General features: G+C 62.0%; 114 protein-coding genes, 4 tRNA genes and 1 riboswitch (1 of these 119 cut by a window edge). Of the genes, 77 read left to right on the plus strand and 41 right to left on the minus strand.

Features of this window, described 5'->3' with window-relative positions; translation table 11 throughout:
- The first annotated feature begins 151 nt into the window (after window positions 1-151).
- Window positions 152-1291, plus strand: a complete 1140-nt coding sequence (gene tgt / locus K1X12_RS08680) for a tRNA guanosine(34) transglycosylase Tgt (protein ID WP_220987208.1) — start codon at window positions 152-154, stop codon at window positions 1289-1291.
- 3 nt (window positions 1292-1294) lie between these two features.
- Here the strand turns inward: tgt and K1X12_RS08685 are convergent, their stop codons facing one another.
- Window positions 1295-1795, minus strand: coding sequence for a hypothetical protein (locus tag K1X12_RS08685; protein WP_220987209.1), 501 nt, complete (start codon window positions 1793-1795; stop codon window positions 1295-1297).
- Between the two features lie 222 nt (window positions 1796-2017).
- Between K1X12_RS08685 and K1X12_RS08690 the strand changes: the two genes are divergently transcribed.
- Window positions 2018-2093: transfer RNA gene (locus K1X12_RS08690), tRNA-Lys, on the plus strand.
- Window positions 2094-2211: 118 nt separating this feature from the next.
- On the opposite strand, the gene K1X12_RS08695 is transcribed toward K1X12_RS08690, so the two are convergent.
- Complete coding sequence (locus K1X12_RS08695; RefSeq protein ID WP_220987210.1) at window positions 2212-3387, minus strand: acyl-CoA dehydrogenase family protein; 1176 nt, start codon at window positions 3385-3387, stop codon at window positions 2212-2214.
- 95 nt (window positions 3388-3482) lie between these two features.
- Here K1X12_RS08695 and K1X12_RS08700 point away from each other — a divergent pair, with 95 nt between their 5' ends.
- Window positions 3483-4247, plus strand: a complete 765-nt coding sequence (locus tag K1X12_RS08700) for a helix-turn-helix transcriptional regulator (protein ID WP_220987211.1) — start codon at window positions 3483-3485, stop codon at window positions 4245-4247.
- Between the two features lie 69 nt (window positions 4248-4316).
- Here the strand turns inward: K1X12_RS08700 and K1X12_RS08705 are convergent, their stop codons facing one another.
- Window positions 4317-5726, minus strand: a complete 1410-nt coding sequence (locus K1X12_RS08705; RefSeq protein WP_220987212.1) for a UDP-N-acetylmuramate--L-alanine ligase — start codon at window positions 5724-5726, stop codon at window positions 4317-4319.
- A gap of 194 nt (window positions 5727-5920) precedes the next feature.
- Between K1X12_RS08705 and K1X12_RS08710 the strand changes: the two genes are divergently transcribed.
- Both K1X12_RS08710 and K1X12_RS08715 read left to right on the plus strand, forming a co-directional pair.
- Window positions 5921-6610 carry a hypothetical protein gene (locus tag K1X12_RS08710; RefSeq protein ID WP_220987213.1) on the plus strand — a complete coding sequence of 230 codons (690 nt, stop codon included), beginning with the start codon at window positions 5921-5923 and terminating at the stop codon, window positions 6608-6610.
- A gap of 61 nt (window positions 6611-6671) precedes the next feature.
- Window positions 6672-7511, plus strand: a complete 840-nt coding sequence (locus K1X12_RS08715; RefSeq protein WP_220987214.1) for an LD-carboxypeptidase — start codon at window positions 6672-6674, stop codon at window positions 7509-7511.
- Window positions 7512-7789: 278 nt separating this feature from the next.
- Here K1X12_RS08715 and K1X12_RS08720 read toward each other — a convergent pair whose 3' ends face one another.
- From K1X12_RS08720 to K1X12_RS08730, 3 genes are read right to left on the minus strand one after another with little or no spacing between them, the layout of a single operon-like run.
- Window positions 7790-9208 carry an NAD(P)(+) transhydrogenase (Re/Si-specific) subunit beta gene (locus K1X12_RS08720; RefSeq protein ID WP_220987215.1) on the minus strand — a complete coding sequence of 473 codons (1419 nt, stop codon included), beginning with the start codon at window positions 9206-9208 and terminating at the stop codon, window positions 7790-7792.
- Between the two features lie 3 nt (window positions 9209-9211).
- Window positions 9212-9583, minus strand: coding sequence for a proton-translocating transhydrogenase family protein (locus tag K1X12_RS08725; RefSeq protein ID WP_220987216.1), 372 nt, complete (start codon window positions 9581-9583; stop codon window positions 9212-9214).
- Window positions 9580-10707 carry a Re/Si-specific NAD(P)(+) transhydrogenase subunit alpha gene (locus K1X12_RS08730; RefSeq protein WP_220987217.1) on the minus strand — a complete coding sequence of 376 codons (1128 nt, stop codon included), beginning with the start codon at window positions 10705-10707 and terminating at the stop codon, window positions 9580-9582. Before K1X12_RS08730 ends, K1X12_RS08725 begins: the two co-directional genes overlap by 4 nt.
- 59 nt (window positions 10708-10766) lie before the next feature.
- Here K1X12_RS08730 and K1X12_RS08735 point away from each other — a divergent pair, with 59 nt between their 5' ends.
- From K1X12_RS08735 to galU, 7 genes are all read left to right on the plus strand, one after another.
- A complete protein-coding gene (locus K1X12_RS08735) occupies window positions 10767-11534 on the plus strand; it encodes an SDR family NAD(P)-dependent oxidoreductase (RefSeq protein ID WP_220987218.1) in 768 nt (255 codons plus the stop codon).
- A gap of 214 nt (window positions 11535-11748) precedes the next feature.
- Window positions 11749-11938, plus strand: a riboswitch (cobalamin riboswitch).
- A 114-nt stretch (window positions 11939-12052) separates the two neighbouring features.
- Window positions 12053-13903 (plus strand): TonB-dependent receptor plug domain-containing protein, encoded by a 1851-nt coding sequence (locus tag K1X12_RS08740; protein WP_220987219.1) that lies wholly within the window; start codon window positions 12053-12055, stop codon window positions 13901-13903.
- Window positions 13900-14715: an ABC transporter substrate-binding protein gene (locus K1X12_RS08745; RefSeq protein WP_220987220.1), complete on the plus strand. Its 816-nt coding sequence runs from the start codon at window positions 13900-13902 to the stop codon at window positions 14713-14715. Before K1X12_RS08740 ends, K1X12_RS08745 begins: the two co-directional genes overlap by 4 nt.
- The gene (locus K1X12_RS08750; RefSeq protein ID WP_220987221.1) at window positions 14712-15695 is read left to right on the plus strand and encodes a FecCD family ABC transporter permease; all 984 of its coding nucleotides are present in this window, start codon (window positions 14712-14714) and stop codon (window positions 15693-15695) included. Before K1X12_RS08745 ends, K1X12_RS08750 begins: the two co-directional genes overlap by 4 nt.
- Entirely contained in the window at window positions 15692-16441 is a 750-nt protein-coding gene (locus K1X12_RS08755) for an ABC transporter ATP-binding protein (protein ID WP_220987222.1), read from the plus strand. Before K1X12_RS08750 ends, K1X12_RS08755 begins: the two co-directional genes overlap by 4 nt.
- A 98-nt stretch (window positions 16442-16539) precedes the next feature.
- The gene (locus tag K1X12_RS08760) at window positions 16540-16791 is read left to right on the plus strand and encodes a hypothetical protein (protein WP_220987223.1); all 252 of its coding nucleotides are present in this window, start codon (window positions 16540-16542) and stop codon (window positions 16789-16791) included.
- A 92-nt stretch (window positions 16792-16883) separates the two neighbouring features.
- The gene (gene galU / locus K1X12_RS08765; RefSeq protein WP_220987224.1) at window positions 16884-17756 is read left to right on the plus strand and encodes a UTP--glucose-1-phosphate uridylyltransferase GalU; all 873 of its coding nucleotides are present in this window, start codon (window positions 16884-16886) and stop codon (window positions 17754-17756) included.
- Between the two features lie 85 nt (window positions 17757-17841).
- Here the strand turns inward: galU and K1X12_RS08770 are convergent, their stop codons facing one another.
- Window positions 17842-19059 (minus strand): serine hydrolase domain-containing protein, encoded by a 1218-nt coding sequence (locus tag K1X12_RS08770; protein WP_220987225.1) that lies wholly within the window; start codon window positions 19057-19059, stop codon window positions 17842-17844.
- A gap of 165 nt (window positions 19060-19224) precedes the next feature.
- Between K1X12_RS08770 and K1X12_RS08775 the strand changes: the two genes are divergently transcribed.
- From K1X12_RS08775 to K1X12_RS08795, 5 genes are all read left to right on the plus strand, one after another.
- The gene (locus tag K1X12_RS08775) at window positions 19225-21231 is read left to right on the plus strand and encodes an acetyl-CoA carboxylase biotin carboxylase subunit (RefSeq protein WP_220987226.1); all 2007 of its coding nucleotides are present in this window, start codon (window positions 19225-19227) and stop codon (window positions 21229-21231) included.
- Window positions 21232-21391: 160 nt separating this feature from the next.
- Entirely contained in the window at window positions 21392-21928 is a 537-nt protein-coding gene (locus tag K1X12_RS08780) for a DUF805 domain-containing protein (protein WP_220987227.1), read from the plus strand.
- A gap of 59 nt (window positions 21929-21987) precedes the next feature.
- The gene (locus tag K1X12_RS08785; protein ID WP_220987228.1) at window positions 21988-22398 is read left to right on the plus strand and encodes a DUF805 domain-containing protein; all 411 of its coding nucleotides are present in this window, start codon (window positions 21988-21990) and stop codon (window positions 22396-22398) included.
- Window positions 22399-22537: 139 nt separating this feature from the next.
- Window positions 22538-23053: a DUF805 domain-containing protein gene (locus tag K1X12_RS08790; RefSeq protein ID WP_220987229.1), complete on the plus strand. Its 516-nt coding sequence runs from the start codon at window positions 22538-22540 to the stop codon at window positions 23051-23053.
- 35 nt (window positions 23054-23088) lie between these two features.
- Entirely contained in the window at window positions 23089-23871 is a 783-nt protein-coding gene (locus tag K1X12_RS08795) for a DUF805 domain-containing protein (protein ID WP_220987230.1), read from the plus strand.
- 4 nt (window positions 23872-23875) lie between these two features.
- On the opposite strand, the gene lipB is transcribed toward K1X12_RS08795, so the two are convergent.
- Window positions 23876-24580, minus strand: coding sequence for a lipoyl(octanoyl) transferase LipB (gene lipB, locus K1X12_RS08800; protein ID WP_220987231.1), 705 nt, complete (start codon window positions 24578-24580; stop codon window positions 23876-23878).
- Between the two features lie 86 nt (window positions 24581-24666).
- Here lipB and K1X12_RS08805 point away from each other — a divergent pair.
- Window positions 24667-24751 (plus strand) — tRNA-Leu (locus K1X12_RS08805).
- Between the two features lie 153 nt (window positions 24752-24904).
- On the opposite strand, the gene K1X12_RS08810 is transcribed toward K1X12_RS08805, so the two are convergent.
- From K1X12_RS08810 to K1X12_RS08825, 4 genes are all read right to left on the minus strand, one after another.
- Entirely contained in the window at window positions 24905-25360 is a 456-nt protein-coding gene (locus K1X12_RS08810) for a hypothetical protein (RefSeq protein WP_220987232.1), read from the minus strand.
- Window positions 25361-25435: 75 nt separating this feature from the next.
- A complete protein-coding gene (locus K1X12_RS08815) occupies window positions 25436-26440 on the minus strand; it encodes a hypothetical protein (protein ID WP_220987233.1) in 1005 nt (334 codons plus the stop codon).
- Between the two features lie 301 nt (window positions 26441-26741).
- The gene (locus K1X12_RS08820) at window positions 26742-27923 is read right to left on the minus strand and encodes an MFS transporter (protein ID WP_220987234.1); all 1182 of its coding nucleotides are present in this window, start codon (window positions 27921-27923) and stop codon (window positions 26742-26744) included.
- 97 nt (window positions 27924-28020) lie between these two features.
- Window positions 28021-28425, minus strand: coding sequence for a MerR family transcriptional regulator (locus K1X12_RS08825; RefSeq protein WP_369426158.1), 405 nt, complete (start codon window positions 28423-28425; stop codon window positions 28021-28023).
- A gap of 56 nt (window positions 28426-28481) precedes the next feature.
- Between K1X12_RS08825 and K1X12_RS08830 the strand changes: the two genes are divergently transcribed.
- Together K1X12_RS08830 and K1X12_RS08835 are read left to right on the plus strand one after the other, a co-directional pair.
- The gene (locus K1X12_RS08830; protein WP_220987236.1) at window positions 28482-29270 is read left to right on the plus strand and encodes a MauE/DoxX family redox-associated membrane protein; all 789 of its coding nucleotides are present in this window, start codon (window positions 28482-28484) and stop codon (window positions 29268-29270) included.
- An 89-nt stretch (window positions 29271-29359) separates the two neighbouring features.
- Window positions 29360-30436, plus strand: a complete 1077-nt coding sequence (locus K1X12_RS08835) for a pectin acetylesterase-family hydrolase (protein WP_220987237.1) — start codon at window positions 29360-29362, stop codon at window positions 30434-30436.
- Between the two features lie 6 nt (window positions 30437-30442).
- Here the strand turns inward: K1X12_RS08835 and gltX are convergent, their stop codons facing one another.
- A complete protein-coding gene (gltX, locus tag K1X12_RS08840; RefSeq protein ID WP_220987238.1) occupies window positions 30443-31780 on the minus strand; it encodes a glutamate--tRNA ligase in 1338 nt (445 codons plus the stop codon).
- Between the two features lie 131 nt (window positions 31781-31911).
- Between gltX and K1X12_RS08845 the strand changes: the two genes are divergently transcribed.
- Window positions 31912-32736 carry a hypothetical protein gene (locus tag K1X12_RS08845; protein WP_220987239.1) on the plus strand — a complete coding sequence of 275 codons (825 nt, stop codon included), beginning with the start codon at window positions 31912-31914 and terminating at the stop codon, window positions 32734-32736.
- Between the two features lie 15 nt (window positions 32737-32751).
- Here K1X12_RS08845 and scpC read toward each other — a convergent pair whose 3' ends face one another.
- The 3 genes from scpC to K1X12_RS08860 form a co-directional block, all read right to left on the minus strand.
- Window positions 32752-34263 carry a succinyl-CoA:acetate CoA-transferase ScpC gene (scpC, locus tag K1X12_RS08850; protein ID WP_220987240.1) on the minus strand — a complete coding sequence of 504 codons (1512 nt, stop codon included), beginning with the start codon at window positions 34261-34263 and terminating at the stop codon, window positions 32752-32754.
- A 116-nt stretch (window positions 34264-34379) separates the two neighbouring features.
- Window positions 34380-36038, minus strand: a complete 1659-nt coding sequence (locus K1X12_RS08855; RefSeq protein ID WP_220987241.1) for an NAD+ synthase — start codon at window positions 36036-36038, stop codon at window positions 34380-34382.
- Between the two features lie 137 nt (window positions 36039-36175).
- On the minus strand, window positions 36176-36622 hold the full coding sequence (locus tag K1X12_RS08860; protein ID WP_220987242.1) for a MarR family winged helix-turn-helix transcriptional regulator: 447 nt from the start codon (window positions 36620-36622) through the stop codon (window positions 36176-36178).
- A 153-nt stretch (window positions 36623-36775) separates the two neighbouring features.
- On the opposite strand from K1X12_RS08860, the gene K1X12_RS08865 reads away from it, so the two are divergent.
- From K1X12_RS08865 to K1X12_RS08885, 5 genes are read left to right on the plus strand one after another with little or no spacing between them, the layout of a single operon-like run.
- Entirely contained in the window at window positions 36776-37435 is a 660-nt protein-coding gene (locus tag K1X12_RS08865; RefSeq protein WP_220987243.1) for a glutathione S-transferase family protein, read from the plus strand.
- A gap of 11 nt (window positions 37436-37446) precedes the next feature.
- The gene (locus K1X12_RS08870; protein WP_220987244.1) at window positions 37447-37929 is read left to right on the plus strand and encodes a VOC family protein; all 483 of its coding nucleotides are present in this window, start codon (window positions 37447-37449) and stop codon (window positions 37927-37929) included.
- On the plus strand, window positions 37926-38150 hold the full coding sequence (locus K1X12_RS08875; protein ID WP_220987245.1) for a DUF4287 domain-containing protein: 225 nt from the start codon (window positions 37926-37928) through the stop codon (window positions 38148-38150). Before K1X12_RS08870 ends, K1X12_RS08875 begins: the two co-directional genes overlap by 4 nt.
- A gap of 13 nt (window positions 38151-38163) precedes the next feature.
- Entirely contained in the window at window positions 38164-38652 is a 489-nt protein-coding gene (locus K1X12_RS08880; RefSeq protein ID WP_220987246.1) for a VOC family protein, read from the plus strand.
- Window positions 38653-38663: 11 nt separating this feature from the next.
- Complete coding sequence (locus tag K1X12_RS08885; protein WP_220987247.1) at window positions 38664-39380, plus strand: DUF1428 domain-containing protein; 717 nt, start codon at window positions 38664-38666, stop codon at window positions 39378-39380.
- Window positions 39381-39469: 89 nt separating this feature from the next.
- On the opposite strand, the gene K1X12_RS08890 is transcribed toward K1X12_RS08885, so the two are convergent.
- Entirely contained in the window at window positions 39470-41302 is a 1833-nt protein-coding gene (locus K1X12_RS08890; RefSeq protein WP_220987248.1) for a UDP-N-acetylglucosamine 4,6-dehydratase family protein, read from the minus strand.
- A 251-nt stretch (window positions 41303-41553) separates the two neighbouring features.
- Window positions 41554-41630, minus strand: a tRNA-Ile gene (locus tag K1X12_RS08895).
- A gap of 100 nt (window positions 41631-41730) precedes the next feature.
- Between K1X12_RS08895 and K1X12_RS08900 the strand changes: the two genes are divergently transcribed.
- Window positions 41731-42513, plus strand: a complete 783-nt coding sequence (locus K1X12_RS08900; protein ID WP_220987249.1) for an SIMPL domain-containing protein — start codon at window positions 41731-41733, stop codon at window positions 42511-42513.
- A gap of 93 nt (window positions 42514-42606) precedes the next feature.
- Here the strand turns inward: K1X12_RS08900 and K1X12_RS08905 are convergent, their stop codons facing one another.
- On the minus strand, window positions 42607-43872 hold the full coding sequence (locus K1X12_RS08905; protein ID WP_220987250.1) for a D-alanyl-D-alanine carboxypeptidase family protein: 1266 nt from the start codon (window positions 43870-43872) through the stop codon (window positions 42607-42609).
- Window positions 43873-44110: 238 nt separating this feature from the next.
- On the opposite strand from K1X12_RS08905, the gene K1X12_RS08910 reads away from it, so the two are divergent.
- From K1X12_RS08910 to K1X12_RS17195, 6 genes are all read left to right on the plus strand, one after another.
- Window positions 44111-44527 carry a phasin gene (locus K1X12_RS08910; protein ID WP_220987251.1) on the plus strand — a complete coding sequence of 139 codons (417 nt, stop codon included), beginning with the start codon at window positions 44111-44113 and terminating at the stop codon, window positions 44525-44527.
- A 215-nt stretch (window positions 44528-44742) separates the two neighbouring features.
- The gene (locus tag K1X12_RS08915) at window positions 44743-46059 is read left to right on the plus strand and encodes a tetratricopeptide repeat protein (RefSeq protein WP_220987252.1); all 1317 of its coding nucleotides are present in this window, start codon (window positions 44743-44745) and stop codon (window positions 46057-46059) included.
- Between the two features lie 165 nt (window positions 46060-46224).
- Window positions 46225-46581: an ATP-dependent Clp protease adapter ClpS gene (gene clpS, locus K1X12_RS08920; RefSeq protein WP_225908090.1), complete on the plus strand. Its 357-nt coding sequence runs from the start codon at window positions 46225-46227 to the stop codon at window positions 46579-46581.
- 53 nt (window positions 46582-46634) lie between these two features.
- Window positions 46635-48950, plus strand: coding sequence for an ATP-dependent Clp protease ATP-binding subunit ClpA (gene clpA, locus K1X12_RS08925; RefSeq protein WP_220987253.1), 2316 nt, complete (start codon window positions 46635-46637; stop codon window positions 48948-48950).
- Window positions 48951-49078: 128 nt separating this feature from the next.
- Window positions 49079-50281, plus strand: coding sequence for a serine hydrolase domain-containing protein (locus tag K1X12_RS08930; RefSeq protein ID WP_220987254.1), 1203 nt, complete (start codon window positions 49079-49081; stop codon window positions 50279-50281).
- A gap of 206 nt (window positions 50282-50487) precedes the next feature.
- Window positions 50488-50751 carry a hypothetical protein gene (locus K1X12_RS17195; RefSeq protein ID WP_369426159.1) on the plus strand — a complete coding sequence of 88 codons (264 nt, stop codon included), beginning with the start codon at window positions 50488-50490 and terminating at the stop codon, window positions 50749-50751.
- Window positions 50752-50763: 12 nt separating this feature from the next.
- On the opposite strand, the gene K1X12_RS08940 is transcribed toward K1X12_RS17195, so the two are convergent.
- From K1X12_RS08940 to K1X12_RS08960, 5 genes are read right to left on the minus strand one after another with little or no spacing between them, the layout of a single operon-like run.
- Window positions 50764-51159 carry a YbaN family protein gene (locus K1X12_RS08940; RefSeq protein WP_220987256.1) on the minus strand — a complete coding sequence of 132 codons (396 nt, stop codon included), beginning with the start codon at window positions 51157-51159 and terminating at the stop codon, window positions 50764-50766.
- A gap of 8 nt (window positions 51160-51167) precedes the next feature.
- Window positions 51168-51626 (minus strand): GNAT family N-acetyltransferase, encoded by a 459-nt coding sequence (locus tag K1X12_RS08945; RefSeq protein WP_220987257.1) that lies wholly within the window; start codon window positions 51624-51626, stop codon window positions 51168-51170.
- Between the two features lie 8 nt (window positions 51627-51634).
- Window positions 51635-52036, minus strand: coding sequence for a rhodanese-like domain-containing protein (locus K1X12_RS08950; protein WP_220987258.1), 402 nt, complete (start codon window positions 52034-52036; stop codon window positions 51635-51637).
- Window positions 52037-52045: 9 nt separating this feature from the next.
- Window positions 52046-53449, minus strand: a complete 1404-nt coding sequence (gene tldD / locus K1X12_RS08955) for a metalloprotease TldD (protein WP_220987259.1) — start codon at window positions 53447-53449, stop codon at window positions 52046-52048.
- 52 nt (window positions 53450-53501) lie between these two features.
- Entirely contained in the window at window positions 53502-54053 is a 552-nt protein-coding gene (locus K1X12_RS08960) for a tetratricopeptide repeat protein (protein WP_220987260.1), read from the minus strand.
- A gap of 152 nt (window positions 54054-54205) precedes the next feature.
- On the opposite strand from K1X12_RS08960, the gene coxB reads away from it, so the two are divergent.
- The 11 genes from coxB to K1X12_RS09015 all read left to right on the plus strand — a co-directional run bounded on the left by coxB (window position 54206) and on the right by K1X12_RS09015 (window position 64095).
- On the plus strand, window positions 54206-55165 hold the full coding sequence (gene coxB / locus K1X12_RS08965; RefSeq protein ID WP_220987261.1) for a cytochrome c oxidase subunit II: 960 nt from the start codon (window positions 54206-54208) through the stop codon (window positions 55163-55165).
- Window positions 55166-55189: 24 nt separating this feature from the next.
- Entirely contained in the window at window positions 55190-56878 is a 1689-nt protein-coding gene (gene ctaD, locus K1X12_RS08970; RefSeq protein WP_220987262.1) for a cytochrome c oxidase subunit I, read from the plus strand.
- A 113-nt stretch (window positions 56879-56991) separates the two neighbouring features.
- The gene (locus K1X12_RS08975; RefSeq protein ID WP_220987263.1) at window positions 56992-57951 is read left to right on the plus strand and encodes a heme o synthase; all 960 of its coding nucleotides are present in this window, start codon (window positions 56992-56994) and stop codon (window positions 57949-57951) included.
- The gene (locus K1X12_RS08980) at window positions 57951-58124 is read left to right on the plus strand and encodes a cytochrome c oxidase system small membrane protein (RefSeq protein WP_220987264.1); all 174 of its coding nucleotides are present in this window, start codon (window positions 57951-57953) and stop codon (window positions 58122-58124) included. Before K1X12_RS08975 ends, K1X12_RS08980 begins: the two co-directional genes overlap by 1 nt.
- A complete protein-coding gene (locus tag K1X12_RS08985) occupies window positions 58124-58741 on the plus strand; it encodes a cytochrome c oxidase assembly protein (protein ID WP_220987265.1) in 618 nt (205 codons plus the stop codon). Before K1X12_RS08980 ends, K1X12_RS08985 begins: the two co-directional genes overlap by 1 nt.
- A 74-nt stretch (window positions 58742-58815) precedes the next feature.
- Window positions 58816-59703 (plus strand): cytochrome c oxidase subunit 3, encoded by an 888-nt coding sequence (locus K1X12_RS08990; RefSeq protein ID WP_220987266.1) that lies wholly within the window; start codon window positions 58816-58818, stop codon window positions 59701-59703.
- Between the two features lie 130 nt (window positions 59704-59833).
- Window positions 59834-60517, plus strand: coding sequence for an SURF1 family protein (locus K1X12_RS08995; protein ID WP_220987267.1), 684 nt, complete (start codon window positions 59834-59836; stop codon window positions 60515-60517).
- A complete protein-coding gene (thrC, locus tag K1X12_RS09000; RefSeq protein WP_220987268.1) occupies window positions 60514-61896 on the plus strand; it encodes a threonine synthase in 1383 nt (460 codons plus the stop codon). The genes K1X12_RS08995 and thrC overlap by 4 nt, the downstream gene beginning before the upstream one ends.
- A 7-nt stretch (window positions 61897-61903) precedes the next feature.
- The gene (locus tag K1X12_RS09005; RefSeq protein WP_220987269.1) at window positions 61904-62473 is read left to right on the plus strand and encodes a GNAT family N-acetyltransferase; all 570 of its coding nucleotides are present in this window, start codon (window positions 61904-61906) and stop codon (window positions 62471-62473) included.
- A gap of 12 nt (window positions 62474-62485) precedes the next feature.
- Window positions 62486-63517, plus strand: coding sequence for an EAL domain-containing protein (locus K1X12_RS09010; RefSeq protein ID WP_220987270.1), 1032 nt, complete (start codon window positions 62486-62488; stop codon window positions 63515-63517).
- Window positions 63518-63522: 5 nt separating this feature from the next.
- A complete protein-coding gene (locus tag K1X12_RS09015; RefSeq protein WP_220987271.1) occupies window positions 63523-64095 on the plus strand; it encodes a suppressor of fused domain protein in 573 nt (190 codons plus the stop codon).
- Between the two features lie 6 nt (window positions 64096-64101).
- On the opposite strand, the gene K1X12_RS09020 is transcribed toward K1X12_RS09015, so the two are convergent.
- The 3 genes from K1X12_RS09020 to K1X12_RS09030 all read right to left on the minus strand — a co-directional run bounded on the left by K1X12_RS09020 (window position 64102) and on the right by K1X12_RS09030 (window position 67946).
- Complete coding sequence (locus K1X12_RS09020; RefSeq protein ID WP_220987272.1) at window positions 64102-64668, minus strand: YqgE/AlgH family protein; 567 nt, start codon at window positions 64666-64668, stop codon at window positions 64102-64104.
- A 63-nt stretch (window positions 64669-64731) separates the two neighbouring features.
- Entirely contained in the window at window positions 64732-65799 is a 1068-nt protein-coding gene (locus tag K1X12_RS09025) for a PepSY-associated TM helix domain-containing protein (RefSeq protein ID WP_220987273.1), read from the minus strand.
- An 8-nt stretch (window positions 65800-65807) separates the two neighbouring features.
- Window positions 65808-67946, minus strand: coding sequence for a TonB-dependent receptor (locus tag K1X12_RS09030; protein ID WP_220987274.1), 2139 nt, complete (start codon window positions 67944-67946; stop codon window positions 65808-65810).
- Between the two features lie 163 nt (window positions 67947-68109).
- On the opposite strand from K1X12_RS09030, the gene nfi reads away from it, so the two are divergent.
- The 17 genes from nfi (at window position 68110) to K1X12_RS09115 (ending at window position 85115) form a co-directional block, all read left to right on the plus strand.
- Window positions 68110-68805: a deoxyribonuclease V gene (nfi, locus tag K1X12_RS09035; protein ID WP_220987275.1), complete on the plus strand. Its 696-nt coding sequence runs from the start codon at window positions 68110-68112 to the stop codon at window positions 68803-68805.
- 22 nt (window positions 68806-68827) lie between these two features.
- Window positions 68828-69310: a peroxiredoxin gene (locus tag K1X12_RS09040; protein ID WP_220987276.1), complete on the plus strand. Its 483-nt coding sequence runs from the start codon at window positions 68828-68830 to the stop codon at window positions 69308-69310.
- Between the two features lie 156 nt (window positions 69311-69466).
- Entirely contained in the window at window positions 69467-70432 is a 966-nt protein-coding gene (locus K1X12_RS09045) for an SPFH domain-containing protein (RefSeq protein WP_220987277.1), read from the plus strand.
- A 32-nt stretch (window positions 70433-70464) separates the two neighbouring features.
- On the plus strand, window positions 70465-70938 hold the full coding sequence (locus tag K1X12_RS09050) for an NfeD family protein (RefSeq protein WP_220987278.1): 474 nt from the start codon (window positions 70465-70467) through the stop codon (window positions 70936-70938).
- A 240-nt stretch (window positions 70939-71178) separates the two neighbouring features.
- Window positions 71179-71742, plus strand: a complete 564-nt coding sequence (locus K1X12_RS09055) for a hypothetical protein (protein WP_220987279.1) — start codon at window positions 71179-71181, stop codon at window positions 71740-71742.
- Window positions 71743-71939: 197 nt separating this feature from the next.
- A complete protein-coding gene (locus K1X12_RS09060) occupies window positions 71940-72932 on the plus strand; it encodes a threonine ammonia-lyase (protein ID WP_220987280.1) in 993 nt (330 codons plus the stop codon).
- Window positions 72933-72975: 43 nt separating this feature from the next.
- Entirely contained in the window at window positions 72976-73680 is a 705-nt protein-coding gene (locus tag K1X12_RS09065) for a metallophosphoesterase family protein (protein WP_220987281.1), read from the plus strand.
- A gap of 155 nt (window positions 73681-73835) precedes the next feature.
- Window positions 73836-74723 (plus strand): Flp pilus assembly protein CpaB, encoded by an 888-nt coding sequence (gene cpaB, locus K1X12_RS09070; RefSeq protein WP_220987282.1) that lies wholly within the window; start codon window positions 73836-73838, stop codon window positions 74721-74723.
- Window positions 74720-76018 (plus strand): type II and III secretion system protein family protein, encoded by a 1299-nt coding sequence (locus K1X12_RS09075; protein WP_220987283.1) that lies wholly within the window; start codon window positions 74720-74722, stop codon window positions 76016-76018. The genes cpaB and K1X12_RS09075 overlap by 4 nt, the downstream gene beginning before the upstream one ends.
- Before the next feature lie 2 nt (window positions 76019-76020).
- On the plus strand, window positions 76021-76296 hold the full coding sequence (locus tag K1X12_RS09080; protein ID WP_220987284.1) for a hypothetical protein: 276 nt from the start codon (window positions 76021-76023) through the stop codon (window positions 76294-76296).
- Window positions 76293-77510, plus strand: coding sequence for a CpaE/TadZ family protein (locus K1X12_RS09085; RefSeq protein WP_220987285.1), 1218 nt, complete (start codon window positions 76293-76295; stop codon window positions 77508-77510). Before K1X12_RS09080 ends, K1X12_RS09085 begins: the two co-directional genes overlap by 4 nt.
- Window positions 77507-78898 (plus strand): TadA family conjugal transfer-associated ATPase, encoded by a 1392-nt coding sequence (locus K1X12_RS09090; protein ID WP_220987286.1) that lies wholly within the window; start codon window positions 77507-77509, stop codon window positions 78896-78898. The genes K1X12_RS09085 and K1X12_RS09090 overlap by 4 nt, the downstream gene beginning before the upstream one ends.
- 11 nt (window positions 78899-78909) lie before the next feature.
- Window positions 78910-79893, plus strand: coding sequence for a type II secretion system F family protein (locus tag K1X12_RS09095; RefSeq protein ID WP_220987287.1), 984 nt, complete (start codon window positions 78910-78912; stop codon window positions 79891-79893).
- Window positions 79894-79906: 13 nt separating this feature from the next.
- Window positions 79907-80839 carry a type II secretion system F family protein gene (locus tag K1X12_RS09100; RefSeq protein WP_369426082.1) on the plus strand — a complete coding sequence of 311 codons (933 nt, stop codon included), beginning with the start codon at window positions 79907-79909 and terminating at the stop codon, window positions 80837-80839.
- A gap of 43 nt (window positions 80840-80882) precedes the next feature.
- Window positions 80883-81839, plus strand: coding sequence for an acetyl-CoA carboxylase carboxyltransferase subunit alpha (locus K1X12_RS09105; protein WP_220987288.1), 957 nt, complete (start codon window positions 80883-80885; stop codon window positions 81837-81839).
- 22 nt (window positions 81840-81861) lie between these two features.
- Window positions 81862-82788, plus strand: coding sequence for a thiamine-phosphate kinase (thiL, locus tag K1X12_RS09110; RefSeq protein ID WP_220987289.1), 927 nt, complete (start codon window positions 81862-81864; stop codon window positions 82786-82788).
- A gap of 149 nt (window positions 82789-82937) precedes the next feature.
- Entirely contained in the window at window positions 82938-85115 is a 2178-nt protein-coding gene (locus K1X12_RS09115; RefSeq protein WP_220988844.1) for a sodium-translocating pyrophosphatase, read from the plus strand.
- Between the two features lie 349 nt (window positions 85116-85464).
- On the opposite strand, the gene K1X12_RS09120 is transcribed toward K1X12_RS09115, so the two are convergent.
- Window positions 85465-85944 carry an outer membrane protein assembly factor BamE gene (locus tag K1X12_RS09120; protein ID WP_220987290.1) on the minus strand — a complete coding sequence of 160 codons (480 nt, stop codon included), beginning with the start codon at window positions 85942-85944 and terminating at the stop codon, window positions 85465-85467.
- Between the two features lie 74 nt (window positions 85945-86018).
- Between K1X12_RS09120 and K1X12_RS09125 the strand changes: the two genes are divergently transcribed.
- The 5 genes from K1X12_RS09125 (at window position 86019) to K1X12_RS09145 (ending at window position 89601) form a co-directional block, all read left to right on the plus strand.
- On the plus strand, window positions 86019-86567 hold the full coding sequence (locus K1X12_RS09125) for a ubiquinol-cytochrome C chaperone family protein (protein ID WP_220987291.1): 549 nt from the start codon (window positions 86019-86021) through the stop codon (window positions 86565-86567).
- A 107-nt stretch (window positions 86568-86674) separates the two neighbouring features.
- Window positions 86675-87709, plus strand: coding sequence for a phosphate acyltransferase PlsX (gene plsX / locus K1X12_RS09130; RefSeq protein ID WP_220987292.1), 1035 nt, complete (start codon window positions 86675-86677; stop codon window positions 87707-87709).
- 33 nt (window positions 87710-87742) lie between these two features.
- Entirely contained in the window at window positions 87743-88714 is a 972-nt protein-coding gene (locus K1X12_RS09135; RefSeq protein WP_220987293.1) for a beta-ketoacyl-ACP synthase III, read from the plus strand.
- Window positions 88715-88810: 96 nt separating this feature from the next.
- Window positions 88811-89104, plus strand: a complete 294-nt coding sequence (locus K1X12_RS09140; RefSeq protein WP_220987294.1) for an integration host factor subunit alpha — start codon at window positions 88811-88813, stop codon at window positions 89102-89104.
- Between the two features lie 20 nt (window positions 89105-89124).
- Window positions 89125-89601 carry a MerR family transcriptional regulator gene (locus K1X12_RS09145; RefSeq protein WP_220987295.1) on the plus strand — a complete coding sequence of 159 codons (477 nt, stop codon included), beginning with the start codon at window positions 89125-89127 and terminating at the stop codon, window positions 89599-89601.
- Between the two features lie 87 nt (window positions 89602-89688).
- Here K1X12_RS09145 and K1X12_RS09150 read toward each other — a convergent pair.
- Window positions 89689-89766 (minus strand) — tRNA-Pro (locus tag K1X12_RS09150).
- Window positions 89767-89933: 167 nt separating this feature from the next.
- Here K1X12_RS09150 and msrB point away from each other — a divergent pair.
- The 3 genes from msrB (at window position 89934) to K1X12_RS09165 (ending at window position 93108) form a co-directional block, all read left to right on the plus strand.
- Complete coding sequence (msrB, locus tag K1X12_RS09155) at window positions 89934-90347, plus strand: peptide-methionine (R)-S-oxide reductase MsrB (protein WP_220987296.1); 414 nt, start codon at window positions 89934-89936, stop codon at window positions 90345-90347.
- Between the two features lie 134 nt (window positions 90348-90481).
- The gene (locus K1X12_RS09160; RefSeq protein WP_369426083.1) at window positions 90482-92641 is read left to right on the plus strand and encodes a S9 family peptidase; all 2160 of its coding nucleotides are present in this window, start codon (window positions 90482-90484) and stop codon (window positions 92639-92641) included.
- Between the two features lie 5 nt (window positions 92642-92646).
- On the plus strand, window positions 92647-93108 hold the full coding sequence (locus tag K1X12_RS09165; protein ID WP_220987298.1) for a hypothetical protein: 462 nt from the start codon (window positions 92647-92649) through the stop codon (window positions 93106-93108).
- A 57-nt stretch (window positions 93109-93165) separates the two neighbouring features.
- Here the strand turns inward: K1X12_RS09165 and K1X12_RS09170 are convergent, their stop codons facing one another.
- The gene (locus tag K1X12_RS09170; RefSeq protein ID WP_220987299.1) at window positions 93166-93621 is read right to left on the minus strand and encodes a MaoC family dehydratase; all 456 of its coding nucleotides are present in this window, start codon (window positions 93619-93621) and stop codon (window positions 93166-93168) included.
- Window positions 93622-93823: 202 nt separating this feature from the next.
- Between K1X12_RS09170 and K1X12_RS09175 the strand changes: the two genes are divergently transcribed.
- Window positions 93824-94183, plus strand: coding sequence for a DUF4870 family protein (locus K1X12_RS09175; RefSeq protein WP_220987300.1), 360 nt, complete (start codon window positions 93824-93826; stop codon window positions 94181-94183).
- Window positions 94184-94312: 129 nt separating this feature from the next.
- Here the strand turns inward: K1X12_RS09175 and K1X12_RS09180 are convergent, their stop codons facing one another.
- The 7 genes from K1X12_RS09180 to K1X12_RS09210 all read right to left on the minus strand — a co-directional run bounded on the left by K1X12_RS09180 (window position 94313) and on the right by K1X12_RS09210 (window position 101766).
- On the minus strand, window positions 94313-94678 hold the full coding sequence (locus tag K1X12_RS09180; protein ID WP_220987301.1) for a hypothetical protein: 366 nt from the start codon (window positions 94676-94678) through the stop codon (window positions 94313-94315).
- Window positions 94679-95111: 433 nt separating this feature from the next.
- On the minus strand, window positions 95112-96659 hold the full coding sequence (locus K1X12_RS09185) for an acyl-CoA synthetase (protein ID WP_220987302.1): 1548 nt from the start codon (window positions 96657-96659) through the stop codon (window positions 95112-95114).
- 179 nt (window positions 96660-96838) lie between these two features.
- Window positions 96839-98512 (minus strand): M28 family metallopeptidase, encoded by a 1674-nt coding sequence (locus tag K1X12_RS09190; protein WP_225907926.1) that lies wholly within the window; start codon window positions 98510-98512, stop codon window positions 96839-96841.
- 32 nt (window positions 98513-98544) lie between these two features.
- The gene (locus tag K1X12_RS09195) at window positions 98545-99126 is read right to left on the minus strand and encodes a GNAT family N-acetyltransferase (protein ID WP_225907927.1); all 582 of its coding nucleotides are present in this window, start codon (window positions 99124-99126) and stop codon (window positions 98545-98547) included.
- Window positions 99123-99524 carry a ketosteroid isomerase-related protein gene (locus tag K1X12_RS09200; protein ID WP_220987304.1) on the minus strand — a complete coding sequence of 134 codons (402 nt, stop codon included), beginning with the start codon at window positions 99522-99524 and terminating at the stop codon, window positions 99123-99125. Before K1X12_RS09200 ends, K1X12_RS09195 begins: the two co-directional genes overlap by 4 nt.
- On the minus strand, window positions 99521-100450 hold the full coding sequence (locus tag K1X12_RS09205) for a sterol desaturase family protein (RefSeq protein WP_220987305.1): 930 nt from the start codon (window positions 100448-100450) through the stop codon (window positions 99521-99523). Before K1X12_RS09205 ends, K1X12_RS09200 begins: the two co-directional genes overlap by 4 nt.
- A gap of 14 nt (window positions 100451-100464) precedes the next feature.
- A complete protein-coding gene (locus K1X12_RS09210; RefSeq protein WP_220987306.1) occupies window positions 100465-101766 on the minus strand; it encodes a Xaa-Pro dipeptidase in 1302 nt (433 codons plus the stop codon).
- Window positions 101767-101917: 151 nt separating this feature from the next.
- Between K1X12_RS09210 and K1X12_RS09215 the strand changes: the two genes are divergently transcribed.
- Together K1X12_RS09215 and K1X12_RS09220 are read left to right on the plus strand one after the other, a co-directional pair.
- The gene (locus K1X12_RS09215) at window positions 101918-102826 is read left to right on the plus strand and encodes a crotonase/enoyl-CoA hydratase family protein (protein WP_220987307.1); all 909 of its coding nucleotides are present in this window, start codon (window positions 101918-101920) and stop codon (window positions 102824-102826) included.
- A gap of 27 nt (window positions 102827-102853) precedes the next feature.
- Window positions 102854-103339, plus strand: coding sequence for a CinA family protein (locus K1X12_RS09220; protein WP_220987308.1), 486 nt, complete (start codon window positions 102854-102856; stop codon window positions 103337-103339).
- A 168-nt stretch (window positions 103340-103507) separates the two neighbouring features.
- Here the strand turns inward: K1X12_RS09220 and K1X12_RS09225 are convergent, their stop codons facing one another.
- The 4 genes from K1X12_RS09225 to rpsF all read right to left on the minus strand — a co-directional run bounded on the left by K1X12_RS09225 (window position 103508) and on the right by rpsF (window position 106384).
- On the minus strand, window positions 103508-104998 hold the full coding sequence (locus K1X12_RS09225; protein ID WP_220987309.1) for a replicative DNA helicase: 1491 nt from the start codon (window positions 104996-104998) through the stop codon (window positions 103508-103510).
- A 171-nt stretch (window positions 104999-105169) separates the two neighbouring features.
- Entirely contained in the window at window positions 105170-105754 is a 585-nt protein-coding gene (rplI, locus tag K1X12_RS09230) for a 50S ribosomal protein L9 (protein ID WP_220987310.1), read from the minus strand.
- A 12-nt stretch (window positions 105755-105766) separates the two neighbouring features.
- Window positions 105767-106024, minus strand: coding sequence for a 30S ribosomal protein S18 (rpsR, locus tag K1X12_RS09235; protein ID WP_220987311.1), 258 nt, complete (start codon window positions 106022-106024; stop codon window positions 105767-105769).
- A gap of 18 nt (window positions 106025-106042) precedes the next feature.
- A complete protein-coding gene (rpsF, locus tag K1X12_RS09240) occupies window positions 106043-106384 on the minus strand; it encodes a 30S ribosomal protein S6 (RefSeq protein ID WP_220987312.1) in 342 nt (113 codons plus the stop codon).
- Window positions 106385-106597: 213 nt separating this feature from the next.
- Here rpsF and fabD point away from each other — a divergent pair, with 213 nt between their 5' ends.
- From fabD to mltG, 5 genes are all read left to right on the plus strand, one after another.
- On the plus strand, window positions 106598-107545 hold the full coding sequence (gene fabD, locus K1X12_RS09245) for an ACP S-malonyltransferase (RefSeq protein WP_220987313.1): 948 nt from the start codon (window positions 106598-106600) through the stop codon (window positions 107543-107545).
- A 5-nt stretch (window positions 107546-107550) separates the two neighbouring features.
- Window positions 107551-108288 carry a 3-oxoacyl-[acyl-carrier-protein] reductase gene (gene fabG, locus K1X12_RS09250; protein ID WP_220987314.1) on the plus strand — a complete coding sequence of 246 codons (738 nt, stop codon included), beginning with the start codon at window positions 107551-107553 and terminating at the stop codon, window positions 108286-108288.
- A 113-nt stretch (window positions 108289-108401) separates the two neighbouring features.
- Window positions 108402-108635, plus strand: coding sequence for an acyl carrier protein (locus tag K1X12_RS09255; protein WP_011647152.1), 234 nt, complete (start codon window positions 108402-108404; stop codon window positions 108633-108635).
- Window positions 108636-108650: 15 nt separating this feature from the next.
- Window positions 108651-109937, plus strand: a complete 1287-nt coding sequence (gene fabF, locus K1X12_RS09260; RefSeq protein WP_220987315.1) for a beta-ketoacyl-ACP synthase II — start codon at window positions 108651-108653, stop codon at window positions 109935-109937.
- 201 nt (window positions 109938-110138) lie between these two features.
- Window positions 110139-111007, plus strand: the 5' portion of a protein-coding gene (mltG, locus tag K1X12_RS09265; protein WP_220987316.1) for an endolytic transglycosylase MltG. 172 nt of this gene lie beyond the right edge of the window; the window shows 869 of its 1041 coding nt (coding positions 1-869); it begins with the start codon at window positions 110139-110141; its stop codon lies beyond the right edge, outside the window.

The following is a 111007-nucleotide window of genomic DNA, read 5'->3' on the forward strand; positions in this document are numbered from 1 at the left end:
ACCTCCGCTCATCCCCGCGAAGGCGGGGATCTCCCACAACTCTTTCCCCCAACCCAAGCACACCCCCACCGGCCGCGCCCCTGCGCGTTCCGGCCGCCCGCGCAGCCGCCCCACTTGGCTTCCCGCGCCAGCGCCCCTATACGCCCGCCCCATGGCTACGTTTCCATTTGAAATCGCCGCCCGCGAGGGCAAAGCGCGCACCGGCCGCCTGAAAACCCCGCGCGGAGACATCCGCACGCCCGCCTTCATGCCCGTCGGCACGGCCGGCACGGTGAAGGCGCTTTATATGGATCAGGTCAAAGGGGCAGGGGCCGACATCATCCTCGGCAACACCTACCACCTCATGCTACGCCCCGGCGCCGAGCGGGTGAAGAAGCTGGGCGGCCTGCACAAATTCTCCGGCTGGTCCGGCCCGATGCTGACCGATAGTGGCGGCTTCCAGGTCTGGTCGCTCGCCCAGCTGCGCAAGATGGACGCTGACGGCGTTACCTTCCAGAGCCATATCGATGGCTCGACCCACCGGCTGACGCCCGCCCGCTCCATCGAGATCCAGGCAGACCTTCTGGGCGCCGACATTTCCATGCAGCTCGATGAGTGCACGAATTTTCCGTGTACGCATGAAGAAGCCGAGCGCAGCCTGGAGCTCTCCCTGAAATGGGGCGAGCGCAGCCTCGACGCGTTCGGCGTCCGCGACAGCCAGACGATGTTCGGCATCATTCAGGGCTCGAACTTTGCAGATCTGCGCGCGCGCTCGGCAAAAGGTGTCATCTCGCAGGGCTTCGGCGGCATTGCGCTGGGCGGTCTCGCCGTGGGCGAAGGCCATGAGCAGATGTGTGCCACCATCGACATGACCGTGCCGCATCTGCCTGATGGTATGCCGCGCTATGTCATGGGCGTCGGCAAGCCGATTGATCTTGTCGAAAGCGTTGCGCGCGGCATCGACATGTTCGATTGCGTGCTGCCCACGCGCTCTGGCCGCCACGGTCAGGCGTGGACATGGGATGGCCCGCTCAATCTCAACAATGCCCGCTTTGCCGAAGACCTCGCCCCGCTGGACGAAGCGGTCGATTGCCCGGCCAGCCGCGACTATTCCCGCGCTTACCTGCACCACCTCTTCAAGGCCGGGGAATATCTCGGGCCGATGCTGCTCTCCTGGCACAACACGGCCTTCTTCCAGGCCCTGATGGCGGAGATCCGCGCCGCCATCGCCGAAGGCCGCTTCGAAGCCCTCCGCGCAGAGCTGTCGGCCCGCTGGGAAGGCACGAAGTCCAAGCCGCGCGCCGCCGAGTAGGGCTTACTTGTAGAGCACTTTGTCGGCCTCGGCGTCGCGCAGGGCGTCGAAGTCCGGGCGGGCCGGCTGCTCGCAGCCCAGCGCCATGCCATAGCCCTTGAGATAGGCCCGCTGCTGCGCGCCCAGCGTGAAGGCGCGGGCTACCTTCTTCTCATGGCTCGCCGCGCCGGTCGCCTGCCGCACGAGGCCCCGGAAGGGGATCCACCCCGTCGCCCCGGATTCCACCGCGTTGAGCGCAAAGCCGGAGGCGGCGTCGGCAATCTGGTCTGTCCGGCGGCGCTCTTCGGGCGTCGGCGCGTCCCAGTCGGGGCCCAGCACGGCTTTCAGCTCCCCCAGGCGTGCCGCCACGTCTTCACACGTCATCGGCTCGCCGGAGAGATAGGGCTGTTTCAGCGGGGCGAGCGCCGGCGGAATCTCCTGACGGCGCAGGTTCAGGTCTTCCAGCGGCGAGAGCGCCGCATTGGTAAAGCCGTCGCGTGTCTGCGTGGCTGTCTCGCTCGCCACGGTGCCCACTTCCTGTGAGATCGTGGCCGATTCTGAGGTGTTTTGCCCGCCGCTGGCGCAGGCTGAAGCGAGAAGAAGGGCTGAAAAAGCAAGGGAAAGGTGTCTCATCGGCCAATGAGATGTGAAAAAGTTGGCCAGTTCAAGGCTTGGCGTGCAGGGAACGGTTGACCGACCCCGACTCCCGGCCTAAATGGCCGCTTCGGTCGTTTTGGCGATCGCGATGTGCCCATAGCTCAGCTGGTAGAGCAACTGACTTTTAATCAGTAGGTCGCAGGTTCGAACCCTGCTGGGCACACCATCTTCCCCCTTGAAATCAAGGCGCTAACCGCTTCCTCCGGGAGGGTTTTGCTGCGCCTGGAATCAAAACGCCCGGCAAGGCCGCTAGGCTTGCCGGGCGTTTGGCTCTGAATGCGCGCCTAGAGCCCCAGAACGCCTTTGGCGATGATGCCCCGCTGGATTTCGTTGGAACCGCCATAGATCGAGCCGGCGCGGTTATTGAGATAGCGCGGCATGGCCGTCACCAGCTCTTTCGGGCCGACAGGTTCCACATTCGATAGCGGGTGAACGGCGTCGAGCTGGTGCACGCAGGCCTGGAGGCCGCCCGCCATGATCGAGAGTTCGTCCACCGCCTGCATCAACTCCGTCCGCTGGATCTTCAGCATGGAGGCGGCCGGCCCCGGCGGCTTGCCACTGGAAACGGCGGAGAGGATGCGCTGCTCGGTTCCCTTGATGGCTTCAATGCGGGTGGCCAGTTCTGTTGTCCGGCGCATCAGGTCTGCGTCGCCCAGCCCGGCTACATAGCTGTGCAGGCGGCTAAGGCCCGCTTCCAGCCCGGCGGAGGAGCCGCCCGAGCGCTCGAATTCCAACAGGTATTTCGCCACCGACCAGCCGTCATTCTCCTCGCCGAGCCGGCCGGATTTTGGCACGCGCACATCGTCGAAGAACACCTGGTTCAGCTCATGCTCGCCCGCCAGCGTGATGATGGGGTCAACCTTGATGCCCGGCGTGTTCATGTCCAGCAGCAGGAAGGTGATGCCCTGCTGGGGCTTGGCGGCGGGGTCCGTGCGCACCAGGCAGAACATCTTGTTCGCGTGGTGGGCGTGGGTGGTCCAGATCTTCGTGCCGTTGAGGATATAGTCGTCCCCATCACTGACTGCGCGCAGCTGCAGCGAGGCAAGGTCTGAGCCGGAGCCGGGCTCCGAATAGCCCTGGCACCAATAGTCCTCGCCCGAGAGGATACGGGGCAGATAGTGCGCCTTCTGCTCCGGCGTGCCGTAGCCGATGATGCAGGGGCCAACCATGCCGAGGCCCATGGGCGCAAGGCCCGGCGCGCCTGCGCGGGCGGTTTCTGTAGCGAAGATATAGCGCTGCATCTCGCTCCAGCCGGGCCCGCCATATTCCTTTGGCCAGTGCGGCGCGACCCAGCCGCGCGCATGCAGGATACGCTGCCAGGGCAGGGTGAATTCCGGTTCAATGAAAACGCTGGTGGCGAGACGACCTGCCGCAGCCAGTTCGGGGGTAAGATTGTCCCTGAGGAAGGCTCGCACTTCTTCCTGAAATTCAATATCCTGTGGTGACAGATCTAGTTTCATTGCGTCGCCTCCCGGCTGATTTCTCTGGCTTTTCGCAAGTTGGAGCAAGTGAGCCACGGCGAGACAAGCTGACGGAATTGATAGGGCCCTATCGAATGGACACTGCAGGACCCGAAAACACGCTGCGCGAGACGATGGAGCTGGCGGCAGAAATTGATCGCATGGGCCGGGAAATCGGGCTGCCTTACATCGCGGTCAGCGCGGATATTTCCGATCCGTCCCCGATGATCGGGGAAGATGGCCGGCCACTGGCAGAGACTGTGTTCCGCTGGGTGGACCCGGCGCTGGCCTACTGGAAAGACCGCGCCTTTGCGCTGCGCGCGGGCATCATCCGCGTGGTGCGCGTGTGCGGGGAGCCCTTCTATTATCAGCAGGGGGCGATGCACAGCTGGCGCAAGGTGGGCGCGCTGCAGGGCGTGAACCAGCGCATCGATCCGGAAGCCTATGGCGCCTATGGCGTGCAGGGGGCGATCATCGCGCCGATCCATTCACCGATGGGCGTGATTGGCGCTGTCGTCTGGGCGACGGACGACAAGTCGGTTGATATTGCAGCGCTTTTTGACGAACACGGGCCAGCGCTTTACCTGCTGGCGCTGAAATTCCTGTCGGCCTATCGCGACGCGACCGTGCCGCCTGTGCCACCGGAACTGGTGGAGTTCACGCGCCGGGAAATCCAGTGCCTGAAATGGGCCGCAGCCGGCAAGACAGACGCCGAGATCGCCACGATCATGGGCGTTTCGGCGCCGACCATCCGCTTCCACATGACCAATGCCAGCCGCAAGCTGGGCGTTTCGGGCCGCTCGCAGACGATCCGCCTGGCGACGACGCTGGGCTATATCGGGCAGGGCGGCGGGGGCTGAAAAGCTCTGAAAAAACTCCAACCATTCCTCCAACGGGAAGGGCAAAAACTCCAACGGCGTTGGAGTTTTTCAGGCTTCGGCGCGGGCCTTGAAGCGGGCGAGCAATTCCTGCGCAAACACCGTCAGCGTGTCATCGCGCGCGCCCATGACGAGGATGCGGTCTCCCGGCTTTGCCAGTTCCAGAAGGCGCGCGCCGCAGGCGGCGCGGTCGCCCAGCGCCTCGGCATGGCGACCCAGCGCAGTGATGTCTGCGGCGAGATCCGTGCTGCCGACCGAGCGGTCCACCGTGCCGCCAAAATAGGCCGGCTCCGGCATCAGGAGAATATCTTCCGCATCCAGATTTTCGGCAAAGCATTCGGCAAACTCGCGGCGCATGTTGCGCAAGGGGCCAAAGCCATGGGGCTGGAACATCACCAGCACCCGGCCGGGGAACTGGTTCACCGTGCGCAGGGTGGCGGCGATCTTGTCCGGGTTGTGGCCGAAATCATCGATCACGGTGACGCCGCCTTCTGTGCCGATCACATCGAAGCGGCGGGAGATGCCGGCGAAGGTGGCAAGGGCCTTGGACGCCTCTGCCAGTGTGACGCCGCAAGCCATGCAGGCGGCGATGGCCGCGAGGGCGTTGGAGACGTTATGCCTGCCGGGCGTGGCGAGGCGGATGGCGGCTGTTTCGCCCGTCTTTTGATCGTGTACGGAGAAGGTGATGTGCGTAGGCGCGGGCGCAATGTCCTGCGCGATGAGGCGGGCGGCGGGGTCTGTCAGGCTGTAGGTGATCGCGGCGGGGAAGTCTGCTGCCAGCCGCGCGGTCTCGTCATTGTCGAGGTTCAGCACCACGGTTTCAGCCCGCGAAGCGAAGCCGCCGAAGAGCGCGCGCAGCTCGTCCATCGATTTGTGGTCCAGCGAGATGTTGGAGACGACTGCCACACGCGGATTATAGCCCGCGATCGAGCCGTCGCTTTCGTCCACCTCGGAAACGAAGATGCCGCTGGCGCCGACGAGGGAGCTGGCGAAGAGGGCGTCCGGCGTCTGGAAATTCTTCATCACCGCGCCGTTCATCACGGTGGGGCTCTTGCCCGTGTGATGGAGTATCCAGGCGATCATGCCGGTGGTGGTGGATTTGCCGCTCGTGCCCGCCACGCCGATGGCCGTGGGCGCGGCGTTGAAGAGGGCCGAGAGCATCTGCGCCCGGCTCATCCGTTTCGCGCCCACGCGGATCGCTGCGGCAATATCGGGCACGGTATCCTCCACCGCTGCCGAGGCGACGACGACCTGATCGGCGCGCGTCACGCCGCTGCCATCCTGCGGGTAAAGCTTGATGCCGCGCGTGCGCAGGTAGTCAAACTTCGCGGGCGTGCGCCCCTGATCCAGCGAGCGGTCCGACCCCTCGATGATATGGCCCTGATCGAGCAGGATAAGCGCCAACGGCAACATGCCGGAGCCGCCAATGCCGCAGAAGAAGTAACGAGTCGGGTGTGTCATGGTTGGCAGCTTATTTAATTGGGTTGAGGGGCGGTAGCATTAATGGTGGACGATCACCTGAACGCTCAAACAAGTATGTCCATGACGCAGATTGTTACCAACGGCGTATTCGGAAATCGCCTTGTTGTAAGCCATACTTTAGGGGCGTAGTTATTTTAGACGCGTTGCTGCGAAATGTCTGGGCTGAGTATTTGTTGACAAACATTCATAGACTTGAAGAAAGGCCGAAACTGGTCGACCTGGCCGCTTTCGGCCGCGCAGGTTATTTTCAAGACAAATCCATATTTGCAAATGGAAAAGAACTACTCAGATCAGCTCGTTTCATTGAGTATGATCAGGATAATTTTCAGTTGGACGTATGCGACTGTGGTATTGTCGGTTGTATACCAGGAGGACTTGTCAGTCTTCGGCGACACAATGACTGTGCGATTATAGTGCCAGCAGCGCATGCAATTTTGGACGGCGACGAAGAGGCTACGCCACCGGCATTCATCTACGAACTAGGTCCAATTGCCTTTTCTCCATCAGTTTATGCCACACTGCGTGATATGGTTCCTGCGTTTCCCGAGCACAGTTCGCTTCGGTATTTGAGCCACTCCGAAGTTATCGTCTGCAATCAGCTCACCGCTCCGGGACACTTTCTAGGCAACATCGGTATGGCGCCAACTATCAAGACTGATCTAGTCCTCGCGGTTTCCGATGGGGAATTGAGCAAGGAGATTGCTTCTCTGGAAATTGCATTGGGTGATCGAAGCCAGCGGCAGCTTCCGGAACACAGCAGAACGCCGGATCGTATCGTTGAGTTTCATCTTGATTTACCTGGATACCCGGTTTGGCGCGGGTTGGGGTATAGGAAAGAAAAGCCACAATTGCTTATCGGTTAAAGTCTATTTCAACATTTGGAGCATGCCGACTTAGCCACATCGGCACTACTGTGGGCACGACATGATAGACCGCAAAATAAGCATCGGCATCGTAGCGCCCGGGCGCTCTCTGGATAAGTCCATCGCGGATCGCGTGACTGCGCTTTCAGGCAACTCTGCTGAACTCTTCTTCCACCCCCAATGCTTCCTGCGGGAGGGCCATTTCGCCGGGCCGGATGAGGCGCGGGTGGATGCCTTCGTTCAGTTTGCCAACGACCCCGGCCTTGATGCGATCTGGTTTGCTCGCGGTGGGTATGGGGCTTGCCGGTTGCTCGACAGTGCGTTTGAGCGGCTGGGCGAGGCGGCGCGGCGCAAGACGTATCTGGGGTATAGCGATACCGGGTTCTTGCTGGCGCGGCTGGCGAAGGAAGGGATTGGCCGGGTGGCGCATGGGCCGATGCCGGCGGACATCTTGCGCGAGGGCGGCGAGGCGGCTGTGCGCCGGGCGATCGGGTTCCTGAGCGGCGCGGATGGCGAGGCGGGCGTGGAGCCGGGGACGCGCGTGCCGGGGAAGTATGCCGCCTATAACATCAGTGTACTGGCGAGTTTGATCGGCACGGACTATGCGCCGGATCTTTCCGGGGCGACGCTGCTGATCGAGGATGTGGGCGAGTATCATTACCGGCTGGACCGGCTGATGTTCACGCTGACCTCAAGCGAGACCGTGCGCGCGGCGGCGGGCATCCGGCTCGGCCGCTGCGGGCCTATCCCGGTGAATGATGTCGATTTCGGGCAGGACGAGGAAGAGATTGCGCGCAGCTGGTGCGCCCGCAATGGCATTGCCTATCTTGGCCGGGCGGACATTGGCCATGATGTGGACAACAAGATCGTGGTGTTCGGGGAGCGCTCAGCGAGCGTTTGAAATTCTCTGCGTTTCGTCACCCTCGACCGGCGCAGCCGGTCTGAGGGCCCATCTCCTGACCCGTCGAACCCGGCGACATCAGTGCGTCGTCATCCCGGAATTTGCGCAGCAAATGTCCGGGACCCAGCGCAAAGAATGACTGGGTCCCGGTCTTCGCCGGCGGCGAAACCGGGATGACGCCAAACGAGATGTACGGATGCGGAAGGTTGAGAAGCTGGGCCCTCAGATGCGCTTGCGCGCATCGAGGGGGACGAAAGTAACAATCGGCAGTGAGCGGCCTAGAGCGCCTTGACGATGTCTTCGACCATCTTCTTGGCGTCGGCGAGCAGCATCATCGTGTTGTCGTGGAAGAACAGCTCGTTCTCGATGCCGGCATAGCCAGAGCCCATCGAACGCTTGATGAACAGCACCGTGCGGGCGTTTTCCACGTCGAGGACCGGCATGCCGTAGATCGGCGAGGTCTTGTCGGTCTTCGCGGCGGGGTTGGTCACGTCGTTGGCGCCGATGACGAAGGCAACATCCGAAGCGGAGAATTCCGAGTTGATGTCTTCAAGCTCGAAAACCTCATCATACGGAACTTGCGCTTCGGCGAGGAGGACGTTCATGTGACCCGGCATCCGGCCCGCGACGGGGTGGATGGCGTATTTCACTTCGACGCCTTCTTCCTTCAGCTTCTCGGCCATTTCCTTCAGCGCGTGCTGGGCCTGGGCGACCGCCATGCCATAGCCCGGCACGATGATGACCTTGGAAGCGTTCTTCATGATGAAGGCTGCGTCGTCTGCCGAGCCTTTCTTGTAGGGGCGGTCCACCTTGGCGCCGCCGGCGGCAGCGGCGCTGTCGTCTGCGCCGAAACCGCCGAGGATCACCGAGATGAAAGAGCGGTTCATGCCCTTACACATGATGTAGGAGAGGATCGCGCCGGACGAGCCAACGAGGGCGCCCGTGATGATCAGCGCGAAGTTGCCCAGCGTGAAGCCCAGCGCAGCCGCCGCCCAGCCCGAATAGGAGTTCAGCATCGAGACGACGACGGGCATGTCTGCCCCGCCGATCGGGATGATGAGCGTGATGCCAAGGACCAGCGCCAGCGCCGTCAGGCCCCAGAAGGCCCAATGGGCGGTGCCGTTCGACTGGATGAGGATCACCAGCAGCGCAACGATGCCGACGCCGAGCGCGATGTTCAGCAGGTGGCGGGCGGGCAGCAGGATCGGCGCGCCGCTCATATTGCCGTTGAGCTTGGCAAAGGCGATGACCGAGCCGGTGAAGGTCAGCGCGCCGATGGCCGAGCCGAGGCCCAGTTCGATCAGCGAGGCGGCCTTGATGCCGGTGATGCCCAGGATGCCGAAGCTGCCGGGCGCATAAAGCGCGGCCGAGGCCACCAGCACAGCGGCAAGGCCGACGAGCGAGTGGAAGGCGGCGACAAGCTGGGGCATGTCCGTCATCGGGATCTTGCGGGCGATGATGGCGCCGATGGTGCCGCCGACGGCGACAGCGCCGATCATCAGCGCCCAGGTGGCCGGGTCCAGCGAGTTCCAGAGCAGGGCGATGGTGGTGGCGACCGCAATCGCCATGCCGATCATGCCGTTACGGTTGCCCTTCTGGCTGGTGGCCGGGCTGGACAGGCCGCGCAGGGCGAGGATGAAGAGGATGCCCGAGACGAGATAGAGCAGGGGCGCCCAGGTGGAATGGAACTGGTCCATAGGTTAGCTCCCCTTCTTCTTGTACATGGCGAGCATGCGCTGGGTGACCAGGAAGCCGCCGAAGATGTTGACACTGGCGAGGGCAACGGCGATGGCGCCGAGGATCTTGGCGATCCAGCCTTCCGAAGAGAGGCCATGGGCCGCCGCAGCAACCAGCGCGCCAACGACGATCACGGACGAAATCGCGTTCGTCACGGCCATCAGGGGCGTGTGCAGGGCAGGCGTCACCGACCAGACGACATAATAGCCGACAAAGCAGGCGAGCGCGAAGATCGCAGCCAGGAACACAGTGGAGTTGATACCGCCCGCATCGGCAAAGGCCGGGAGGGCAAAGGCGGTGAGGGCAACGGTGGTGGCGAGAGCGCGTTTCATCACTTCAGCCTTTCACTTACAGTTTCGCCGTTCCGCGTCAGCAGCATGGCGACGACGACTTCATCCTCGGTGTCGAGGGTGAGCGCGCCGCCTTCAGCCGTGATCAGCGGAAGGAAGGCGAGGAGGTTTTTGGCATAGAGCGAGGAGGAGTCCGCCGGCAGGCGGGCTGGCAGGTTCGAGAACCCGGCCAGTTTCACCCCGCCGACATCGACGATCTCGTCCGGCTTCGACAGGGGGCAGTTGCCGCCCTGGCTGACGGCCATGTCGACGATCACCGAACCGGGCTTCATGGCTTTCACCATCTCCTCGGTGACCAGCACCGGGGCCGGACGGCCGGGGATCAGCGCCGTGGTGACGACGATATCCTGCTTGGCGATGTGGCTGGCCGTGAGGGCAGCTTGTTTCGCCTGGTATTCCTTGGACATTTCCTTGGCGTAACCGCCAGCGGTTTCGGCGGCCTTGAACTCTTCATCCTCCACCGCGATGAACTTCGCGCCGAGCGAGGCGACCTGTTCCTTGGCGGCGGGACGAACGTCCGTAGCCGTCACAACCGCGCCGAGGCGGCGGGCGGTGGCGATCGCCTGGAGGCCGGCCACACCGGCGCCCATGATGAACACCTTGGCCGGGGCAACCGTGCCCGCTGCCGTCATCATCATCGGCATGGCGCGGCCATAGATCTGTGCCCCTTCGATGACCGCGCGATAGCCGGCGAGGTTCGACTGGGATGAGAGCGCATCCATCGACTGGGCGCGCGTGATGCGGGGGGTAAATTCCATCGAGAGCGCCGCAATCTTGCGGGCATTGAGCGCGGCGAGTTCGTCAGCGGGGTACGCAAACGGCTCCATCAGCGCGATCAGCGCCGTGCCTTCGGGCAGGGCGGCAATCTCGTCTTTCTCCGGGCGGCGGACCTTGAACACAATGTCCGCGCCATTCGCTGCCTCGGCGGCAGAACCAGCGATGCTGGCGCCTGCTTCCGTAAAGGCTGCGTCCAGGAAACCGGCAACGGTTCCTGCTCCTCCCTCGACCGTGACCGTGTGGCCCAGGCCAATTAGTTTCTTGACTGTCTCCGGAGTTGCCGCCACGCGGGTTTCGCCGGGTCGCCGTTCTTTGAGCACTGATATCTTCATGGCGCCTTGGATTAGGTTAAACTTTGCGCCATGCAATAGTTATTTTGAGGGTTTAGGGCATGAGTTTGTTTAGTCTGGCTAATCGTGTCGCTCTGGTTACCGGTGCGTCAAGCGGTCTGGGGCGCCATTTCGCGCATGTTCTCTCCGATGCGGGCGCTACGGTTGTCCTTGCGGCACGCCGTATGGACCGCCTCGAAGAGGTCGCCGCTGCCATCCAGAAAAAAGGCGGCAACGCGTTGCCCGTCGCCATGGATGTCACCAGCGACGGCAGCATCATCGCCGCTTTCGAGAGCATCCAGGAGGCGCTCGGCCGCCCGGCGGATGTGATCGTCAACAATTCCGGCATGTCCCGAGAGGGCTGGTTCCGCGACATGAGCGAGGACGACTGGAACGCGGTGATCGACACCAATCTCACCGGCGTCTGGCGCGTTGCCAAGCATGGCGCAAACGCCATGGTGAAGGCGGGCGCCAAAGGCTCCATCATCAACATTGCCTCGATCACCGGCCTCCACCCGCAGGCGATGACGACTGCTTACTGTGTTTCGAAAGCCGGGGTGGACCACATGACCCGCCAGATGGCGCTGGAAATGGCGCGCTACAATGTGCGCGTGAACGCCATCGCGCCGGGCTATTTCAAGACCGAGATCAATGACGAGTTCCTCGACAGCGAACAGGGGCAGATGATGCTGCGCCGCATCGCAATGCGCCGCATCGGGAATATCGACGAACTGGCCGGCCCGCTGCTGCTGCTCGCCTCTGACGCTGGCAGCTTCATGACCGGCTCGACGCTTGTGGTCGATGGCGGGCATTTGCTGAACAGTCTTTAGATTTCGGGCGTAGACGAACCGGGGCGTCCCCCTCCGCCCTTCGGGCACCTCCCCCGCGAGCAGGGGAGGATTGACGTTGTGCCCACCTCTGAGATGGTGCGGTGGACTCCTCCCCCGTTTGCGGGGGAGGTGGCAGGCTGCGCAGCAGACTGACGGAGGGGGCGCAGCCTGCGTATTCATGCCCCCTGCTTGCCGCGCTGCAAAAACCGGATTACAGCCCCCTCACGCGACAGGTGCCCGGATCAAGGTCCGGGTGAAAAGGGAAGCCGGTGAGACTCCGGCGCTATGCCCGTAACTGTGAGCGGGGAGCCGTGTGAGCCATTTGCCACTGGGAAACCGGGAAGGCAGCTCTCCCCGGCGATGATCCGCGAAGTCAGGAGACCTGCCTGTTGCCGTCGTTGGCTCGCCGCCCGGGACCAGGCGAGGGGCCGCGGAAGGCAACCTTCCGTTCATGCGACATGTCATGAACCCGCCGCGCAGGGATAATTCCCTCCGGCCAAAGAAGGACCTGTGGACCGATGTTCCTCAGACTCACTCTCGCAGGCGCGTCCGCGCTTGTCCTCAATGCGTCCCTCGCCCAGGCCGAAGAAGCCCGCATTCTGGACCCCGTCGAAGTCACCGGCCTGCGCGCGGTTGAGATCGACCGTGTTACCTCATCCGTCTCTGTGCTGACGGAAGAAGACCTTGCTGTTCGCCTTTCGCCAAACCCGGCAGACCAGCTGCGCGCCGTTCCCGGCGTTGCGGTGTCCCGCTCGGGCAGCATTGGCGGCCTCACCCAGGTGCGTATGCGCGGCGCTGAAGCCAACCACACGCTGGTCCTGTTCGACGGGATCGAAGTTTCTGATCCGGTGAACGGCGAAACCGATTTCGGCCTGCTGACGGCGCTGCCGGTTGGTGGCATCGAAGTGCTGCGCGGCGCAGCCTCCTCCATCCACGGCTCCGATGCCATCGGTGGGGTTGTTTCCCTCTCGGCGGCGCGTGATGCGGGCCTAACGGCCTCGGCAGAAGCCGGCAGTTTCGGCACCGCCCGCGGCAATCTCGGCTGGTCGGGCGAGCAGTTCGGCGCAGCCATCTCCGGCTTCACCACGGACGGCGTCGACAGCTCGGGCAATGGCGGCGAGAAAGACGGCTCCGAAGCCCTCTCCGGTCTCCTCACGGGCAAGTTCGACATCGCTCCGGACTGGTCGCTCTCGCTGATCGGTCTCGCCCGCAAATCTGAATCCGATTTCGATTCGGATACGGACTTTGACGGCTTGCTCAACGATACTGATAACCGCACCGAAGCCGACCAGTGGCTGGCGGGCGCCTCGCTCACCGGCAGCTATGGCGCGATCGATCACGTGATCCGCGCCAGCTACAATGAAGTTGACCGCGACAATTTCAGCGGCGGCGCAAAGACGGACGACGCTAAAGGCCAGCGCGCCAAGTTTGCCTGGTCCCCGCGTTTCACCAGCGGCGTTCACACGCTGACCGGCCTGCTGGACTATGAGCGTGAGAAGTATGATCGCACCGACGTGCAGTATGCGGGCGCAACCGATGCTTCGGAAACCTTCGAGACGGTGGGCCTTGCCGCGGAATACCGCCTTGCCGCCGGCGCGTTCGACTTCTCCGCTTCGGCACGTTTCGACGACAATGATGGCCGCTTTGATGACGCCACCACCTGGCGCCTCGGCGCGGGCTATGCGTTCGATCAGGTTGGCGGGCGCGTACGCGCGTCTGTCGGCACTGGCATCAAGAACCCGACCTTCACCGAAATGTTCGGCTTCTTCCCCGGCAGCTTCGTCGGCAATCCGGACCTGAAGCCGGAAGAGTCGACCAGCTGGGAAATCGGCTGGGAACAGACGGTCGGTGCGTTCAGCTATTCGGCGACGTATTTCGACGCGGACCTGACGAACGAGATCTACACCGCGTTCAATCCGGACTTCACCTCCACCGCGCTCAACCGGGCAACCGACAGCGAGCGTAGCGGTGTGGAACTGGCGGCCCGCTGGCAGGCGCTGGCAAATCTTGCCTTCTCCGGCCAGGCGACCTTCTTTGACTCGCAGGACAATACCGGCGTGGACGAGATCCGCATTCCGGAGGCTACCGCGTCTCTGGCGGCGGACTGGCTGGTCAATCCGAACGGCTTCCGCCTCGGCGCGGCGCTCGATTATGTCGGCGAGCAGGGCGACACCGACTTTGGCCCGTTCCCGGCCCGCGCGGTTTCGCTGGACGCCTACACGCTGGCCTCGATCACGGCGGAATATCCGATCACGGATCGTATCGCGGTGACCCTGCGCGGCGAGAATGTCTTTGATGAGACGGCAACCGATGTTTACGGTTACCACGCGCCGGGCGCCGGCGTGTTCGTGGGGCTGAAACTGCGTTGAAACTGAGGCTTGCCGCCTTTTGCCTGATGCTCGGGCTGGCCGGTTCTGCGGGTGCAGAGACGGCTGGCGCCGCGCCGGCACGGCCGACGGTCGTGTCGCTGGACTATTGCGCAGACCAGTTCGTTCTGGCGCTGGCAGACCGGGCGCAGATCCTTGCGCTCTCGAAGGATGCCGAGCGGGAGTTCAGCTATTTCAGGAAAAAGGCGGCGGGCATTCCCAAGGTCCGCACGGCGGCGGAAGATGTCGTCGCGCTGGACCCGGATATCGTGATCCGAAGCTGGGGCGGGGACCCGCGCGCTCTGCAGCTTTACGAACGCTTTGGCATTCGTTCGGTTCAGCTGGGCTACGCCGCAGATATTGAGGGTACGGATGATGTGCTTCGCGCCGTGGCGGCAGAGATGGGGCAGAGTGCGCGGGCGGAGGAACTCCTCGCGGCGCGTCCTGGCCCGTCTGCGCCAACCGGGCTTCGCGCGCTCTATGTGACGCCGGGCGGCGTCAGCGCCGGGAAAGATACGATGATCGAGGAGATCATGCATCGCGCGGGGCTGGAGAACGCCAACACCGGCACGGGCTGGACAAGCCTGCCGCTGGAGGGCCTGGTGCTTGCGCCGCCGTCGCTGATGCTGGCGGCATTTTTCGGATTTGATGATGACGCCACCGACCGCTGGTCGGTCTCGCGTCATCCGGTCATGCAGAGGCTGATGGCGGGCGCGCAGGTGATCGACATGGACGAAGCCCGCGTTTCCTGCGGTGGCTGGTTCGTGGCGGATGAAGCGGCTCATATCGCGGTAGAGCTGGAGGCGGGCCGATGATGCGCCTGACGGTCCTGCTCGCGCTGGCGGTTGCCATCCTGTTTGCGCTCTCCGCGCTCGTTGGCACGGCGCCGCTCGGTCTTGGCGATACGCTTGCCGCGCTCATCGGGCAGGGCGACGAGCGCATCCGCACCATCGTCTGGGAGCTGCGCCTGCCGCGCGCGGTCGCCGCCTTCGCGACGGGCGCTGCGCTCGGCCTCGCGGGCGCCGCCCTGCAGGGCCTGTTGCAAAACCCGCTGGCAGAGCCTGGCGTGCTGGGCGTTTCTGCCTTCTCGGCGCTCGGCGCAGTGATCGCCATCTTCTTTGGCTTTGCCGCCGTCAACAGCTTCGCCGTGCCGGTTGCGGCGATCCTTGGCGCAGGCGTGGCGACGCTGCTCCTCGTCTTCGCCGCCATGCGCGGGGCGGGCAGCGTCACGCTGTTGCTGATCGGCATTGGCCTGTCGAGCTTTGCCGGGGCCTTGATGTCCCTGGCGCTCAACATGGCGCCCAACCCCTACAGCCTCGCCGATCTCGTCAACTGGATGATGGGTTCTGTCGCCAACCGCTCCTGGGCCGACCTGCTGCTCGGCGCGCCGGGCTGGATCATCGGCGCAGCGCTGGTCTTCCTCGCCGGGCCGGGCCTGCGTGCCCTCAGCCTCGGGGACGAGACCGCCCGCACGCTGGGCGCCGATCCGCGCCGCATTCGCCTGCTGGTCATTGCGGGCACGTCGCTGCTCGCAGGGGCGGGTGTCGCGACCGCCGGGACGATCGGCTTTGTCGGCATCGTCGCGCCGCATGTCATCCGCCCCTTCGTGAAGCATGATCCGCAGCGGCTGCTCATCCCATCGGCGCTGCTGGCAGGCATCATCCTGATGGCGGCCGACATTGCCGTGCGGGTCTTGCCGTTCCAGCAGGAGCTCAAGCTGGGGGTCGCTGCCGCGCTTGTCGGCGGGCCGGTCTTCATCTGGATTGCCGCAAGATTGGGGAGGGCGTCCTCATGATTGCCGCAGAACGCCTCAAAATGACACTGAACGGCCGCGAAGTGATACAGGACGTCTCCTTTTGGATACGCGATGGCGAGCTTGCGGCGCTGGTTGGCCCCAATGGCGCGGGCAAGAGTTCCGTCCTGAAATCCCTCGCCGGTGTCGCGCAAGGCGAGGGCGAAGTTCGCATTGGGGACCGCTCGGCTGACACGATGAGCGCGCGCGAGCGGGCGGAGCGTCTCGCCTGGCTGCCGCAGAGCCGTCCTGTGGCGTGGAACCTACAGGTTGAGGATGTTGTGGCGCTTGGCCGGTTTGTCGGCGCGCCAGCACCCTTCGACCGGATGGGCGCGGGCGACCAGGCCGCTGTGGCCGAAGCGCTGGAAAAGGCGGATGCGGCGCATCTGGCGGGGCGCGCCTTTCAGTCCCTCTCCGGGGGAGAGCAGGCGCGGGTGCACCTTGCGCGGCTGTTGGCCTCGCCGGCGCCTGTCCTCCTGCTGGACGAGCCCTGCGCCGCGCTGGATGTGGCGCACCAGCTGGCCCTGATGCGGACGCTGGTGGCAGAAGCGGGGGCCGGACGCACGGTGCTCGTGGTGCTGCACGACCTGGAACTGGCGTTGCGTTTCTGCCCGCGTATCCTCGTGATGAATGAAGGCCAACTGATCGCCGACGGGCCGGGAGAGGTAGCGCTCTCGCCGGAAATCCTTGCTTCGGTGTTCAATGTCCGGCGCGACGCGCAGGGAAGAATGGACCTCGCGTATCCCTGACATTTGTTGCAAATTGTACAGACCCGTTAGGGTCATGTTAGGCCAAAAATGGGACAAAACGGGACAAGCTGGGACAAGTCAGATCCCAAGGGTGACCCATGAACGCCGTCAAGAAACCCGTTGAGACCCACAGCGAGCCCGCCCCGCAGGCTGAGGCTCCCGTCTCCGAAGCCAACACCAGCACTCCCGCCCGCAAGGGCCGTCATTCGCCGGTTCACATCCTGCATGACCGGCTGGAAGCTGCATTCTCCCGCCAGAACGAGTCGAAGATGACCCGTATCATCACGATGCTGCTTGTGGTGGCGCTGTCGACCTGGGTGGCTGCGGGATTCCTGCAGGCGGGCGCCTGAACAGGCATTGCGGATTCGCGTGGCAGGCGATTTGCTAGGTAAATTGCAGATCGTGCCGGTGGGGCACACAAGATCCCAAGGAGTTTACGCGCATGCGCGTCAGAAAAGCTGTTCTACCCGTCGCCGGTCTCGGCACCCGTGTGCTGCCGGCCACCAAGGCCATCCCGAAGGAGCTGCTGCCGGTCGTTGATCGTCCGGTCATCCAGTATGTCGTCGATGAAGCCATCGAGGCGGGCATTGAGCACATCGTTTTTGTCACCGGCCGCAGCAAAGGCGCGATCGAGGATTATTTCGACCACGCCTACGAACTGGAATCCCAGCTCGCTGCCAAGAAGAAAACCGAAATCCTGAAACAGGTGGAGGCTTCGCGCCTTCCGGCAGGATCGTCCAGCTTTGTGCGCCAGCAGCAACCGTTGGGCCTCGGCCATGCGGTCTGGTGCGCGCGCGATGTGATCGGCAATGAGCCGTTTGCCGTTCTGCTGCCGGACGTAATCGTCAAAGGCCAGCCTTCCGCCCTGAAGCAGATGGTGGACGCATATGACAAGGTGGGCGGCAACGTCATCGCCGTTGACCCCGTGCCGGAAGAGCGCGTTTCCGCTTACGGCGTGATTGCGCCGGTTTCGCGCGATGGCCGCCTGATCAAGATGTCCAGCATGGTCGAGAAGCCGCCGCGCGAGAGCGCGCCGTCGAACCTCGCCATTACGGGCCGCTACATTCTGCAGCCGGAAATCTTCGGCCTGCTCGAAAAGCAGGGCGCAGGCGCGGGCGGCGAAATCCAGCTGACCGACTCGATGGCCAAGCTGATGGAAATGCAGGACTTCTACGCCTACGAGTTTGCCGGATCGGTGCACGACTGCGGTAACAAGACGGGCTATTTCGATGCCGTGCTGGCCCATGCCCTGGATAATCCGGACACGGCAGAGTTTGCCAAGGCCCTCGTCAAGAAGACTGCTGAAAGCCTCTAAGGCTTAAACGCCAATTGGCAGGTCAAACCAGTTTGCGCCGCCCACTCCGGTCTGACGGATGGGCGGCGTTTCTGTTTCCGGCGGGCTAGTTGCCTTCCGCGTCCACAGCGCGCTGGACGGCGCGGTAGAAGGCGTCGCGGGCGCGCCATTCGCCGTCCTTCGTGCCTGTGGCACTGGTCCAGTTGGCGTTTGAGGCGATGATGAGATTGCGGGCGGGATCGATGAAGATGCCCTGACCGAAGATGCCATCGGCCATGTAGCTGCCGTCGTCCCATGTCCACCACTGAAAGCCGTAGCCATAGCCGGCTTCGCCGATATCTGCCTGTTTCAGGGTGGCGCTGGGGAGCCAGTCTGCCGGCAGGATGGGGCTGCCATCGATGAGGGCGCCATCGAGGATGAACTGGCCGAAGCGGGCATAGTCGCGCGTGGTGGCCTGGATGCAGCAGCCGGAAATCTCATGACCATCCTGGCCGAGCAGCCAGGTCGCGTCCTGCTCCATGCCATAGGGCGCCCAGATCTTTTCGGAGAGGTAGGCGGAGACTTCCTTGCCGGTTGCCTCGGAGACGAGGACGCCGATCAGGTTCGTCTCGCCTGTGGAATAGTTCCAGACTTCGCCGGGCGGATGGGCACGGCCAAGCGTGCGCATATAGGTGACGATGCCGCTCTTGCCGGGCTCGGCGGCCTGCTTGTCGAACAGGGCGACATCGGAGGCGGGATCTTCATAGTCCTCATTCCAGCCGACGCCGGAGGTCATCGTCAGGAGCTGGGCGACGGTGACGTCATCATAAGGCGAGCCGACGAGGTCCGGGATGTATTGCGCCACGGGGTCGTCGAGGCTGTCGATGTAACCATCCGCGATGGCGGTGCCGACGAGGGTGGAGGTCAGCGATTTGGCGACGGAGAAGCTGGTCCAGCGGCCCTCAGGCGTGAAGCCGTTGCCATAACGCTCTACCCGGATCTTGCCATCCTGGAGGATAACGAGGCCGGCGGCGTTCTGGGATAGGAGGTATGCGTCCAGGTCAATCTCGCTGGAGAGGTCCAGCGGGGCGCCGTCGGGGAGGGCATGAACGTGTTCGCCGCGGGGGATGGCGCGGGATTCTATGATGAAGGGCAGGCGGTCCATCATCCGGAAAGCGGCGCTGCGCTGGGCATCCGACCAGAAGAGAACATCGCGCCCAGCAGGCGGATTTGCGAGGATTGCGCGCCAATCCGGCCCTATCAGCCACCAGCCGGCGCCGAGGAGAACCATGAGGGCTCCACCCAGGACGCCTAACCGCTTCAACCATTTGTGTGTGCCGCTCATAAACGTGACCCTCCCGTCATTTTTTATCAGGCGGCAGCTTTAGTTGGGCGCTGTTTGGCCGCAAGGGGCACTGCAGCAAATTGCCGGTGCGGCAAGCATGGACAAGGCGGCAGGGGCGGCTTAACGGAGACGGGTTTTTTACAGTTTCGAGGGGCCAAGGACCGTATGTTCAAGAAGATCCTGATCGCCAACCGTGGTGAAATCGCCGTCCGCGTCATCAAGACCTGCCGCCGCCTGGGCGTCAAAACGGTCGTGGTTTACTCTGATGCAGATGCTGGCTCGATGGCGGTCGAGATGGCCGATGAAGCGGTCTATATCGGCGGATCGCCGGCAGCGCAGTCCTACCTCGTGGCGGACAAGATCATCGATGCGGTGAAGCAGACGGGCGCTGAAGCGATCCACCCCGGCTTTGGCTTCCTTTCCGAGAATGCCGGCTTTGCCAAACGTCTTGAGAAAGAGGGCATCGGCTGGATCGGCCCGAACGCGCACGCGATTGACGCGATGGGTGACAAGATCTCGTCCAAGAAGCTGGCCGCTGAAGCGGGCGTTTCGACCGTGCCGGGGCATATGGACCTGATCAAGGACACCAAGCACGCCGTCGAGATCAGCCGCGAGATCGGCTATCCGGTGATGATCAAGGCGTCTGCCGGCGGCGGCGGCAAGGGCATCCGCGTGGCGGCCAATGACAAGGAAGTCGAAGAAGGCTTCCCCGCGGTGAAAGCCGAGGCGACCGCCTCTTTCGGCGACGACCGTATCTTCATCGAGAAGTTCATCCTCGAGCCGCGCCACATTGAAATCCAGGTGCTGGGCGACAAGCATGGCAACTGCATCTTCCTCAACGAGCGCGAATGCTCCATCCAGCGCCGGAACCAGAAAGTGATCGAGGAAGCGCCTTCGCCGCTGCTCGACCCGGAAACGCGCAAGAAGATGGGCGAACAGGCCGTCGCGCTTGCCAAGGCTGTGAATTATGACAGCGCCGGCACGGTGGAATTCGTGGCTTCGGGCGCGGATAAGGGCTTCTATTTCCTTGAAATGAATACCCGCCTGCAGGTGGAGCATCCGGTGACCGAGATGATCACCGGCGTGGACCTCGTCGAGCAGATGCTGCGCGTGGCCTATGGCGAGAAGCTGAAGCTCAAACAGTCCGACATCAAGATCAACGGCTGGGCCGTGGAAAGCCGCGTGTATGCGGAAGATCCGTACCGGAACTTCCTCCCCTCCATCGGTCGCCTGAAGCGTTTCCATCCGCCAGCGGAAGGGAAAGTTGCGCGCGGCGAAGTGCGCCTCGATTCCGGCGTGCGCGAGGGCGACGAAATCTCGATGTTCTATGACCCGATGATCGCCAAGCTGATCACGCACGGCAAGGACCGCGACGCGGCCCTGGACGCGCATGGCGAGGCGCTGGACCGTTTCCACATCGAAGGCATTCAGGACAACATCCCGTTCATTGCGGCTGTGGTTGACGAGAAGCGCTTTCGCTCCGGCAATATCACCACCGCCTACATCAAGGATGAGTTCCCGAACGGCTTTGAAGGCACCGAGCCGACCAAGGAGCAGGAGGCCCAGCTGATCTGTTCGGCAGCGTATGTACACGCCTTCTTCTCGCGCCGCGCGGCGCAGGTTTCGGGCAAGATGTCTGACGCGGCGGCGGCAGCCCGCAAGGACTGGATCGTCATTCTCGGCGACAAGCATCATCCGGTCACGATCGATATCGGCGCCGATGGCGATGCGCAGATCAACATCGACGGCGGCAAGGCGCACAGCCTCGTAACCGGTTGGCATCCAGGCCAGCACCTCGTGGAAGGCGTGCTCGACGGCAAGCCGTTCGCTGTGAAATTTGCGGACCGCACCGAGGGCTATCTGTTCCGTCATCGCGGCGTTGCGTTGCGCGCGCTCGTCTGTACGCCCTTCGTAGCCGACCTGCATGCCCGCCTGCCGGAGAAGCCGAAAGCGGACACGTCCAAACTCGTCATCTCGCCGATGCCGGGCCTGGTCGTTTCGATGGATGTCGAGGTTGGTCAGGAAGTGCAGGAAGGGGAAGCTGTCTGCATCGTGGAAGCGATGAAGATGCAGAACATCATCCGCGCGAGTGCAACCGGAACTGTCAAGGCGATCAACGTCAAGGCAGGCGATAGCGTGGCGGCTGACGAAATCATGGTGGAGTTCGCGTAAGGCGGGGCATGGCCCCCGCGCTTGCGAACTTTACGTTTCCTAAACCGGTTCCGTTTGCTATCCCTGCCACAGGTGGCGGCAAGGGGTTTGCGCCCTTTAGGCAGGCTGTCACGCCATATCGGCGGCGATTATCCGCCGCCGGAGCTAAAGGGACACTTCCATGGAACTTTTTCTGAGCCCGAACGGGCGAATTGATCAACCGACCTACTGGCGCGGTGTGTTGGTCCTATTCGGTATCAGCGCGGCCCTTTCCCTGATCAGCGCATTCGTGTCGCCGTTTCTGGGCTTTCTCGGGATCATCATGATTTGGCCGTGGATTGCCGTGCATGTGAAGCGGTTCCATGATTCCGGCAAAACCGGCTGGCTGACGGTGGCGATGGTCGTTCTGGCCATCATCGTGTCGTTTGTCGTGAGCATGGTGCTGATGCCAGTTTTCGGCGTGGACACGGTTGCCTTGCAGATGGAAATGCAGCGTGAGATGGAGCAGGCGGGTGCCAGCGGCGATCCGGCGGCGGCGATGAGCGTCGCTATGGAAGCCTCCAAGAAAGCCGCACAGGCGCAGCTGCTGCCCAGTATCTTGTCGACACTGGTTGTGACGGGGGCCGTCGGCTTCGTGATGGGGCTGATCAACAAGACCGACCCGAATGACAATCAGTATGGCCCCGGTCCATCGGGCGCCGAATCTGCCTTCGTTTAGTTCGTATACATCATTAACCAAAAAAGGGGACCAATATGGGGTTTGGAGACGCCGTAAGAATGTTCTTTGCGCGCTACACCGATTTTCAGGGCCGCTCGCGGCGTTCTGAATATTGGTGGGTGTATCTGTTCAACTTCCTTGTTGCTGCTGCCTTGTTGACGTTGGCCTTTGTGCTGGGGGGCATCAACATGGAAACCGGAGAGCCCGGAGCGCTTTACTTCGTGTTTGTCGGGATCCTGTTCCTTTACTATCTGGCGATCCTTATTCCAGGGATCGCCCTGATGGTGCGGCGGCTGCATGATGTGAACCTGTCGGGATGGATCATCCTCGGCGCGCTCGTGCCGATCCTCAACATCCTTGTCGGGCTGGGCTTGTTCATCGTCTGCCTCATTCCCGGCACGGCGGGTCCCAATAAATACGGTCCCGATCCGAAGAATCCGGGTGCTGGCAGCGCGGATATTTTCGCCTGATCGTTGCCCAGACTATCTGACCAGAAGAGCCGGGCGCCCATGCCCGGCTCTTTTTTTGTTGCGCGGCTTTATCGTTTATTGATAAGGCCAGTCATATTCTCTTCAAACGTTGCGTACGCGCGGCCAAGACAGGACACGCATGGATTACCGGCAGATTTTCCTTGATCCTCAGGGTCGCATCGGCCCGCGCAGCTTCGGGCGGGCCTATATCCTGCTTACGGGCGTGATGCTGGTGATCACGGCGGCGGCTGCGGTGATCTCTCCGCAGATCAACGTGCTGCAGTATGCGCTGGTGTTCCCTTACATCTGCGTGTTCGGCAAACGCCTGCACGACGCCGGGCAGACCGCCTGGCTGTGGCTGGTGATCCTGATCCTCTGGATGGTCCTGAATGCGATCGTGGGCGGCGTCCTGCTTCAGCTCATGTCGCCGCAGGCGCTTGAGCTGTCGAGGGAGATGATGGGGGCGATCATGTCGCCCGAGTCCGTGAACGAAGCGCGGTTGCGTGAACTGGTTGAGGAGTTCGGGCGGCTGTCGGCGGTGCCGAACCTCATTTCATTCCTGATCTCGAGCGCCGCTGCGGGACTTGTTGTTTTCAATCTCAAATCCGATCCGAACCCGAACCGTTATGGAGCCCCTGCGGCCCACATCGACTAGCCTGCCCCCCCGCCGTTAAAAGACGAGGACCTGCCATGGAATACACCGCTGGAGCTATTGATCCGCATCGTCCCTGGATCCGCGATGAGCGGGACGCCCCCTCGGCGATGAAATGGGGGCAGACCCTCTTCAATCCCTTCGGAAAGACCTACAAGCTGCATTTTACGCGCGCGTGGACGTTCATGTTCCTTGGCCGTGTGCTGCTCTATGTCGTGCCGAGCTTCATTGCGATGATTGCGGGCATTGCCGGCGTCAAGACCGATGGCATGAACGCGCCGGTGGACCTGTTCCTGTTCTCTGTGCCGGCGATCCTGCTGCCGTTTGCGATCTTCACGCTGGTGACGGACTATACCTCATTCGTTGTGCATGTCCGCAGGCTGACGGAGGCCGGACGCTCAGCTTTCCTTGCGATCATCGTGATAATTCCCTTGCTGTTGGGCGCGGTCGCCTATGCCCTGGGGTCGCAGGTGGGCGGCATGAATTACCGAGCGATGCATGCGCCTGCGAACACCGAGGCGGTTGAGACGACTGCGGAGACCAAGACGGAAGACGAGAGCGAGGGCGAAGACGCCGCTGCCAAGGAAGCCCAGCCCAAGGCGACCGGACGCCCGCCGATGGACCCGCGTATGATGGGCATGAGCCAGCGCGACCTTGCCAAGTCGACCGGGATGGGATTTGCGTTTCCGATCTGGTGGCTGGCCTCTTTCGGGGCGATGCTCTGGTCGTTGCTCTATGTGGCGCGCCTGCCGAATGGCGGCGTGGGGCAAATCCGCACCGGCAGCCATCTGACGCCGGACGAAATCGCACGCGGCGCTTGACGCTTCAGGCGGCGGGGCTCTCCGAGAGGGGCGCCCCGACCCGCACCAGCTTGCTCCTGAAGACCTGCTCGAAGCCAGCCTTCAGGGCGATGTCGACCTCTTCCATCGAGACGATACGGCCGAGGCCTGCCAGGCTGGTCACGCCGTAGCGGGGGTCTGCGATGCCGCAGGGCGTGATGCCGGTGAAGTGCTCCAGCTCAGGCTCCACGTTCAGCGAAATGCCGTGGAAGCTGACCCAGCGCCTCAGCCGCACGCCTATGGCAGCGATCTTGTCTTCCCGGGGCGGGCCGCCGGGCTCTGTCCGGTCCACCCAGACGCCGACCCGGCCATCCCGCACGCCGCTATCGACATTGAAGGCTGCCAGTGCGCGAATGATCCAGTCTTCCAGCTGGGCAACGAAGGCGCGGACATCGCGCCCGCGTGCGCCGACATCCAGCATCACATAGGCCACCCGCTGGCCGGGGCCGTGATAGGTATACTGGCCGCCGCGCCCGGCATCGAAGACCGGGAAGCGGGCAGGGTCGCGCAGGTCTTCGATTCGGGCCGACGTACCGGCGGTGTAGAGGGGGGGATGCTCGAGAAACCAAACCAGTTCCGGGGCGTTTTCCTCACGGATGGCGCGGGCGCGCGCCTCCATGAAGGCCAGCGCGGCCTCGTAAGGGACGGGGGCTTCGGAGATGGCCCATTCGACGGGAGGAAAATTCTTCATTGCCGGTGCGATATAGGCGTTTTTCAGGGCTTCACAAAGGCGAATGACCGCCTTATACGGCCCGTCTGCCTCGAGAATACCAGTGTGCGGTCGTGGCGGAATTGGTAGACGCGCAGCGTTGAGGTCGCTGTGGGGCAACCCGTGGAAGTTCGAGTCTTCTCGACCGCACCATCTCTCTCCCTGGCCAACGGGCCAGCAGGCGGGGCCTTCTGACAAGTGAAATGTGGCGAGGCCGTGCGCTGAAGCGCGGCCTGCATTGGCGCATGCAAAAACGCCCCTTCCCGGATGAGAAGGGGCGTATGAAGCGTTTGTGCGTCTGACAGGTCAGGTGGGCCAGCTGGGATCCGGGCGCGGGTTCAGCGGGGGAACCGCATCAATGCAGCTCTGGATAGCGTTGGCGACTTCCGGCTCGACTTGCAGCTTGTAAAGGCGCGTTGGCTTCTGCGCCTTTTTCTGAAGCTCCTGATACTCCTCATAGTTCATGCCCTTGTCGTGAGCCATGAGAGCCATTTCCTTGGACCAGTTGCCGTAAATTTCCTGGTCGGGGTTAGGCACGTTGCCGGTCTGCTCGCTACCGAATGCGAGGTGGGCGAAATAGGCCGAGCTGGTGAGGGCCCAGCACTCGATGGCGCGGTCAAACTTCTTGTCGCCGGTTTTCACGCCTGTCTCGGCGGCGCCGCCAAGCGAACGGACTGAAGGGGCATCAGTTTTCTCGCCGCAGGCGGTCAATATGAGCAGACTGGCGCCGATGGCGGACGCAAGCTTGGGTGAGAGGCGCATAACGAAGCTCCTTTGGCTGTGTTGAATTGCGTATGCTGAGGTTGGGCAGGCGCGGCCAGCACCTGCCCGCTTCAATCAGAAGACCTTGTCGAGGATGCCGCGAGCGGCCTTGATGACGAGTTCGTCCGTTTCCGACATGGCTTGGGTTTCCGATTTGGATGCCATTTTGCTGTCCGAGACGCTTGTCGGCACTGCCACGGCGGCCTGACGACGGATCAGCTGACCGGTCCAGGTAAGATAGGCGTGATCGTATGCGTTGGGTTCCTCGTCGCAGCTGCTCCGATACCCGGAGAAGGAAGTGCGATCGGCATTGAAGGTCAGTGTGAAGCGGCCATACACGAGCGTGCCGTTGCGTTCTCGCTCGCAAGATCCCTGCAGGCCTGCATTGTATGCTGTTTCATACCAGTAGCCGGACAGGACATTGTTGGACATCCGGCCTTCAATCCGTCCGCTGGTGATTCCGTAGGTGCCGGTTCGATAGATCGCGTCGAGTTCGGCTTCGCTTTGCGTGGCCGTGTAGACGCCGTTGGTGGCGTCACCAAAGCCGTTGATCACCAGTTCAGGCTTGATCTTGTCAAAGCCGATCGTGGCATAGACATAGGCAGGCTCTAAGCTGGTGGGGGCCGGCGTGGGCGCGGTTGCTGGCGTCGGAGCGGGCGCTGGTACCGGAGCTGGCTTGACCGGCGTGGTGGCTGAGGACTTTTGGCCCGTTTTGGATGGGGACGCAGGCGCTGGCGCGGAAGTGCTGGTGGCAGCTGCGGGCGCGGCGAGTTTCCGGGCTGAAGAAATGGCGGCGCCGTCTGTACCCAGATCAGTGATGGTTCCGGTAACGATGCGACAGCCAGCCCGGTAACCGGGGTCCATGCATACTTCCCAATTGCCTACGGCCGTAAGGCTCCAGGCAAAATTGCTGGCTTTCATCGTGGCCAGATCGGGTTCGTCTGCAACAAGGACGCGTTTTTCGCCCGCCTGATCCTTCTTGGAGTAAAGGGTCAGGTGATCCACGTTTGCGCCTTGGCTAAGGGCTACTTGCGCGCTGGACAGCATTAGTGCGCTGCCCAGGCCGACTATCGTTTTCATGAGAGTTTTCGTCACGATGTTCCCGTCCTTCAGGTTTGTTTGCTTGACTGGGTGAAGCGAAACCCAGGGCCTTTCCGCCCAACGAACTTCAGACACCAGAACAACATCGGGCGACGAAAGCGGACATCGGCCCCAAACTTTCCGGCAGGCGCCACGTCCTGCCTGGCGCGCGATGCCTGCTGCAAAGTGACTGGATTGCTGATTTCGCGGCGCTGCTACGCTGGGTACAGGCCCGCGTGCCGGACGCCGCGTGCAACGAGCCGGAGTGGGGGGCGTTTCCGGATTTGGGGTGCCGCGTGGCTCAGTGGGCGGAGGCGGCGGTACGATATGGCCCCAGCGTGGCAATCAGCGCGACGACGAAGGCCAGCAGCGCCGCCGAAATGATGAGGATCAGATCGTAGCTGCCGGTCGTATCCACACTCCAGCCAAACAGCATGGGGCCAATGGCGGCGCCAAGGCAGAAAAGGCCGAGGATGCCGCCATAGGTAGCGCCGTAATTACCGATTTTGGCATAGCGGCCGGTGAAATAGGCCAGCATGTCGACCTCTGCGCCGGCAGCGAGACCAAGGCCGATCGCTGCGATGAGCACGGGGCCGTCAAGCCAGAGCACAAGGCAGCTGACCACCGGCGAGAGCAGGAAGATGGCGGCCACAAAGGGCGCGTGGAACCGGTCGAACAGGTAGCCCACGACAATGCGTGCAAAGAGTACGGCTAGCCCGATGCTGGCGGCGACCTGGGCGGCGGCGGCGCGGTCCATGCCGCCATCGACCAGCATGGGCACGAGGTGGACGATCAGTCCGGCAACCAGCAGGCCCAGCAGGAAGCCGATGATGAGAATGGTGTTCGTGGCGCGGTTGAACTCGAAGCGGCCGCGTTCAGTTTTCTGAGGCGTTGGGCCGCCGATTTCGCGGTTCATGAAGAAGCTGACGGGCAGGCCGATGAGGGCGGTGGCGCCTGCCACTACCAGCACAGCATCACGCCAGCCATGCTCGACGAAGATGGGACCGAGAACGGCTGGAGCGAGGATGGCGGCGACGCCTGTGCCCACGAGCATCAGGCCGAGGGCGAGGCCACGCGCCGCATCAAACCGCATGGAGACGACGCGCGCCCAGATGGCCGGTGTGGTGCCGCAGCCCGCGAGCGAAACGAGCATCCAGAGCGCATACCAGGCGGGCACGGACGGGCCGGCATTGGCCAGCGCGACGAGGGCAAGCGGCGTGGCGATATAGCTGGCGATGGCGATGGGGCGCGTGCCGATCCGGTCCGCCAGCCAGCCGACGATGGGGGCGGAAATGAAGATGCCGAGCTGCTGGAACGTGGCAGCGCCGGAGACTTCTGCGCGGCTCCAGCCGAACTCTTCCTGCAAGGGATTTACGAACAGGCCCAGGGAATAGAAGCCGATGCCCATCAGACCGACGCTGATGGCGAGCGCAGAGGCGACCACGACGGGCCAGCTTGCCGTAAATTCCTGCCGTGCCGTCATGCCTCGTCCCGCCTTTTGAAGTTCGCTCTACAAACTGGGGGAACTGTAAAGATATATCTATTGTCGATGGCAAGGGCCTTTGGCGGCGGGAACTGGGTCAGACGCCGAAAGAGGCAAGGATCGGGCAGGGGCCGGCTGAGCCTTCCGCGCATTCAGCAGCCAGCTGGCGAAGCGAATTTCGCGCGGATTGAAGCTCGGAAATTCTCGTATCGAGGGCCTTGATGCGCTCGCGCGCCATCTCCCTCACGCGGCAGCGGTCTTCGCCTGCGTCCAGCGTCAACAGCTCGCGGATTTCTTCCAGCGTGAAGCCGGCGGTCTGAGCCTGTCGGATGAACTGCAAGCGGCGAACATCTTCGGTGCCGTATTTGCGTGTGCCACCATCGCGGGAGGGCGTGTCGAGCAAGCCTCGGCGCTGGTAGAAGCGGATGGTTTCCACGCCGACATCGGCGGTTGCGGCAAGTTTTCCGATCGTGAGTGTTAGCATCGCTTGACTCCGTACTATGGTACGGAACTTATATTGGGACCGGTAAGTTCTCAATACCTGCAAGGAGACACGAGATGACCGGTGAAACGAGGGAAGGCGCAGGCGACCAACGCGCCGTGCTCTACCGGATGGTGATGCCCAGCCACACCTGCCCCTATGGGCTGAAAGCCAAAGACCTGCTGAGGCGGTCTGGCTATACTGTGGAAGACCATTTGCTGACCACGCGGGAAGACACTGACGCCTTCAAGGCGAAACATGGCGTGGCGACCACGCCGCAAGTGTTCATCGATGGGCAGCGTGTTGGTGGATATGACGATCTGCGCCGCTTTTTCGGCAAGCCGGTGGTCGATCCGAAGGCGACGAGCTACCGCCCGGTGATCGCGCTGTTTGCGATGACTGCGATGATGGCGATGGCGACAAGCTATGCTGTGTCCGGAAGTATTTTTACGGTGCGTGCGGCTGAATGGTTCATCGGTTTTTCGATGGTGGTTTTGGCGCTGCTGAAGCTGCAGAATGTCGAGACGTTCTCAACGATGTTCCTGAACTATGACCTGCTGGCCAAGCGCTGGGTACGGTACGGCTATATCTATCCGTTTGCAGAAGGGTTGGCAGGCGTGCTGATGGTGGCCGGAGCACTGACCTGGCTATCGGTACCGGTGGCGCTGTTTATTGGAACGGTGGGTGCCGTGTCCGTTTTTAAAGCGGTTTACATCGACAAGCGGGAGCTGAAATGCGCCTGCGTCGGCGGAGCAAGCAATGTGCCGCTTGGTTTTGTGTCGCTGACCGAGAACGTCATGATGGTGGCCATGGCCGTATGGATGGGGCTGTCCGCCGCTGGCGTAATTGGCGGTATGGCGATGTAATCTGCCGGCTCTCGGCGGGGCTGTTGCCAGACGCTGCAGCCCTGCCTAGGCTCTACGCTGGTGGCCGTGAGAGCCAGCGGGAGGAAAGCATGAGATTCCACATGAACGCGCGGCTGTTGGCTATGGTCCTGATGGGCACTGTTGCAGCCTGCCAAAGCGATAGGGGGCCTGCTGAGCCGAAGGCGGAAGGGTGGACGACCATCGAGCCGGGCGGTGAGACGCTTTGTGCGACGGGTACGCCATTTCGCTTCCATGTGCGCGGAGATGATCCAGACCGTGTGATTGTTTTTCTAAATGGCGGCGGGGCATGTTGGAATGGCGACCTTTGCGATCTTGAAACGGAACCATCCCCCTACACGCCTTTTGTGGATATGGACTCCAACAACCCAGCTTATCTGAGCGGCGTGTTCGACAATGTTAATCCGGAAAACCCTTTTGCCGGATGGACGCAGATTTTTGTGCCTTATTGCACGGGTGACTCGCATCTGGGCGCGAAGGACGCAGGCTATACTACTACCGGCGGAAAGCAGGTCACCATTCATCATCGCGGTAAGACGAACGTACAGGCTGCGCTGGACTGGCTGTACGCAAACCGGGCGGCGCCGGAGAAGGTGTTTGTGACCGGTGGGAGCGCCGGAGCCATTGCGTCGCCCTATTATACAGGACTTGTCGCCGAGTATTATCCGCAGGCGGAGGTGGTGAACCTGGCCGATGGGGCGGGCGGGTATCGTTCCCCTGTGATCGCGAGCGTACTGGAAGCCTGGGGCGCCTTTGAGGATGTACCGGCGTGGCCAGAGTTTGCGCTGGTGGACCGATCAACCGCCAGCGTGGAAGATTTCTTCCGCGTCACAGCTGCGCGTCATCCTGAAGCGCAGCTGTCGCGCTTTGATAATGTGGATGATGAGGTGCAGCAGGGCTTTCTTGCGCTGCTGGGCACAGCAGAGCCGGTGCGCGCACTGCTTGCCGCGAACAATGCAGACCTTGCGCGCGATGTTCCGGATATCCGCACGTTCAGTGCGCCCGGCAAGACCCATACAGCGCTGCGCGATGACCGGTTCTATACGGACATGGTCGGCGGCGTGCGCATTGTGGACTGGACGCGCGATCTGGTAGGCGGAAAGCCGGTCGTAACGCTAAGCTGCGAGGCAGATCAGACTTGCGACTAGCGCAGATTAGCCAAGGCGCTGGAGAACTTTTTCGCGGCCGATAAGCGGGAGTAGGGCGCTCATGTCGGGGCCGTGTTCCATGCCCGTCAACGCCTTGCGCAGCGGCATGAAAAGGCCGCGGCCCTTGCGGCCGGTGGCGGCTTTAAGGGCGTTGGTCCAGGCGCTCCAGCTTTCCGATGTCAGGTCGCCAGCGGGCAGGTGCGCGGCGGCGCCCGCGATGAACTCGCGGTCTTCCTCAGCGACGACCGGGGCCGGGGCGCCGAAGATCGTTTCCACCCAGCCTGCAGCGTCGGCGACGAAGGTGCAGTTCTCGCGGATGGCCAGCCAGAAGGCTTCCGACGCGGCGCGCGCATCAATGGCTGTCAGGCGTTCACGGACGGTTTCGAAGGGCATCTCGTGGACGAGAGCCCCATTCAGGGAGTTGAGGTCCGCATCATCGAAGCGGGCGGGTGCGCGGCCGATCTTGGAGAATGCGAACTCGCCGCATAGCTGTTCCAGCGTCGCGCGGGCTTCGATATTGTCCGAGGTGCCGAGTTTTGCGAGGTGGCTGCAGATGGCCATCGGTTCATAGCCACGAGCGCGCAGCTCTCCCATCGACAGCGAACCGATGCGCTTCGAAAGGGCGTTGCCGTCAGCACCGACGAGCAGGGGCGTGTGTGCCATTTCCGGTGCCTTGCCACCCAGAGCCATGAAGATCTCTATCTGCGCACCTGAATTGGTCACATGGTCTTCGCCGCGCACGACATGGGTTATACCGGCGTCGATATCATCGACGACAGACGGGAGGGTATAGAGGTAAGAGCCATCTTCACGGATGAGGATCGGATCGGAGACGGACGAGGTATCGATGCTTTGCGGGCCTCGCACGAGATCGTTCCACTCTATGCGCTCACCTGAGAGCTTGAAGCGCCAATGGGGCTTGCGGCCTTCGGCTTCCAGTTTGGCGCGATCGTCTGCGGTGAGGCTCAGTGCAGCGCGGTCGTAAACCGGCGGACGGCCCCGCGATTGAGCAATCTTGCGCTTCACGTCCAGCTCGTCGGCGGTTTCGTAGCAGGGATAGAGCAGGCCCATTTCGCGCAGGCGGTCGGACGCAGCATCATAGCTGGCGAACCGGTCGGACTGATTGAAGGTGTCGTCCCAGGTCAGGCCAAGCCAGGTAAGGTCGACTTTTAGGGCTTCCTCATTCTCCTTGGTGGAGCGTTCGAGGTCGGTATCGTCGATGCGGAGGATGAATTTGCCCTGCTGGCCACGGGAAAACAGCCAGTTAATCAAGGCGGTGCGCACGTTGCCGACGTGCAGTCGGCCAGTGGGCGAGGGCGCAAAGCGTACAACAGGGCGGGTCATGGGCAGCGGGCTTTCTACTTCCGGAAAGCGGCTTGAGACATCAAATCGCGGCAAAAGCCAAGCGTCACGGTCATATTCTTGCTATTGTTGTCGTTCACCTCCATTTTTACCCGAAGGTTTGGGAGCAGGAAATGCGATTCGGCTGGATTCTCTCGGCGGCCCTGTTTGTGGCGGCCTGTGGCCAGGGTGCTGTCTCTCCGGAGACGGGCACCGAAAGTGCGCCCGGCGCAGAGCTTGCTGGTGAAGCGGATGCAGGCGAGGGGCCGGCGCCAGCGCCACAGACAGATTACGCAGCCCTCTCAGGGTATGATGGTAGCTGGTTTCTAAGCCCCGGCTGGCCCGGGGAATACCCACCTGGGTTCACCGTTCTGGACGCAGATGTGAAAGTGCCGGCTCGTGCCCGACCGAACCCGACCGACCCACAGGACATCACCTGCCACCTGCCGCAATACGCCAATTACCAGATGTGGAATAACGCCCGCAGCCAGGCTGACGATCTCGATTATTTCGTTGCGACGAAGAAATTCCCGGTGACCGTTCTTGAGGATACCGAAGTGGAGTTTGTCGGCGATGCCGGCATCGAGAAGCTGGCCCTGAAAGCCGGCGATCAGCTGACCTACCTGCGCTATATTGGCGAAGGTTTCACAGTGATGAGCTTCAATGACAAGGAGTTCGACATCAATGAGAGCGAGCTTCGCGAAATCACAGATATCGGCGCCATTGAGAACAAGGAAAACCTTTGGGTTCGCGTGACCTGCCTCGGCGGGAAGCAGGCCTGGATCCTGTTTGATGAAGTCGTACTGGAACCGGGCGTCTACCCCTCGCCGATTACAGGCTATGGCGAAGCGCGCGACATTGAGCCGGGCGAAGTCGAGAATGTCCGCACCATGATGAGCCAGGATGCTTTCGGACTCGACCCTGCTTCGCAGAGCGTTGAGCCGCCTTCGATCGAGTAGGCGGCCGGAGCGCGTTTAGCGCATCGAACCCGTTTCAATAAAACGCTGATGCCAAGAGAGCGCCTCTGTGAGGAGGTGCGGTGTCTGCAGGCCGTAAGCGCCTTTCAGGGCGCGGGCGTGGTAGTCTTCCAGCATGTCCTTGAAGTCCGGGTGCGCGCAGTTTGCGATGACGGCTTTTGCGCGCTGCTTGGGCGAAAGGCCGCGCAAGTCAGCCAGGCCTTGCTCGGTGACGATGACCTGAACATCCTGCGTGATGTGATCGACATGACTGGCCATCGGCACAATGGACGAGATCTTGCCGCCCTTGGCGGTGGACGGGGACACGAAGCAGGAGATGTAGGCATTGCGGGCAAAATCGCCCGATCCGCCGATGCCATTCTGGATACGCGAGCCCATCAGATGGGTGGAGTTCACATTGCCGTAGATGTCGGCCTCTATCATACCGTTCATTGCGATGCAGCCGAGGCGGCGGATGATTTCCGGGTGGTTTGAGATTTCCTGCGGGCGCAGGATGATCCGGCTGCGGAAATTCTCCATCCGACTGTTTAGGTCGCTGGCTGCTTCGGGGCTGAGTGAGAAGGCGGTGGCCGAGGCGACGGTGAGCTTGCCAGAATCCAGCAGGTCCAGCATCCCATCCTGCAGCACTTCTGTATAGGCAGCCATCCGCTCGAACGGGCTTTCCTGCAAACCGGCGAGCACGGCGTTGGCAACGTTGCCGACGCCGGACTGGAGCGGCAGCAGCTTGGTGGGCAGGCGGCCGAGCTTCACTTCATGCTTTAGAAATTCGATGAGGTGGTCGGCGATGGCGCTGGCAGCTTCATCTGGCGCGGCGAAGGGGAGGTTGCGATCTGGCGAGTCCGTGAGGACGACAGCGGTGACGCGGGCCGGGTCGATCCGGAAAGCATCCTCGCCTATGCGTTGGTCAGGTGTGGTCAGCGGAATTGGCACGCGGCCGGGCGGCAGGGCTGTGCCGTAGTAGATGTCGTGCATGCCTTCGAGGGCCGCATTCTGCCAGGCATTGACCTCAAGGATGATCTGGTCAGCGCGGTCGAGCCAGGTCTTGTTGTTGCCGATGGAGGAGGAGGGCACGAGGGAGCCATCCTCGCGGATCATGCTGACTTCGACGACCGCCGTGTGCAGCGGACCGAGAAAGCCCTGCCAGGCAACCGGGGCGACCTGGGAGAGGTGCATGTCGAGATATTCCATCTCGCCCTTGTTGATGCGCTCCCGCGCGATGGGATCGGAATTATAGGGCAGGCGGAACTCGATGCCGTCAGCCTTGGCCAGGGCGCCGTCGAGTTCCGGCCCGGTGGATGCGCCGGTCCAGACTTTGACACGGAATGGGTCGCCTGCCGCATGGGCCGCCTCGATGCGGGATGCGAGTGCGAGGGGAACGGATTTGGGATAGCCGGCGCCTGTGAAGCCGCTCATGCCGACGGTCGTGCCCGAAGCGATCAGGCCGGCGGCGTCTTCCGCGCTCATCACGCGGTTTCGAAAATCCGGACTCCTGACGCGGTCACTACCCATTGAGGCTCTCCTTCGCGGTTGAAACGGCCGTGAAGACCATGGCGCTGGGGAAATGTCATGTTGCCAATTGGTCTATTATGGCAGCTATGCAATTTGGAGGGTGACGCGCGCCGCTTTCAATTGTCGCGGAACCGGTTTGTGATCGGATACCGGCGGTCCCGCCCGAAATTCTTGCCGCCGACCTTCACGCCGGGGGGCGCCTGGCGGCGCTTGTATTCGGCGATGTAGAGCAAGTGCTCGATGCGGCGGACCGTGGCCGGGTCGTGCCCGCGGGCAAGGATGTCGTCCACGTCCTCTTCCAGATCCACTAGGCCGCGCAGGATGTCGTCAAGCACAGGATAGGGCGGGAGGGAGTCTTCGTCTTTCTGGTCTTCCCGTAGCTCTGCGGAGGGTGGCTTGGTGATGATCCGTTCCGGGATGACTTCACCTGCTGGTGCAAGCGCGCCCTTGGGGAGTTCGGCGTTACGCCATTTGGCCAGCTCGAACACTTCAGTCTTGTAGAAATCCTTCAATGCGTTGTAGCCACCGCACATATCACCATAGAGGGTCGCATAGCCGACGGCCATTTCGCTCTTGTTGCCGGTGGTGATGACCATATGGCCGAACTTGTTGGAGAGTGCCATCAGCGTCACTGCCCGCAGGCGGGACTGGACGTTCTCCTCAGTGATGTCCGCCTTCTTGCCTGTGAAGGCGGGAGCCAGCATTTCACCGAGAGCTTCGACGCCGGGGTGGATGTTGATCGTATCATAGCGGCAGCCAAGCGCTTCGGCGCACGCACGGGCATCTTCCAGGCTGTGTTCGCTGGTATATTTCGAAGGCATCATGACGCACCAGACCTTGTCCGGGCCGAGGGCGTCTGCCGCGATGGCGGCCGTGATCGCCGAGTCGATACCGCCGGACATGCCGAGGACAATACCGGGGAAGCGGTTTTTCTGGACGTAATCGCCAAGGCCCTGCATCGCGGCGCGGTATTCGGCGTGCCAGCCTTCAAGGTCCGGTGCGCAGCCCTTGCCGAGGCCGGCGAACTGGTTCGTTGACGGATTGAACTCTATCAGGGCGGTGCCGGTTTCGAACTGACCTACGAGGCCGCAGCGTTCGCCATGGGTCGAGTTGGTGGCGAAGGAGGCGCCATCGAAGACCAGCTCGTCCTGCCCGCCCATCTGGTTGACGAACAGGTACGGCATGCCGAGGTCTGACCATCGGTCGAAGGCGCTAGCGCGTTCGTTCTGGATAGATCGGCGCCAAGGCGAAGCATTGGGAACGATCAGCAGTTCTGCGCCCGCTGCGCGGGTGGCGCGGGGAACGCGCTCGAACCAGATGTCCTCGCAGATGGCGACCCCGATGCGCACGCCGTGAAGCTCCACCACCAGCGGCGGACCTTCGCCGGGTGAGTAGTGGCGCTTTTCGTCGAACACGCCGTAATTGGGCAGCTCGCGCTTGTCATATCGCGCCTTGATGAGGCCGCCGCCAAGAAAGCAGGCGGAGTTGTATAGCTTGCCGCACTCGCTCCAAGGCGTGCCGATCAAGATGGCGGGCCCGCCTTCAGTCTCTGTGGCGAGGGTGCGGATGGCTTCCATCGACAGATCAACCGCTGATGGTTTCAGGACCAGATCCTCCGCCGGATAGCCCAGCATGAAATGCTCGCTCAGCACGAGCAGGTGGGCCCCTTTCTCCCGTGCCTCGGCATAGGCTGTGCGGGCGAGCGCCAGATTGCCCTGAATATCCCCGACAACGGGGTTCATCTGGGCGGCGAGAATACGGAGATTATTGCTCATGCTGAGCATTTAGGATGATGCGCGCCGGATGTCATCAAGAATGGGGCGGGAAGTCTGGCGGGCATGTTTTGGTAGTATGCCCCAACGCGAGTGGCCTTGATGCGGCGGTCGATGCCGCTTGCCAGGGGCGGGCTGCGTCAGGCCGCTTCGGCAACTTCCATCAGGTTGGCGCGCAGAGCTGAAGGTGGGCCGCTGAGGAATCCGTCCACCTCGTCGTGCGTGGCGCGCCAAATCGGGACGGCGGCGGCGAGCACTTGGCGGCCTGCATCAGTAAGCAGCAAGCGGCGGGAGCGTTTGTCATCCTTGTCCGGAACGGTCTCGACATAACCCATCCGCTCCAATGGCTTGAGGTTGGCGGTCAGGGTGGTGCGGTCCATCACCAGGAAGGCGGCGGCTTCACCAAGACGGGGTGGGTCCGGTCGGTTAAGCGACATCATCAGGGAATACTGCCCGTGGCTGATGCCCAGCGGCGCAAGTGCGGCATCGAATCTGCGTGCGAGTGCGCGCGCCGCCTTATGCACGCTGAAGCACAGGCAGCGATTGTAAACTTCCAGCGTCGTCTCGACAGGCAGCGTCGGTTTCATGACAAATATAATATGTTGACATCAACGTATTTGTCAATGAGAAATGTAAAACAGCCGGACGGGAAGTGCCGGGAATTCTGCCACTTGTCGGCGCGCAAGCTTGCGTAGTGAGCCTGCCGGGCAATGTGGACTCTGAGGCGATGGAGGCCGGAAATGCAGGAAGTGACCGCGTATACCTGGGTGCCAGACTTTGCGCAGGGGTTTGTGAAAGACCTCCGCGTGCGCTGGGCGCTGGAGGAGGCCGGAAGACCGTATACGGAGCGGCTGATCGATCACAAGCAGAAGCTGCAGGCCGAGCACCTGGCGCGCCAGCCATTCGCGCAAGTTCCGGTGTTCCGGGATGATGAGGCTGAGCTGTTCGAATCCGGTGCTATCGTTCTGCGCATTGCCGAAACCTCCAAGGCGCTGATGCCGGAAAGTGTGGCTGCGCGCGCGCGGGTGGTAAGCTGGGCGTTTGCGGCGTTGAACTCGGTGGAGCCGTTTGTAGCGAATGTCACTGGCACCCAGCTTTTCCATAGCAATGAGCCTTGGGCGGTCGGATACCTGGATACGGCGCGCGCCTCGCTGAACCAGCGGTTAGCGCGGCTATCTGGTTGGCTGAGTGGACGAACCTACCTGGAGGCAGAGCGTTTCACTGCGGCGGACCTGCTGATGGCGAGTGTGTTGCGGGAGTTGGAACGCGATGGAACGCTTGCGCGTTTTCCCGATCTGGAAACCTATTGCCAGCGTTGCGTTTCACGTCCGGCATTCGGACGGGCAATGGACGCGCAGATGCGGGTGTTCGCTGCGAATGAACCGGAAAGAATAACGTAGGAGGGTTCGCCATGGCTGGTCTGGAAAAGAAGGTCCGCACCTGTCTCTGGTTTCAGAAGGAAGGGCTAAAGGCGGCCGAGTTTTACGTCTCATTGCTGCCAGATAGCCGTATCGATGCCGTGTTTGAACATGGCAATGCGGAAGACCCGATGGTGGTGGAGTTCACGCTGGCCGGTGCGCCGATGATGATCCTTACGGGCGGGAACATGTACAAGCTCACACCAGCTGCATCGATTTCTGTTCTTACGAAAGATCAGGTGGAGACTGATGCGCTCTGGGAGGCGCTACTGGAAGGCGGTGGTCAGGAAAGCATGTGTGGCTGGCTGGAGGACCGGTTCGGCGTTGCCTGGCAGATCACACCGGAGATACTGCCTCAGCTGATCTGTGATGAAGACCGCGAGGCTGGACGGCGGGCACAAGCGGCGATGATGCAGATGCGCAAGATCGATATCGAGGCAATCAGGGCGGCATTTGCTGGGAAGGCCGTGCAATGAGCGCTGAAAAGGTCAAAGGCCCTGCTTCATATTTTCCTTCTATCGAGAAGACTTACGGTAAGCCGGTTTCGCATTGGCTGAACGTTATTGAAGACATGAAGGCAACCAGACACCTGGAGATCGTCAGCAAGCTGAAGGAAGATCATGGCCTGGGGCATGGGCACGCCAATGCGCTCGTCGCCTGGCACAAGACAAATGGTACCAAGTTGCCGGGTGGATGATGGAGGATTTATTATGAGTACGAAGAAACCCGTCGTAGAGATCGCTGCGGAAACGGGGATGAGCCTTGTGACACCCCACCTGACTTGTGAGGGCGCCGCAGATGCCATCGCCTTTTACACGGCGGCGTTTGGCGCCGAAGAGATTTTCCGGATGCCTGGCCCGGATGGGCGACTGTTGCATGCTTCGATCCGGATCAATGGGGCCGTCATCATGTTGAATGATGCTTATCCGGAGATGGGCGGGCATTCGCCGAAACACTATGGCGGAACGAGCGTGACCATTCACCTGATGGTCGATGATGCCGATGCCGTAGCGGCGCAGGCCGTGAAAGCGGGCGCGGCAACTGTGATGCCTGTCGCCGACCAGTTCTGGGGCGATCGCTATGGCATCGTCCAGGACCCGTTCGGCCATCACTGGTCTATCGCGACGCCGGCCTGGCCACCCAGGACATTCGATGAAATGCGGGCCGCTGCCGAAGCGGCGATGCAGCAACAGCAATAAGGAGATTGGTGATGACATATTTAAGCGGATTTTTGCTGGCGGTGCCGACGGCGAACAAGGAGGCCTACCGCAAGATGGCGGAAGAGGCCTGGCCGATGTTCCGGGACAATGGCGCGCTGAGCATGGTGGAAGGCTGGGGCGATGATGTGCCTGACGGCAAGATCAACTCGCTCAACTCTGCCGTGATGCGCACGCAGGAAGAGACGACGATGTTCTCGTGGATCACCTGGCCGGACCGGAAGACCTGTGACGATGGTCATCAAAAGATGATGGCCAGCATGGAAGGCCAGCCGATGCCGGAAATGCCTTTTGACGGCAAACGGATGATATTTGGCGGCTTTGAAATGCTTCTGGGCGATGCGACGGTAAGGGCAGGCTATGTCGACGGAACGGTGCTGCCGGTACCGACAGCCATGCGAGACGCCTACAAGGCTGCGTCTATCAAGATGGCTGAGCTGTTCCAGGAATACGGCGCGATCACGGTCGTGGATGGCTGGGGAGCAGACCTTCCAGAAGGCAAGGTGAATGATTTCCACACAGCGGTTCTTCGCAAACCGGACGAAAGCGTCGTGTTTTCCTGGATCAACTGGAAGGACAAGGCTGCGCGCGATGCGGGATGGGAAAAGATCATGGCGGACCCGCGTATGCATGAGTTCGGACCAGCGAGCGCCGGCGCTGATATGAGTCGGATGATTTATGGAAGCTTTGTTCCGCTGGTAAACGTGTAAGCCCGATATACTCGGACAGCCTCTTATCTGATCTCTGGGCGCCTTCGGGCGCCCATCTTTTATGGGCGTCCTTGGCGCAACGTGTTGCTTCAGGCGAGATGGCGATAGAGTAGTTCGGCGCGCTCGGAACCATATTCAGGAACTAAGACCCCGAGCAGCCGCAGGGCCTCAGCGGGCTGATGGTGCCTCGCGGCTTCGATAAGCTGCAGGATCTGCTTGCCGAAGAGTTCGCTGTTGATGGGCGGACAGCTGACCTGATGGACGCCACTGACAGGAGTCGAGCGGAGCGCCTCATGCGGATAGGTCAGTTCTTCGTGCAGCTTTTCGCCTTCGCGAAGACCCATGATCTCAATGGCAATGTCCACATAGGGCACTTTGCCTTTCAGGCGGATCATTGTCTCGGCGAGATGGCGGATCGGGATCGGTTCTCCCATGTCCAGCACGAATAGACCTGCTTCATCTTCCGCGCGCTGAAGAGCCGCCGCCTGCAAAACAAGTGCTGAAGCTTCTTCAATCGTCATGAAGAAGCGGGTGGCATCTGGGTCGGTGATGGTAACCGGGCCGCCTTCCGCTATCTGGCGCTCAAACAGCGGCACGACGGATCCGGACGATCCGAGCACATTGCCGAAGCGCACCATAGCGCCGGCCATGCCAGAATCTGCCATAATCCGACTGATGCACAGCTCCGCTAGGCGCTTGGTTGCGCCCATCACATTATCAGGGTCCACGGCCTTGTCTGTGGAGATGAAAACGAAGCGTTTGGCTCCGGCAGTCTTAGCCGCCTGCGCAACGATGTAGGCGCCGGCCACATTTGTCAGGATCGCTTCGCAGGCATGGCGTTCCATGAGGGGGACATGTTTGAGGGCGGCCGCGTGGATCACTATGTCCGGTTTGGCTGCCGAAAAGATGTCTGCCATGCGGGCTTCGTCGCGGATGTCGCCGAGGATGCAGGTGGCGTTCAGGTGCGGCCAGCGGCGCCTCAGCTCAAGTTCGATCTGATAGAGATTAAACTCCGAAAAATCGATGATCGTAAGGCAGGCTGGTTGCAGTTCCGCGACCTGGCGAACGAGTTCCGAGCCGATTGACCCACCACCGCCTGTAACTAATACGCGTGCGCCCGTGAGAATATGCTGGACAGGTTGCATATTGAGTTGGCGTTCTGGCCGGGCGAGCAAGTCTGCCGGGTGGATCGCTTCGAGTATCTGAGCGGTTGCGTCATGCCCGAGTGCCATGATCTCTGCACCGTGGCGGGCGGTCACTTCCAGAACCTGTAGCATGATCTCTGGTGCGCGTGCTGGCCCAGTGAGTGCGACCCATGGTGTTTCTCCATAGCGCAGCACCATGATTTCCAAAATGTCGTTCAGTTCCGTCAGGCTGCCCAGGATCGGCGCTCCGCGTACTGCGCGGCCAGGCTGTTGCGCGTCCATTTCGACAAGACCCAGTACGCGAACGGCCTGAGGCGAGCCCGGCGTTTCTAGACGGCGCAGAACGTCAATCCAGCTTTCCTGATCGCCCAGCAAAAGGATGGGCTGGCCGTCTTTCGGCAGTCTCTGGAAGATTTGCATTGGGCGCTGCGTTGAGCGCCAGCGCGCAATCATCCGTCCACCGAAAAGAGCCACGGTCCAGAAGCCAATAGCCAGAAGGAGCGTGGGAACCGGCGCGGCCAGCGTATCGTTCAGCAAGACCATGCTAGGCAGATAGAAAAGTGCCGTCAGGCCGATGATCTGCACAAGGCGCCAAGCATCCGGGGCGCCTATATGACGCCATACCTGGCGATGGATGCCACCAAGCAGCAGCGCCGCAGAGGCCGAGATCATGAATGCGATCGTCGACAGCAGCCATCCTTGAACGTCGATCTGCGCGGGGCGATCCAGGCCGAAATAAGTATCTATGTGCGCCATCGTCATGGCGACGCCGGCCATGGCGATGTCAAACGTGAGGGTCAATGCCATGGCACGCCGAGTGGCGTCTCTGGGTGTCACGTTTGATACTCCCTTACACCTGTCAGCAGGGGCCAACCCCCCGAGTACTGCCACTCAATCAACCAAATTCAAAGTCGGAAACCATTGCGGAATGCGCAATTCTTTGCGGCAAAAATAGAGCAATTCCGTGGCGGAGTGGACGCAGGCCGCGCACAATGCTGAGTTCGGCGGGCTGGCCCCGCGAAGGACTGTGGTGGGCCCGGCAGGACTTGAACCTGCGACCAAACCGTTATGAGCGGTCCGCTCTAACCAACTGAGCTACAAGCCCCACAGCCGTGTCGTTTAAGGGCCGCAGCCTTGCCACGCAACGGCCTTGTTCGGAAGACAAGACAAGCATACCCAATTTCAATGAAAGTGAGGTGATGCCCATGAAACATGCAACTTTGTCTGCGGTCGCGCTCGTTTTGGCCATGACGCCTGTCGCGTGTGCGCAGGGGGCCGCTGCCTATGCCGCGCCAGCCGGGAGCTCCCAGATGATCCATCCCAATTCGATCCAGCCTGAAACGACGCTTCAGGTCTCTGCCGAAGGGCGCGTCGACAGGGCGCCCGATATCGCTTTTGTTACCGCTGGCGTCACTGAAGAGCGCAAAACTGCGCAAGAAGCGATGGCGGCGCAGTCGGCCGCGATGAATGGTGTATTCAAGGCCATGGAGGCGGCTGGAATCTCTGAGCGGGACATTCAGACTTCCGGTCTGAGCCTTCAGCCACGCTATGACTATGTCGAATCGGCTGGCCGCGATGGCGTTAAACGGGGCGAACAGAAGCTCGCCGGTTATGTCGCTTCGAATCAGGTAACGATTCGCGTGCGCGACCTTTCTCGTCTCGGTGAAACACTCGATAGCCTGGTCTCCTCAGGCGGAAACACGCTGTCTGGCGTGAGCTTCGGTCTCGACAATGACAAGGAAGTGCGTGGTGAAGCGCGCTCGAAAGCCATGAAGGAAGCGATTGCGAAGGCAGAGCTTTATGCGTCAGCTGCCGGTCTGCGCGTCGCCCGAATCGTCACGATCACCGAAGGTTACGAATATTCCCCGCAACCAGCGCCAATGGCTCGGATGGCAATGGCTGCCGATATGATGGAGTCGACCCCCATAGCGGGCGGCGAGGTCGGTATCACGGCGAACGTCAATGTGATGTTTGAGTTGACGAAGTAACCAGGCTCTTTGCGCCTCCTGGATGTGCATGAAAATAAAGCGAGGCCGGACGCAATGCCGGCCTCGTTTGTTTTTTGGGATGTGCTTGCCGGATTAGCGACGCAGTTGGCGCCTGGTGTAATCCGCAACAGCGGTGCCGGATGTTGCTTTGGCCGCCTGGCGAGCTTCATATTCCAGAACTGAGACGCTGCTTTGTGCCGGTTGGGGCACAATCTGTGGCGGGCCTGCCGTCACGCCTGTCTGAGCCGACTGGTAGCCTGACACGGTGAGCGAGTTAGGCACGTTGTAGTCCGGAGCCGCAATCTCCTCGACGATCTCGACTTCGGTCACTACCGCGTCGCCGGCGTCGCCTTCGGCAAACTCAGGTTCAATGGCAGGTATGGCGGCGGACTGAGGGCTGCCGGCGGCTTCGGCCAGGATGGCGCTTAGCGGGCGGCCATTTAGCATCGGCTCGGCGGCAGCATTCGGGTTCAGCGGGGTTTGCAGCGCAGCAAACGAGATCAGCTTAGCGTTCGGGTCGATCACTTCGGGTGTCTGGCCGATGGCAACGAAGGCCGATTCGACCAGATCCTTCACATGGGCGTCGCGCGATTTGGCCGAAGCGCCCCCAAGCATGATGGCAATGATGCGATGGCCATCACGCTCCGCAGAGGTCATCAGGTTGAAACCCGAGGCGCGGGTGTAACCGGTCTTGATGCCGTCAACGCCATCGACCGAGCCGAGCAGTTCGTTGTGATTCTTGTAGGACATCTTCCCCCAAGCGAAGCGCTGGGTCTGGAAGTAGTGGTAATAGTCGCCATGGTTGTCGATCAGCGCGTCCGCGAGGATGGCGAGGTCGCGCGCGGTCGTAAGCTGGGCAGTGTTGGGAAGTCCGGAGGCATTGCGGAAAGTCGTGTTCGACAAGCCAAGGCCGCGCGCTTTGTCCGTCATTTGGGTTGCGAACTTGCGTTCAGAGCCACCAAGGAATTCTGCAACGACAACTGCCACATCGTTGGCCGACTTGGTGACGAGCGCATAAATCGCATCTTCGACCGTGATCACGTCGCCCGCACGCAGGCGAAGGTTTGACGGCGGCTGTGCAGCGGCGTTGCGCGAAATGGTCATCTGATCATCGAGGCTGACTTTGCCCGCGTCGATCGCATCGAACAGGAGGTACAGTGTCATCACTTTCGTGAGCGACGCCGGGTAACGCGGGTCGTCTTCATTACGCGCGTGCAGCACTTCGCCGGTATCGGCGTCCACAACGATTGCGGCGTACTTCTCAGCATGGGCAGCCGGCGCCAGAACGGCGGCGGTTATCGATACTGAGGCGGCGATGGCGGACCCGCGAAGCGCGCGGGACCAGACTTCTGCTGCCATAGGCGGCACCCTCCAGAACTAAACTCGCCCCCGGACCATCCAAGGCTTAACCTAGATTCTGCCAACTCTATTGACCACAGCTTAACGCAGGATGAGCGGACAAAGATTTGTAATCTTGGATCTCCATGCAAAGCCCGTGCAAAACGCCTAATGTTGCGGCGCACAAAATTTATTGCGATAGCGAAGAAATGTGCTATAAAGAGCACAGTCCAAGCCCCCGTATAAAAAGGATGTCCCCATGGCTAAGACGACCAAGACGGCGCCCCGCGCGAAGGCAGAAGCCCGCCCTGCGGAAGCCGCTACGAAGAAGATCGAAGCCGGCATGGAGACCCTCGCAGGCTTCGCAAGCAAATTTTCCGAGTACACCGAAGACGGCGTCAAAGCCCTCAAGGACAATGCTGCGCTCTCCACTGAGACGATGCGTGAAATCGGTAGCCGCAACATGAACTTCATGACGCAGGCTATGGAGCAGGGTGTTGAGCTGACGCAGGCGCTTGCTTCGGCGCGCGATCCGCGCGAGCTGTTCGAGCTTCAGTCCGGCTTCGCCAAATCGATGTTCACCGCCTACACGACTGAAATGAAAGCGCAGACCGAACTTTGCCTCGGTGCCTGGCGTGAAGCGGCCAAGCCGTTCATGTCGCGCTTCGCCATGTAATTTCCCGCTTCAGGCGCCCCTCGGCGCTTGAGCGTAGAGTGCGCGCGTAGATTTTGAGAGGCTGGGCCGATTGGTCCGGCCTCTTTCTATTCCGGTCATACGTTTTTTGAGCAGCTGTCGCCACGTCCGGTGTTGCGGGACCATCAAACCGGGTTCGCCGGTTGGGCGAACCGGTCTATGCTTTCCTTGGCGGACAACGCGTGGGGAGAGCGGCAATGATACATGATCGGCACGGCAATCCACTGGCAGGCGCGAGCCAGAAAGCGGCGGATCTGTTCGACCTTTCGTGTCGCCGGTTCGCGCGATTTCGCGGAGACCCGGTGCAACCGTTGGACGATGCGCTCGCCGATTCCCCGGATTTCGGCATGGCGAAAATCGCCAAGGCTTGGCTTTATGTGACGTCGACGGAACCGGGCGCGACGGCCGGCGCAAGGCGTACGCTGCGTGACTTGGACAAGGAGGGCAACCCGGAAAACGAGCGAGAAGCTGCTCACCGTGCGGCGCTGCACGCCGCAACGGCAGGCAACTGGACTGCTTCCGCCCGCATTCTGGATATGTGGTCCGCAGTGCATCCGCGTGACTATCTGGCGTTGCTAGTTGGGCACCAGATTGACTTTCTCACGGCAAATGCGCGCAACCTGCGTGACCGGATCGCCCGGGCGCTGCCGGCCTGGGACAAGGTTCCCGACAGATCCTTTGTGCTGGGCATGCTAGCGTTCGGCCTGGAAGAAGCCGGTGATTATTCGCGCGCCGAAGCCGCCGGGCGCGAAGCGCTTGAGAAAGACCCTGAAGACAGCTGGGCTCATCATGCCGTGGCGCATGTGATGGAAATGCAAGGCAGATCGGAAGAGGGGCGCGACTTCATCCGGCGGCGGCGGGACCATTGGGCCCAGCCCGATAGCTTTCTAAAGATCCACAACTGGTGGCATCTGGCGCTCTGCCATCTCGAACTGGGTGAGTTCGACGCGGCGCTGCGCCTTTATGACGACGAAATTCGCGCTGCAGAGAGCCCGGTAGCGATGAACCTCGCCGATGCGGCGGCGCTGCTCTGGCGGCTGCATGTTATTGGCGTGGACGTTGGCGAGCGGTGGGACGAGCTGGCCGACGCCTGGACCCAGCATGCCGATGGGCGCTGCTACCCGTTCAACGACATGCATGCCGCGATGGCTTTCATTGGCGCGGGGCGCCGCAATGACGCGCTAGATTTGTTGCTGGCTGCAGAGGGCGCGGAGCCCAACGAAATGCGCGATTGGATGGCCCATACAGGACGCCCCGTCATCGAGGGACTCGTCGCTTTCGATCGGGGACACTATATGGAGGCAGCCGAACTGCTTTTCCCGGCACGCCAGATCTATGGCACATTCGGCGGCAGCCATGCCCAGCGCGACGTGATCGACTGGACGCTTACCGAAGCGGCCGTGCGAGGTCGTCTCCATGGCCTCGCCGAATCGCTGATTGCCGAACGCCTGTCGCTCAGGCCCGGCAGTCGTATCAACCGGGCCTTCCAGGCCCGATCAAGGAAGGAACATTGAGGGCGTCCGGACGCCGCCTGCTTTCCTGCCGGTTCTATACTTGCCTGGGCTCGCCGGGCTGCCGCGAAAGCGGGCACAGCTGGAAAATGGCGGTAAATGCATCTTCAATCTCTCACAGGAACGTATATCTTGAATACTATGAGCAGCGATTTCGATCTGATCCAGCTGAACGGATCATCGAACTCCGGCGGCCCCGGGGGCGGCCAGGCGGGGGACGGTGACGGCACAGGCTTTGACCTGGCCACCGAAACGCGGATCAAGACAAAGAAACCGTCGCTCTATCGTGTTCTCTTGCTCAATGACGATTACACGCCGATGGAATTCGTCGTGTTCATTCTCGAGCGGTTTTTCAACCGCTCCCGCGAGCAGGCCACTCGGATCATGCTTCACGTCCACCAGAAGGGTGTGGGGCTGTGCGGCGTCTATACATTTGAAGTTGCTGAGACCAAGGTAGCCCAGGTGCTGGACCTCGCACGGCGTCATGAACACCCACTCCAGTGCGTCATGGAGAAAGACGACTAAATATACATCAGAACGCCCCCTTAGGACTCTAACTCCCCCGGAAGGCTCTTCCATTGCCACGTCTCTCTACCTCTCTCGAAACGGCGCTTGAAAAGGCCCTCACGCTCGCGTCCGAACGCGATCACGAGTACGCCACACTCGAGCATCTCCTGCTTGCCCTCACGGAGGATGAGCACGCCCGCGAAGTAATGGGGGCATGTAAAGTTGATATAGAGGCCTTGCGTGGTGACCTGACCCGCTACATCGACGAAGAGCTTTCCAGCCTCATCGTCGATGACAGCGAAGGCCGGGTGCAGCCGACGGCCGCCTTCCAGCGTGTCGTGCAGCGCGCGATCCTGCACGTTGAAAGCTCCGGCCGCGAAGAAGTGACGGGCGCCAACGTGCTCGTTTCGATCTTCTCTGAGCGCGAAAGCCATGCCGCCTATTTCCTGCAGGAACAGGATATGACGCGGTACGATGCCGTGAATTTCATCTCCCATGGCGTTGCCAAGCAGCCGGGCATGTCGCGCCCCTCCACGCCGCGCGGCGCAGAAGCCTCCGAGGAAGAACCGGTGAAGCAGGGGCACGAGGCGCTCGATACCTACTGCGTGAACCTCAATGCAAAGGCCCGCGCTGGAAAGATCGACCCACTCATCGGGCGCGATCTGGAGGTCAATCGCTGTATTGAGGTGCTCTGCCGCCGCAACAAGAACAACCCGATTCTCGTTGGTGATCCCGGCGTTGGCAAAACCGCCATCGCCGAGGGTCTTGCAAAGCGGATCGTCGATGGCGATGCGCCGGAAATCCTCGACGACGCCATCATCTGGTCGCTCGACATGGGCGCGCTGCTCGCTGGCACCCGGTATCGCGGTGACTTCGAGGAACGCCTCAAATCCGTGATGAAGGAGCTCGAGCAGCAGGAAAAAGCCATCCTGTTCATCGACGAGATCCACACGATCATCGGCGCCGGCGCCACATCTGGCGGCGCGATGGACGCGTCCAACCTGCTGAAGCCTGCGCTTCAGTCGGGCGGCCTGCGCTGCATGGGCTCGACAACCTTCAAGGAATACAAACAACACTTCGAAAAGGACCGCGCGCTGTCCCGCCGTTTCCGCAAGATCGATGTGGTGGAGCCGACTGTGCCGGACACGATCAAGATCCTCACGGGTCTCAAATCGAAGTTCGAGGACTTCCACGGCCTGAAATATACCAACGACGCCATCAAATCGGCGGTCGAGCTGTCGGACCGGTACATCACTGACCGCAAACTGCCCGACAAGGCGATCGATGTGATCGACGAGGCGGGAGCGGCCCAGTGGCTGTTGCCGACTTCCAAGCGGAAGAAAACGGTTGGCGTGAAGGACATCGAGGCGGTTGTTGCCAAGATTGCCCGTATTCCTCCCAAGCAGGTCACCTCCGACGACGCCGCCGCGCTCAAATCGCTAGACAGTGATCTCAAGCGGGTCGTGTTTGGTCAGGACGAAGCTATCGAGGCTCTCGCGGCCTCGATCAAGCTTGCCCGAGCTGGCTTGCGCGAGCCCAATAAGCCGATTGGATCCTACCTGTTCACCGGCCCCACGGGCGTCGGCAAGACGGAAGTGGCCAAGCAGCTCGCGTCCATCATGGGCGTTGAAATGCTCCGCTTCGACATGTCGGAATACATGGAGCGTCATACCGTCAGCCGTCTGATCGGCGCGCCTCCAGGCTATGTCGGGTATGATGAGGGCGGCCTGCTGACCGATGGCGTGGACCAGCATCCGCATTGCGTGCTGTTGCTCGACGAGATCGAGAAGGCTCACCCGGACCTCTACAACATCCTGCTGCAGGTGATGGACAATGGCGCCCTGACGGACGCCAACGGCCGCAAGGTCGATTTCCGGAATGTCGTCGTCATCATGACCACGAACGCCGGTGCGTCCGATGCGGCCAAGAACTCTATCGGCTTTGGTCGCGGCAAGAAGGATGAGGAGCAGGAAGAGGCGCTCAAGCGCATGTTCACGCCCGAATTCCGCAACCGTCTGGACGCGATCATCACCTTTGGCGGCCTCACGCCGGAGATCATCGACCGCGTGGTCGAGAAGTTCATCCTTCAGCTGGAAGTCCAGCTGGAAGACCGCAACGTCTCGATCGAAGTGTCCAAGACGGCGCGCGAATGGCTCGCCAAGCGCGGCTTCGACGCGGAAATGGGCGCGCGGCCTCTGGCCCGCACGATCCAGGAATTCGTCAAGAAGCCGATGGCCGAGGAACTCCTCTTCGGCAAGCTGCAGAAGGGCGGCGTTGTCCAGATCGATCTCGACAAGGACGGCGAGAACCTGAACTTCAAATACATCGCCGAGCCGCCGAAGAAGAAAAAGCCGACCAAGGACGAAACCGAGGAACCGGCAAACTGAGTTTCTTCGGAAACGGAATTGAAGAGGGCCGCCTGAAAGGGCGGCCCTTTTGCTTTCCGTGACGGCACCACTCCCCAAGCCCCGTAAACTGGCTAACGTTGCGGCAAAACCATATCGGGAGGAATGAAATGGCCGGCAGCGTTCAGGGCAAGTGCGATCCGAAATTCGCCAGGGTGCGCGAGGAATTCGAGCAGAATTTCGCTGCGCGCGGTGAGGTGGGCGCCTCGGTCTGTCTCTCGGTGGACGGCGAGAAGGTGGTGGACCTCTGGGGCGGCATGGCCAATCCGGAGACGAACGATCCCTGGCAGGAAGATACGATTTCCATTGTCTTCTCGTGCACCAAGGCGGCCGTGGCCACCTGCGCCCATATCCTGATCGACCGGGGCGAGTTGAACCCCAATGCGCTGGTCAAGCAATACTGGCCGGAGTTTGCCAAGGCGGGGAAAGAGAAGACCACGGTTCAGATGATGCTGAACCATGAGAGCGCGCTGCCAACTGTTCGGGACGCTGTGCCGCCTGGCGGCTTTGGCGACTGGGCTTACATGATCAAGCGCATGGAGGACGAGGAAGCCTTCTGGGAGCCGGGTACGCGGAACGGCTATCACATGGTCAATTTCGGCTGGACCGTTGGCGAGCTTGTCCGCCGCGTTTCCGGCAAATCGCTCGGCGCATTCTTCCGCGAGGAAGTGGCCGAGAAGACAGGCGCGAAATTCTGGATCGGCCTGCCGGAAAGCGAGAAGGTGCATATCGCGCCCATCCGCATGTATCAGCCCCAGCCAACCGATCAGCCTACGGAATTCACGATTGCCCTGATGGGCGATCCCAATTCCATCCAGCACAAATCCTTCCTGAATACCGGCGGCTGGGACTGGAATGACCGGAAAAACCAGACGGCAGAAATCGGCGGCGGCGGCGGCCTGTCCAATGCGCGCGGGCAGGTGGCGTGGTATACGGAGCTGGCGACGGGCGGCGGCAAGCTCGTTTCGGCAGATCGCCTTGCCGCCATGGGCCGTGTCACCACCGCCACCCAGCGTGACGCAACCCTGCTCATCCCCACGCGCTTTGCATCCGGCTACATGAAATCAATGGACAATCGCGGCCTCAACCTTGGGCCTGGCACCAGCGCCATTATGGGCGAGGCCGCGTTCGGCCATGTCGGTGCTGGCGGCTCCATTGGCTTTGCAGACCCAGAGGCGCGCATGGCCTTCAGCTATACAATGAACCAGATGGGAGGCGGCCTCCTGCTGAACGATCGCGGCCAGAGCCTCATCGATGCGGCCTACACATCGCTTGGCTACCGCACGAATGCGCCCGGTGCGTGGGTTCGTTGAAAGACGCTTGCTGATCACCCTTAGGGAGACTAGGGTTCGCGTGTTAATTGCGGGGGATGGTTTTGCGAGCGTTGGTGGTGGCGGTTATGATAGCTCTGCACTGCGGCGCTCCGGCAGTCGCACAGGGCAGGTCATTGCCAGACGTTGATGCTCAGCCGCTGAAGCCGCCAGTGCCAGTCTTTCCAAAACATGCTGCGCAATTAGGAATGCCGGGATATTGCGTGGTCAGGTTCAATTTGGACACCCGGGGAAGGCCGAGCATCATATTTCCATCGTGCAGCCACCCTGTATTCTGTTCGAGTGCTGCGGCGGCCATTGAGGCATCCCGGTTCATGCCGGCCAGGCGTGATGGAAAGATCGTGGCGCGGACGAACATTGTATATCCGCTCGAATATAAATTCTATGGAATGCCTGACATCGACTGGAGCCAATACCAGTTGGAAGATTGCGTCGACGCGCTCATCTCTTGAAAATGCGGAACTCTAGGAAACTTTGTCCGGAGGCTCCCGATCCGTTGGTATAAGGATCATCACGACGGATGCTGCCACGGCTGCCAGCCCGACGATCAAGACGACAGGTTTGGTAAACGACTGGGCCATGCCCGCTGTGAGCGCCGCGGAGCCCCAGGCGAAACCAACAGCAATACGCTTCACCTGTGGCCGCACGGCGCGGCGTTCTTCAAAGCGGCGTGCTTCTTTCAGGGCCGTGCGCAGGATGGGAATGTTCTCCAGCCAGCGTGTCATTTTTTCCGAGGATCGGGCAAAGGCCCAGAGCGCGACGATCAGAAAAACGGTGGTTGGCATGCCCGGCAGGATGGCGCCAAGAATGGCAAGGCCGGTGAAGACAAGTCCGATGAGGATGAAAAACGGCTTCGACATGGCGTCGCCTATCCCTCGCTCATCCCAAGTCGCCGGTACAGACGAAGGGCGGGCGCGTTGCCCGTCTCGACTTTCAGATCCACATTTTTTGCGCCGCGTGTGCGGAAGGCGTGAAATGCTGTCAGCATCAAGGCCTCGCCGATGCCGCGGCCGCGAAATCCGCTGGCGACCACAAGGTCCTTCACAAAGGCCGAGGTCCAGCATTGGCAAACTCCTGCGAGCTGTCCGTCGTCCGCGCGCGCGAGAAAGAACAGTGCGGGATCAAACTCACTGTCTGCCACGAGGCTTTGCCACCAGGTGGGAAAGGGAGGTACGCTGCCTTCGCCAGGCGCATAGCCCGCCAGCATGACTGCATGCGCAGCAGCGGCAGAATCTTCTGTAAACGGAGATGGCGCAAGGCCGGGCGGCCAGTGCGGGGCAGGCAGTGGCAGCGAAAGATCGCGGCGCAGCCGCAGTGCCGCCGCCATCTCCAGCATCACCCGCGCGTCATGGGCAGGCGCTGCACGATCCAGCCGCCAGGGCCTTCCACGCCGCCGACAACGTTGGCGACATCGGTAAAGCCAGTCGCGCGAGCTTGCGCGGCAGCTTGTCCTGAGCGCTGCCCGGAGCGGCAGATGAAGGCGATTGGCGCATCGAAGGCGGCGGCGTGCTGCATGACCTTTTTAAGGAAGTCCCGGTCCTGAAGCGTTATGCGCAGGGCATCTGCCGGAACACCGGTCAGTTCCCATTCACCGGAGGTGCGTACGTCGACAAGGATCAGCTCGCCCGCCTTCTGCTTGTCATACGCCTCCTTCGCTGAAAGTCGTTTCACTGGCGGCGCGGCCTGGCCCTTTTCCTTAAGGGCGAACATCGTGGCGAGGATGGACTGAATGTTCATGGGGTCTACCTATCCGGCGCCGCCTACTGTCAGTGAACCGACTTTCAGTGTTGGTTGTCCTACACCGACCGGAACAGACTGCCCCGCCTTGCCGCAAACGCCGACGCCGTCGTCCATTGCGAAGTCGTTGCCGATCATCGTTACGTCCCGTAGCACCGTCGGCCCGTGGCCGATAAGCGTTGCGTTCTTCACGGGCGCTACAACCTTGCCGTTCTCGACGAGATACGCCTCGGTGCACTGAAAGACGAAATTGCCGGAGGTGATGTCCACCTGCCCACCGCCAAAGTCCACCGCCCAGAGGCCGCGCTTGATGGAGGAGACGATCTCTCCCGGATCCTTATCGCCGCCCAGCATTACGGTGTTGGTCATTCGTGGCATTGTGGAGGCTTCGTAGCTTTCTCGGCGGCCATTGCCGGTCGGCGCCATGCCCATCAGGCGGGCGTTCATCCGGTCCTGCATATATCCCTTCAGAATGCCGTCCTCGATCAGCACTGTGCGCTGGGTCGGCGTGCCCTCATCGTCGAAGGAGAGTGAGCCGCGGCGCGCGTCGATGGAGCCGTCATCGATCACGGTGACCCCCTTGGCGGCGACTTGCTGGCCGATCTGCCCGGCATAGACGCTGGTGCCCTTGCGGTTGAAGTCGCCTTCGAGGCCATGGCCGACCGCTTCATGCAGCAGCACGGCCGGCCAGCCCGGCCCAAGCACAACTTCCATTTCGCCCGCGGGGGCGGGAATGGACTGGAGGTTCACCGACGCCTTCTGAATGGCGCGGGCAACCATCGCTTTCCAGCGGTCTGGCGCGATCCATTCGTCATAAGCGGCGCGGCCTCCGGCCCCAGCGCCAGCGGATTCGCGGCGGCCATTCTCTTCCAGCGTCACGGACACGTTGAGACGGACGAGGGGGCGAATGTCATGGAAATGGGCGCCGTCCGGGCGGAGAATGTCGACTTCCGTATGGCTGCCCGAAAGCGAGACCGATACCTGAACGACACGCGGGTCGGCGACGCGAGCATAGGCATCGATTTCGGCCAGCAGGTTGGTCTTGTCCGAAAAGGCTGGCGCAATCGTCGGGTCGATTGACTGGTATAGGCGCCTATTGGTTGGCTGCGGACCGGTAGCCAGTTTGCCGTTATAGCCGCGCTTGGCCTGCGTCGCGGTTCCGGCGGCGCGACGGATTGCGTCCAGCGTCAGCTGCGAGGCGTAGCCAGACCCTTGAGCTTCCCCGGCAACGACTCGTAGGCCAAAGCCCTGATCGGTATCGTAGGCGGCAGTTTTCAGCCGGCCATCATCGAAAACGAAGCTCTCCGATCGGGAACGTTCCACATAGAGATCCCCGTCATCGGCACCGCGGGCGGCGTCAGCGAGCAGGTCGGCGGCGGACTTCAGGTCGAAGGGCAGGGGTATATCGGTCATTCTACCAAGATGCGGGCTTCGCGCCTCCCGCACAAGGGTTTGGCCTGCCGCATCAGTTCGTTGTGACCGTGAAGCGTTCCAACTGTATGTCTGTTTGTGGGGAGTCCGGGTTCAATTCCTTGGATTTTACCAGGTCATAATAGGCGCCCTGCACGTCGCCGGTCCGTTCCCGGGCGAGGGCGCGGTTGTAATAGGCGGCATAAAGATCGCTGGAATTCAGCTCGATGGCCCGGTCGAGCGAGACGATGGCGGCGGCATAGTCCTGCTGAAGGATATAAGCTGCCCCTTCGTTCAGCCAGGTCGGCCCGGATTCGGGGGAAATACGCTTTGACGCAGCGTAATCGGCCAGGGCGGCGTCCAGTTTGCCCTGCCGCATCCGCAGCACGCCGCGATTCGTGTAGGTGGCGGCGCGATTGCTCAGATTGAGCGCTTCGTGTTCTAGTGCCCGGCTGCAGGTATCTTCAGCCGAGGTTGAGCTCAGCAATCCGTATTTCGCCGCTTGGTAACAATCCTTAGCCAGCCCTCCGCCGATCACTGTAACCTGCGCGGCTGCGATAGGGGTGAAACCCAGCAAAACCCCAGCAAATACTACTGTACGTATCATGTCTTCCTCCCTTATTTTGTTGTATTCGCAGTATACCATTCTCCGGTCGCTCCGGCGATGCGCTGCGACAATATTGAGCGAGGAAAACGCTGGGGTTCCCAGCGCGGCTGGTATAGTTAGAGGCCAAATTGAGACGAATTGGGGTTGAATCCGTGCGACACATTCTTGCCGCCCTCTCCGCTGCGATGCTGGCCGGTACCGCCTATGCGGCCGAGCCTGTAGACGGCGCGATCAACATGCAGCCTGCGGCGACTCGCATCGCAGAGCGCGTGCATGAGTTCCACAATGTCCTGCTCGTGATCATCACGCTGATCACGCTGCTGGTGCTTGGGCTGCTCATCTGGATCGTGATCCGCTACAACAGCAAGGCCAACAAAGAGTCGCGCAAGTTCAGCCACAACACCGCGATTGAAGTGGTTTGGACGGTTGTTCCGGCGCTCATCCTGGTCGGCGTCGCCGGCCTGTCCTTCCCGAACCTGTTCTATCAGAACGTCACCCCGAACCTTGGCCAGATCGTTGCAACGTCGAAGCAGCTGATGGCAGAGGGCAAGTCAGCTGAGCTTCAGGCTTATACGCGCAACCATTTCCCGGATGCCGCTGAGCAGGGCTTTGTGAACGTGAAGATCCAGGGCAACCAGTGGAACTGGACCTACACCTATCCCGATATCGTTGATGAGGCTGGAATTCCTGTCGAGTTCGTCTCGAACGGCATCCACAAGGGCCGCGCTTCCGACCCGCAGGACGGTCTGCGCCTCCTGACGACTGACTACCCGATGGTTATCCCGGCTGGCCGTTATGTGCGCTACTATACGGCCGCTGCTGACGTGATCCACTCCTGGGCGGTTCCGGCCTTCTCCGTGAAGACCGATGCCATCCCTGGCCGCCTCAACGAAGGCTGGTTCCTGGTGGAAGAGCCCGGCGTTTATTACGGCCAGTGCTCCGAGCTGTGCGGTGTTGACCACGCCTACATGCCGATCGAAGTGCGCGTCGTGAGCCAAGAACAGTTCGACCGTTGGGCCGAGCTGATGAAAGCTGGCGATTTCGATGGCGCTACCGCCTCGGTCCGTCAGATCGCTTCGGTCGACGCCGAAACCAAATACGCATCCAACTAAGTTCCGAGAGAAAGAGCCTTTCCCATGCCTATGGACGAAGTCGCCCTCGATCACGGCCACGACAGCCACGATCATAAACCCGGCTTTTTTACCCGCTGGTTCTTCTCCACGAACCATAAAGACATCGGTACGCTGTACCTGATTTTCTCGCTCATCGCGGGTATTGTCGGTTACTCGCTGTCCGGCCTCATTCGCTGGGAGCTTGCTGAACCCGGTATCGGCCCGATGCTGTGGATCCAGACCACCTTCTTTGGCCTGGAAGGCGATGCTGCCGTTGCGGCTGCGAAGCACTTCTACAATATGGTCATCACCTATCACGGCCTTGTCATGATCTTCTTCATGGTGATGCCGGCGCTGATTGGCGGCTTCGGCAACTGGTTCGTGCCACTGATGATCGGCGCGCCGGATATGGCCTTCCCGCGCATGAACAACATCTCCTTCTGGCTGACGGTTGCCGCCTTCATTCTGGCTATGATGTCGATGGTGGTTCCGGGCGGTTCGTCGGGCAATGGCTTTGCCGGTGGCTGGACGCTCTATCCGCCGCTGTCGGGCACCACGGGGCACCCCGGCCCGGCAATGGACCTGCTGATTCTCTCGCTGCACACGGCGGGTATCGCGTCCATCCTCGGCGCTATCAACTTCATCGTCACCATCCTGAACATGCGCGCTCCGGGCATGACGCTGCACAAGATGCCGCTGTTTGCCTGGGGGATGCTGATCACGGCTGTCCTGCTGCTGCTGGCGCTGCCGGTTCTTGCTGGCGCCCTCACCATGCTGCTCACCGACCGTAACTTCGGCTCGCAATTCTTCGTTCCGAACGGCGGCGGCGACCCGGTGATGTTCCAGCACCTGTTCTGGTTCTTCGGTCACCCCGAAGTGTACATCATGATCCTGCCGGCCTTCGGCATTGTCAGCCACATCGTGTCGACCTTCTCGAAAAAGCCGATCTTCGGCTACCTCGGCATGGCCTACGCCATGGTGTCGATCGGCGTCATCGGCTTCGTTGTGTGGGCGCACCACATGTACACGGTCGGCATGAACGTCGACCTGAAGGCCTACTTCGTCGCTGCAACCATGGTCATCGCGGTGCCGACCGGCATCAAGATCTTCTCGTGGATCGCGACGATGTGGGGCGGCTCGATCGAGTTCAAACTCCCGATGCTCTGGGCAATCGGCTTCATCTTCCTGTTCACCGTTGGCGGTGTGACGGGTGTGGTGCTCGCCAACGCCGGTATCGACCACACGCTGCACGACACCTACTACGTGGTTGCCCACTTCCACTACGTGCTGTCGCTCGGCGCCGTGTTCGGTCTCTTCGCAGGCTGGTACTACTGGTTCGAGAAGATGTTTGGCATCAAGTACAACAGCTTCCTCGGCGGTCTGCACTTCTGGCTTATGTTCATCGGCTCGAACATCCTGTTCTTCCCGCAGCACTTCCTGGGTCTGCAGGGCATGCCGCGCCGCTATATCGACTACGCTGATGGCTTCGCCACCTGGCACCACTGGTCGTCGATCGGCTACGCCATCACCCTGGTCGCGACGCTGATCTTCTTCTTCTCGCTGGCCGTTGCCTTCATCCAGCGCCGCAAGGCGACCGAGAGCGGCAACCCGTGGGGCGAAGGCGCAACGACGCTGGAATGGACCCTGCCGTCGCCGCCGCCGTTCCACCAGTTCAACGAACTGCCGGTGGTCAACACCAAGGGCGGCCACTAAGCGCCTGTAAAGGCCCGCCGCACTGGGCCGGACAATGAACCGAACCGGGGCGGCCCTCGCGCGAGAAGCGTGCGGGCCGCTTCGTTTAAGAAGGCCGGAGAGAGGCCAGGGAAATGACCGAGCTGACCGCGCAAACGCAGCAGAAACGCCCCGCCACGGCGGCTGACTATGTGAACCTGATGAAGCCCCGCATCATGATGCTGGTGGTATTCACAGCCGTTGCCGGTCTGGCCGCTGCGACCGGTGTTACCGGCGTGCAGATGCACCCGGTCATGGCCGCGATTGCTGTCCTCTCCGTAGCGCTCGGCTCGGGCGCCGCCGGCGCGATCAACATGTGGTACGATGCCGACATTGACGCTGTGATGAGCCGCACGTCCACCCGCCCGATTCCCTCCGGCGCCGTGCCGAAGGATGAAGCGCTCGCCATGGGCCTCATCATGTCGGGCGTGTCGGTCATGCTGATGTGGCTGGCGTCGAACTGGCTGGCCGCGCTGCTGTTGGCTGGCTCCATCTTCTATTACGGCGTCGTCTACACGATGTGGCTGAAGCGGGCGACGCCTCAGAATATCGTCATCGGGGGCGGGGCCGGGGCCTTCCCGCCGGTCATCGGCTGGGCCGCCGTCACCGGCAACACGCCGCTGGACGCCTGGATCCTGTTCGCCATCATCTTCTTCTGGACCCCGCCGCATTTCTGGGCGCTGTCTCTGCTGGCCCACAAGGAATACGCCAAGGTCTCCGTGCCGATGCTGCCGGTAACGCATGGCGCCAAGGCGACCCGCCTGCAGATCCTCATCTATACGCTTGTGCTGATCCCGGTCTCGCTGGCGCCGTTGGCCACCGGCCTTGGTGGCTGGATTTATGGCGTGACGGCCGCGGTCCTCGGGCTCGTTTTCATTGGCTATGCGGTCGCGTTGCTGCGGTCCAAAGCGGGGGATGAAGGGGCGCCGGGGGGGGACATGAAGCTTGCCCGCAATGCGTTCCTCTTCTCGATCCTGTATCTCTTCGCCCTGTTCGGCGCTGTTCTCGTGGAACACGCCGCTGGCCTCCACTTTCCGGTAATGGGAGTCGCCTGATGGAAGACCCGACCCTGAAGCCTGATGTCCGGCAGATGACGCCGGAAGAGCTGGCTGCCCGCAAGCGGCGCAATCTGTGGCTGGGCCTCGCGCTTGGCGGCTTCGTCGTGCTCGTCATGGTCACGACGATCATTCGCCTGACCACTGGCACGGGCATTTCGGGGCGGATGTAATGGCGCTATCGAACGGAAAAACGGGCCTCGTTTTTGGCGGACTTGCCGGCGGCATGCTGGCGCTCGCCTTCGCGGCTGAGCCGCTTTACTCGGCCTTCTGCGAAGTCACTGGCTTCGGCGGTACGACACGTATTGCAACCGAGGCGCCCAAGGAGATGCTGGAACAGACCGTCGAAGTCCGCTTTGACGCCAACGTGGCTGATACGCCGCTGCTATTCCGTCCGCTGCAGGGGCCGCAAACTATCCAGATCGGCCAGCACGGCCTCGCTTTCTATGAAGTGACGAACCCGACCGATCAGGAAGTCCGCGTCATCGCCAGCTATAATGTGACGCCCCACATGGCAGGTCCGTATTTCAACAAGCTGGAGTGTTTCTGTTTTTCCGAGCGCGTCATCGCGGCGGGCGAGACGCGCAAGCTCCCGGTTGTTTACTTCATCTCGCCGAGCATGATCGAAGACCGGGTGGTGAAGAATCTCGAAACCATCACGCTCAGCTACACTTTCTTTGACAGTGGCACCTATAAAGGGCCTCGGACTGAAGTATCAGGTCCTGTCCCGACTGCGGCACCAGTGGCGCCGTCCGGTGGGGGTGCGGCAAATCCGGCCACGCCGGGCTGAAACAGTTGCGAAATGGCGCGCGCAGGCGATAAACAGCGCCAAAGTTTTAAGTGCGATTCCGGAGGGGATTGAGAATGGCCGGCGGAGACGTCAAACACGATTATCATCTGGTGAACCCGTCACCGTGGCCGCTTCTCGGCTCGCTGTCGGTCACCGTGCTCGCAATCGGCGCAGTCACCTACATGAAAGGCCTGTTCGGCCTGCCACAGGGGTTCCCCTGGGTCATGGCAGTCGGCTTCGCCATGGTTATCTGGGTCATGATTGGCTGGTGGACCAATGTGGTCCGCGAAGGCCGCATTGGCGATCACACACCCGTCGTCGAGATCGGTCTGCGCTACGGTATGATCCTGTTCATCGCCTCTGAGGTGATGTTCTTCGTGGCCTGGTTCTGGTCTTTCTTCGAGTTTGCGATCTTCTGGGATGCGCGCGTCGGTCATCACTGGGATTCGGCCAACGCCCTGTTCCAGGAAGGCCTCGACCGCTTTGCCCAGTTCCCGCCGCAAGGCGTGACGATGTTCGATCCGTTCCACCTGCCGCTGATGAACACCCTCGTCCTGCTGCTCTCGGGCACCACGGTTACCTGGGCTCACCACGCACTGGCACATGGCAACATGAAAAGCGCGAAGCTCGGCCTGATCGTCACGATCCTGCTTGGCCTCTGCTTCACCGGCCTGCAGGTTCTCGAATACAGCCACGCTGCCTTCTCGTTCGACGGCACGCTCTACGGCTCGGCTTTCTTCATGGCCACGGGTTTCCACGGTGCCCACGTTATCATCGGCACGATCTTCCTGTTCGTCTGCCTCCTGCGGATGTACGCCGGTAACATGACACCGAAGAAGCATCTCGGCTTCGAATTTGCCGCCTGGTACTGGCACTTCGTCGACGTCGTCTGGCTCTTCCTCTTCGCCTTCGTCTATGTGGCTCCGTATCTGATCCACGGGCCCGGCGCTGGCGGCCACTAAGTCCGCGCCGCTTCTGGCGGCCAGGGATGACATAATCTGGCCCGCCGGTGTTTCTGCACTGGCGGGCTTTGTCTTTCAGGGGGCAGTTCTGTCCCGATCCGATCTTTCAAGAACCTTTCCGGATTTCCCCATGATGTTCCGCCCCTATCCTGTGATGACCGTGCTGAGCGTGATTTCGTTCGCGATCCTCATCATGTTCGGAAACTGGCAGTGGGACCGGTACGCGCAGAAAATGGCCATCAAGGGTGTGGAACCTGAGTGGGCCGAAGTAACGGGCACGACGCTGCCGGGTACTGAGCTGATCGTTTATGCCTATGCCGACGGCGCAGCCGCCTGGCGCGAGGTGACAGCGTTTGAAACGGCGGAAGGTATCCTTTTCCTGCCGCTCTCCATCACCTATTCGATCGAGGCGCCACAAGCCGTCACTGCGCCGGAGAGCCGGACACTGACCCTGCGCGGTCTCTGGCACCCGCCGCAGCGCCGCAATGCCTTCACCACGCCGGATGAGCCGGAAAAGCGCATCTACTACGCACTCGATCCGGAGCTGTTGGCCGCAACGCTTGCTCCAGAACAGGCTGCGCGCGTCATCCCGCGCGTGTTCGAGCCCGAAACCCTGCTGCGCACCGACAATATGAGCTCGCAGCCCGCGCCCAATCCCTTCCTGATGCCGGGCGACAGCGAGCGTCTGCCGCCGGAGCGGCATTTTGGCTACGCAATCACCTGGTGGGGCCTCGCCATGGCGCTGGTCGGTGTGTATCTGGCCTTCCATCACCAGCGCGGGCGGCTGCGCTTCAGGCGGGAGAAGAATTCGTGAAGTATATTTCGACGAGGGGCCAGGCTGAGCCTGTTGATTTCGCAGGCGCCTGTCTCGCAGGCCTCGCCACCGATGGCGGTCTCTATGTCCCGGAAACCTGGCCGCAGATCGCGCCTGCCACGCCGGATGAAACCTACTCCCAGACCGCTGCGCGCATCCTGTCTGCATTCGCTGGGGATGCGATCCCGAGCGACGTGATGCTCAGCCTTTGCGAAAAGGCTTACGGACGCTTCGCGCACCAGTCTGTTGCGCCGCTGACGCAGGCTGGTCCTGGCCTCTGGCTGATGGAACTGCACCATGGCCCGACGCTCGCCTTCAAAGATGTGGCGATGCAGATCATCGGCCAGCTTTACGACTATCTCCTTGGCCTCTCGGGCAAGCGCATGACGGTCACCTGCGCCACGTCCGGCGATACGGGCGGCGCCGCCGCCGGTGCCTTCGCCGGGTCGAAGAATGTCAGCCTGGTGATCCTGCATCCGCACGAGCGCGTTTCGCCGGTCCAGCGTCTTTTCATGACGACGACCGGGGAATCGAATGTTCTAAACATCGCGATTGATGGCGACTTTGATGACTGCCAGTCGATGGTGAAGTCGATGTTCGCCGACAAGGCGTTCGCCTCCGGCATTGGCCTCTCCGGCGTCAATTCCATCAATTGGGCGCGCATTGCTGCGCAGTCGGTCTACTACGCGACGGCCAGTGCCCAGCTCGGTCACCGCCCGCTCCGCTTCGTGGTGCCCAGCGGCAATATGGGGGACGCGCTGGCAGGCTATGTCGCGGCGCGCTGTGGCCTGCTGCCCGGCGGTCTCGAAATCCGCTGCGCCGTCAACGAGAACGACACGCTCGCCCGCCTGTTCAACACCGGCAAGATGACCCGCCGGGCAGCCGTCGCGACGCCCAGCCCAGCAATGGACATCGCCGTACCCTCGAACTTCGAGCGCCTGCTGTTTGAAGTCACTGGTCGCGACGCCGATGCCGTGCGCACCACTTATGACACCTACGCTCAGCAGGGCGAAGCAGACCTGCCGGAAGCGGCCCGCACGCGCCTCTCCTGCACGGGCCTGTCGGCCGGCTCGGTCAACAATCCCGACACGATGGCAGAGATGGAACGCTTCCGTCAGGAAACCGGCTGGCTGATCTGTCCGCACACGGCGGTTGGCATGCTCGAAGCGCGCCGCCTGCCGAAATCGGATGCGGTGGCAACAATCGTGCTCGCAACGGCCTCGGCGACAAAATTCCCAGAGACAGTCAAGGAAGCGACCGGCGAGGACGCCCCACTCCCCAGCCGCTGCGCAGACTTGATCGCGCGCGGCGAAGTGTTCGAGCGGATGGCGGCGGACCCCGCCGCCGTGCGCGCCCGCATCGCGGCCTTCGTGAGCTAGGCGGCCCATGGCGTTCGTGCCGCTCGATACGGTGATCCCGGCAGAGCGGCTGGCGCTGATGGCGGCCCGCAAGTCCGACTATGAGGAATGGGCGGAGCTGCGCCGCATCAGCCGCGCGCATCTGGAGCCCTGGGAGCCAAGCTGGCCGCGCGACGCCCTCAGCCGCAAGGATTGGCACCGCCGCGTGTCGGCCTGGACCAAGGCGTGGAAAACCAACTCAGGGTATGTGTTTCTCATCCGCCGGCATTCGGACAATGCGCTGCTCGGTGGTGCCTCTCTGACACAGGTGCGCGGCTGGCCGGCCAACAGCGCCAGCCTTGGTTACTGGATGGGCGAGCCTCATGGCGGGCAGGGTTATATGAAGGAAGCGGTAAATGCCCTGTGCGAATGGGCGTTTCCGATGCTTAACCTGGCCCGCGTCGAAGCCGGGATCGTGCCGGAGAATGATCGCTCCCGCCGCGTCCTGGAAGGCACGGGATTTGCTGAAGAGGGACGGGCGACCGCGTATCTGGAGATTGCCGGAACACGCCGCGACCACATTCTTTTCGCTCTCGTCAGGGCGGATATTCGCCGCTAGGTAACGAGACGTATGGCAAAACGCACCCCGAAAGAGCCCCAGGGCAATTGGCACTGGCGCGGCGAAGCAGGCCGCCTCGTGATCGAGGCGCCTACGGGAACGCCGTTGTCGGACCTTTCGGGCGACTGGTCGCTGGACGCGCTGGAGAAGATGGTCGAGGGGCTCAGCCGCGGCCGTCTCGGCAAGGCGCTCTCGGCGGGTGAAGGCGGCCCGGTGCGCTGCGGCCTGCGCCTTTCCAACGGCCGCGACATCCATTTCGTCGGCGCATTCGTTACCGACAGCGAAGCGCGCGGCATGCTGCTGGCGGGGGAAACCTTCCCGGAGATCGACCCCAGCGACATGCGCCCCGGCCCGGATCTCATGCCGGTTTACCAGCCGATCATCTCGCTGCGCGATGGCCGCGTCGTCGGCTTCGAAGCGCTCGCGCGCTGGGACGGTATGGAAACCAACGCCCCGCCCAGTCGCTATGAGGATCAGGCGCTTGCCTCCAACATGCTCATCCGCTCGGCCGAAACCCTCGCCAATCTGCGCGAAGGCGCCAAGCGCGACGATCTCTTCATGCACGTCAACCTGACCGCACGTGAGCTGATCAAGAGCACGCTGCCGGCGCTGATCGAAGCACTGATGAACGGCTACAAGCTGCCAGAGCGGGCGCTGCGCATGGAGCTGACCGAGCAGGCCGCCCTGCGGGACGAACAGAATGCGCTCGCCGCGGCCATGGCGCTCAAAGCTGTTGGCGCAGGCCTCGTGCTTGACGATTTTGGTACGGGCCACTCCTCCTTCGCCTGGCTTGCCGATCTGCCATTCGACAGCCTGAAGATCGATCACGGCCTCACCAGCCGCCTCGGCCAGCAGCGTAACGATACCATCCTCTCCACCATCACCCTGCTCGCCAGCCGTCTCGGCATGTCCTCGACCGCCGAAGGTGTCGAGGCGCGCGAAGACGCCAGCCGCCTGCGCGCGCTCGGTTTCGATTATGCGCAGGGTTATGCCTTTGCCCGCCCGATGGACGCAGAAAAAGCGCTCGCCTTCCTGAAAGCCTGATCCGAATGACCACCCCAGCTTCCCACCGCCAGATCGCCGCCCACCTCGCCACCGAATGGGGCGGTGAAACCCGCGTCATGGGGCAGTCCTATCATGACGGGTCCTCCGTAAACGTGCTTGTTTCCGCCGACGCCGAAGACGGCCCGCTGGCGGCCTCCACGATCGGTCTCAGCGATATGGAGCTGGTGCTCGATGAAGAGCCGATGGGCTTCGGTGTCGAGCTGTGCGCGGCCCTTTTTGCGGATGAAACCCCGCTTGTCGCTTTGCTCGCAGATATCGCCCATGAAGTTCGCTCCGGCGGCTGGGCCATTGCGCTGGGCACGATCCTTCCGGATGTTATCCAGCCTTATTTTCCGGGCAGCACGATGCAGCATGTCCTGCTTGTGCATCCCTTCTTCTGGGGCGAAGCCTTCGGTGTGTTCGATCATGATGCCGGCCGCGCCGTCTGGCTGCAGCTGATCCCGATCTCGGATGCGGAGTTCCGTCTGGTTGAGGACGAGGGCATCGAAGCGCTGGAAGATCGCCTTGAGGCGTCGGGCGCAGATGTATTCGATCTGCTGCGTCCGTCCGTCGTCTGATTGCGCTCAGGCGTTGCCGGCGTCCGATTGAAGCCTTGAGAGATCCACGCCCATCCGGGTCAGGGCGTGGCGCCATTTGTGCTCATGCGCTTCGCCGAATACGAGGTCTGAATCCGGCGCGCTGACCAGCCAGGCATTCTGCGCCAGTTCCTGTTCCAGCTGCCCCGCGCCCCATCCGGCATAGCCGAGCGCCATCACGAAGTTGCGGGGCGGGGAGGCGGAGGCGACCGCAGCAAGAATTTCCCGCGTCGCCGTCATGCACAGCTCGTCGTCCACTTCCATCGTGGCGCCTTCGCAGATCACATCATCCGTGTGCAGCACAAAACCGCGCTCAGTCGCTACCGGCCCACCTTCCAGAACAGTCACGCCGTCCAGCTCCGCCTCCTGGGGCACATCCATCTGGTCGATGATTTCCTGCAGGTCGATGCCGCTCATCGGACGGTTCAGCACGATGCCCATGGCAAAGTCAGGCGTGTGCGCGCAGATGAGAATGACTGTGCGCTCAAATCGCTTGTCGCCGATGCCGGGCATGGCAATCAGCAGCTTGCCGGTGAGGTCCGTTTCAATCTGCATAGCGTCGCTCCGCCCCGAAGGCTGGGGCAGGTAGACTCCATTTGCAAGTAAAAAGCTGGAAGCTTACGCGGTGACAGCGGCTCTTTTCTTCCGCTTGCGCCGAGGCTTCCGCAGGAAGGTCCAGGTTCCCAGCACGCCCAGCACGGTCAGCGCCAGTCCTGTCAGGAAGGTGAAGGCGTCATACAGCCGCCCGCCAACGCCGGCAGAGTGCAGCGGATAGAGCGAATTGAACGCGCGGTCGCCCCGGCTCATGCCATGCCCGTCAGCCGTGCCGATGGGCAGGTTGGTCGCCGGGTCCATGAACACATAGGTGCGCCCGTTCTGGTGCCATTCGCCGGGCCGGCGCAGGCGCAGGGAGGCGGGGCCGTTTTCCGCGCGCGGCGGGCTGGCAAGGCGCGGGATCGCGCCGGGAAAGGCCAGCTCTGCCGCCTCAAGTGTCGCCGTCCAGTCTGTCTTGCCGTTGCCCGCTTCTGCGCGCTCCGGCGCCGGCAGGGGCTCTGAGAGCGTCAGGGTATTCAGCATCGCGCGCACAGGCCCAGAGTAAACCATCGAGAAGCCCGTAAACGCGATCAGGATGATGGGCAGGGCGAAGATCACACCAAGGTCTCTGTGCTGGGCCAACAGGTCGCGGCGCAGTCCGCTCTTGGGCCAAACGCGCCAGGCAAACATCCGCAGCGTTGGCCACACGATGATCAGGCCCGTGATGCAGAGGAGGATCGCCGCCCCGCCCGCGGCCCCCGCCACCAGCTTTCCTGTGTTTCCGGCCAGCAGGTAATGGTGAAGATCGAACAGCCAGTCCTCAAACCGGCCATTCTTTTCCCAGCGCGCGATGGTCTCGCCGCTCGCGTCGAGGTAAGCGCCGCCCCCATCGCGGAACACGGCCTTGTGCAAGCCAAAGTTCCCGTCGCCGACGGAAACATATTGCAGGCCCGCCGGGCCGTATTCAGCATCAATCCGGTTCAGCACCGGGCCAAGGTCCTGCGGTGCCAGTGAGATTGCCGCGCGTGCCTCGGGAAACACGGCGCGCAGATAGTCCTTCTTGAACACAAGCAGGGCGCCAGAGGCGCCCAGCACAGTGATCAGGATGCAAAGGACGGCGCCTGCCCAGGCGTGCGCCGTCCTCAGGAACATCATCAGTCTCAAAACTTGGTCTCGAAGGCCAGTGTGAGCACCCGGCCGCGCCCGGCGAAGAAGCGCGTGTTGCTGGTCGGCTGAACCGTCTGGCTGTCATAGGTCACATACTGCTTGTCGAAGAGGTTCGACGCCGACAACGTGATGTTTCCGAAGTCGGCCGAGTAGCGCAGGAATGCATCTGCCAGCGTGAAGCCGTCAAAGTCGGTGCCCGCGGCGCGGCCCTCAAAGGCGCGGTCGAGATAGGAACGCGTCTGCACGCGAACAGAGAACGGGCCGGTGGCATAATCGGCTGCGAAGTTCACGCGGTCCGGGCTGATATTGCCGCCATCCAGATCGATATCGACTTCGCCGTCGCCATCGCTGTCGGTTTTGCCGTTCAGCATGGCCACGCCGCCGGAGAGTTTCAGTCCGGCGATCGGGGTTTCCCATCCGCCGGTCAGTTCCAGGCCGTCAATTTCCGTGCGCTGACGTTCCACTTCATACACGTCGTTGCGCATCACCAGCAGCGCGCCGAAGTCGGACGTGCTCCAGAAGTAAGCTGCCGACGCCGTGTAGGGGCCTTTGTTCCATTCGAGGCCGATCTCGGTGTTGTCGGAAACAACCGGCTGCACATTGAGGAAACTGTCGACATCCTGTCCGGGCGTCGAGACGGCGCGCAGGATGCGGCCGACATCCGCCATCGTGAAGCCCTGCGCGTAGGAGGTGTAGGCCGTCAGGCCGTCCACAATCTCTGCCGTGGCGCCAACATTGAAGAGTGTCTCTTCAAAATCCGGCTCGCCGCCGTCAACATCCTGCGCGCCATAGGCATACAGCGTCTGGAAGTCGTTGACCTTCAGCTTGGCAATCTCGTGACGCAGGCCGCCGGAGATGTGCACGCGCTCGTTAAACAAGGCCTGGTTCAGCTGGATGAACGGCGCGTAGGAGGTGAACTCCGTTTCCGGCACCCAGTTGCGCCCGGTCAGGATCAGTTCCTGATAGGTCTGGTCGTTGAGGATATCGAGGCCGCCGCGCATTGTCAGGCCAGGCACGGCGTCCACGCCGCGCTCATAGGAAACACGCAGGCCCATCTTTTCCGAATTGTTGGCAGACTGATCAAACAGCGTGCCCGCAGGCGCAATCGCCGGGTCCTGGAAGGTGGCAAACGTGCCGCCGCCGAAGACGGCCTCAAAGTCCTGATAGAACAGCTGGCCCGTCAGCAGGCCGCCGAACAGGTCTTCATCGGTATAGGTCAGCGAGGAGGTCAGCACCTTGTTGGTCGGGATCACGCCCGGCTGGGTCCCGCGAATGGTCGTCGTCGGCGTGTTGGTCGCGCGCGAGCCGCTCACCAGCATATAGTCGCCATCGCCTTCCAGCTCGAAATGCTGGGTCATCAGCTCCAGCCGGCGCGTTGCGCTGAGGTCGAGGCCGATCTTGCCGAAGAAGGAAAGGCTCTGGGAATCCTGAACTTCGCCCTGCGCGCCGTCGATGCCGATGCGCCGACCGTCGCCGCTATAGAACGCGCCGCGCTTCTGCGAGGCAACGCCAAGCGTCACGTCGACACCGCCGAAGTCACGGCCTGCCAGCACGCCGCCGCGATAGTCATAGCCATCGCCCTGGAAATCATTGGACGCGCCGATCTGGGCGAGCACCTTGCCCGTCCAGCCTTCGCCTTCAGCGGGCGCCGGCGCGGTCACATAGTTTACCACGCCGCCGGTCGCGCCGATGCCCTGGATGGCGTTGGAGCCGAAGATCACTTCCACGCGGTCAATGAAGAACGGGTCGATCGTGTAGCCATCGCGGCTGCCATCGCGCAGTGGGTTGGACTGGGGCACCCCGTCGATCAGGTAGAGCGGGCTGCGGCCGCGCAGCGTTTCGCCCGCGCCTGACAGTTTCTCCCGCGTCGGCGAGAAGGACGGCACCAGCGTCGAGACGACCTCAACGGCCGAACCGGTCAGCTGCGCCTGCAGTGCCAGTTCCTCGTCGCTGATCAGCTGGATGGTGTTGGGCAGCGCCGATGGCGGCAGGATGGTGCGCGCGGCGGTGACGATAATGGTTTCTTCCACGCGGGTGTCGTCCGTGTTTCCGGCGGCATCTTCGCCCTGGGCGAGGGCTGGGCCAGCAAGGGCAAACAGGGCGGCGGCGCTTACGCCAGCGAAGGTCTTCATGGTTGTGGTTCCCGCAAGTCTCATCAGATTCCTGCTTCTTTAATCGACAATGATAATCATTATCAAATGATTTTTATTCGCATTCGCAGTTGCCCAATGCGAGGTGTGGGCCATCGGGAAACAAGGCGAAGGTCACAGCCTTGCCCTTCTATCCGCCCGCCGGATGCTCTACCCACTCCGGATGCACAGCTGGGACATCACCCCGAAAGAAGCCGTCGCCCTTCAGCGCGAGCTTGCCACTCAGGTAGAGCGGGAGGACCGGCTCGGCCTCGTCTCCCGCGTGGCGGGTGTTGACGTGTCCTATCATGCCGCCACAGACCGGCTCGCCGCCGCCGCCGTGGTGCTGGACGCCGCCACGCTGCAGGTCATGGACGTTCAGATCGTTTACGGCCGCCCCGGCTTCCCCTATGTGCCCGGCCTGTTTTCCTTCCGCGAGATGCCGCCTGTGCTCGCCGCGCTGGAAAAGCTCTCCATCGTGCCCGACCTGATCGTCTGCGATGGCCATGGCATTGCCCATCCCCGCCGCTTCGGCCTTGCCTGCCATCTCGGCGTCTGGACCGGCCTGCCCACCATCGGCTGCGCCAAGACACGCCTGACGGGTACCTACGAGATGCCTGCCGAGGCACGCGGCAACTGGGCGCCGCTGATGGACAAAGGCGAAGAAATCGGCGCCGTCCTGCGCACGCGCGATGGCGTCGCGCCGGTCTTTGTCTCGGGCGGTCACCGCATCAGCCTGGAGACCGCCTGCGCCTGGGTGTTGCGCCTGGCCCCGCGTTACCGCCTGCCGGAGACGACCCGCATCGCCGATCGTCTCGTGGGAGAAGCATTGCGGGATGGCGCAGACCGGCCTATCTCCTGAGGCCAATAAAGGAGAGAAGCCCATGACGATCAAAGTCGGCGACAAGCTGCCCGAAGCCACTTTCATGGAAATGACCGTCGATGGTCCCAAGCCTGTCAGCACCGAGCAGGTGTTCGGCGGCAAGACCGTTGCGTTGTTTGCCGTGCCCGGCGCCTACACGCCGACCTGTTCTGCCCGCCACCTGCCAGGCTTCGTCGACAAGTCCGGCGACTTCAAAGCCAAGGGCGTCGACGAGATTGTCTGCACCTCGGTCAACGATGTCTTCGTCATGGGCGCCTGGGGCAAGACCTCCCACGCCGACGAGAAGGTGCGCATGCTGGCAGACGGCAATGGCGCCTTCGCCCAGGCCCTCGGCCTTGAGCTGGACGCGTCCGGCTTCGGCATGGGCAAGCGTTCGCAGCGTTACTCCATGCTGGTGAAAGACGGCGTTGTTGCCGAGCTCAACGTGGAGCAGGGCGGCGAATTCAAGGTTTCCAGCGCCGATTACCTGCTGGGCCAACTCTGATAAATCCGGGCTCGGGTGTTTATACGCCTGTTACCGAATGTATGGATTATCGGCCTGCTTCTGGTGGAGCGGGCCGATTTTCATTGCGCTTTTTATTGAAAAACGAAAAACTGCTCCCCAGATTCCAAGTATCAGCAATGTGGAAAGGGGACCCCCATGGATATCATCAGCGCCGTCTTCATCATAATATTCGTTGTCGCTTTCGTTCTGCTCTTCTCGGCACTGAAGTTTGTGCCGCAGGGCTATAACTGGACGGTCGAGAATTTCGGCCGCTACACGCGCACGCTGACGCCCGGTCCGCACGTCATCACGCCTTTCATCGAGCGCATCGGCCGCCGCATGAACATGATGGAAACCGTGCTGGATGTGCCCCAGCAGGAAGTCATCACCAAAGACAACGCGATGGTTTCCTGCGATGCCATCGTATTTATTCAGGTGGTCGACGCCGTGCAGGCCGCCTATGAGGTCAACAACCTCACCCACGCCATCACAAACCTCGCGATGACCAACATCCGGACGGTTGTGGGCTCGATGGATCTTGATCAGGTCCTGTCGAACCGGGACGAGATCAACGCCCGTCTGCTCGGCACCATCGACGCCGCAACACATCCCTGGGGCGTGAAGGTCACGCGTATCGAAATAAAGGATCTCACGCCGCCGGCGGACATCACCGAAGCGATGGCTCGCCAGATGAAGGCAGAGCGCCTGAAGCGCGCTGAAGTCCTCACCGCAGAAGGCGACAAGCAGTCCGCCATCCTGCGCGCTGAGGGTATGAAACAGTCGGCCATTCTTGAGGCCGAAGGCCGCCGCGAAGCCGCTTTCCGCGACGCGGAGGCCCGCGAGCGGGAAGCCGAAGCCGAAGCCAAAGCAACCGCCATGGTCTCCGAGGCCATCGCGCGCGGCGATGTCAACGCCATCAACTACTTCCTCGGCCAGGCCTATGTTGCCGCCTTCGAGAAACTGGCTACCTCGAACCAGCAGCGCACGGTCATCATTCCGGCGGAGTTCTCTTCCATCCTCGGCACCATCGAAGGCATCCGGGGCCTGACAGAAGCCGGCAAGGCATCCAGTCAGGGCCGGGGGCAGGGTGGCGCAGTTCCGCCCACACGTAACAACGGCTAACGCTTTATCCGCTTACAGAGAAAGGACTGACAATGGACGCACTTCTCTCAAGCATTACCTGGTGGCACTGGCTGGCTTTTGCGCTGATCCTTTTCGGCGTCGAAATGATCACCGGTACATTCGATCTGCTGATGGCCTCCATCGGTGCGGTGATCACGGCGGCTTTCGCGGCCTTCGCGCCCGAAAGCATCGGCGGCTGGAACGCTCAGGTGATTGTCTTCGGCGTGCTCGCCGTTCTGCTGATTGTGGGGAGTCGGATGGTGTTCCCCGGCATGCGTAAGGCAGCCCCCGAACATCCCACTCTCAACAAGAGGATGGCCCAGCTCATCGGCCAGCACGGCCTTGCCACGAAAGACTTCACCGGCGGCTCCGGCCAGGTGAAGATCGGCGACACCGTCTGGGGCGCTGAAGCCGCAGACGGCTCCGAGCCGATCCTTGCGGGCGACGCCATCACTGTCGAAGCCAGTGTCCAGAACACGGTCATCGTCCGCCGCAAGGCCGCATAAATCGGGTAAATAGGGCGTGGACAGGCAACTCCTTATCCACGCCCGCCCCACCCCTTCCGCCCGTCCTCCCGGAATTTGCGAAGCAAATGTCCGGGACCCAGAAAGCCCCGCAATTTCAGCGCCCCTGCCCGCGAAGCTCATCCTGAGCGAAGTCGAAGGATAGAGCGGGCACCCGCAATTCCCGGCACCTTATCCACCCGGCTTCCCGTCTCCCCCATCCTCCGGCGCATGTTCGATCACATGCCCCGCCCGGAACTCTGGACCCGCATCGCCGCCGTACTGGCTGCCCTGCGCCAGCTCCTGCGAACGGTCGTGCCTGAACACTTCACCGGCATCGCCAGCGAGGCCCGCGCGCATCTTGTGGCCGCTGCCGCCCTCATCCGTCGCTACATCCATGTCCTCGCCGCCGAGATCATGCTTCCGGATCGCGCCGTTGGCGTTTCCGCAAAAAACTCCAACGAAACTCCAGGGAAACTCCAAACGCGCCGCGAAGCCCTGTTCCGCCTCATCGAAGAAGCCTGCGCGCCTTCAAGGTCATCGAATTCCGAAACCGCAGACCCGCCCTTCCTTCAATGGGCGATGATGCTGGAGGCCGCGCGCCGCCTCGCGCTCGTTCTCAATGATCCCGAGAAACATGCGAAGCGATTGGCCCGTCTCCTCCGCAGACGGAAAGGCGCAAGCCTGAAAGACATTCCCGTCCCGGCCCACATCCTCCGCCGTTTGGCCCCGTGGACCGACGCGCTGATCCTGCGCCTCGATGAAGAAGCGCGGCCTGCGGCTTGGGCGGGGCTCAACAGCTCCTAGCCCCCCGTTTCGCCAGCGCTCAACGCCTCCCCTGACGCGCGGGGGAGGATAAACGCGCTCCGCGTCAGCGAAGTGCAACCCGATCCTCCCCCGCCCGCGGGGGAGGTGCCCGAAGGGCGGAGGGGGCTTCAAGGAACACAAAGCCGCAAACCGCCCGCCCGCTTTACGCCGCCCCCAACCTCCGGCAAGGAACGCCCATGACCGATTTACGTCTCCCCACTTTCGATGATGTCCTTGCCGCCGAAGCCCGCCAGAAAGGCGTCGTCCGCGAAACGCCGGTTCTGACCCATGCCGCGCTGGATGAGGCCGCAGGCGCCGAGCTGTTTGTGAAGGCCGAATGCCTGCAGGTGACGGGCAGCTTCAAGATCCGCGGCGCCATGAACCGCCTCGCCCAGATCCCGCCGGAAGGCAAAAAGGCCGGCGTCGTCGCCTTTTCCTCCGGCAATCATGCGCAGGGTGTCGCCCGCGCTGCGCGCCTGCTCGGCATGCCCGCTTTGATCGTGATGCCTGCAGACGCTCCCGCCGTTAAGGTTGAGGGCGTGCGCGCCGATGGCGGCGAAGTCTATCTTTATGATCGCAACGCGGAGAGCCGCGAGGAAATCTCCGCCCGTCTTGCCGCCGAGCGCGGCGCCGTCGTCGTGCCGAGCTATGATGATTTCGACATCATCGCCGGGCAGGGAACAGCCGGTCTCGAATTTGCCCGTCAGGCTGAAGCGATGGGAAAACCGCTCGACTATCTCATTTGCTGCGCAGGTGGCGGTGGTCTGATCAATGGCGTGGCGCTCGCCTTCGAGCGGCTGTCGCCTGCCACCAGGATCTGGGCCGCCGAGCCGGAAGGTCATGACGACTGGACGCGCTCTCTGGAAGCAGGCGAAATCCTCGCCAACGCGCCGGGAACCCGCTCGATCTGTGACGCGATCCTCACGCCCGAGCCCGGCATCCTCACCTTCGCGCTCGGCCAGCGCCTCTTGTCCGGCGGGCTGCGCGTCAGCGATGATGAGGTTCGCCATGCAATGCGTATGGCCTTCCGCTATCTGCGGATTGTGGGTGAACCCGGCGGCTGCGCCGCGCTCGCGGCGGCGCTGAAGGGCGTTCCCGCCGAAATGAAGGGCAAGCGCGTCGGCATCCTCGTTACGGGCGGCAATGTTGATGCCGCGCAGTATGCGGACATTCTGTCCACCGGTACGTAAAAGCCGCAGGACGGCGCCTTCATACTGGCTTATACTCGCGGGCATGAGGGATACGATCTATTGCGCCATAGGGGACATCCATGGCGAACTGGACCGGCTGAAAGCATTGCATCAACGGGTTCTGTTCTTTGTGGAACAGGCTCTTGGCGGCTTGCCGGTGCAGTTCATCCATCTGGGAGACCTTGTCGATCGCGGGCCGGATTCCTGCGGCGTCGTGGAATATCTGCGCAATTTTGAACACGTGCGTCACCCCAACCCCATCACGCTCCGCGGCAATCACGAACAGCTGATGCTGGATGCTTTCCTCTCTGGCGACCGTCAGTCGGCAAAGTATCGCACCTGGCTCACCAATGGCGGATCTGCCACAGAAGCCAGCTATGCCAACCAGCCAGCCAGCACGCTGGTCGAGCACATTACCTGGATGCAAGGCCTCGAAACGATCCATGAGGTGAAAGATGCTGGTCTGATCTTCGTCCATGCCGGAATTGATCCCGATATCTTTCCGGGTTGCGATGATGTGGTTCACATGTGGACCCGCCGCCGGGAGTTCATGGACCCGCGCTGTTGGACCGCGCCGGCGCTGCAGGGTCAGCGCGTCATTCACGGCCACACGCCAACGCGAGACTTTGAGCCGGAAACCTCCGGGAGCGGTCAGCGCGTCAATATAGATACAGGCGCCGTCTATGGTGGCAAGCTGACGGCGGTCCTCATCCAGCCGGGTGAAGACGACATCTTCCTCCACAGCTGAGCTGTACGGAGAAGTATGGTAAACAGATATTAGGGTTAAAGCCTGCTTCCGTGTCCGGAGGAGATTAACCGCGTCACTTTCAGAAGACCTTATATCGATTTGATTAAACCGGTAGCCGGGCACGCAGCAGAAGCTGCGCGAAAGAGGGCTACAGAATGAAAGCGATACCTCTGATCAGCTTGGGTCTATCCCTCGCTCTCGGTGCGGGCGCCATCTTCTTTGGGCGGGAGTTCATGTCGGACTCGCGGGCCGAGGCGAATGCTGCAGTTTCTGCGCCGGCTATTCAGATGACTCAGATCGCCGTTGCGCGGCTGGCTATCGAGCCGGGCAAGCTGATCGATCCGTCGATGATCGAAATGCGCGCCTGGCCCGCCGAAGCCGTCCCGGCGGGCGCCCTGACAGCCGTTTCCGATATCGGCGAGAAAGCCTATTCGCGTGGCCTCATTGTTGCCGGAGAGCCGCTTCTCGCAGAGAAACTGGATCTCAACGGAACCGTCCTGACGCTTGCCGCCAACATCAAACCCGGCATGCGCGCCGTCTCGATCGTCGTGTCCAATGATACCGGCGTTGCAGGCTTCGTCCTGCCGGGCGACCGGGTCGATGTAAACGAGTTCGTTGAAGCCAAGGACGCCCGTTCGGCCCCGGAAGATACGCGCCGTTCGGCCAACCTGCTTGCGCAGCCAGTCCTCAAAGGTGTGAAGGTTCTCGCCGTAGATCAAACATTCGCGCCCGGCATGGAAGGCGCTTTGCCATCGAACACCGTCACGCTGGAAGTGACGCCGGAAGACGCGCTCCTGTTGGGCGCTGCCAGCCAGCGCGCAGCGCTCGGCCTTGCGCTCATCGGCCGTGAAGAAGAACTCGCTGACGTGATTGAGCTGCCGAAAGCTGCGCCGCCAAAACCGCAGTCCCGTCCGGATAGATCCACACGCGCGCCGACTACCGCAACGGTCCGCGTCATCAATGGCTCAGAAGATACGGAAGTTACAACGCCCGTCGCGCCGGCGCCCAAGCCGGTGGTTCTGACGGAAGGGGTGGGCAAATGAAAAACATGCGACGTATACTGATTTCGGCCATTCTTGGCGCGCTTGCCTTGCAGCCAGCCATGGCCTGGACGCAGCGCTCTGCGCCGGAAGGTGCTGACCGGTTGGAACTTCGTCGCGGAAAATCTGCTGTCGTCGAAGCAGAAGCCGCTTTCGCCACCATCGTTGTGGCGGATCCGGAAATTGCAGAGGCAATGCCAACGTCCAACCGGTCTTTCTTCGTGCGCGGAAAGAACCCCGGCGGCACAACTCTGCTGATCTATGATGACAAAGGCTCGATTGCCGAGCTTATCGAAGTGGAAGTAAAGCTAGGCTTGGATGAGCTGCGCGGCGATCTTCGCCGTCTTCTTCCGGGAGAGCTGATCGATGTTTACGCGGTACATGATGGCGTTTATCTCGATGGAAAGGTGACAACCGCTGCAGCCGCCGAAATGGCGCTTCAACTTGCAGAGCGTCATGTTCCCGGCGGCGTGGCGAATGGATTGTCCGTGGGGCAAAGCCAGCAGGTCATGTTGGAGGTTCGCTTCCTTGAGGCCAGCCGAAATGCGGTGCGCGAAATCGGCTTTGGCAGCACAATTGATGCCAATGATGTGACCGCAGTCACGGAAAGCAGCACGGTATCCGGCCTGCTCGAAAAGACCGTGGCGACCTTCACCAATGTCGGCGGAGAGAATATCGACATTCGCCTTCGCGCGCTGGAAGAAAAGGGCATAATCCGTACACTGGCGGAGCCCAATCTTGTCGCCTTGTCAGGCGATACGGCGAGCTTTCTTGCGGGCGGTGAATTTCCGATTCCAGTGGCTCAACGGGACAATGAGATCAGTGTCGAGTTCAAAAAGTTCGGCGTCAGCCTCGACTTTACGCCCACCGTTCTGGGGGACGGTCTTGTGAATATTCGTGTGCGCCCTGAGGTTTCGGCGCTGGACCGGAACAATGGTATCCGTGCGTCAGCGATAGATATTCCCGGCATCTCGGTACGCCGGGCGGACACGACGGTTGAGCTGCATGACGGGCAGGCTTTCGCCATCGCGGGTCTGCTTCAGAACAATTATTCGAACGATGTTCGCCAGACGCCCTGGCTTGGCAATGTTCCCGTCCTCGGTTCGCTATTCTCTTCCAAGAGATACCAGCGCAATGAAACCGAGCTGGTGATCATCGTGACGCCGCGGTTGGTTCAACCGTTCTCCAGCCCCGAAGCCGTTTCGTCTCCTTTGGACGCTGTTGCGGAACCTACTGAGTCGGAATTCTTCCTTCTTGGGAAGACGGTCGGCGCGCTTCCCGCAGAAACAGGAAACTGATCATGACCCAGACGCGATATACATTCCGCCTGCTGCCGATCGTGGCAGTGATCGCCCTGTCCACGGGATGCGCAAGCTTCGATGCGCAGGATCGTTATGTGCTCGGTGAGGCAACGCGAGAGAACATCGCCGCCCAGTCGGTGCGTGACGTCAATCTCCCCAATTCCCGTCCGGTAGAATCCAGCTCGGGCGTTCGTGCGGCGAAAGCCGTGCAGGCCCTGAACGAAGGCAAAACCAAAAAACTGGCCGACGCCAGCGCCTCGGGAGGCAGCGAGTGAGCCAGGCATACGCAACAGCTCAAACCGCGCAGGCAGATGGCGTGGCGGCGGTGATCCCGTCGCTCGCTGCACTTGTGCGTCCTGATCTTCTTGAGGCGCTGAAGCCTGCTTGCGCAGAGCTTTCGGACCTCACGTCTATTGTGCCGCCGGAAGTTGTGCTGCGTCACGGTGGCGGGACAATCCTCATCGAGCAGGGAATGCCGGGCTGGGATCAGCTCCTGTTGCTGCTCGCGGTGGAGCGGCCGTCAAGCGCAGTCATCGTCATTTCAGATCAATTGCCCGCACACATGGTGCGAGCGCTGATGAAGATTGAAGCGTCCGACATCCTGCCGGCTTCTGCAAATGTGGCGGATATTGGCGGGGCGTTTGAGCGCCTGGGCGCGCTTCGGGTTGAAGAGCAGGATAAGGGTACGCCCCGCGCCACGGTTTGCTGGGCTTTCCGGGGCGCAGTTGGCGGTGCAGGCGTTTCCACGTTGGCCATTGAAAGCGCTTTCGCGCTGGCCCGTATCGTCGGTCCCGGCAAGGTCTGCCTTGTGGATCTGAACCTGGCAGATGGTATGACGGCGTCTTTCCTCGAGGCGGTGCCGAAGCTTGACCTCAAGGCCCTGTCCGCGGCGCCGGAGCGCCTGGACAGCCGGCTCCTCGCTGCCTGGTGCTGGCAGCATGAGGACGGGGTGTCGATCATTGCTTCGCCACGAAATCCTGATGCAGACATGCTGGCGAGCGAAGCGGCAATCCTGCGGCTTCTGGATGTCGTGTGCGGATCATTCGAATATGTCCTGGTGGACATGCCGCGCCACATGATGCCCTGGACGAAATCCGTGCTTGCGGTCGTGGACCAGGCAATTGTGGTGAGCGAGCTGACCGTTCCGAGCCTGCATGCGGCAGCCGATATGTGCCGCGATATCGACGCGTTGCGTACCGATGGCTCTAAGGCGCGCCTTGTGCTCAACCGGATGTTCCCGAAGAAGCAGTTTCGTGCCGGTTTCCCGGTCGATAAGGCCGAGAAGGCAATCGAGCGCAGCATAGATGTGACGATTACATCGGATTGGGATGCCGCGCGCACGGCCGTAAACCTTGGAAAGCCGATTGCGGATGTGAAGCCAAAAAGTCTTTTGGTGGCGGATGTTGCCGGGCTGGTGCGCAAGTTCATGCCGGAGGAAGCGCTTGAGGCAAGCGCCGCCGATAGCCGCAAGAAGAGGGCGAAACGATGAGCCGCTTCGGTTTCGCCAACGCGGCGCCGAAGGCGCCCGAAATGGCGCCTGCTCCAGCGGCAGCACCGCCAACGCCGACGCCTGCGCCGCAAGCAAGGAACAACTCCGATCAGGCGAGCTTCGACCTGTTGGATGCAAAGCTCCGTGTCCATGCGAAACTCATCGATGAGCTTGATCTTTCGCAGCTCGACAAGCTCGACGATGAAACGATGCGCCGGCGCGTGCGCGGCATCATCGGAGAGATCATCCGCAAGGAAGAGATGGCGCTGTCCGCGGCGGAGGAAGCCTCCTTTGCTGACGCCGTGATGGACGAGATGACGGGCCTTGGTCCAATCGAACCCTTGCTCAAAGATGATTCCATAGCGGATATTCTGATCAACGGCTGTAATCAGGTTTATGTTGAGCGTCGCGGCAAGCTGCAATTGGCGCCGGTGCGCTTCGCGGACAATGAACACCTTCTGCGGATCGTTCAACGCATCGTGGCGGCTGTTGGCCGCCGGGTGGATGAAAGCCAGCCGCTGGTCGATGCGCGTCTTCTCGATGGAAGCCGGGTGAACGCGGCGGTCGCGCCTATCGCCATTGATGGTCCGCTCGTTTCTATCCGGAAGTTTTCGAAGTCGCCCTTGACGATGGACAAGCTGGTGGAGTTCGGCGCCATCCCGAAGCCGGTAGCGGATTTCATTCTTGGCGCCGTCAAATGCCGCGCTTCGACCGTGATTTCCGGGGGCACGGGCTCAGGCAAGACGACGCTGCTCAACGCGCTTTCGTCGGCCATCAGTCCGGACGAGCGGATGATCACGATCGAAGACGCCGCCGAGCTGCAGCTTCAGCAACCGCACGTCGCGCGGATGGAAACCCGCCCGCCGAACATTGAAGGCAAAGGCGAGATCCGCCAGCGGGAGCTGGTCAAGAATGCGCTCCGTATGCGGCCGGACCGGGTGATCCTCGGTGAGGTGCGTTCCGAAGAAGCGTTCGATATGTTGCAGGCCATGAACACGGGCCATGAAGGCTCAATGGCCACCATCCACGCCAACAATCCGCGCGATGCCATCACCCGCCTGGAGCAGATGGTGATGATGGGAGGTATGAAGATCTCCGAAGAGGCAATCCGTGGGCAGATCGCGTCGGCAGTGAATTTCATTGTTCAGGCAACGCGCCTTTCGGACGGCTCGCGCAAGGTGATTTCCATTGCCGAGATTACCGGTATGGAGGGGGCCGTGGTGCAGCTGCAGGAGATCTTCAAATTCGAGCGCACGGGCACTTCGCCGGAAGGCAAAGTGCAGGGGCATTTCATGGCGACAGGCCTGCGGCCCAAATTCATGGAAGAGATGGAGCGCAAGGGCGTGTTCATGCCGCCGGGCCTCTTTGATCCTTCCAATCGTTTCTGAAGGCGGCGCGCATGTTCGGTCTTCCTGACATTGCGAGCCTGGACCAGAAACTGGTCATCCCGGCGATCATGGCGCTGGGCGCGCTGGTGCTGGCGGTCCAGTCGATTATTGGTCTGGTCTCGGATGTTCAGACGCAGCGGATCGTCAATCGCCGTCTGCAGTTCAAGGAGCGTTACGCCACGCACAATGAAGCGATGGTGGAACTCCGCAAAAGCCGGGGCTTGGACCGGGACGGAAACCTTGCCCTGTCGCTACATTGGCTGAACCAGCTCATCGTTCGCTCTGGCTTGCAGTTTCAGCCGGCACGCTGGGCCGTCATGGCGGCCGGCGCGGCGACGGTCGCGGGCATTGCGGCGTTTATCTATCTGGGTGGCCTCAAAGCGGCGGTACCTGTGTTTCTTCTGGTTCTGCTGGCCGGACCTGTGCTGGTCATCCGGCATATCGCGAACAAGCGGGCAAAGAAGCTGGCGGTACAATTGCCCGATGCGCTGCAGATCGTCTGCCGTAGCCTGGAGGCAGGTCACCCGGTGGCAACCGCCGTGGGGCTGGTCGCCCGCGAGATGCCTGATCCCATCGGGACCGAATTTGGTATGACCGCGGATGAGGTCTCCTATGGCATGTCGCTGACCAATGCCGTGCAGCGGATGGCGGGACGTGCCGGTGATCCGGATGTGGAGCTTTTTGCGGCGACTGTACGCCTGCAGGAAAAGACAGGCGGGAACCTTACAGAGCTTCTCAAGTCCAACACGAACACGATCCGTGAGCGGCAGACCATGCGCCTCAAGGTGCGCGCGGCTTCGTCGGAAGGGCGGGTTTCCGCGATGATCCTGACTGCGGCGCCGTTTATCGTCATGGCCGCAATCCATCTGCTGCGCCCGGAATTCTATGGCCGCGTCATCAATGAACCGCTCATCCAGTATGGCTTCGCGGGCCTGTTCGTTTGGATGGGCATTGGCAATCTGGTCATGAACCGCATGATCAACTTCAAGATCTGACGGGGGAAGGTTCGTGTCTGCTCTTTTTTCGTCAGCGCCTGTCGTTCCGGCCATATTGGGCGTTCTTGCATTGCTGCTTGCGCTGCCAGGGCTGCTTTCTTTCGTGCGCAGCCGTCAGGATGCAGGAGACATAGAGCGCCGCCTGACCCGCCGGCCCGGTTCCGCGGCGCCCGAGGCAAAGCGTAATGAAAGCCGTATCGGCAAAGCCGTGATGGGGCTGGCTGACAATGCGGCGCCTACGGATGGTGCGGAAGTGAGCGCCGCACGCGGCAAGCTGATCCAGGCTGGCTTCACAGGCCCCAATGCGGTGTCGCGTTACTTTTTTGCCCGCTTCATCTGCGTTGTGATTCCCCAGGTGGGCCTTTTCTTTGCGCTGCCCCATCTGCAGGGCTTTCCGAAATATATGCCGGTGTTGATTTCGATTGTGCTGGTGCTCGCGGGCCTCGCGGCACCGGGCAAGTTCCTGGACATTCGCATCTCGAAACGCCAGCAGGCCTGCTCGGCAGGCTTTCCGGACATGATGGACCTCATGGTCGCCTGTGTGGAGGCCGGCCTCAGCCTCGACGCCGCTGTCCAGCGCGTGGGGGAGGAGCTGGAGCTGCGTCACCCGATCATCGCCGGGCATATGCGCACTCTGTCGCTGGAGCTTCGGGCCGGCAAATCCCGCAAGATGGCCTGGCGGGCTTTCGCCGACAGGATGGGGCTGGAAGAAGCCGGTTCCCTCGCCACGATGCTGCGCCAGGCGGAGGAAATGGGTACCAGCCTGGGGCAAACCCTGCGGGTTTTCTCAGCAGATATGCGCCAGCGCCGTATCCTCATGGCAGAGGAAAAGGCCATGGCGTTGCCGGCAAAGATGACTTTGCCTTTGATTTTGTTTGTTTTTCCGGTTCTTCTGGGGGTGCTCACGCTGCCCGCCGTCGTGATGTTGAGCAAAACGCTCGGCTGAAAAGCCGCTAGGCGAAGCCAGATCAGGTTGCTAGGAAACCGCCATGGCTACCTATCTCGAATTCGAAAAACCGATTGCGGAACTTGACGCGAAGATCGCCGAGCTTGAGGCGCTTGCCGCCCGCAAGGATGGTCCGTCCATCAGCGACGAACTGGCAAAGCTGAAGACCAAGTCGGTCAAACAGCTCAAGCAGATCTATTCGGAACTGAACGCATGGCGGATTACGCAGGTGGCGCGCCACCCCGACCGCCCGCACTTCTCGGACTTCATCAACACGGTTTTCACAGACTTTGAGGAGCTGGCGGGCGACCGGGTCTACGGCAACGACGAAGCCATCATTGGCGGTCTTGCGCGATTCAAGGGGCGTTCCGTTGTGATTATGGGCCATGAAAAAGGCCGTACCACCGAGAAGCGCCTGAAGCACAATTTCGGCATGGCTCACCCGGAAGGATACCGGAAGGCCGTGCGCCTGATGGATCTGGCCGAGAAATTCAACATGCCGGTCCTGTCCTTCCCGGACACGGCAGGCGCTTATCCCGGCAAGGGCGGCGAGGAGCGCGGCCAGGCCGAGGCAATTGCGCGGGGCACCCAGCGTGGCCTGTCCCTGGGCGTTCCCTTTGTGACACTGGTGATCGGCGAGGGCATGTCCGGCGGGGCAATCGGCATCGCGGCGGCCAACAAAGTGCTGATGATGGAGTACGCTATTTACTCGGTGATCTCGCCGGAAGGTTGCGCCTCGATTCTCTATCGTGACGCAACGAAGGCCAAGGATGCGGCTGAGGCGATGGGCATTACGGCGCCTGAACTGCTGAAGCACCGCATCGTCGATGGCATCGTGAAAGAGCCTGTCGGCGGGGCGCACCGCGACCCGCAACGTGCAATGGCTGCTGCAGGAAAGACGCTGGACGCCGCGCTGCAGGAGCTGGAGAGCATGTCTCCAGCGGAGCTTCGGGCGCAGCGCCGGGACCGGTTCTATGCGATTGGCCGTGAGGGCGTCTGAGCCAGTCTGGCAGGGCCGCTAGATGGCCGAGAAGGACTGGATTCGCCGGTATTTCGCGCCGCTGGCCAAAGCGCCGGGCGCCGCCGGACTGACTGACGATACCGCTGAACTTTCAAAGGGTTACGGTCCTCTGATCGCCACTGTCGATGCGATGGTGGAAGGTGTTCACTTTTTTTCCGACGATCCGGTTGAGACCGTAGCCAGGAAGCTGGTGCGGGTGAACGTGTCCGACATCCTCGCTTCGGGCGCAGTGCCGAAAGAGGCGCTGCTGACGCTTGGTTGGCCCCGGCAGGGGCGCGAAGAGGAACAGATCGCGACATTTGCGGACAGTTTAGGGGCAGAACTGGACAGATGGGGAACGCATCTGGCCGGTGGCGACACCGTTTCGGTCCCATCCGGATTGTTTCTGTCATTGACGCTGACCGGTGAATGTCTCGGTGCCTCTCCGGTACGCAGGGGCGGCGGCCGGGCGGGTGATGACGTCTGGGTGACCGGCGAGGTCGGCGCGGCGCGGAGGGGCTATCTGTGGAAAACCGAAGGTCAGGGCGAGGCGCGCTGGCTGTCGGCGCTGCGCGAGCCCATTCTGCCCCCTATTGAGGCCGCAAGACTCATTTCTGAACGCGCCAATGCGGCGATGGACGTCTCCGATGGGCTTCTTGGCGATTTGGCGAGCCTCGCCGGCGCAAGTGGGCTTGGCGCCGAAATCGACCTGAGCGCGGTTCCCTTTGCTGGCGGAGCGGCCTCTTTGGCCGAAGCAATCGACCTTTCGAGTTGGGGCGATGATTATCAGCTTCTTTTTTCTGCGCCGCCCGAAGCTGCTGCTTTCATTGGAGATTCGGGTCTGAAAGTGACCCGGATTGGGCGTCTGTTGCCGGCGCCGGGGTTGGTGGCCAGCTACTGTGGAAAACTCGTTAACCTGCCGGAAACCATCGCCTTCGAGCATGGCTGAGTCGGCAAGCCTGCCGTTCGCTCCTGACGCGATGCATCTTGCGCGCGCCTGGCCTGACTGGCAGGCAAGTTAGTCTAAACAAAAATGAGACCGGACCGGAGCATAATCCGGCTGAGTTTCACTTTCGGGGAACGCAAGGAGGAAACATGATGAACTGGTATTGGCTCGCGCTTGGCGCGGGCATCCTATCGATCGTTTACGGTTGGGTTCAGATCCAATCGATAATGAAAGCACCTGCGGGCAACGCCCGCATGCTGGAAATTGCGGCAGCCATTCAGGAAGGCGCTAACGCGTATCTGAAGCGCCAGTATCGCACCATCGGCATTGTCGGCGTCGTGGTGGCACTTGTGCTGATCTTTGCGCTCAGCTGGAAGGCGGCGCTTGGCTTTGTGATCGGCGCGGTTCTGTCCGGTGCGGCGGGCTATATCGGCATGCTGGTTTCGGTGCGCGCCAATGTGCGCACGACGGAAGCTTCGCGGCAGGGGCTGAACGAAGGCCTCAAGATGGCGTTCAAGTCCGGCGCGGTGACGGGGATGCTCGTCGTCGGCCTCGCACTGATTGGCATCGTTGGTTATTATGGCCTGCTGACAGGGCCACTGGGCCTGAGCCTCGGTGATGAAGACCAGAAGCGCGAAATCATCGACGCATTGGTTGCGCTTGGTTTCGGCGCCTCGCTCATCTCCATCTTTGCCCGTCTGGGCGGCGGCATCTTCACCAAGGGGGCCGACGTTGGCGGCGACATGGTCGGCAAGGTTGAAGCGGGCATACCGGAAGATGATCCGCGTAACCCGGCGACGATTGCAGACAATGTGGGCGACAATGTCGGTGACTGTGCCGGCATGGCGGCTGACCTGTTCGAAACCTATGCGGTGACCCTGGTTGCCACGATGGTTCTGGGCGGGATCTATTTTGCCTCCACGCCTTACATCGCAGAGATCATGATGCTGCCGCTGGCCATCGGGGCCGTCTGTATCGTGACTTCCATCATCGGCACCTTCTTTGCCAACCTTTCCAAGGGCTCGACCAATGTCATGGGCGCGCTCTACAAGGCGCTCAACGTGGCCGGTGTGCTCTCGATTGGCGGCCTGGCGCTGGCGATCCACACCGTCATTCCGGGCGGCCTCGGCGGCACGCTTGACGGCGCTGGCGCGCTTCTCGGCTTGGTGGACCCCATGACAGGCGAGGCTGCCCAGATCACAGGCTGGAAGCTGTTTGCCTGCGGCGTGGCAGGTTTGTTTGTGACCCTTCTGATCGTTGTGGTGACGGCTTACTACACAGAGACGAAGTACCGTCCGGTGCGCTCCATTGCGAAAGCTTCGGAGTCCGGCCATGGCACGAACGTTATTCAGGGGCTTGCCGTTTCGCTGGAAGCAACGGCCCTGCCGGCGCTGATCATCATCGGCGGCATCCTGCTGACCTACAACCTGGCTGGCCTCTACGGCATTGCCATTGCCACGACGACGATGCTGGCGCTTGCTGGTATCATCGTTGCGCTCGACGCATTTGGTCCGGTGACGGACAATGCAGGCGGTATTGCCGAAATGTCGGAACTGCCTTCGGAAGTGCGTGACACAACCGATGCGCTCGACGCAGTTGGCAATACGACCAAAGCGGTTACCAAGGGCTATGCGATCGGCTCTGCCGGTCTCGGCGCGCTAGTGCTGTTTGCGGCGTATGCTGAAGACCTTCGGTATTTCTCGCAGAATGCCGATAAGGGGTCATTCTTCTACGGTGTGGTTGCTGACTTCTCGATTGCCAATCCCTATGTGGTGGTCGGACTGCTGTTTGGTGGGCTTCTTCCCTTCCTGTTCGGCGGTATGTCGATGATGGCTGTGGGCCGGGCTGCCCAATCGGTTGTTGATGAAGTGCGCCGCCAGTTCCGCGAAATGCCGGGCATCATGAAAGGCGAAGTGAAGCCTGATTATGGCCGCGCCGTGGACATGCTGACTCAGGCGGCGATCAAGGAAATGATCATTCCTTCTCTGCTGCCAGTGCTTTCGCCGATCGTCCTGTTTGGTGCGATCCTGGTGATTGGCGGACCTGGTGAGGCCCTGGCCTCGGTCGGCGCGATGCTGCTGGGTGTGATCGTGACGGGCCTGTTCGTTGCCATCTCGATGACCTCGGGCGGTGGCGCATGGGACAACGCCAAGAAATACATTGAAGACGGCCATCATGGGGGCAAGGGCTCTGAAGCTCACAAGGCCGCCGTGACGGGCGATACGGTGGGTGATCCCTACAAGGACACTTCCGGACCGGCCGTGAATCCGATGATCAAGATTACCAACATCGTTGCGCTGCTGATGCTCGCGGTATTGGCCGGTCACTGATTGTCGGTGGAGAAATGAATGGAAGCCCCCCGGAGGAAACTCCGGGGGTTTTCTTTGTGCGGTGCACATATCAGGAATTTCTATATCGGCTCAGGCCCGTTTCAATTGGGCGACGCCTCAGCGGAAACTATTGTCTGCGCGAAGGCGGCCACCCAAAACCAGAAAAGAAAGCCGCGAAGGGAGGGTCAGAAGGGACCAGCAACACTCCGGTTGGGGCCCGTGCTGACACGCCAAGCGTCTCACGAAGCCCCGGTGGCCACCAGAGGCCGTTGCTGACCTCGCCTGAACGAAGAAGGCCGCACCGGCTTGCCGGATGCGGCCTTCGGACTTTGTAGGCGGGCGCTGTGGATCAGCGGCGACCGGTCGGGTTGTTCGGTGTGATTTCGTCGGTATTGGGCAGGCGCATGGCGCCAACGGTGCCGAAGATCTGTTCCCAGAAGCCAAGCTCGCGACCGCGTGTGGGTGTTTCGCGTGCAGCATACGAAACGATCTCGCCATCATTGACAGAGTATTTCACAACCTCGTCGACGGCATCGTCTTCACCGAAGCGAATGGCGATGATGGAACGTTCCACAACCTTCGGCTTGTAGAAGGCGAAACGCTCCTGAATGTCTGAATAGTAGAACCAGGTATTGGTGTCGAAGAGGCCTTCGGTCGATGGCGATCCGAGCTGGGCCAGTACGGTGGACCGGGTGTCCTCGCCTGGCTTGATGTTGGCGGGCTGGACCTCATCGGCAATATAGCCGTGGAAATCCCGCGCCGGGCTCAGACACGCGGTCAGAGGCAGGGCGGCAAGAATGCCGGCGGCGACAAGGGAAAGACGCGCCATCTAGGGCTCCTGTTAGACTTTGACCGCAGACCTAGCGACAGGTAACCGGGCTTGGCAAGCATTGGAGTACAGGGGTGATCGCTTTTTCAGGTAGCTGGTTCCGGCGCCGCGGCGCATTGAAAAAGGCGGTGGCGGAAGCCTATGGCCGTCTGCTGCGCGAGGCATTGATGCCGGTGCACTACGAGACGCGCGGTGCCATCGACAATTTCGAGGGGCGCGCGCAGATGGTGACGGTGATGACAGCGCTCGCCTGCAGCCGTCTCGCCGCGATTGGCGGGCCGCTGGCTGCGGAAATGACCGAGCGGCTGAACGCCCTGGTTCTCGACGGGTTTGACGCCGCGTTCCGGGAAAAAGGCGTGGGCGACCATTCGATTGCCCGCAAGGTACGCACGCTGGCCGAGTCGCATTCCGGGTTGGGCCGGGCGCTGCTTGCGGCGTTGCAAGAGACCGATTCGGATACGGCGCTGGCTGATGTGTTGCGGCGCAACGGCGTTGTAAAAGCTGAGCAGCTGGGCGCAATGACCGATGCGTTGCGGCGCTATCAGTCTGTGTTTGCAGGGCAGACGGACGCGGAAATCCTCACCGGCGGCTTCGCCTGTGGCGGGCATGAGCCGGCGGCGTGAGTCCAATCTGGTAGTCATGCATCGCATCTGGCCCGTTGCTTTGGTGTGCGGTGCCACTTAAACCACGCAAAAATACGCATATTGCCGTAACGCAGCGGTTGTCTTCCATGCAGCGCAAACTGACGCTCTCTATCGATGCCATGGGCGGCGACGCCGCACCGGGCATTACCGTTGACGGAACCGCCGAGTTTCTCGCGCGGCGGCCTGAAGCGGTTGCGCTTCTGCATGGCGATGAGGCCGTGCTGACCCCGCTGGTGGCGGCCAAGGCGGGCCTTGCGGGCCGGGTGACGATTGTTCACGCCGCCGAGAAGATCACTTCCGATATGAAGCCCAGCCAGGCGCTGCGCCGGGGCAAGGGAAGCTCGATGTGGAATGCCGTCGAGGCAGTGAAGGAAGGCCGTGCGGACGCGTCGGTTTCGGCGGGCAATACCGGCGCACTGATGGCAATCTCAATGCTGCAGCTGCGCAAGATGGACGGCGTGCACCGCCCGGCGATGACGGCGCTGTGGCCAACGCTGCGCGGGCGTACTGTGGTTCTGGACGTAGGCGCCAATGTCGAGGCCGACGCCGAACAGCTGGTGACCTTTGCCATCATGGGCGAGGCGTTTGCCCGCGCGACGCTCGGCGTGGAGCGCCCGTCCGTGGGTTTGCTCAACATCGGTTCCGAAGAGATGAAGGGCCATGAAGAAGTGCGCGAGGCGCATGAGCTGCTGCGCAACTCGCCGCTGAAGATGGACTATCGCGGCTTTGTCGAAGGCGACGATATTTCGGCAGGGGCGGTAGATGTGGTCGTCACTGACGGCTTCACTGGCAATGTGGCGCTGAAGACGGGCGAGGGTGTTGCCCGGATGCTGGCAAGCCGGATGCGCGAGGCATTTACGGCAAACCTTGTGTCGAAACTGGGCGCAGGTCTCGCGATGAGCGGGCTGAAGCAGCTCAAGGACTTCATGGACCCGAGCAATGTGAATGGCGGTGTGCTAATCGGGCTTGGGGGCGTGTCGGTGAAAAGCCATGGCGGGGCAGATGCCCGCGGCTTTGCCACGGCATGCCTGCTGGCCGCAGACCTGGCCCAGAGCGATTACCGGATCGAGATTGCGGCGAATCTCGCCCGTGTCGGAACCGGCGGTCTGGCAGCAGAGTAACGGCGCGCCGCGCCAGACGAGGATTTCAGAACAATGGCAAGGCGCAGCTTTATCCGCGGAACCGGTAGCTATCTGCCCGAACGCGTGCTGACCAATGATGAGCTCTCCACCATGGTCGAGACGACCGATGAGTGGATCCAGGAGCGCACTGGCATTCGCAAGCGGCACATTGCCGCCGATGGCGAGCTGACATCCGATATCGCCGTGCAGGCTGCCAGGCGCGCACTGGACGCCGCCGGTATGACGCCCGACCAAATCGATCTGATCGTGCTGGCCACGACGACGCCCGACCAGACCTTCCCGGCAACGGCGACGGCGGTACAGGCCAAGCTCGGCTGCGGCCCCGGCGCGGCGTTTGACGTGCAGGCTGTTTGCTCGGGCTTCCTGTTCGCGCTGGCAACCGCCGACTCGATGATGAAGCAGGGCCTGTTCCACCGGGCGCTGGTGATTGGAGCTGAGACGTTCACCCGTATTCTCGACTGGTCCGACCGGGGCACCTGCGTGCTGTTCGGCGATGGCGGCGGCGCTGTGGTGCTGGAATGCGTGGAATGGGACGGCGCAGAGGACGCCGGTATCATCACGCACCATGTGCGCACCGATGGCACCAAGTCCGACCTGCTCTATGTCGATGGCGGCGTCAGCTCCACCGGCACGATCGGCCACGTCCGCATGGAAGGGAACAAGGTGTTCAAGCATGCGGTGACGAACATCTCCGCAGCGATCGAGGCCGTGCTCGCCCAGACGGGCCTCACCTCGGCGGACATCGACTGGTTCGTGCCCCACCAGGCCAACAAGCGCATCCTCGACGGCGTTGCCAAAAAGCTGAGCATCCCTGAGGAAAAGGTGGTCGTGACGGTCACCGAGCATGCCAATACGTCGGCCGCCTCGATCCCCCTGGCGCTCGACCATGTGGTACGCTCAGGCAAGGCAAAACCGGGCGATCTCATCCTTTCCGAAGCGATGGGCGGGGGCTTTTCCTGGGGCGCGAGCCTCTTCAGGCTTTGATTCAAAAGAAATCTGACACAAATTTAGCTAACGCCCGCGCTAGGAATTCGTTAAGGTGCCGGGTCTAGGCTTCCTTTAGAGAAACGGGCTGACAGAATGAGCGACCGTACCCTTACCCGTGCTGAAGTGACCGATGCCATCGTCCGTGAAGTGGGCGTCACGCGTCAGGAATCCGCTGACCTGCTTGACCGCACACTCGACCTGATCGGGGCGGCGTTGGAGCAGGAAGAGGAAGTGAAGCTGGCACGTTTCGGAAACTTCGTGGTCCGCTCCAAGGCGGCCCGCGAAGGCCGCAACCCGAAGACCGGTCAGGAGGCACCGATTGCCGCCCGCCGCGTCGTCACGTTCCGGCCATCGCCGATGCTGAAGTCTCAGGTCGGCGGAGACTAGACACCTAAGGAGGCACCTGCATGACGGCACTCAGAGCCCGGATTGAAAAATCAGCAGACGCCTACAGGTCTATCGGAGAAGTCGCCGCTGAACTCGGCCTTGAGCCGCATGTGCTGCGCTATTGGGAAACCCGCTTCCCCAAACAGGTGAGCCCCGTGAAGCGCCCCGACGGGCGCCGCTTCTTCCGCCCGCAGGATCTTGAGGCGCTGCGCGCCATCCAGATCCTCGTGCATGAGCGGGGCATGACACTGAAAGGCGCCAAGGCTGTTCTGAGTGAACAGGGCGTGGCCGCTGTGCTCGGCGGCAAGGCCGCCATCACGCCGGGCGCTGCGCAGGCCGCCTCTCATGCCCGCGCGCTGCAGGAGACGCTGGCCAAGGCCTATACCGATGTGCCCGCCGACGCCGAAGCCCGCCGCGAACGGCTGACCGAAACGCTGAGCGAACTGTCAGACCTCAAATCCCGCCTCGACGCGCTGCGCGCCCGCCGCGCGGGCTAAGCCGCACAGCAACATCATGCGACAGCCTTCAGGCCTGCCTGCCATAGGCAGGGCTTGTTTCAGAAGCTGATTTCCCCGGAAATTTAATGGTCGGAGCGAGAGGATTCGAACCTCCGACCCCTAGTCCCCCAGACTAGTGCGCTAACCGGGCTGCGCCACGCTCCGACCGGAAGGCGCTGTATAGGCAAAGCCTTACGGCGCCGCAACGGCTTATTGCGGCTGATTTTCGGGTGTGGCCCGGCGAGACTGGCCGCCTCAGCGGCGGGCGCCTTTTGCAGGGGCTGCTGCGGGACTATATCGGGAGGCGAGACATTGAAACGAGGAGCCTTCCCATGGCCGACACACCGCCCCCCAAGGTGACCCGGAGCGAGCGCGAATGGCGCGAATTGCTGACCGATCAGGAATATGCGGTCGGCTTTGGCGAAGGCACCGAGCGCGCCTTCACGCCGGGCAATTACCAGGACGAGAAAGGCAAGGGCATCTATCACTGCAAGGGATGCGGCACGGCGCTCTGGTCTTCCGAACATAAATTCGATTCCGGCACGGGCTGGCCCAGCTATTGGCGTCCCATCGAAGCCGGCCTGATCGGCACTAAGACCGACTTCAAGATCGGCTACCCGCGCACCGAATGCCATTGCGCCACCTGTGGCATGCATATGGGCCATGTGTTCGATGACGGCCCACCGCCAACCGGTATGCGCTGGTGCATCAACGGGATCGTGCTGGATTTCCGCCCTGCTGACTAAGGAAAGGCTGGACATTGTGGTCCGGCTCACGCCAGATATTCCGAATATCGATAAGCGGAGCCTTCCCTATGCGCCTTGCTACTCAATTCGCCGGCCTAGTGGCCGCAACAACTCTTTTTACCGGATGTTCGACGGTGACTGAAAAAACTGAAACCGCGCCTGCCGAAACTGCTGTCAGCCTGCCGGCGCCGCCGGTGGCGCAGCGGATCGATCATGAGATCACCCAGCTCGGCTTTACGCGGAACGATCCTTACAACTGGCTGAAGGATGAAAACTGGCAGGACGTGATGCGCGAGCCGTCTGTGCTGCGCGCTGATATCCGCGATTACCTGCTGGCTGAGAACGCCTTCACCAAGGCGGTTCTGGAAGACCCGACCGCGGCCCTGCGCGAAGAACTGTTTGCCGAAATGCGCGGCCGCATCAAGGAAGACGACAGCTCCGTTCCAGATGTGGACGACCAGTGGGCTTATTACACGCGTTTCCGTGAAGGCGGCGAGTATGCCGTGTTTGCGCGCCGGCCCGCGTCCGACGCGTTCAACGAGGCCGCGCCCGAGACGATGATCCTGGATGGCGATGCGATGGGCAAAGGGCAGGACTATTTTGCCTTTGGCGACATTGAAATTTCGCCCGATGACCAGTTCGTCGCCTATGGCACCGATACCAAGGGCAGCGAGTATTACGAAATCCGGGTCAAGAATATCGAGACGGGCGAAGATACCGGCGTCCAGATCGACAGTGCCTATGGGCCGATGGAATGGAGCGCCACGGGCAAGGCGATCTTCTGGGTGGCGCGCGACCCCAATGGCCGCCCCAACGCTGTCTACCAGCGCACGCTGGCGACCGGCGAAGACAAGCTGATCTATGAGGAGTCCGATCCGGCTTTCTTCGTCAGCATCGCGACGACCGAGAGCAAGGAAGTGATCCTGATCAATGCGTCGGGCCACACGACTTCCGAAATCCACTGGTTCCCAGCCGACGAGCTGGACCCGGTGGTGCGCACGATTGCGCCGCGCGAGACGGATAATGAGTATTCGGTGACGCAGTGGGATGGTGAGTTCTACATCATCACCAATCTTGGCGGCGCGGTGGACTTCAAGCTGATGAAGGCGCCGATGACGGCAACCTCGCGCGAAGAGTGGAAGGAAGTGATCCCGCATCGTCCGGGTACGCTGCTTCTCGGCATGGTCGCCCAGCAGGATTATCTCGCCCTGATGGAGCGGGAGAACGGCCTGCCGCGCATCGTGATCCAGTCGCGCGCTGATGGCACCTCGCACTCGATCAGCTTTGATGAAGCCGCCTATGATCTCGGCCTCGACAATGGCTATGACTACAAGACGCCCGTTCTGCGGTTTGACTATGCGTCTCCCTCTACGCCCGATCAGGTCTACGACTACAATCTGGTGACCCGCGAGAAGACACTGCGCAAAACGCGGGAAGTGCCTTCGGGTCATAATCCGGCGGACTATGTGGTCGAGCGGATCATGGTGCCTTCCTGGGACGGCGTGGAAGTTCCCGTTACGCTGCTGCGCCACAAGGATACGCCGGTTGATGGCACGGCGCCGCTGCTGCTCTATGGCTACGGCTCCTACGGGATCACCATCCCGGCGGACTTCCGCACTGGGCGTCTCAGCCTTGTCGATCGCGGCTTCATCTACGCGATCGCCCACATCCGGGGCAGCCAGGCCAAGGGCTATCAATGGTATCTTGATGGCAAGCTCGACAAGAAGACCAACACGTTCAAGGACTTTGTTGCCGCCGGGAACTATCTGGCCGACAAGGGCTACACCTCGCGTGGCCGGATCGTCGGCCATGGCGGCTCGGCTGGTGGCCTGTTGATGGGCGCGGTGGCCAATATGGACCCTGAACTGTTCGGCGGCATCATTGCGGCGGTGCCGTTTGTTGATGTGCTGAACACGATGTCGGACGAGAGCCTGCCGCTGACACCGCCGGAGTGGCCGGAATGGGGCAATCCGCTGACGGACGAAGCCGCTTACAACACGATCCTGTCCTACAGCCCCTATGATCAGGTCGGCGACAAGCCTTACCCGGCGATGCTGATCACCGGCGGCGTTTCCGATCCGCGCGTCACCTATTGGGAGCCGGCAAAGTGGGCGGCCAAGCTGCGCCATGAGGCGCCGAATGGCGGGCCTTACTTCCTGCGCATCAATATGGATGCAGGCCATGGCGGCGCTTCGGGCCGGTTTGAAGGCCTCAAGGAAACGGCAACGGAGTATGCCTTCGCGCTGGCCGCTGTCGGCAAGGTGGACAATCTGAAGCTTGAGCGGGCGGAATAGCGCCTTTGCTCTACAGCCTGGACTGCGAGTTCAACGGCTTTGGAGGAGAGCTCATCAGTCTTGCCCTGTCGGGTGAGGCGGGTGAGCTCTACCTTTGCCGTCCGCAGGCAGAGCTTGATGGGCTCGATGTCCATCCCTGGGTCGAGGAGAATGTGCTGCCGATCCTCGATGTGGCGGGGGCGCGGCCGGACATGATGCCGCTGGACCAGTTCGGGCGGGCCATTCAGGCGTTCCTGGCGGCAGACAAGGCGCCGGTCGTTGTGGCCGATTGGCCGGAAGACCTTATACACTTGATGCAATGCCTCATCATCTCGCCGGGGCAGATGGTGCGGATTCCGGAGCTGGCAATGAAGCTGGTACAAGTTTCTGCCTACCCGACGGATATTGCCGAAGCGGCGCAGCACAACGCGCTGTGGGATGCGCGGGCCTTGCGGCGGGCTGAGGCGCTCAGCCGGGGCGAGCTTTGAGGCAATAAAAAAAGGGAGGCCGGAGCCTCCCTTTTCGTATCGGAACTTCGGCAGCAATCAGCCGTAGAGAACGGTGATCGACTCGGCGACGAGGGCCGGACGGTCCTGGCCTTCGATCTCGACGGTGGCTTCCATCTTCATCTGCTTGCCGCCGGCTTTTGCTTCGACGGAGAGACATTTCTGGCGGAGGCGAACTTTCGAGTTCACCGGAACCATGTTGGTAAAGCGGACCTTGTCGGAGCCGTAATTGATGCCGCGGGTGACGCCTTCGACGCGCATCACTTCAGCGCCCAGCATCGGCAGGAGCGACAGGGTGAGGAAGCCGTGCGCGATGGTGGAGCCCATCATCTGCTTGGCTTTTTCTTCATCGACGTGGATCCACTGATGGTCGCCGGTGGCGTCCGCGAAGAGGTTGATCCGGGCCTGATCGATCACATGCCAGTCGGACACACCGACTTCCTGACCGGCGAGGGATTCAAGATCGGCGTAGGCAATTTTGCGCGGATTGGCCATGGGAGTCCTCCTAGTTTGGTTGGCGCTGCAGGAGCCCGGCCTGTGGAGGCCGCGCGCCTGAGCCAGCGCGTTGCTTGTATGATGGTTTCTTGTGGCGCGGCTGCGGGCAATCTGCAAGGCTCACGGTAGGGAAACCCGGCGGCAGGCGGTGCGTGACAGCGCCCGCCGCGCAGGGCAGAATGGCCGGGCAACGGAGTTTTCCATGTCCGACACCTCCCAGGTTTCCACCCGCGCCGGCACTGCCGGAAATGCCCGGCTGATCTATTTCCTTTACCTGTTTGCCCCGATCCTGTTCCAGCTGCTGGCACTGGTGGGCGTGGTGATGGCCTATCTGGGCAAAGGGAAGGGCGACCCGCTGGTCGAGAACCACTATTCCAACCAGATCAATATCTTCTGGAAGATGCTGGCCTATTGCCTGATCGGCGGGGTGCTTTCGGTGATCCTGATCGGCATTCCGATCCTGCTGGCGGCGATCGTCTGGTACATCGTGCGGATCGTGAAGGGCATTCAGGCGCTGGGCGAAGACCGGCCTGTGGAAAATCCAGAGAGCTGGCTGTTTTAGGACTGGTGGCAGCAGCAGCGTCCGGAACGCACGCTTTGGGGCGTGGCCGGCGGGGTGTGCTGCGAGATGGGAAAGAGTTGAGGGAGATCCCCGCCTTCGCGGGGATGGGCGGAGGTTGGTTGGCGGGAGTTAGGACGTGTCGGGGGTGAGCCCGCTTATCCTTCGACTTCGCTCAGGATGAGCTTCGGGAGGTGGGGCGCCTGCGGCGTCCCCAAAACGACAGGAAAACTCCAACGGGGCTTGGGCGAGGTTCGTCGGGAGATCGGATTCCCAGACGAGATCGCTCCATTCGGGTTTCGTGAGCGCTGGTTTCTTGTAGGCGCGCCAATGGTCGCCGACGCTGACGATGTGGATGTGGCCCCATTTGGTGACGGCGATGAGAAGCGTGCGAAGCTCGACATCCTGCCGCTTGAAGATCGCGCGCAATTGCAGCCAGAGGTATGGCCAGAAGACTGGCAATACGTGGGCGTAGAGGCGGGCGATCTGGGGTGTCATGGGCTGAGTATATGTCAGGGGACTGAGGGGGTGGATACGATTGCCGGTTGTGGTGTGGGTACTGGGGGGATGTGTTGGATAGGTGAGCCCGCTCTATCCTTCGACCTCATCCTGAGCCCGGCGAAGGACGCTCAGGATGAGCTTCGTTGGGGCGTCGCTTTTTGGGCGTCTTCCCGGAATTTGCGGAGCAAATGTCCGGGACCCAGGGGGGGAAGGCTGGGTCCCGGTCTTCGCCTGCGGCGAAACCGGGATGACGGGGGATGGGGGCGGAGGCCCTCACCCCGGCCCTCTCCCGGAGGGAGAGGGGGCGGGGTGTGTCTGGGGGCGTCGTTGTGGGTACAAACCGTGTCTTTTTGAGGCATTTCGGGGACAAAAGGAAACGGCGCAGGGCGGCTTTGAGCCATCCTGCGCCGTGATTGGGTCTCGAAGCCGATCAGACGATGCGGCTGTTCTTGTTGCCCCAGTAGCGGTCTCGGATGAGGCGCTTGTAGAGTTTGCCGGTCGGGTGGCGGGGCAGTTCGGGGTCGAAGTCGATGCTCTTGGGGCATTTGATCTTCGAGAGATTCTGCTGGGCGAAGGCCAACAGCTCGGCGGCGAGTTCCTCCGAGTGGGCAATGCCCGGCATCGGCTGGACGACGGCTTTCACCGCTTCGCCGAACTCTTCATCCGGCACGCCGATGACGGCCACGTCAGCCACTTTGGGGTGGGTGATAAGGATGTTCTCGGCTTCCTGCGGATAGATGTTCACGCCGCCGGAAATGATCATGAAGGCCTTGCGGTCTGTGAGGTAGAGGAAGCCATCCGCGTCCAGCTTGCCGACATCGCCGAGGGACGACCAGTCGGGGTGTTTCGGGTTGAGGGCGGCTTTGTTCTTCTCAGGGTCGTTGTGATAGTTCGGCGGGCTGGTGCCGGAGAAATAGACCTGGCCTTCTTCGCCGACGGGCACTTCGTTCCCATCTTCATCACAGATATGGACGGTGCCGTGGATGGCGCGGCCGACCGTGCCCTTATGGGTGAGCCAGTCGGGGCTTTTCACATAGGTCATCCCGTTGCCTTCAGAGCCGGCATAATACTCGTCGATGATCGGCCCCCACCAGGCGATCATCTGTTCTTTGACCGGAACAGGGCAAGGCGCTGCTGCGTGGATGGCGAACTGCATCGAGGAGACATCATACGACTTGCGGACATCCTCGGGCAGTTTCAGCATTTTCACGAACATGGTCGGCACGACCTGCGTGTGCGTGACCTTGTATTTCTGGACAGCCTTCAGGAAGTCTTCCGCGTCGAACTTTTCCATCACGACAACGGTGGAGCCGATGCGCGTGAATGTCATGCACCAGCGCAGCGGGGCGGCGTGGTAAAGCGGGGCGGGCGAGAGATAGACCGAATTCTCATTGGCGCCGGACATTGCCTTGGCGATCTGCAGGAGGACGTTGTCTGCATCGATCGGCGTGTTGCGCTCAAGTGTTGGGCGGATGCCCTTGGGACGGCCTGTGGTGCCGGAGGAATACAGCATGTCGGCGCCGGCCATTTCGTCGGCAATCGGAGTTTTCGGGAAGCTGGGATAGTGACCCTCCAGCGCTGTGAAGCCGTCTGCTTCGCCATCAATGGACCAGAGCGCGCTGATGCCTGCCGCCATGGCGGCTTCCTTGCCGACGCTGGCCTTGCCGGCGCCCGCGATCAGCAGCTTCGAGCCGGAATCCTCGATGATATACTGGACCTCAGGCGCAGTGAGGCGCGAAGAGATGCAGACGAAATAGAGGCCCGAGCGCTGGGCCGCCCAGCAGACTTCGAAATAGCGCGGGGAGTTTTCTGCAAAGATGGCGATGGTGTCGCCTGGATTGCAGCCGGCGGCGCGCAGGGCGTGGGCGATCTGGTTCGAACGCTCGTCCAGTTCCCGGAAGGTGATGGTTTCGCCGGACGCGGCCATGACAATGGCGGCCTTGTCGGGGTTGGTCCGTGCGTGGTGGCTGGGGTGCATGGCGGTTCTCCTCCGGGTGTGGGCTCTCGCGCTGACGCGCAGGCCGCAGTCTCGCGGCGAACTTTAACGAGCCTAAAGGAGCTGTCCACGATTGACCCGACGGGAAGGCGGGCGGTTTCGCTCAGATTTTTATGGGAGGCGACCCGGCCCTTGCGGAAGGGCCGGGCGCGGGGACGGGATCAGGGCTCCATGGGGCCGTTGAACTGGCGGGCGAAGAAGTCGTCCTTGCGCCAGAGAGGACGCGAGTCGGCATTGGCCAGCGCCATGGCGATGCGCGCCTTGACGGTGGCGAAACGGGCGGCGGCATCAAAGTCGAGCGAGTTCGACATGTCGTCGGATGGGCGGTGGTAGTTGTTGGCCATGTGGCGGGCGTATTCTTCGGCGCCGCCATTCTGCCAGCCGGGGATGAGATAGACCGACGGGATGCCAGCTTCGACGAAGCGGAAATGGTCCGAGCGCGTGAACAGGCCCTGATCGGGAACCGGATCGGGGCTGAGCGTGATGCCCATATCCCTGGCGGCTTTTTCCACCTCGTTGATGATGGTCGAACGCGTGCCGCCAAAGACAATCAGGTCGGTGAAGGGATAGGTGAGGATCGGCATGTCGAGATTGACGTTGGCGACGATGTTTCCCTTCGGCACGGTAGGGTTCTGCGCGAAATACTGTGCGCCGAGCAGGCCTTTTTCTTCCGCCGTCAGAGCAATGAACATAACCGACCGCTTCATCGGCGGGCCGGCCGCGAGCATGCGGGCCGCTTCAATCAGCGTGGCCGTGCCGCTGGCATTGTCCAGCGCGCCATTGCTGATCTTGTCTTCCTCGATCGAATTTTGGGTGATGCCGATATGATCGAGGTGAGCGGTGAGGACGATGACTTCGTTTTTCAGGACGGGGTCTGTGCCTTCGATCATGCCGATGACGTTGGCTGAGCTGACCTGATCGTGTACGGAAGGCTGGGTGATGTGAATGGTCCAGGGCAGGGCAAAGCCTTTCACGTCGCCGCCTTCGGTCTCAGCCGCCGCGAGGATGGCAGACCAGTCTGCGCCGGTGCCTTCAAACAGTTTGGCCGCGCTGTCCATGTTCACCGAGGCGGAGGCCTTGATGTTGGGCGCGCTATCGAAGGGTTGGCCGTCTGGCGCGATCCAGGTGAGGCTGGCGCCATCCAGGCGGCCTTCGCGGACCAGGCGCTCGAAGGGATAGATGCCGCGGCGGGTGGGCGTTTCGAGCTGGACGACAGCGATGGCGCCGCGCTCGGACGCATTGGCGTATTTGCGCGTGCCGTAATAGGCGCGTTCCTCGGTCTGGATGCCTTTGGGCGTGCCCGCCAGCATGACGGCGACCTTGCCGGTAAGATCGAGGCCCGCATAATCGTCGCGGCCAAGATCGGGGGCGACAATGCCGAAGCCGACGAAGACCGCTTCGCCGGTGACATCGACATCGGTTCCGGCGAGCGAGCTGCCCATGGCGAAGTCAACATTTTCCGTGAACGGAAGAGGCGCGCCGGTTTCGGTGTTGGTGATCTCCAGGGCGCGGCCTTCAGGCGCGCGGACGGCGCGCAGGAAAGAGATTGTCTGGAAATAGCTGCCCTGATCGCCGGCAGGCCGCAGGCCGATTTCCTCGAACTGGGCGGCGACGTAATCGGCGGCAAGGTCGAAGCCCGGCGTGCCGGCTTCGCGGCCTTCCAGTTCGTCGGAGGCGAGGAAGGCCATGTCCGCCCGGATGTTCTCCGGATTGGCAGCGGGAAGCTCTGCCGGGGGCGGCGGCGCAGGCGGCGCGGCAGGCGCGCAGGCGCCGAGCACCATGGCAGACGCCATAAGCAGGGTACTGATCTTGATCCGCATGATCGTGTCTTTCATTGGGCCGGTAGGCTGCCGGCATTCGGGGAGGGTCAGAAGGAGCGCATCCAGTAATTCATCGGATGGATGAGGTCTGGGCCGCCGGGATCGGTCGGCCAGGCGAAATCTGTGGTGATGCCGGAGAGTTTCCGGTAGCCGCGCTTTTCCCAGAAGGTGTCGAGCGGGCTGTAATCTTCCGGGCGGCGGGGATGGTCTTTCGCGCGCGCGACCGCGCAGAAGCAGGCGCGGACATAGCCGCGTTCCTGCGCATGCGCCTCGCGGGCATCGAAGAAGGCGTGGCCGAGGCTGCGGCCCCGGAAGCCGGGACGCAGGACGGACTCGCCGAAATAGAAGGTGGAGGGCAGGTCGTAGCCGGCTGCTTTCAGCGGCGCAGCGAACTTGCCATGGTGATCGTCGATCGCCGAGCCGGTGGCGCAGCCGACGATCTGGCCGTCTTCCTCTGCGGCGACGATGAACGCGTCGCGCGCGGCGGCGAAGCTGCGCAGGTATTTCTGCTCATACTCCTCCGTGCCCGAATAAAGATAGGGGAAGGCGCTGAACACATCTATCCGCAGGCGGGCGAGCGCTGGCAGGGCCTGCTCCAGATCGGCGCCTGTAAGGGGGCGGACGATCATGAGACCTGGCGGAGCCACTCTTTGAGATTGTAATAGGTGGTGACGCGCGCGATCTCGCCATTCTTCATGTCGAAGAAGGCGCCGGCGGGCAGGCGGTAGGTCTGGCCGGTGGCTTCAGGCAGGCCGGGATCGGTTTTCTTGTAGACGCCGTTGACGATGAACTCCGCCGAGGCGCGCGTGCCGTCCGGCGAGGCCATGACCACGATGTCGGTCAGGGTCTCATCATAGCAGTCGTCCATATGGGCGATGAAGTCTGCAAAGGCGGCGCGCCCGCCGCGCTTGTCGCCCTCATTGACGAAATGATTGATGTCTTCAGCCACGCAGGCGGCCATGCCGGACCAGTCCTTGGCATTGAAGGCGGCGTAATAGCGGGCGATGAGGGCGGGGGTGTCGGTCATTTCGGTAGTCCTGGTTGCCCGGCCTGATCCGGGTGTGCCTCTACATACGCCTGTTTCAACTCGATGGAACGCGAATGCGCACCTTGCGGGCTCCAGCCAGGGGCATTGACCGCGCGGCCGACCCAGCGCCACGGGCGCAGCCCATCCTTTGCGCAATCGCGCAGCAGGCCGCCAAACTCATGGAAGGCGATGGTGAAGGGATTGTAGGTCGAGAGTTGTTTGACGATGCCGTAGCTTGGCTTGTCGTCTTCCCGCTCGGGCACGAAAGTGCCGAACATCTTGTCCCAGATGATGAAGACGCCGGCATAGTTGGTATCGAGATAGCGCGGATTGGTGGCGTGGTGGACCCGGTGGTGGGAGGGCGTGTTCATCACCGCCTCGAACCAGCGGGGCATCTGGCCGACCGCTTCGGTGTGAATCCAGAACTGGTAGATGAGGTTCAGCCCGCCCACGAGGGCCAGCACATAGGGGTGGAAGCCCAGCCAGACGAGCGGCAGGCCGACGAGGATGAGCCCCGTGAACGGCCCGAACCATGGCTGACGCAGCGCGGTGGTGAGATTGTAGTGCTGCGAGGAATGATGGGTGACGTGCTCCATCCAGAACCAGCGCATCCGGTGGGCGAAGCGGTGTTTCCAGTAATAGACGAGATCGTAGAGCACGAAGCAGAGTGCGAAACTCCACCAGGTGAGCGGTAGGGTCGTGACCCGGTAGGGCCAGGCGAGCATCATCATCCAGAGGGCGACGGCGCCTGTCAGCGTGTTGACCACCACATTGCCGACGCCCATGGCCATGGAGGCCAGCGCGTCGCGCGTTTCGTAGCGGCCTTTGGCGTGGCCGGTTTTTACCGCCCACCATTCCCACGCCACCGACGCCACGAAGAAGGGCGCGGCGAGGGCGGTGACATCCGGGAAAGGCGTGAACTCCATGTGGGGCGGATACCTCAGAAGGCGGCGGCCTGGGCCACGCCGCCCTGCTTGTAGACGACGCCGCCCTTCATCACGAAGTCGACATCGGCGAGGACTTCCATATCGGCGAGGGGATCGCTGGAGACGGCGACGAAATCCGCCATGCAGCCGACATCGCCGCAGCCAACTTCGCCGGATTTGCCAAGCGCTTCGGCGGCGAGCGAGGTGCCGGCCTGCAGGGCCTGCATCGGTGTCATGCCGAAGGTGACCATGCGGGAGAACTGGTTGCCATTGAGGCCATGGGGATAGACGCCGGCATCGGAGCCGAAGACGACCTTGGCGCCGGACTTCACCGCCGCCGTGAAGCTCGCCCGCTGGCGCGCGGAGATGGAACGCTCCTTGGCGAGGGATTCTTCGAGGAGGCCATTCTTGGCGCCTTCGGAGAGGATGTATTCGGTGTTGTAGATGTCCATCGACAGGAAGGTGCCGTGTTCGACGGCTAGGTCGATGGTGGCCTGGTCCATGATCGAGCCATGCTCTACCGTATCAACGCCGGCGATGATGGCGTTGCGGATGCCGATGGTGCCGTGAGCGTGGCTGGCGACCTTGAGGCCGCGGGCGTGGGCCTCTTCCACGATGGCTTCCAGCTCCTCGATCGTGCCCTGGGCGGCGCCGAGCGCTGTGCCCTTGGAGAGGACGCCGCCGGTGGAGCAGGTCTTGATCAGGTCCACCCCGTATTTGATGTTCTGGCGGACCTTGGCGCGCATTTCCCACGGGCCATCCGCAACGGCCTCGCCCTTGAGGCGGTGTTCGGAGGGCAGAAGGTTGATATCCGAGCAATGGCCGCCGGTGATGCCGACGGGCGGGCCGGAGACGAGCAGGCGGGGGCCGGGGATTTCACCCTCATTGATGGCTTCGCGCAGGGCGACATCGCCATAGCTTTCGGCGCCTAGATTGCGGACCGTGGTGAAGCCGGCCAGCAGCGTCTTGCGAGCATTCTTCACGCCCTTGATGGCCATGCGCTCGTCCGAGAGGCTGAGGGCGTAGTAGGGGCCATCCTCAGCGTCGCTGGTGAGGTGGACGTGCATGTCGATGAAGCCGGGCATGAGATATGCTTGGCCGAGATCAACCGTGCGGGCACCCTTGGGGGCCTTCAGGCTGGACTTGGTGCCGCGCTTGGCGACGGCGCCATCCTCGATGACGAAGGCGGCGTCGCGCACCGTTTCGCCGGAGACCGGATCAATGAAGCGGCCAGCGGTCAGGTAGACCGTTTCGGCAGAGGCGGCGCCAGCGGCCAGGAGGGCGGCGGTGGCCAGGGCGAGGGTCCGGGAGAACATGGGGCGGTCAGCTCCTTGAAAAATGCGTCATGCTTTGTGCCTGTTGTGGGGCGTGGCTGGCCGCCGCGTCAAGCATTGCGGCGCGCTTGACGAACGTAGCGGAAAGCGCCCTCTTTCGAAGGCTGAAACAAATCACTGGAGGATAATGACCATGGCCCGTCCCAAGGAATTCAAGGAAATCATTCTGGATATCGAGGACGGCATCGCCACGCTGACCCTCCACCGCCCCGACAACATGAACGCTTTCACCGGCACCATGATGTACGAAATGATTGAAGCCTTCGACATCACCGACGCGAATGATGACGTGAAGGTGGTGATCGTGACCGGGCATGGCGACCGCGCCTTCTGCGCCGGGGCCGATCTTTCGGCCGGCGCCAAGACCTTCGACTATGACGCCCGCGCCGGCGATGGCGAGAAGGGCCGCACCGAATCGGTCGACATTCAGCGCGATGGCGGCGGCCGCGTGACCCTGCGCATCTTCGAGAGCCTGAAGCCCGTGATCGGCGCCATCAACGGCGCAGCGGTCGGCATCGGCGTGACCATGCAGCTGCCGATGGACATTCGCATCGCCTCCGACAAGGCGCGCTTCGGCTTCGTGTTCAACCGCCGGGGCATCAACCCGGAGGCGGCGTCCAGCTGGTTCCTGCCGCGCCTTGTGGGCATCCAGCAGGCGCTGGAATGGTGCTATACCGGCCGTGTGTTCCCGGCCGACGAAGCGCTGAAAGGTGGCCTCGTTGCCCGCGTTGTTCCGCATGCTGACCTGATGACCGTGGCCCGCGAACTGGCCAAGGAAATCGCCGACAACACGGCGCCGGTTTCCAACGCCCTGACGCGCCAGATGATGTGGCGCATGCTGGGCGCAAGCCATCCGATGGAAGCCCACATTGTGGACTCCGCGGCCATCTACACGCGCGGCAAGACGCCGGACGCCAAGGAAGGCGTGATGAGCTTCCTGGAGAAGCGCACGCCGACCTATCCGGTGAAAGTATCCGACGGGATGCCGGGCTTCTTCCCCTGGTGGGACGAGCCGGAATTCGAGTGGATCGGCAACAAGTGATTTTGATAGGCGAGGGGCGATAAGGCCATGCAGACATTATTGCCTCTCGCCGCTGAAATCGGCGGCATCCTGAAGGCCCGGCGGGAGACTGTCGGGATTTCGGAATCTTCCGCTGGCGGACTGATCTCGGCGGCGTTGCTGGCGGCGCCGGGAGCCTCCCGCTACTACCGGGGCGGGGGCGTGATCTATACGCCGCAAGCCTTCCGGGGCCTGCTGGGATTTACCCGCGAAGACCTGGGCGACAAGCGCTCTTCCACCGAGCCATACGCCAGGATGCTGGCGGGCCGTATCCGCGAGCTGCTGGATGCTGACTGGGGCCTGTGTGAAACCGGCGCTTCCGGCCCGACGGGGAACATGTATGGCGACGATGCCGGGCACACCTGCGTGGCGCTGGCCGGGCCGAACGGCTTCCTGATTTCACGCACGCTGGAAACGGGGATTCCCGACCGCGAGGCGAATATGCGCCTGTTTGCGGCAGAGGCGCTGGACCTGCTGCGCGGCGGGCTGGGATAATTGCCTCCACGTTCGTCACCCTCGATGCGCGCAAGCGTATCTGAGGGCCCATCTCCGGCGACTTCAACGGTATGAAGCGGAGAGGGCGGAAGCTGGGCCCTCAGATGGCCTTTGGCCATCGAGGGTGACGAGAGATGGGGGTGTGCGGAAGATAACTGAAGGGGGGGGCTACTCGAACACATCTTCGCCCATGCGGGATTTGTCGAGGTCTCCGAAGCGTGTGACGTTGGAGTCGAAGGCGAGCTTGACGGTGCCGATGGGGCCGTGACGCTGCTTGGAGACGATGACTTCGGCGGTGCCGTAGACCTGGTCCATGCGCGTGCGCCAGGCTTTCCATTTATCGTTCGATGACGGATCGTTCGGATCGGCGGCAGGCTCTGTCCGCGCAAGATAATATTCCTCACGGAACACGAACATCACGATGTCGGCGTCCTGCTCGATCGAGCCGGATTCGCGCAGGTCCGAGAGCTGCGGGCGCTTGTCGTCGCGCTGTTCGACGGCGCGCGAGAGCTGGGACAGGGCGACGATGGGGACGTTGAGATCCTTCGCCAGCGCTTTCAGGGCGGTAGTGATCTGGGTCACCTCCTGGACGCGGTTTGCCTGGCCGCCGGAATTGGACACGGTGATCAGCTGCAGATAGTCGATCACGATCATGTCGAGGCCGACCGAGCGCTGAAGGCGGCGCGAACGGGCCGTCAGCTCACTGATGGAAATTCCGCCTGTATCGTCGATGAAGAGCGGCAGGTTCTGGAGTTCGGACGTGGCTTCGACGAGCTGTTCAAAGTCGGCCTTGGTGAGATCGCCCTGGCGGATGCGGTGGGCGTTGATGCCGGTGCGCTCGGCGAGAATACGCGTGGCGAGCTGCTCGTTCGACATCTCGAGCGAGAAGAAGGCGACGATGGCGCCATCAATTGTTTTCTTCGCGCCGTCATCCTGCACTTCGTATTTGTAGGCGGCTGCGGCGTTGTAGGCGATGTTGGTGGCGAGCGAGGTTTTTCCCATCGACGGACGGCCGGCGAGGATCAGAAGGTCGGACCGGTGGAAGCCGCCTAGCTGGCTGTCGAGATCGCGCAGGCCGGTGGGGATACCGGCGATCTTGCCGCCGCGCTTGAAGGCGGCTTCGGCGGTGACGAGCGAATCGGCGAGGGCTTCGGCGAAGCTGGAGAAGCCGCGTTCGGCGCTGCCGCGCTCGGCAAGATCGAACAGGGCGCGCTCGGCCTTGTTGATGAGGACCGAGCCGGTATCGTCTGGCTCCGGCGTCAGCGCGGTGGACTGGATCGTGCCGCCGACATTGATGAGTTCGCGGCGGATGGCGAGGTCGCGGATGATGCGCGCATAGTCCTTCACCTCCGGGCCGAAGGCGGCGGCGTCCAGCAGGTCAACCAGGTATTTGGCGCCGCCGATCTCGGCGAGCTTTTCGCGCTGCTCGAAATATTCGCGCAGGGTGACGCCGTCGGCCACGCGGCCGAGCTGGATCATCGAAGCGGCGACGGAATAGAGTTCCTGGTGGGCCGGGGCATAGAAATCGCCCGGCGTGAGGATGTCGGCGATGAACTGATAGACGTTGTTGTCGAACAGGATGGCGCCGAGCACGGCGGCTTCGGCCGCGAGATTGTTGGGCGGCGCAAGTGACGCTTTTGCTGGCTTTTGCTCAGTCATCGAGACCCCCGTCGCGCGAAACGTTTACTATAGCGAACCCGGTTCGTTTTGCGACTCGGCTGCGCATCTTGGCCGGGGGAAATTCTGGGGAAGGCCGCTCCTTGAGCGGAATCAAAAACGGCGGCCCGTGAGAGCCGCCGTTCTGATTTGTATGCCTGAAGGCGAGGAAGATTACTCTTCTTCGCCGCCCAGTTCTGCGCGTTCGGCAGCAGCGGCAGCGAGTTCGCTGGCTTGCTCGTCGGCGAGGGCCTGGTTGGCAGCCTGGAGCGAGGCGACGATGTCTTCGCCTTTTTCCTGACGCTCGGCTTCTTCAGCCGAACGGGCCACGTTGACCTGAACCTTCACGCTGACTTCAGCATGCAGGCGGACCGAGACTTCGGAGAGGCCGATAGCCTTGATCGGCTTGTCGAGGCGAACCGCAGCGCGGTCGACCTTGTAGCCGGCGGCTTCTGCAGCTTCTGCCACGTCGCGGGCCGAGACCGATCCGTACAGCTGGCCGGTTTCGCCAGCCTGGCGGATGAGCACGAAGGTTGCGCCTTCGAGCTTTTCTGCTTCGGTCTGGGCCGATTCACGGGCAGCGGCGTTGCGGGCTTCGATGACTTCACGCTCGACTTCGAACCGCTTGCGGTTCCGGTCGTTGGCGATGAGAGCCTTGCCCTGCGGGATGAGGAAGTTACGGGCGAAGCCGTTCTTCACATTCACTTCGTCGCCGATTTTGCCGAGGCGTTCGATACGCTCAAGGAGGATGACTTGCATTGGGGCCTCTCCTTACTTCACTTCGAACGGCAGCAGGGCCAGCATGCGGGCGCGTTTGATCGCCTGAGCAAGCTTGCGCTGGTTCTTGAGGTTCACGGCAGTGATGCGGCTCGGAACGATCTTCCCTTTTTCAGAGATGTAACGCTGGAGCAGCTTCACGTCTTTGTAGTCGATTTCCTGCGCGTTCTGACCGGTGAACGGATCGACCTTGCGGCGGCGACCGAACGGGCGGCGGGCAGGAATGTTCGTGATGTTGATTTTTTGTGCCATGTGTCTGCTTCCTTCCCGTTAGTCGCGCGGACGGCGTTCTTTGCGCGACAGAACCGGCGAAGGCTCGTCGCTCAGCGTTTCAACGCGGACGGTCATGTAGCGCATCACGTCCTCGGAAAGGCGCTGACGGCGCTCGAGTTCGTGGATGGCTTCGGCAGGCGCGTCGATGTTGAGCAGCGAGTAGTGACCCTTACGCTGTTTCTTGATCGGGTAAGCGAGGCTGCGAAGGCCCCAGTATTCGGTCTTGCCGACCGTTGCGCCTTTTTCCGTGAGGAAGGTGGTCATCTCTTCAACGAAAGATTCAACCTGGGCGGGCGAGATGTCAGGCCGTGTGATCACGACATGCTCGTATAGTGCCATGTTTTCATTCCCAAAATTATGAAGATGCGGCACTGGGGAGCGGGAAACTCTTCCAGTGATGGCCCCTCATTCTCCGGCTCATTCCGGATAGTCGAGGACCGCACCTTGCTGTGAAGAGGCGCTCTTAAGCCCATCCTTGTGGAAAATTCAAGCGCTTGCGTGCGCGGGACACGCGCTTTAGGCACGCCGGAAAACAAGGGAGACAGGGTAAACATGACCCTCGCATTCATTTTCCCCGGTCAGGGCAGCCAGGAAATTGGCATGGGCAAGGCGCTCGCCGACGCATTTCCGGCGGCGAAAGCCGTTTTCGATGAGGTGGACGAGGCGCTGGGGCAGAAGCTTTCCGCGCTGATGTGGGAAGGCGACATTGCCGAACTCACGCTGACCGCCAACACCCAGCCGGCGCTGATGGCCCACTCCGTGGCCGCCATGCGCGCGCTGGAGGCTGGCTTTGGCCTTTCGGCGAAGGACGCAGCTTTCGTGGCGGGTCACTCGCTGGGCGAATATTCGGCCCTGGCCGCGGCTGGGTCTATCAGCGTTTCGGATACCGCGCGCCTCCTGCGCATCCGTGGCAACGCCATGCAGTCTGCCGTGCAGCCCGGACAGGGCGCGATGGCGGCCCTGCTGGGCGCCGATTACGATCAGGCTGAAGCGGCCTGCAAGGCGGGCCGGGAAACCGGCGGCGTGTGCGACATTGCCAATGACAACGCCCCCGGCCAGCTGGTCATCTCCGGCACCAAGGCGGCGATTGATGCGGCTGTTGCCTGGGCACAGGGCAATGGCGTGAAGAAGGCGATGGCGCTGAACGTGTCTGCGCCCTTCCATTGCGGCCTGATGCAGCCGGCGGCCGATGCCATGCAGGCGGCGCTTGCCGAGACCGCCATTCAGGCGCCGATCGTGCCGCTGGTGGCCAATGTCATGGCCAGCGCTGTCACGGACCCCGAGACGATCCGGCAGAATCTTGTGAAACAGGTGACAGGCCGGGTTCGCTGGACTGAGTCGGTGCAGTACATGGTTGGTCAGGGCGTCACCACGACCGGTGAAGCCGGGGCTGGCAAGGTTCTGACCGTGATGCAGCGCCGGATCGAGAAATCACTCAGCGGCTTCACCCTCGGCACGCCCGAGGACCTCGAAGCCTTCGCAGCAGCGATCAAAGGATAAGTTCCATGTTCGACCTGACCGGCCGTACGGCCCTTGTTACCGGCGCTTCGGGCGGCATTGGCCGCGCCATCGCGCAGGCCCTTTCCGAAGCTGGCGCGAAGGTGGCCCTGTCGGGCACGCGGGAAGCCGTGCTGCAGGAAGTGGCCGCCACGCTGAAAGGCGAAACGGCCATCGTGCCGTGCAACCTGTCCGACCCCGACGCGGTTGACGCGCTGGTGGGCCAGGCAGAAGCGGCCATCGGCCCGCTGGACATCCTGGTGGCGAACGCCGGCATCACCCGCGACAAGCTCCTCATCCAGATGAAGGATGACGACTGGAGCGACGTGATCAATGTTAACCTGGGAAGCTACTTCCGGCTGACAAAATCGGCTGTGAGGGGAATGATGAAGCGCCGCCATGGCCGCATCATCGGAATCACATCGGTTGTCGGCGTGACCGGAAACCCCGGCCAGACAAATTATTGTGCCTCCAAGGCAGGGATGATCGGCTTCACCAAGTCGATCGCCCAGGAGGTCGCCTCGCGCGGAATCACCGCCAATACGATTGCCCCCGGCTTCATCGAATCGCCGATGACCGATGTGCTCCCGGAGGCCCAGAAAACGGCGCTTTTGGGGCAGATTCCGGCTGGCCGGCTCGGACAAGGCGGCGACATCGCCGCCGCGGCAGTGTATCTTGCCTCTAATGAAGCGGCCTATGTCACGGGCCAGACGCTGCACGTAAATGGCGGCATGGCAATGATTTAGGCCCTGCAGTAGGGCATCAGACTAGGGCTTGGCGCTCGTCCGTACTGTGTGCTAGGCGCAACACCAATGGTTCTTCAAAGGGCCAGTCATCAGACATATCTAGAGAGGTATTCATGTCTGACGTTTTTGAACGTGTGAAGAAAATCGTTGTCGAAAATCTCGACGTTGAAGCCGACAAAGTCGTTGAGAGCGCAAGCTTCATCGACGACCTCGGCGCTGACTCGCTGGACCTCGTCGAACTCGTGATGGCCTTCGAAGAAGAGTTCAACATCGAGATCCCGGACGACGTTCAGGAATCGATCCGTTCGGTCGGCGATGCCGTCTCGCACATCAAGGCTCACGTCTAAGGCGCTGGGTTATTCATGTCGAAGCGTCGCGTCGTCATCACCGGAATCGGCATTGTTTCGCCGCTCGCCAATGGCCGTGAGGCCACCTGGGAACGACTGATTGCCGGTAAATCCGGGGCAGGGAAGATCGACGTCTTCGATGCGTCCGATATGCCGTGCAAGATCGCTTTCCAGGTTCCGTGGGCCTCTGGCCGCGGTGGCGGGGAGGGCGATCCGCACGCCTTTGATCCGGACAAGGTGCTCTCCGCCAAGGAGCAGCGCCGGATAGATGAGTTTATCCTTTACGGGATTGCTGCAGCAGATGAAGCCCTCGAGGATGCCGGCTGGAAGCCGGAAACCGACGAGGAAAAGGAACGTTCAGGTGTTATGATCGGTTCGGGCATCGGTGGACTTGAGTCCATCTATGACACGGCCATCACCCTGCACGAGCATGGCCCGCGCAAGGTCAGCCCGTTCTTCATTCCGTCTGCCCTGATCAACCTCGCCTCCGGCCAGGTTTCCATCCGCCACGGTCTCAAAGGCCCCAACCACGCTGTGGTGACGGCCTGTGCCACCGGCGCTCACGCGATTGGCGATTCTGCCCGTCTCATCCAGTACGGCGATGCCGACGTGATGGTGGCTGGTGGCGCTGAAGCCGTGATCGGCCGTATCGGCATCGCAGGTTTCTGCGCTGCCAAGGCCATGTCCACCAACTTTAACGACACGCCCGAGAAGGCGTCGCGCCCTTATGACAAGGACCGTGATGGCTTCGTGATGGGCGATGGCGCCGCTGTGCTCGTGCTCGAAGAGTATGAGCACGCCAAGAAGCGTGGTGCCAAGATCTATGCCGAGGTCATGGGCTACGGCCTGACCGGGGATGCTCACCACATTACGGCGCCTGCCGAGGGCGCTGAGGGGGGCTACCGCGCCATGAAGATGGCGCTGAAGAACTCCGGCATCGATCCGACCGAGATCGATTACGTCAACGCTCACGGAACCTCCACGCCGAAGGGCGATGAAGGCGAAGCGGGCGCGGTCGAGCGCGCCTTTGGCGAGCATGCGAAGAACATTTCGATGTCTTCCACCAAGTCTGCCGTTGGCCACCTTCTGGGGGCTGCCGGTGCGATCGAGGCGGCGTTTTGCGCCCTCGCGATCCGCGACCAGGTGATGCCGCCGACGCTCAACCTCGACAATCCGAGCTTCGAGACTGTGCTGGATCTTATTCCGCACAAGGCGAAGAAGGGCCAAGTTCGCGCGGCTATGTCCAACAGCTTCGGCTTTGGTGGTACCAACGCATCGCTTGTCCTGCGCAAGGTCGACTGAGGCGCCTGACAGATCGGGAAATTTCGGGAACCGCTGGCACTTCCGGTGCCGGCGGTTCTTTCATTTTGACTGACAGGGCGACGACTCCTGTCTAAGTTCATGAAAGAACTTTTAGGGGCCTGATCCGGCTGCGGAGCATACTTTTCCGCAGGCGCGGGGCTGGGTTACAACTCTGCGCTGTATCAGGCTTGAGAGGCATGTATGGGATTCCTGAAGACGCTCGTCACCTGGGTGTTCGTGCTGGCATTCATTGTAGCAGCGGGTCTGGTTGCTGGCTGGGCCTGGCTCAACAACGAGATGACCAAGCCGGGGCCGCTGGCGCAGGAAGTCATCTTCACGGTTTCCGATGGCGAAACGCTGACCAGCGTGGCTGCGCGGCTTGAGGATGATGGCATCATCGCCGACCGGCAGGTGCTGCTTACCAAGAGCCGGATCGAGGCGCAGATGGGCGGCGAGCAGCCTCATGTGAAAACGGGCGAATACATCATCGAGCCGCACATCTCGGTTGCCGGCGTTATGAGTATTCTCATCGAGGGGCGTTCCGTGCTCCACCGGATCACGCTGCCCGAAGGGCGCACGACGGCGCAGCTGCTGCGGGTCATCGAGGCGGACGAGATCCTTGAGGGCGAGATGCCCGAAGTGCTGCCCGAGGAAGGCTCGCTACTGCCCGACACCTATATGTATCATCGCGGCATGACACGCACGCAGCTGATCGAGAAGGCCCAGAAAGCGCAGGCCGACCTGCTGGCCGAGCTGTGGCCCGAGCGGCAGGAAGGCATTCCGGTCACCACGCCGTATGAGGCGGTGATCCTGGCCTCGATCGTTGAGCGTGAAACCGGCATCGCAGCCGAGCGTGACGAGATCGCCGCGCTGTTCACGACGCGCCTGAAAAAGGGCATGCGCCTGCAGAGCGATCCAACGATCATCTACGGCATCTCAAAGGGCGAGCCGCTCTACAACAAGCAGGGCCAGCGCCGGACGCTGTACCGCTCCGAGATTGATCGGCATACGGACTGGAACACATACCAGATTGACGGTCTGCCGATCACGCCGATCTGTAATCCGGGACG

The organism is Hyphomonas sediminis, from assembly GCF_019679475.1.
GTDB classification, from domain to species: domain Bacteria; phylum Pseudomonadota; class Alphaproteobacteria; order Caulobacterales; family Hyphomonadaceae; genus Hyphomonas; species Hyphomonas sediminis.

Excerpts from the sequence above, each read along its gene's own strand:
- K1X12_RS08830 (WP_220987236.1), top strand. The coding sequence starts at position 28,482 with ATGACCGGTGAAACGAGGGAAGGCGCAGGCGACCAACGCGCCGTGCTC.
- K1X12_RS08820 (WP_220987234.1), bottom strand. The coding sequence starts at position 27,923 with ATGACGGCACGGCAGGAATTTACGGCAAGCTGGCCCGTCGTGGTCGCC.
- K1X12_RS09005 (WP_220987269.1), top strand. The coding sequence starts at position 61,904 with ATGGCGTTCGTGCCGCTCGATACGGTGATCCCGGCAGAGCGGCTGGCG.
- K1X12_RS08950 (WP_220987258.1), bottom strand. The coding sequence starts at position 52,036 with ATGAACATTCAGTCCATCCTCGCCACGATGTTCGCCCTTAAGGAAAAG.
- K1X12_RS08780 (WP_220987227.1), top strand. The coding sequence starts at position 21,392 with ATGGAACTTTTTCTGAGCCCGAACGGGCGAATTGATCAACCGACCTAC.
- thiL (WP_220987289.1), top strand. The coding sequence starts at position 81,862 with ATGGCCGAGAAGGACTGGATTCGCCGGTATTTCGCGCCGCTGGCCAAA.
- K1X12_RS08700 (WP_220987211.1), top strand. The coding sequence starts at position 3,483 with ATGGACACTGCAGGACCCGAAAACACGCTGCGCGAGACGATGGAGCTG.
- K1X12_RS08975 (WP_220987263.1), top strand. The coding sequence starts at position 56,992 with ATGACCGAGCTGACCGCGCAAACGCAGCAGAAACGCCCCGCCACGGCG.
- K1X12_RS09050 (WP_220987278.1), top strand. The coding sequence starts at position 70,465 with ATGGACGCACTTCTCTCAAGCATTACCTGGTGGCACTGGCTGGCTTTT.
- K1X12_RS09220 (WP_220987308.1), top strand. The coding sequence starts at position 102,854 with ATGCAGACATTATTGCCTCTCGCCGCTGAAATCGGCGGCATCCTGAAG.
- gltX (WP_220987238.1), bottom strand. The coding sequence starts at position 31,780 with ATGACCCGCCCTGTTGTACGCTTTGCGCCCTCGCCCACTGGCCGACTG.
- K1X12_RS09090 (WP_220987286.1), top strand. The coding sequence starts at position 77,507 with ATGAGCCGCTTCGGTTTCGCCAACGCGGCGCCGAAGGCGCCCGAAATG.
- K1X12_RS08760 (WP_220987223.1), top strand. The coding sequence starts at position 16,540 with ATGAACGCCGTCAAGAAACCCGTTGAGACCCACAGCGAGCCCGCCCCG.
- K1X12_RS08720 (WP_220987215.1), bottom strand. The coding sequence starts at position 9,208 with ATGGACCAGTTCCATTCCACCTGGGCGCCCCTGCTCTATCTCGTCTCG.
- K1X12_RS08900 (WP_220987249.1), top strand. The coding sequence starts at position 41,731 with ATGAAACATGCAACTTTGTCTGCGGTCGCGCTCGTTTTGGCCATGACG.
- K1X12_RS08695 (WP_220987210.1), bottom strand. The coding sequence starts at position 3,387 with ATGAAACTAGATCTGTCACCACAGGATATTGAATTTCAGGAAGAAGTG.
- K1X12_RS09255 (WP_011647152.1), top strand. The coding sequence starts at position 108,402 with ATGTCTGACGTTTTTGAACGTGTGAAGAAAATCGTTGTCGAAAATCTC.
- K1X12_RS08750 (WP_220987221.1), top strand. The coding sequence starts at position 14,712 with ATGATGCGCCTGACGGTCCTGCTCGCGCTGGCGGTTGCCATCCTGTTT.
- K1X12_RS09010 (WP_220987270.1), top strand. The coding sequence starts at position 62,486 with ATGGCAAAACGCACCCCGAAAGAGCCCCAGGGCAATTGGCACTGGCGC.
- K1X12_RS08735 (WP_220987218.1), top strand. The coding sequence starts at position 10,767 with ATGAGTTTGTTTAGTCTGGCTAATCGTGTCGCTCTGGTTACCGGTGCG.
- K1X12_RS09060 (WP_220987280.1), top strand. The coding sequence starts at position 71,940 with ATGACCGATTTACGTCTCCCCACTTTCGATGATGTCCTTGCCGCCGAA.
- cpaB (WP_220987282.1), top strand. The coding sequence starts at position 73,836 with ATGAAAGCGATACCTCTGATCAGCTTGGGTCTATCCCTCGCTCTCGGT.
- tgt (WP_220987208.1), top strand. The coding sequence starts at position 152 with ATGGCTACGTTTCCATTTGAAATCGCCGCCCGCGAGGGCAAAGCGCGC.
- K1X12_RS17195 (WP_369426159.1), top strand. The coding sequence starts at position 50,488 with ATGCCGGGATATTGCGTGGTCAGGTTCAATTTGGACACCCGGGGAAGG.
- K1X12_RS08835 (WP_220987237.1), top strand. The coding sequence starts at position 29,360 with ATGAGATTCCACATGAACGCGCGGCTGTTGGCTATGGTCCTGATGGGC.
- K1X12_RS09195 (WP_225907927.1), bottom strand. The coding sequence starts at position 99,126 with ATGATCGTCCGCCCCCTTACAGGCGCCGATCTGGAGCAGGCCCTGCCA.
- rpsF (WP_220987312.1), bottom strand. The coding sequence starts at position 106,384 with ATGGCACTATACGAGCATGTCGTGATCACACGGCCTGACATCTCGCCC.
- fabD (WP_220987313.1), top strand. The coding sequence starts at position 106,598 with ATGACCCTCGCATTCATTTTCCCCGGTCAGGGCAGCCAGGAAATTGGC.
- K1X12_RS09075 (WP_220987283.1), top strand. The coding sequence starts at position 74,720 with ATGAAAAACATGCGACGTATACTGATTTCGGCCATTCTTGGCGCGCTT.
- K1X12_RS09135 (WP_220987293.1), top strand. The coding sequence starts at position 87,743 with ATGGCAAGGCGCAGCTTTATCCGCGGAACCGGTAGCTATCTGCCCGAA.
- K1X12_RS08940 (WP_220987256.1), bottom strand. The coding sequence starts at position 51,159 with ATGTCGAAGCCGTTTTTCATCCTCATCGGACTTGTCTTCACCGGCCTT.
- K1X12_RS08740 (WP_220987219.1), top strand. The coding sequence starts at position 12,053 with ATGTTCCTCAGACTCACTCTCGCAGGCGCGTCCGCGCTTGTCCTCAAT.
- K1X12_RS08865 (WP_220987243.1), top strand. The coding sequence starts at position 36,776 with ATGCAGGAAGTGACCGCGTATACCTGGGTGCCAGACTTTGCGCAGGGG.
- K1X12_RS09055 (WP_220987279.1), top strand. The coding sequence starts at position 71,179 with ATGCCCCGCCCGGAACTCTGGACCCGCATCGCCGCCGTACTGGCTGCC.
- plsX (WP_220987292.1), top strand. The coding sequence starts at position 86,675 with ATGCAGCGCAAACTGACGCTCTCTATCGATGCCATGGGCGGCGACGCC.
- K1X12_RS08960 (WP_220987260.1), bottom strand. The coding sequence starts at position 54,053 with ATGATACGTACAGTAGTATTTGCTGGGGTTTTGCTGGGTTTCACCCCT.
- K1X12_RS08890 (WP_220987248.1), bottom strand. The coding sequence starts at position 41,302 with ATGGCCGGCGTCGCCATGACGATGGCGCACATAGATACTTATTTCGGC.
- K1X12_RS08870 (WP_220987244.1), top strand. The coding sequence starts at position 37,447 with ATGGCTGGTCTGGAAAAGAAGGTCCGCACCTGTCTCTGGTTTCAGAAG.
- K1X12_RS08905 (WP_220987250.1), bottom strand. The coding sequence starts at position 43,872 with ATGGCAGCAGAAGTCTGGTCCCGCGCGCTTCGCGGGTCCGCCATCGCC.
- K1X12_RS08995 (WP_220987267.1), top strand. The coding sequence starts at position 59,834 with ATGATGTTCCGCCCCTATCCTGTGATGACCGTGCTGAGCGTGATTTCG.
- nfi (WP_220987275.1), top strand. The coding sequence starts at position 68,110 with ATGCTCTACCCACTCCGGATGCACAGCTGGGACATCACCCCGAAAGAA.
- galU (WP_220987224.1), top strand. The coding sequence starts at position 16,884 with ATGCGCGTCAGAAAAGCTGTTCTACCCGTCGCCGGTCTCGGCACCCGT.
- K1X12_RS09025 (WP_220987273.1), bottom strand. The coding sequence starts at position 65,799 with ATGTTCCTGAGGACGGCGCACGCCTGGGCAGGCGCCGTCCTTTGCATC.
- K1X12_RS08980 (WP_220987264.1), top strand. The coding sequence starts at position 57,951 with ATGGAAGACCCGACCCTGAAGCCTGATGTCCGGCAGATGACGCCGGAA.
- fabG (WP_220987314.1), top strand. The coding sequence starts at position 107,551 with ATGTTCGACCTGACCGGCCGTACGGCCCTTGTTACCGGCGCTTCGGGC.
- K1X12_RS09200 (WP_220987304.1), bottom strand. The coding sequence starts at position 99,524 with ATGACCGACACCCCCGCCCTCATCGCCCGCTATTACGCCGCCTTCAAT.
- K1X12_RS09015 (WP_220987271.1), top strand. The coding sequence starts at position 63,523 with ATGACCACCCCAGCTTCCCACCGCCAGATCGCCGCCCACCTCGCCACC.
- K1X12_RS09185 (WP_220987302.1), bottom strand. The coding sequence starts at position 96,659 with ATGCACCCCAGCCACCACGCACGGACCAACCCCGACAAGGCCGCCATT.
- K1X12_RS09030 (WP_220987274.1), bottom strand. The coding sequence starts at position 67,946 with ATGAAGACCTTCGCTGGCGTAAGCGCCGCCGCCCTGTTTGCCCTTGCT.
- K1X12_RS08810 (WP_220987232.1), bottom strand. The coding sequence starts at position 25,360 with ATGCGCCTCTCACCCAAGCTTGCGTCCGCCATCGGCGCCAGTCTGCTC.
- K1X12_RS08930 (WP_220987254.1), top strand. The coding sequence starts at position 49,079 with ATGGCCGGCAGCGTTCAGGGCAAGTGCGATCCGAAATTCGCCAGGGTG.
- fabF (WP_220987315.1), top strand. The coding sequence starts at position 108,651 with ATGTCGAAGCGTCGCGTCGTCATCACCGGAATCGGCATTGTTTCGCCG.
- K1X12_RS09120 (WP_220987290.1), bottom strand. The coding sequence starts at position 85,944 with ATGGCGCGTCTTTCCCTTGTCGCCGCCGGCATTCTTGCCGCCCTGCCT.
- K1X12_RS08860 (WP_220987242.1), bottom strand. The coding sequence starts at position 36,622 with ATGAAACCGACGCTGCCTGTCGAGACGACGCTGGAAGTTTACAATCGC.
- K1X12_RS08910 (WP_220987251.1), top strand. The coding sequence starts at position 44,111 with ATGGCTAAGACGACCAAGACGGCGCCCCGCGCGAAGGCAGAAGCCCGC.
- K1X12_RS08705 (WP_220987212.1), bottom strand. The coding sequence starts at position 5,726 with ATGACACACCCGACTCGTTACTTCTTCTGCGGCATTGGCGGCTCCGGC.
- K1X12_RS09065 (WP_220987281.1), top strand. The coding sequence starts at position 72,976 with ATGAGGGATACGATCTATTGCGCCATAGGGGACATCCATGGCGAACTG.
- K1X12_RS08795 (WP_220987230.1), top strand. The coding sequence starts at position 23,089 with ATGGAATACACCGCTGGAGCTATTGATCCGCATCGTCCCTGGATCCGC.
- K1X12_RS09020 (WP_220987272.1), bottom strand. The coding sequence starts at position 64,668 with ATGCAGATTGAAACGGACCTCACCGGCAAGCTGCTGATTGCCATGCCC.
- K1X12_RS08945 (WP_220987257.1), bottom strand. The coding sequence starts at position 51,626 with ATGGCGGCGGCACTGCGGCTGCGCCGCGATCTTTCGCTGCCACTGCCT.
- K1X12_RS08915 (WP_220987252.1), top strand. The coding sequence starts at position 44,743 with ATGATACATGATCGGCACGGCAATCCACTGGCAGGCGCGAGCCAGAAA.
- K1X12_RS08885 (WP_220987247.1), top strand. The coding sequence starts at position 38,664 with ATGACATATTTAAGCGGATTTTTGCTGGCGGTGCCGACGGCGAACAAG.
- K1X12_RS09040 (WP_220987276.1), top strand. The coding sequence starts at position 68,828 with ATGACGATCAAAGTCGGCGACAAGCTGCCCGAAGCCACTTTCATGGAA.
- tldD (WP_220987259.1), bottom strand. The coding sequence starts at position 53,449 with ATGACCGATATACCCCTGCCCTTCGACCTGAAGTCCGCCGCCGACCTG.
- K1X12_RS08770 (WP_220987225.1), bottom strand. The coding sequence starts at position 19,059 with ATGAGCGGCACACACAAATGGTTGAAGCGGTTAGGCGTCCTGGGTGGA.
- K1X12_RS09180 (WP_220987301.1), bottom strand. The coding sequence starts at position 94,678 with ATGACACCCCAGATCGCCCGCCTCTACGCCCACGTATTGCCAGTCTTC.
- K1X12_RS08790 (WP_220987229.1), top strand. The coding sequence starts at position 22,538 with ATGGATTACCGGCAGATTTTCCTTGATCCTCAGGGTCGCATCGGCCCG.
- ctaD (WP_220987262.1), top strand. The coding sequence starts at position 55,190 with ATGCCTATGGACGAAGTCGCCCTCGATCACGGCCACGACAGCCACGAT.
- K1X12_RS08755 (WP_220987222.1), top strand. The coding sequence starts at position 15,692 with ATGATTGCCGCAGAACGCCTCAAAATGACACTGAACGGCCGCGAAGTG.
- K1X12_RS08880 (WP_220987246.1), top strand. The coding sequence starts at position 38,164 with ATGAGTACGAAGAAACCCGTCGTAGAGATCGCTGCGGAAACGGGGATG.
- K1X12_RS08990 (WP_220987266.1), top strand. The coding sequence starts at position 58,816 with ATGGCCGGCGGAGACGTCAAACACGATTATCATCTGGTGAACCCGTCA.
- rplI (WP_220987310.1), bottom strand. The coding sequence starts at position 105,754 with ATGCAAGTCATCCTCCTTGAGCGTATCGAACGCCTCGGCAAAATCGGC.
- K1X12_RS08845 (WP_220987239.1), top strand. The coding sequence starts at position 31,912 with ATGCGATTCGGCTGGATTCTCTCGGCGGCCCTGTTTGTGGCGGCCTGT.
- K1X12_RS09170 (WP_220987299.1), bottom strand. The coding sequence starts at position 93,621 with ATGGCCAATCCGCGCAAAATTGCCTACGCCGATCTTGAATCCCTCGCC.
- K1X12_RS09095 (WP_220987287.1), top strand. The coding sequence starts at position 78,910 with ATGTTCGGTCTTCCTGACATTGCGAGCCTGGACCAGAAACTGGTCATC.
- K1X12_RS08875 (WP_220987245.1), top strand. The coding sequence starts at position 37,926 with ATGAGCGCTGAAAAGGTCAAAGGCCCTGCTTCATATTTTCCTTCTATC.
- msrB (WP_220987296.1), top strand. The coding sequence starts at position 89,934 with ATGGCCGACACACCGCCCCCCAAGGTGACCCGGAGCGAGCGCGAATGG.
- K1X12_RS08775 (WP_220987226.1), top strand. The coding sequence starts at position 19,225 with ATGTTCAAGAAGATCCTGATCGCCAACCGTGGTGAAATCGCCGTCCGC.
- K1X12_RS09225 (WP_220987309.1), bottom strand. The coding sequence starts at position 104,998 with ATGACTGAGCAAAAGCCAGCAAAAGCGTCACTTGCGCCGCCCAACAAT.
- K1X12_RS08785 (WP_220987228.1), top strand. The coding sequence starts at position 21,988 with ATGTTCTTTGCGCGCTACACCGATTTTCAGGGCCGCTCGCGGCGTTCT.
- K1X12_RS08715 (WP_220987214.1), top strand. The coding sequence starts at position 6,672 with ATGATAGACCGCAAAATAAGCATCGGCATCGTAGCGCCCGGGCGCTCT.
- K1X12_RS09140 (WP_220987294.1), top strand. The coding sequence starts at position 88,811 with ATGAGCGACCGTACCCTTACCCGTGCTGAAGTGACCGATGCCATCGTC.
- K1X12_RS09105 (WP_220987288.1), top strand. The coding sequence starts at position 80,883 with ATGGCTACCTATCTCGAATTCGAAAAACCGATTGCGGAACTTGACGCG.
- K1X12_RS09210 (WP_220987306.1), bottom strand. The coding sequence starts at position 101,766 with ATGTTCTCCCGGACCCTCGCCCTGGCCACCGCCGCCCTCCTGGCCGCT.
- K1X12_RS09045 (WP_220987277.1), top strand. The coding sequence starts at position 69,467 with ATGGATATCATCAGCGCCGTCTTCATCATAATATTCGTTGTCGCTTTC.
- lipB (WP_220987231.1), bottom strand. The coding sequence starts at position 24,580 with ATGAAGAATTTTCCTCCCGTCGAATGGGCCATCTCCGAAGCCCCCGTC.
- K1X12_RS09080 (WP_220987284.1), top strand. The coding sequence starts at position 76,021 with ATGACCCAGACGCGATATACATTCCGCCTGCTGCCGATCGTGGCAGTG.
- K1X12_RS08730 (WP_220987217.1), bottom strand. The coding sequence starts at position 10,707 with ATGAAGATATCAGTGCTCAAAGAACGGCGACCCGGCGAAACCCGCGTG.
- K1X12_RS09205 (WP_220987305.1), bottom strand. The coding sequence starts at position 100,450 with ATGGAGTTCACGCCTTTCCCGGATGTCACCGCCCTCGCCGCGCCCTTC.
- K1X12_RS09115 (WP_220988844.1), top strand. The coding sequence starts at position 82,938 with ATGAACTGGTATTGGCTCGCGCTTGGCGCGGGCATCCTATCGATCGTT.
- rpsR (WP_220987311.1), bottom strand. The coding sequence starts at position 106,024 with ATGGCACAAAAAATCAACATCACGAACATTCCTGCCCGCCGCCCGTTC.
- K1X12_RS08985 (WP_220987265.1), top strand. The coding sequence starts at position 58,124 with ATGGCGCTATCGAACGGAAAAACGGGCCTCGTTTTTGGCGGACTTGCC.
- K1X12_RS08815 (WP_220987233.1), bottom strand. The coding sequence starts at position 26,440 with ATGAAAACGATAGTCGGCCTGGGCAGCGCACTAATGCTGTCCAGCGCG.
- K1X12_RS09190 (WP_225907926.1), bottom strand. The coding sequence starts at position 98,512 with ATGAAAGACACGATCATGCGGATCAAGATCAGTACCCTGCTTATGGCG.
- K1X12_RS09215 (WP_220987307.1), top strand. The coding sequence starts at position 101,918 with ATGGCCCGTCCCAAGGAATTCAAGGAAATCATTCTGGATATCGAGGAC.
- K1X12_RS09175 (WP_220987300.1), top strand. The coding sequence starts at position 93,824 with ATGTCCGACACCTCCCAGGTTTCCACCCGCGCCGGCACTGCCGGAAAT.
- scpC (WP_220987240.1), bottom strand. The coding sequence starts at position 34,263 with ATGGGTAGTGACCGCGTCAGGAGTCCGGATTTTCGAAACCGCGTGATG.
- K1X12_RS08855 (WP_220987241.1), bottom strand. The coding sequence starts at position 36,038 with ATGAGCAATAATCTCCGTATTCTCGCCGCCCAGATGAACCCCGTTGTC.
- K1X12_RS09145 (WP_220987295.1), top strand. The coding sequence starts at position 89,125 with ATGACGGCACTCAGAGCCCGGATTGAAAAATCAGCAGACGCCTACAGG.